The sequence below is a fragment of the Microbacterium sp. W4I20 genome, from assembly GCF_030816505.1.
In the GTDB taxonomy this organism is placed as follows: Bacteria; Actinomycetota; Actinomycetes; order Actinomycetales; family Microbacteriaceae; genus Microbacterium.
The window spans coordinates 2654886-2765791 of the sequence record NZ_JAUSYB010000001.1; the positions used below are offsets into that span (position 1 = coordinate 2654886).

General features: G+C 68.3%; 112 protein-coding genes and 2 pseudogenes (1 of these 114 only partly in view). 69 read left to right on the forward strand and 45 right to left on the reverse strand.

Annotated elements, in window-relative coordinates:
* On the forward strand, positions 1–33 hold the end of the coding sequence (rplI, locus tag QFZ21_RS12945) for a 50S ribosomal protein L9 (protein ID WP_307378438.1). 420 nt of this gene lie to the left of the window's left edge; 33 of the gene's 453 nt are visible here — the last part of the coding sequence; its start codon lies beyond the left edge, outside the window; its stop codon occupies positions 31–33.
* A 368-nt stretch (positions 34–401) separates the two neighbouring features.
* On the opposite strand, the gene QFZ21_RS12950 is transcribed toward rplI, so the two are convergent.
* Positions 402–2132 (reverse strand): hypothetical protein, encoded by a 1731-nt coding sequence (locus QFZ21_RS12950; protein WP_307378439.1) that lies wholly within the window; start codon positions 2130–2132, stop codon positions 402–404.
* A 111-nt stretch (positions 2133–2243) separates the two neighbouring features.
* Positions 2244–3263 carry a hypothetical protein gene (locus QFZ21_RS12955; RefSeq protein ID WP_307378442.1) on the reverse strand — a complete coding sequence of 340 codons (1020 nt, stop codon included), beginning with the start codon at positions 3261–3263 and terminating at the stop codon, positions 2244–2246.
* Between the two features lie 521 nt (positions 3264–3784).
* Here QFZ21_RS12955 and dnaB point away from each other — a divergent pair.
* The 7 genes and pseudogenes from dnaB (at position 3785) to QFZ21_RS12990 (ending at position 11237) form a co-directional block, all read left to right on the forward strand.
* Positions 3785–5158 carry a replicative DNA helicase gene (gene dnaB, locus QFZ21_RS12960; protein ID WP_373426045.1) on the forward strand — a complete coding sequence of 458 codons (1374 nt, stop codon included), beginning with the start codon at positions 3785–3787 and terminating at the stop codon, positions 5156–5158.
* A gap of 147 nt (positions 5159–5305) precedes the next feature.
* Entirely contained in the window at positions 5306–6040 is a 735-nt protein-coding gene (locus QFZ21_RS12965) for an ABC transporter ATP-binding protein (RefSeq protein ID WP_307378445.1), read from the forward strand.
* On the forward strand, positions 6037–7404 hold the full coding sequence (locus QFZ21_RS12970) for an FtsX-like permease family protein (RefSeq protein WP_307378447.1): 1368 nt from the start codon (positions 6037–6039) through the stop codon (positions 7402–7404). Before QFZ21_RS12965 ends, QFZ21_RS12970 begins: the two co-directional genes overlap by 4 nt.
* Positions 7405–7502: 98 nt before the next feature.
* Positions 7503–8406: pseudogene (locus tag QFZ21_RS12975) on the forward strand (ABC transporter ATP-binding protein).
* Between the two features lie 30 nt (positions 8407–8436).
* Entirely contained in the window at positions 8437–9264 is an 828-nt protein-coding gene (locus tag QFZ21_RS12980) for an ABC transporter permease (protein WP_307378449.1), read from the forward strand.
* 63 nt (positions 9265–9327) lie between these two features.
* Positions 9328–10548 carry a sensor histidine kinase gene (locus tag QFZ21_RS12985; RefSeq protein WP_307378451.1) on the forward strand — a complete coding sequence of 407 codons (1221 nt, stop codon included), beginning with the start codon at positions 9328–9330 and terminating at the stop codon, positions 10546–10548.
* Complete coding sequence (locus tag QFZ21_RS12990; RefSeq protein ID WP_307378453.1) at positions 10545–11237, forward strand: response regulator transcription factor; 693 nt, start codon at positions 10545–10547, stop codon at positions 11235–11237. Before QFZ21_RS12985 ends, QFZ21_RS12990 begins: the two co-directional genes overlap by 4 nt.
* A gap of 65 nt (positions 11238–11302) precedes the next feature.
* Here the strand turns inward: QFZ21_RS12990 and QFZ21_RS12995 are convergent, their stop codons facing one another.
* The 12 genes from QFZ21_RS12995 to QFZ21_RS13050 all read right to left on the reverse strand — a co-directional run bounded on the left by QFZ21_RS12995 (position 11303) and on the right by QFZ21_RS13050 (position 28997).
* Positions 11303–14137 carry an FAD-binding and (Fe-S)-binding domain-containing protein gene (locus QFZ21_RS12995; protein WP_307378455.1) on the reverse strand — a complete coding sequence of 945 codons (2835 nt, stop codon included), beginning with the start codon at positions 14135–14137 and terminating at the stop codon, positions 11303–11305.
* A gap of 22 nt (positions 14138–14159) precedes the next feature.
* Positions 14160–15023 (reverse strand): DUF4432 family protein, encoded by an 864-nt coding sequence (locus QFZ21_RS13000; RefSeq protein WP_307378458.1) that lies wholly within the window; start codon positions 15021–15023, stop codon positions 14160–14162.
* 68 nt (positions 15024–15091) lie between these two features.
* Positions 15092–16633, reverse strand: coding sequence for a beta-N-acetylhexosaminidase (locus QFZ21_RS13005; protein WP_307378461.1), 1542 nt, complete (start codon positions 16631–16633; stop codon positions 15092–15094).
* Positions 16630–17403 carry a creatininase family protein gene (locus tag QFZ21_RS13010; protein WP_307378464.1) on the reverse strand — a complete coding sequence of 258 codons (774 nt, stop codon included), beginning with the start codon at positions 17401–17403 and terminating at the stop codon, positions 16630–16632. Before QFZ21_RS13010 ends, QFZ21_RS13005 begins: the two co-directional genes overlap by 4 nt.
* Positions 17400–19385 (reverse strand): hypothetical protein, encoded by a 1986-nt coding sequence (locus QFZ21_RS13015; RefSeq protein ID WP_307378466.1) that lies wholly within the window; start codon positions 19383–19385, stop codon positions 17400–17402. Before QFZ21_RS13015 ends, QFZ21_RS13010 begins: the two co-directional genes overlap by 4 nt.
* A 6-nt stretch (positions 19386–19391) precedes the next feature.
* A complete protein-coding gene (locus QFZ21_RS13020; RefSeq protein WP_307378467.1) occupies positions 19392–20306 on the reverse strand; it encodes a carbohydrate ABC transporter permease in 915 nt (304 codons plus the stop codon).
* A complete protein-coding gene (locus QFZ21_RS13025) occupies positions 20303–21295 on the reverse strand; it encodes a carbohydrate ABC transporter permease (RefSeq protein ID WP_307378471.1) in 993 nt (330 codons plus the stop codon). Before QFZ21_RS13025 ends, QFZ21_RS13020 begins: the two co-directional genes overlap by 4 nt.
* Entirely contained in the window at positions 21292–22566 is a 1275-nt protein-coding gene (locus tag QFZ21_RS13030) for a sugar ABC transporter substrate-binding protein (RefSeq protein WP_307378473.1), read from the reverse strand. Before QFZ21_RS13030 ends, QFZ21_RS13025 begins: the two co-directional genes overlap by 4 nt.
* A gap of 182 nt (positions 22567–22748) precedes the next feature.
* A complete protein-coding gene (locus QFZ21_RS13035) occupies positions 22749–23486 on the reverse strand; it encodes an NAD(P)-dependent oxidoreductase (protein ID WP_307378474.1) in 738 nt (245 codons plus the stop codon).
* Positions 23487–23556: 70 nt separating this feature from the next.
* Positions 23557–24816, reverse strand: a complete 1260-nt coding sequence (locus tag QFZ21_RS13040; protein ID WP_307378475.1) for a mandelate racemase/muconate lactonizing enzyme family protein — start codon at positions 24814–24816, stop codon at positions 23557–23559.
* A gap of 32 nt (positions 24817–24848) precedes the next feature.
* Positions 24849–27893: a FlgD immunoglobulin-like domain containing protein gene (locus tag QFZ21_RS13045; protein ID WP_307378477.1), complete on the reverse strand. Its 3045-nt coding sequence runs from the start codon at positions 27891–27893 to the stop codon at positions 24849–24851.
* 78 nt (positions 27894–27971) lie between these two features.
* Positions 27972–28997, reverse strand: coding sequence for a zinc-binding dehydrogenase (locus QFZ21_RS13050; RefSeq protein WP_307378479.1), 1026 nt, complete (start codon positions 28995–28997; stop codon positions 27972–27974).
* Positions 28998–29215: 218 nt separating this feature from the next.
* On the opposite strand from QFZ21_RS13050, the gene QFZ21_RS13055 reads away from it, so the two are divergent.
* The 3 genes from QFZ21_RS13055 to QFZ21_RS13065 are packed head-to-tail and all read left to right on the forward strand — an operon-like array spanning position 29216 to position 31949.
* Entirely contained in the window at positions 29216–30370 is a 1155-nt protein-coding gene (locus QFZ21_RS13055) for an amidohydrolase/deacetylase family metallohydrolase (RefSeq protein ID WP_307378481.1), read from the forward strand.
* Positions 30367–31581, forward strand: a complete 1215-nt coding sequence (locus tag QFZ21_RS13060; RefSeq protein WP_307378483.1) for an aminotransferase class V-fold PLP-dependent enzyme — start codon at positions 30367–30369, stop codon at positions 31579–31581. The genes QFZ21_RS13055 and QFZ21_RS13060 overlap by 4 nt, the downstream gene beginning before the upstream one ends.
* Complete coding sequence (locus QFZ21_RS13065) at positions 31578–31949, forward strand: RidA family protein (protein WP_307378485.1); 372 nt, start codon at positions 31578–31580, stop codon at positions 31947–31949. Before QFZ21_RS13060 ends, QFZ21_RS13065 begins: the two co-directional genes overlap by 4 nt.
* 168 nt (positions 31950–32117) lie before the next feature.
* Here QFZ21_RS13065 and QFZ21_RS21110 read toward each other — a convergent pair.
* Both QFZ21_RS21110 and QFZ21_RS13070 read right to left on the reverse strand, forming a co-directional pair.
* Positions 32118–32975 (reverse strand): annotated as a pseudogene (locus QFZ21_RS21110) (IclR family transcriptional regulator); the annotation flags it as partial.
* Positions 32888–33679 carry a hypothetical protein gene (locus QFZ21_RS13070; RefSeq protein WP_307378487.1) on the reverse strand — a complete coding sequence of 264 codons (792 nt, stop codon included), beginning with the start codon at positions 33677–33679 and terminating at the stop codon, positions 32888–32890. The pseudogene QFZ21_RS21110 and the gene QFZ21_RS13070, both read right to left, overlap by 88 nt.
* 121 nt (positions 33680–33800) lie before the next feature.
* On the opposite strand from QFZ21_RS13070, the gene QFZ21_RS13075 reads away from it, so the two are divergent.
* The 6 genes from QFZ21_RS13075 (at position 33801) to QFZ21_RS13100 (ending at position 38529) form a co-directional block, all read left to right on the forward strand.
* On the forward strand, positions 33801–34127 hold the full coding sequence (locus QFZ21_RS13075) for a Sec-independent protein translocase TatB (RefSeq protein ID WP_307378489.1): 327 nt from the start codon (positions 33801–33803) through the stop codon (positions 34125–34127).
* 3 nt (positions 34128–34130) lie between these two features.
* Positions 34131–34391, forward strand: a complete 261-nt coding sequence (tatA, locus tag QFZ21_RS13080) for a Sec-independent protein translocase subunit TatA (RefSeq protein WP_307378492.1) — start codon at positions 34131–34133, stop codon at positions 34389–34391.
* Between the two features lie 51 nt (positions 34392–34442).
* Complete coding sequence (tatC, locus tag QFZ21_RS13085; protein ID WP_307378494.1) at positions 34443–35210, forward strand: twin-arginine translocase subunit TatC; 768 nt, start codon at positions 34443–34445, stop codon at positions 35208–35210.
* A complete protein-coding gene (locus tag QFZ21_RS13090; RefSeq protein WP_307378495.1) occupies positions 35207–36406 on the forward strand; it encodes a GDSL-type esterase/lipase family protein in 1200 nt (399 codons plus the stop codon). The genes tatC and QFZ21_RS13090 overlap by 4 nt, the downstream gene beginning before the upstream one ends.
* A 94-nt stretch (positions 36407–36500) precedes the next feature.
* Positions 36501–37559, forward strand: a complete 1059-nt coding sequence (locus QFZ21_RS13095; RefSeq protein WP_307378497.1) for a Gfo/Idh/MocA family protein — start codon at positions 36501–36503, stop codon at positions 37557–37559.
* Positions 37560–37614: 55 nt separating this feature from the next.
* Entirely contained in the window at positions 37615–38529 is a 915-nt protein-coding gene (locus QFZ21_RS13100) for a phosphotriesterase (RefSeq protein WP_307378499.1), read from the forward strand.
* A gap of 27 nt (positions 38530–38556) precedes the next feature.
* On the opposite strand, the gene QFZ21_RS13105 is transcribed toward QFZ21_RS13100, so the two are convergent.
* Positions 38557–40122 (reverse strand): hypothetical protein, encoded by a 1566-nt coding sequence (locus QFZ21_RS13105; protein ID WP_307378501.1) that lies wholly within the window; start codon positions 40120–40122, stop codon positions 38557–38559.
* 254 nt (positions 40123–40376) lie between these two features.
* On the opposite strand from QFZ21_RS13105, the gene QFZ21_RS13110 reads away from it, so the two are divergent.
* From QFZ21_RS13110 to QFZ21_RS13125, 4 genes are all read left to right on the forward strand, one after another.
* Complete coding sequence (locus QFZ21_RS13110; RefSeq protein WP_307378503.1) at positions 40377–41636, forward strand: mandelate racemase/muconate lactonizing enzyme family protein; 1260 nt, start codon at positions 40377–40379, stop codon at positions 41634–41636.
* Complete coding sequence (locus tag QFZ21_RS13115; RefSeq protein ID WP_373426021.1) at positions 41633–43351, forward strand: IlvD/Edd family dehydratase; 1719 nt, start codon at positions 41633–41635, stop codon at positions 43349–43351. Before QFZ21_RS13110 ends, QFZ21_RS13115 begins: the two co-directional genes overlap by 4 nt.
* 123 nt (positions 43352–43474) lie before the next feature.
* A complete protein-coding gene (locus QFZ21_RS13120) occupies positions 43475–44335 on the forward strand; it encodes a fumarylacetoacetate hydrolase family protein (RefSeq protein WP_307378507.1) in 861 nt (286 codons plus the stop codon).
* Positions 44336–44379: 44 nt separating this feature from the next.
* Positions 44380–45348, forward strand: a complete 969-nt coding sequence (locus QFZ21_RS13125) for a zinc-binding dehydrogenase (RefSeq protein WP_307378510.1) — start codon at positions 44380–44382, stop codon at positions 45346–45348.
* Positions 45349–45576: 228 nt separating this feature from the next.
* On the opposite strand, the gene QFZ21_RS13130 is transcribed toward QFZ21_RS13125, so the two are convergent.
* From QFZ21_RS13130 to QFZ21_RS13140, 3 genes are read right to left on the reverse strand one after another with little or no spacing between them, the layout of a single operon-like run.
* Entirely contained in the window at positions 45577–45807 is a 231-nt protein-coding gene (locus QFZ21_RS13130; protein ID WP_307378513.1) for a hexameric tyrosine-coordinated heme protein, read from the reverse strand.
* Between the two features lie 38 nt (positions 45808–45845).
* Positions 45846–46400 carry a TlpA family protein disulfide reductase gene (locus QFZ21_RS13135; protein ID WP_307378515.1) on the reverse strand — a complete coding sequence of 185 codons (555 nt, stop codon included), beginning with the start codon at positions 46398–46400 and terminating at the stop codon, positions 45846–45848.
* 5 nt (positions 46401–46405) lie between these two features.
* Complete coding sequence (locus tag QFZ21_RS13140) at positions 46406–46951, reverse strand: carboxymuconolactone decarboxylase family protein (RefSeq protein WP_307378518.1); 546 nt, start codon at positions 46949–46951, stop codon at positions 46406–46408.
* 121 nt (positions 46952–47072) lie between these two features.
* On the opposite strand from QFZ21_RS13140, the gene QFZ21_RS13145 reads away from it, so the two are divergent.
* The 11 genes from QFZ21_RS13145 (at position 47073) to QFZ21_RS13195 (ending at position 56390) form a co-directional block, all read left to right on the forward strand.
* Positions 47073–47969, forward strand: coding sequence for an AraC family transcriptional regulator (locus QFZ21_RS13145; protein WP_307378520.1), 897 nt, complete (start codon positions 47073–47075; stop codon positions 47967–47969).
* Positions 47970–48046: 77 nt separating this feature from the next.
* Entirely contained in the window at positions 48047–48709 is a 663-nt protein-coding gene (locus QFZ21_RS13150; RefSeq protein ID WP_307378523.1) for a GntR family transcriptional regulator, read from the forward strand.
* Between the two features lie 43 nt (positions 48710–48752).
* Positions 48753–49550: an MBL fold metallo-hydrolase gene (locus QFZ21_RS13155; RefSeq protein ID WP_307378527.1), complete on the forward strand. Its 798-nt coding sequence runs from the start codon at positions 48753–48755 to the stop codon at positions 49548–49550.
* Between the two features lie 29 nt (positions 49551–49579).
* Positions 49580–50365: an NAD(P)-dependent oxidoreductase gene (locus QFZ21_RS13160; protein WP_307378529.1), complete on the forward strand. Its 786-nt coding sequence runs from the start codon at positions 49580–49582 to the stop codon at positions 50363–50365.
* A complete protein-coding gene (locus QFZ21_RS13165; RefSeq protein WP_307378532.1) occupies positions 50362–51351 on the forward strand; it encodes a phosphoglycerate dehydrogenase in 990 nt (329 codons plus the stop codon). The genes QFZ21_RS13160 and QFZ21_RS13165 overlap by 4 nt, the downstream gene beginning before the upstream one ends.
* Positions 51348–52154 carry a hydroxypyruvate isomerase family protein gene (locus QFZ21_RS13170; protein ID WP_307378534.1) on the forward strand — a complete coding sequence of 269 codons (807 nt, stop codon included), beginning with the start codon at positions 51348–51350 and terminating at the stop codon, positions 52152–52154. Before QFZ21_RS13165 ends, QFZ21_RS13170 begins: the two co-directional genes overlap by 4 nt.
* Positions 52151–52819, forward strand: a complete 669-nt coding sequence (locus tag QFZ21_RS13175) for a hypothetical protein (protein ID WP_307378536.1) — start codon at positions 52151–52153, stop codon at positions 52817–52819. Before QFZ21_RS13170 ends, QFZ21_RS13175 begins: the two co-directional genes overlap by 4 nt.
* Positions 52816–54072 (forward strand): 3-oxo-tetronate kinase, encoded by a 1257-nt coding sequence (otnK, locus tag QFZ21_RS13180; RefSeq protein ID WP_307378538.1) that lies wholly within the window; start codon positions 52816–52818, stop codon positions 54070–54072. The genes QFZ21_RS13175 and otnK overlap by 4 nt, the downstream gene beginning before the upstream one ends.
* Complete coding sequence (locus QFZ21_RS13185) at positions 54069–54707, forward strand: class II aldolase/adducin family protein (RefSeq protein WP_307378539.1); 639 nt, start codon at positions 54069–54071, stop codon at positions 54705–54707. The genes otnK and QFZ21_RS13185 overlap by 4 nt, the downstream gene beginning before the upstream one ends.
* Complete coding sequence (locus QFZ21_RS13190) at positions 54704–55381, forward strand: substrate-binding domain-containing protein (protein ID WP_307378541.1); 678 nt, start codon at positions 54704–54706, stop codon at positions 55379–55381. The genes QFZ21_RS13185 and QFZ21_RS13190 overlap by 4 nt, the downstream gene beginning before the upstream one ends.
* A 22-nt stretch (positions 55382–55403) precedes the next feature.
* On the forward strand, positions 55404–56390 hold the full coding sequence (locus tag QFZ21_RS13195) for a nucleoside hydrolase (RefSeq protein WP_307378543.1): 987 nt from the start codon (positions 55404–55406) through the stop codon (positions 56388–56390).
* A gap of 62 nt (positions 56391–56452) precedes the next feature.
* Here QFZ21_RS13195 and QFZ21_RS13200 read toward each other — a convergent pair whose 3' ends face one another.
* Positions 56453–56869, reverse strand: coding sequence for a cytidine deaminase (locus tag QFZ21_RS13200; protein ID WP_307378546.1), 417 nt, complete (start codon positions 56867–56869; stop codon positions 56453–56455).
* A gap of 170 nt (positions 56870–57039) precedes the next feature.
* On the opposite strand from QFZ21_RS13200, the gene QFZ21_RS13205 reads away from it, so the two are divergent.
* Genes QFZ21_RS13205 through QFZ21_RS13215 form a run of 3 tightly spaced genes read left to right on the forward strand, consistent with a single transcriptional unit; the run spans position 57040 to position 59626 of the window.
* A complete protein-coding gene (locus QFZ21_RS13205) occupies positions 57040–58356 on the forward strand; it encodes an MFS transporter (RefSeq protein ID WP_307378548.1) in 1317 nt (438 codons plus the stop codon).
* A gap of 7 nt (positions 58357–58363) precedes the next feature.
* Entirely contained in the window at positions 58364–58627 is a 264-nt protein-coding gene (locus tag QFZ21_RS13210) for a hypothetical protein (RefSeq protein ID WP_307378550.1), read from the forward strand.
* A gap of 39 nt (positions 58628–58666) precedes the next feature.
* Entirely contained in the window at positions 58667–59626 is a 960-nt protein-coding gene (locus QFZ21_RS13215) for a nucleoside hydrolase (RefSeq protein ID WP_307378552.1), read from the forward strand.
* A 49-nt stretch (positions 59627–59675) separates the two neighbouring features.
* On the opposite strand, the gene QFZ21_RS13220 is transcribed toward QFZ21_RS13215, so the two are convergent.
* Both QFZ21_RS13220 and QFZ21_RS13225 read right to left on the reverse strand, forming a co-directional pair.
* On the reverse strand, positions 59676–60860 hold the full coding sequence (locus QFZ21_RS13220; protein ID WP_307378554.1) for an ice-binding family protein: 1185 nt from the start codon (positions 60858–60860) through the stop codon (positions 59676–59678).
* A gap of 159 nt (positions 60861–61019) precedes the next feature.
* Positions 61020–61832: an AraC family transcriptional regulator gene (locus tag QFZ21_RS13225; protein ID WP_307378556.1), complete on the reverse strand. Its 813-nt coding sequence runs from the start codon at positions 61830–61832 to the stop codon at positions 61020–61022.
* A gap of 49 nt (positions 61833–61881) precedes the next feature.
* On the opposite strand from QFZ21_RS13225, the gene QFZ21_RS13230 reads away from it, so the two are divergent.
* Complete coding sequence (locus QFZ21_RS13230) at positions 61882–62310, forward strand: DUF2000 domain-containing protein (RefSeq protein WP_307378559.1); 429 nt, start codon at positions 61882–61884, stop codon at positions 62308–62310.
* 38 nt (positions 62311–62348) lie between these two features.
* On the opposite strand, the gene QFZ21_RS13235 is transcribed toward QFZ21_RS13230, so the two are convergent.
* Positions 62349–62726 carry a MerR family transcriptional regulator gene (locus tag QFZ21_RS13235; RefSeq protein WP_307378562.1) on the reverse strand — a complete coding sequence of 126 codons (378 nt, stop codon included), beginning with the start codon at positions 62724–62726 and terminating at the stop codon, positions 62349–62351.
* 115 nt (positions 62727–62841) lie between these two features.
* Between QFZ21_RS13235 and QFZ21_RS13240 the strand changes: the two genes are divergently transcribed.
* Together QFZ21_RS13240 and QFZ21_RS13245 are read left to right on the forward strand one after the other, a co-directional pair.
* Positions 62842–63567, forward strand: coding sequence for an SDR family oxidoreductase (locus QFZ21_RS13240; RefSeq protein ID WP_307378564.1), 726 nt, complete (start codon positions 62842–62844; stop codon positions 63565–63567).
* Between the two features lie 60 nt (positions 63568–63627).
* Positions 63628–66018, forward strand: a complete 2391-nt coding sequence (locus QFZ21_RS13245) for a glycoside hydrolase family 65 protein (RefSeq protein ID WP_307378566.1) — start codon at positions 63628–63630, stop codon at positions 66016–66018.
* 19 nt (positions 66019–66037) lie between these two features.
* Here QFZ21_RS13245 and QFZ21_RS13250 read toward each other — a convergent pair whose 3' ends face one another.
* The 3 genes from QFZ21_RS13250 to QFZ21_RS13260 are packed head-to-tail and all read right to left on the reverse strand — an operon-like array spanning position 66038 to position 67829.
* Positions 66038–66850 (reverse strand): DUF1206 domain-containing protein, encoded by an 813-nt coding sequence (locus QFZ21_RS13250; protein WP_307378568.1) that lies wholly within the window; start codon positions 66848–66850, stop codon positions 66038–66040.
* Positions 66847–67533, reverse strand: coding sequence for a phosphatase PAP2 family protein (locus tag QFZ21_RS13255; protein WP_307378570.1), 687 nt, complete (start codon positions 67531–67533; stop codon positions 66847–66849). Before QFZ21_RS13255 ends, QFZ21_RS13250 begins: the two co-directional genes overlap by 4 nt.
* A gap of 35 nt (positions 67534–67568) precedes the next feature.
* A complete protein-coding gene (locus tag QFZ21_RS13260) occupies positions 67569–67829 on the reverse strand; it encodes a DUF6458 family protein (RefSeq protein ID WP_307378571.1) in 261 nt (86 codons plus the stop codon).
* A gap of 117 nt (positions 67830–67946) precedes the next feature.
* Between QFZ21_RS13260 and QFZ21_RS13265 the strand changes: the two genes are divergently transcribed.
* Positions 67947–68609 (forward strand): helix-turn-helix domain-containing protein, encoded by a 663-nt coding sequence (locus QFZ21_RS13265; protein ID WP_307378573.1) that lies wholly within the window; start codon positions 67947–67949, stop codon positions 68607–68609.
* A gap of 27 nt (positions 68610–68636) precedes the next feature.
* Here QFZ21_RS13265 and QFZ21_RS13270 read toward each other — a convergent pair whose 3' ends face one another.
* Positions 68637–69341 (reverse strand): spermidine synthase, encoded by a 705-nt coding sequence (locus QFZ21_RS13270; RefSeq protein ID WP_307378575.1) that lies wholly within the window; start codon positions 69339–69341, stop codon positions 68637–68639.
* 44 nt (positions 69342–69385) lie between these two features.
* A complete protein-coding gene (locus QFZ21_RS13275) occupies positions 69386–69979 on the reverse strand; it encodes a TetR/AcrR family transcriptional regulator (protein ID WP_307378577.1) in 594 nt (197 codons plus the stop codon).
* Between the two features lie 33 nt (positions 69980–70012).
* Between QFZ21_RS13275 and QFZ21_RS13280 the strand changes: the two genes are divergently transcribed.
* A complete protein-coding gene (locus tag QFZ21_RS13280; protein WP_307378580.1) occupies positions 70013–70969 on the forward strand; it encodes a DMT family transporter in 957 nt (318 codons plus the stop codon).
* 271 nt (positions 70970–71240) lie between these two features.
* A complete protein-coding gene (locus tag QFZ21_RS13285) occupies positions 71241–71720 on the forward strand; it encodes a hypothetical protein (protein ID WP_307378583.1) in 480 nt (159 codons plus the stop codon).
* Positions 71721–71729: 9 nt separating this feature from the next.
* Here QFZ21_RS13285 and QFZ21_RS13290 read toward each other — a convergent pair whose 3' ends face one another.
* On the reverse strand, positions 71730–71957 hold the full coding sequence (locus QFZ21_RS13290) for an RNA-binding S4 domain-containing protein (RefSeq protein ID WP_307378586.1): 228 nt from the start codon (positions 71955–71957) through the stop codon (positions 71730–71732).
* A 115-nt stretch (positions 71958–72072) separates the two neighbouring features.
* Here QFZ21_RS13290 and QFZ21_RS13295 point away from each other — a divergent pair, with 115 nt between their 5' ends.
* From QFZ21_RS13295 to QFZ21_RS13305, 3 genes are all read left to right on the forward strand, one after another.
* On the forward strand, positions 72073–72639 hold the full coding sequence (locus QFZ21_RS13295; protein ID WP_307378588.1) for a cupin domain-containing protein: 567 nt from the start codon (positions 72073–72075) through the stop codon (positions 72637–72639).
* 88 nt (positions 72640–72727) lie between these two features.
* Positions 72728–74095, forward strand: coding sequence for an amidohydrolase family protein (locus QFZ21_RS13300; RefSeq protein WP_307378590.1), 1368 nt, complete (start codon positions 72728–72730; stop codon positions 74093–74095).
* 63 nt (positions 74096–74158) lie between these two features.
* Positions 74159–75484 carry an MFS transporter gene (locus tag QFZ21_RS13305; protein WP_307378592.1) on the forward strand — a complete coding sequence of 442 codons (1326 nt, stop codon included), beginning with the start codon at positions 74159–74161 and terminating at the stop codon, positions 75482–75484.
* 50 nt (positions 75485–75534) lie between these two features.
* Here QFZ21_RS13305 and QFZ21_RS13310 read toward each other — a convergent pair whose 3' ends face one another.
* Complete coding sequence (locus tag QFZ21_RS13310) at positions 75535–76686, reverse strand: ROK family transcriptional regulator (protein ID WP_307378593.1); 1152 nt, start codon at positions 76684–76686, stop codon at positions 75535–75537.
* 145 nt (positions 76687–76831) lie between these two features.
* Between QFZ21_RS13310 and QFZ21_RS13315 the strand changes: the two genes are divergently transcribed.
* The 11 genes from QFZ21_RS13315 to QFZ21_RS13365 all read left to right on the forward strand — a co-directional run bounded on the left by QFZ21_RS13315 (position 76832) and on the right by QFZ21_RS13365 (position 88089).
* Positions 76832–78235, forward strand: coding sequence for an ABC transporter substrate-binding protein (locus tag QFZ21_RS13315; RefSeq protein ID WP_307378595.1), 1404 nt, complete (start codon positions 76832–76834; stop codon positions 78233–78235).
* Positions 78232–79260, forward strand: coding sequence for a carbohydrate ABC transporter permease (locus tag QFZ21_RS13320; protein WP_307378597.1), 1029 nt, complete (start codon positions 78232–78234; stop codon positions 79258–79260). Before QFZ21_RS13315 ends, QFZ21_RS13320 begins: the two co-directional genes overlap by 4 nt.
* Positions 79257–80177, forward strand: coding sequence for a carbohydrate ABC transporter permease (locus tag QFZ21_RS13325; protein WP_307378600.1), 921 nt, complete (start codon positions 79257–79259; stop codon positions 80175–80177). Before QFZ21_RS13320 ends, QFZ21_RS13325 begins: the two co-directional genes overlap by 4 nt.
* Before the next feature lie 34 nt (positions 80178–80211).
* A complete protein-coding gene (locus QFZ21_RS13330) occupies positions 80212–81270 on the forward strand; it encodes a zinc-binding alcohol dehydrogenase (protein WP_307378601.1) in 1059 nt (352 codons plus the stop codon).
* A complete protein-coding gene (locus QFZ21_RS13335) occupies positions 81267–81743 on the forward strand; it encodes a Gfo/Idh/MocA family protein (RefSeq protein WP_307378603.1) in 477 nt (158 codons plus the stop codon). The genes QFZ21_RS13330 and QFZ21_RS13335 overlap by 4 nt, the downstream gene beginning before the upstream one ends.
* A complete protein-coding gene (locus QFZ21_RS13340) occupies positions 81653–82399 on the forward strand; it encodes a Gfo/Idh/MocA family protein (RefSeq protein WP_307378604.1) in 747 nt (248 codons plus the stop codon). Before QFZ21_RS13335 ends, QFZ21_RS13340 begins: the two co-directional genes overlap by 91 nt.
* A complete protein-coding gene (locus tag QFZ21_RS13345; RefSeq protein WP_307378606.1) occupies positions 82396–83769 on the forward strand; it encodes a glycoside hydrolase family 36 protein in 1374 nt (457 codons plus the stop codon). Before QFZ21_RS13340 ends, QFZ21_RS13345 begins: the two co-directional genes overlap by 4 nt.
* Positions 83766–85469 carry a sugar phosphorylase gene (locus tag QFZ21_RS13350; RefSeq protein WP_307378611.1) on the forward strand — a complete coding sequence of 568 codons (1704 nt, stop codon included), beginning with the start codon at positions 83766–83768 and terminating at the stop codon, positions 85467–85469. Before QFZ21_RS13345 ends, QFZ21_RS13350 begins: the two co-directional genes overlap by 4 nt.
* 75 nt (positions 85470–85544) lie before the next feature.
* Complete coding sequence (locus QFZ21_RS13355) at positions 85545–86375, forward strand: MerR family transcriptional regulator (protein ID WP_307378614.1); 831 nt, start codon at positions 85545–85547, stop codon at positions 86373–86375.
* A gap of 128 nt (positions 86376–86503) precedes the next feature.
* On the forward strand, positions 86504–87331 hold the full coding sequence (locus tag QFZ21_RS13360; protein WP_307378615.1) for a CPBP family intramembrane glutamic endopeptidase: 828 nt from the start codon (positions 86504–86506) through the stop codon (positions 87329–87331).
* A complete protein-coding gene (locus QFZ21_RS13365; RefSeq protein ID WP_307378616.1) occupies positions 87328–88089 on the forward strand; it encodes a CPBP family intramembrane glutamic endopeptidase in 762 nt (253 codons plus the stop codon). The genes QFZ21_RS13360 and QFZ21_RS13365 overlap by 4 nt, the downstream gene beginning before the upstream one ends.
* Positions 88090–88485: 396 nt before the next feature.
* Here the strand turns inward: QFZ21_RS13365 and QFZ21_RS13370 are convergent, their stop codons facing one another.
* The 5 genes from QFZ21_RS13370 to QFZ21_RS13390 form a co-directional block, all read right to left on the reverse strand.
* The gene (locus QFZ21_RS13370) at positions 88486–89307 is read right to left on the reverse strand and encodes a hypothetical protein (protein WP_307378618.1); all 822 of its coding nucleotides are present in this window, start codon (positions 89305–89307) and stop codon (positions 88486–88488) included.
* Between the two features lie 153 nt (positions 89308–89460).
* The gene (locus QFZ21_RS13375; RefSeq protein ID WP_307378620.1) at positions 89461–90819 is read right to left on the reverse strand and encodes a HAMP domain-containing sensor histidine kinase; all 1359 of its coding nucleotides are present in this window, start codon (positions 90817–90819) and stop codon (positions 89461–89463) included.
* On the reverse strand, positions 90812–91489 hold the full coding sequence (locus QFZ21_RS13380) for a response regulator transcription factor (protein ID WP_307378621.1): 678 nt from the start codon (positions 91487–91489) through the stop codon (positions 90812–90814). The genes QFZ21_RS13375 and QFZ21_RS13380 overlap by 8 nt, the downstream gene beginning before the upstream one ends.
* Before the next feature lie 118 nt (positions 91490–91607).
* The gene (locus QFZ21_RS13385; protein WP_307378623.1) at positions 91608–92144 is read right to left on the reverse strand and encodes a putative immunity protein; all 537 of its coding nucleotides are present in this window, start codon (positions 92142–92144) and stop codon (positions 91608–91610) included.
* Positions 92144–92584 carry a DUF6194 family protein gene (locus QFZ21_RS13390; RefSeq protein WP_307378625.1) on the reverse strand — a complete coding sequence of 147 codons (441 nt, stop codon included), beginning with the start codon at positions 92582–92584 and terminating at the stop codon, positions 92144–92146. Before QFZ21_RS13390 ends, QFZ21_RS13385 begins: the two co-directional genes overlap by 1 nt.
* Positions 92585–92668: 84 nt before the next feature.
* Here QFZ21_RS13390 and QFZ21_RS13395 point away from each other — a divergent pair, with 84 nt between their 5' ends.
* The gene (locus tag QFZ21_RS13395; RefSeq protein WP_307378627.1) at positions 92669–93361 is read left to right on the forward strand and encodes a MerR family transcriptional regulator; all 693 of its coding nucleotides are present in this window, start codon (positions 92669–92671) and stop codon (positions 93359–93361) included.
* Positions 93362–93365: 4 nt separating this feature from the next.
* On the opposite strand, the gene QFZ21_RS13400 is transcribed toward QFZ21_RS13395, so the two are convergent.
* A complete protein-coding gene (locus tag QFZ21_RS13400; RefSeq protein WP_307378629.1) occupies positions 93366–94040 on the reverse strand; it encodes a GntR family transcriptional regulator in 675 nt (224 codons plus the stop codon).
* A gap of 95 nt (positions 94041–94135) precedes the next feature.
* On the opposite strand from QFZ21_RS13400, the gene QFZ21_RS13405 reads away from it, so the two are divergent.
* From QFZ21_RS13405 to QFZ21_RS13435, 7 genes are read left to right on the forward strand one after another with little or no spacing between them, the layout of a single operon-like run.
* Positions 94136–95203, forward strand: coding sequence for a substrate-binding domain-containing protein (locus QFZ21_RS13405; protein WP_307378632.1), 1068 nt, complete (start codon positions 94136–94138; stop codon positions 95201–95203).
* A gap of 28 nt (positions 95204–95231) precedes the next feature.
* Positions 95232–96323, forward strand: coding sequence for a mandelate racemase/muconate lactonizing enzyme family protein (locus QFZ21_RS13410; RefSeq protein WP_307378635.1), 1092 nt, complete (start codon positions 95232–95234; stop codon positions 96321–96323).
* Positions 96323–97402 (forward strand): ABC transporter permease, encoded by a 1080-nt coding sequence (locus QFZ21_RS13415; protein WP_307378638.1) that lies wholly within the window; start codon positions 96323–96325, stop codon positions 97400–97402. Before QFZ21_RS13410 ends, QFZ21_RS13415 begins: the two co-directional genes overlap by 1 nt.
* A complete protein-coding gene (locus tag QFZ21_RS13420) occupies positions 97399–98403 on the forward strand; it encodes an ABC transporter permease (RefSeq protein ID WP_307378641.1) in 1005 nt (334 codons plus the stop codon). Before QFZ21_RS13415 ends, QFZ21_RS13420 begins: the two co-directional genes overlap by 4 nt.
* Positions 98400–99920 (forward strand): sugar ABC transporter ATP-binding protein, encoded by a 1521-nt coding sequence (locus tag QFZ21_RS13425; RefSeq protein ID WP_307378643.1) that lies wholly within the window; start codon positions 98400–98402, stop codon positions 99918–99920. The genes QFZ21_RS13420 and QFZ21_RS13425 overlap by 4 nt, the downstream gene beginning before the upstream one ends.
* Complete coding sequence (locus tag QFZ21_RS13430; RefSeq protein ID WP_307378646.1) at positions 99917–100900, forward strand: aldo/keto reductase; 984 nt, start codon at positions 99917–99919, stop codon at positions 100898–100900. The genes QFZ21_RS13425 and QFZ21_RS13430 overlap by 4 nt, the downstream gene beginning before the upstream one ends.
* A gap of 14 nt (positions 100901–100914) precedes the next feature.
* Positions 100915–101235, forward strand: a complete 321-nt coding sequence (locus QFZ21_RS13435) for an L-rhamnose mutarotase (protein ID WP_307378649.1) — start codon at positions 100915–100917, stop codon at positions 101233–101235.
* Positions 101236–101246: 11 nt separating this feature from the next.
* Here the strand turns inward: QFZ21_RS13435 and QFZ21_RS13440 are convergent, their stop codons facing one another.
* Positions 101247–101687, reverse strand: coding sequence for a carboxymuconolactone decarboxylase family protein (locus tag QFZ21_RS13440; RefSeq protein ID WP_307381306.1), 441 nt, complete (start codon positions 101685–101687; stop codon positions 101247–101249).
* Between the two features lie 125 nt (positions 101688–101812).
* Here QFZ21_RS13440 and QFZ21_RS13445 point away from each other — a divergent pair, with 125 nt between their 5' ends.
* The gene (locus QFZ21_RS13445) at positions 101813–101989 is read left to right on the forward strand and encodes a hypothetical protein (protein ID WP_307378652.1); all 177 of its coding nucleotides are present in this window, start codon (positions 101813–101815) and stop codon (positions 101987–101989) included.
* A 10-nt stretch (positions 101990–101999) separates the two neighbouring features.
* Here the strand turns inward: QFZ21_RS13445 and QFZ21_RS13450 are convergent, their stop codons facing one another.
* Positions 102000–102950: an SDR family oxidoreductase gene (locus QFZ21_RS13450; RefSeq protein WP_307378655.1), complete on the reverse strand. Its 951-nt coding sequence runs from the start codon at positions 102948–102950 to the stop codon at positions 102000–102002.
* 119 nt (positions 102951–103069) lie between these two features.
* On the opposite strand from QFZ21_RS13450, the gene QFZ21_RS13455 reads away from it, so the two are divergent.
* Complete coding sequence (locus QFZ21_RS13455; RefSeq protein ID WP_307378657.1) at positions 103070–103912, forward strand: helix-turn-helix transcriptional regulator; 843 nt, start codon at positions 103070–103072, stop codon at positions 103910–103912.
* Between the two features lie 12 nt (positions 103913–103924).
* Here the strand turns inward: QFZ21_RS13455 and QFZ21_RS13460 are convergent, their stop codons facing one another.
* The 3 genes from QFZ21_RS13460 to QFZ21_RS13470 all read right to left on the reverse strand — a co-directional run bounded on the left by QFZ21_RS13460 (position 103925) and on the right by QFZ21_RS13470 (position 106759).
* The gene (locus QFZ21_RS13460; protein ID WP_307378659.1) at positions 103925–105307 is read right to left on the reverse strand and encodes an LLM class flavin-dependent oxidoreductase; all 1383 of its coding nucleotides are present in this window, start codon (positions 105305–105307) and stop codon (positions 103925–103927) included.
* A 199-nt stretch (positions 105308–105506) separates the two neighbouring features.
* Positions 105507–106208, reverse strand: coding sequence for a nicotinamide riboside transporter PnuC (gene pnuC / locus QFZ21_RS13465; protein ID WP_307378661.1), 702 nt, complete (start codon positions 106206–106208; stop codon positions 105507–105509).
* 5 nt (positions 106209–106213) lie between these two features.
* Positions 106214–106759: a GNAT family N-acetyltransferase gene (locus tag QFZ21_RS13470; protein WP_307378664.1), complete on the reverse strand. Its 546-nt coding sequence runs from the start codon at positions 106757–106759 to the stop codon at positions 106214–106216.
* 221 nt (positions 106760–106980) lie between these two features.
* Between QFZ21_RS13470 and QFZ21_RS13475 the strand changes: the two genes are divergently transcribed.
* Positions 106981–107187, forward strand: coding sequence for an antitoxin MazE-like protein (locus QFZ21_RS13475; protein ID WP_307378667.1), 207 nt, complete (start codon positions 106981–106983; stop codon positions 107185–107187).
* On the forward strand, positions 107184–107510 hold the full coding sequence (locus QFZ21_RS13480; protein WP_307378669.1) for a type II toxin-antitoxin system PemK/MazF family toxin: 327 nt from the start codon (positions 107184–107186) through the stop codon (positions 107508–107510). Before QFZ21_RS13475 ends, QFZ21_RS13480 begins: the two co-directional genes overlap by 4 nt.
* 6 nt (positions 107511–107516) lie before the next feature.
* Here QFZ21_RS13480 and QFZ21_RS13485 read toward each other — a convergent pair whose 3' ends face one another.
* From QFZ21_RS13485 to QFZ21_RS13495, 3 genes are read right to left on the reverse strand one after another with little or no spacing between them, the layout of a single operon-like run.
* On the reverse strand, positions 107517–108596 hold the full coding sequence (locus QFZ21_RS13485) for a hypothetical protein (protein WP_307378672.1): 1080 nt from the start codon (positions 108594–108596) through the stop codon (positions 107517–107519).
* Complete coding sequence (locus QFZ21_RS13490) at positions 108584–108715, reverse strand: hypothetical protein (protein WP_307378674.1); 132 nt, start codon at positions 108713–108715, stop codon at positions 108584–108586. Before QFZ21_RS13490 ends, QFZ21_RS13485 begins: the two co-directional genes overlap by 13 nt.
* A 20-nt stretch (positions 108716–108735) precedes the next feature.
* Positions 108736–109653 carry a DUF808 domain-containing protein gene (locus QFZ21_RS13495; protein ID WP_307378677.1) on the reverse strand — a complete coding sequence of 306 codons (918 nt, stop codon included), beginning with the start codon at positions 109651–109653 and terminating at the stop codon, positions 108736–108738.
* A 149-nt stretch (positions 109654–109802) separates the two neighbouring features.
* On the opposite strand from QFZ21_RS13495, the gene msrB reads away from it, so the two are divergent.
* Both msrB and msrA read left to right on the forward strand, forming a co-directional pair.
* Entirely contained in the window at positions 109803–110291 is a 489-nt protein-coding gene (msrB, locus tag QFZ21_RS13500) for a peptide-methionine (R)-S-oxide reductase MsrB (RefSeq protein ID WP_307378680.1), read from the forward strand.
* Positions 110288–110830 (forward strand): peptide-methionine (S)-S-oxide reductase MsrA, encoded by a 543-nt coding sequence (msrA, locus tag QFZ21_RS13505; protein ID WP_307378683.1) that lies wholly within the window; start codon positions 110288–110290, stop codon positions 110828–110830. Before msrB ends, msrA begins: the two co-directional genes overlap by 4 nt.
* Positions 110831–110906 lie beyond the last annotated feature (76 nt).

A 110906-nucleotide genomic window follows, 5' to 3' on the forward strand; every position in this document is an offset into this window, starting at 1 on the left:
GTCATCACGCTGCAGGTCGTCGCGGCCAAGTAGTTCGGTAGCACGAACGCCCCCTGTCCTTCGGGACAGGGGGCGTTCTGCGTGTCCGCCGCCGGCACGTTTTTCGGGCCCTTCCATCTCTTGCGGCCGGTTCCGCGCGGATTCTCCGCAGAACGTGGGATCGGCCGAAAAACCTGGGCAGGCAGGAAGGGCGGATGCCGGTCACGCCCCGGCTGCCCGCGCGAAACACTCGGACAGCTGGCGGCAGGAGGGCAGGACGGATGCCCCGTGGGCGCGAGCCCACGGGGCACCCCCTTGCGTCCGTACGCGCACGACCGGATCGAGATCCGTCCGTGCGCGACGCGGACGCACCGGCGGTGCGGGTCTCCTCCCCGAGGACGGCCGCACCGCCGGCGTCTGCGCTACGCCATCGAGTGACGACGGCGGAGCAGCCCCGCGCCTCCGAGGAGGAGCAGGAGGGCCAGCCCGACCAGGCCGATGACCGAGGTGCCACCGGTCATCGCGAGACCGTCTGCAGCGTCGGCCGCAGCGGCCCCGGATGCCGGCTCAGCACCGGTACCGGTTCCCGGGTCCGTTCCCGGGTCAGTCCCGGGGTCGGTGCCAGGGTCTGTTCCCGGGTCGGTACCCGGGTCCGTGCCGGGGTCGGTTCCCGGGTCGGTGCCGGGGTCGGTTCCCGGGTCGGTGCCAGGGCCCGTACCCGGGTTGGTGACCGTGCTCTCGCCGACCACCGCGATGGCGTTGCCGCCGATGGTGATCGGGAGGTTCACCGGAAGCGCGATCTGGCTGCCGCCGAGGATCGAGTCCAGGCCGGAGGTGTCGATCCCGCCGATGCCCGGAAGCATCGGGGCCGGGGCCGCACCTGCTCCGCCGCCGGTCACCGCGCTGGTGCCGAGGACCGAGACGGCGTTGCCGAGGACGGATACCGGTGCGGTGACGGGCGCGAGCACCTGGGTGCCGCCGGCGAGCGAGTCATCCCCGCCCGTCGTCACGTCGCCGCCGGTGCCCGCTGCCGGGGCCGCACCTGCTCCGCCGCCGGTCACCGCGCTGGTGCCGAGGACCGAGATGGCGTTGCCGAGGACCGCCACGGGGGCGGTGACCGGAGCGACGACCTGCGTGCCGCCGGCGATGCCGTCGGTGCCGGACGTGCCGGCATCCGACGGTGTGCCCGTGGAGCCGCCGGATGCGGGAGCTCCCGGTGCGCCGGTGACCGAGCCGGTGCCGAGCACGGAGATCGCGTTGCCGACCGCCGAGATCGGTGCGGTGACGGGTGCCACGACCTGCGTGCCGCCGAGGATCGAATCGTCTCCCGACGTCGTCCCCTCCGTCGCGGGCGCCGATCCCGTCGCCGCTGCGCCGGCCGTCGAGCCGGTGGCCGAACTGGTGCCGAGCACCGAGATGGCGTTGCCGCCGACGGTGATCGGCGCGGTGACCGGTGCGACGACCTGGGTGCCGCTGCCCACGGCATCCGTCCCGTCGGTCTCCGCCGCGACCGGCGAGGTGGTCGCGGGCGCCGGTGCTGCGGCTCCCTGCCCTGCCACGCCGCTGGTGCCGATCACCGAGACGGCGTTGCCCGACACGGTGATCGGAGCGTCGACCCGCAGCAGCGCCTGCGTGCCCGAGAGCACGCCGTCGATGCCGCTGGTCGTCACGGACGGCACTCCAGCCGCGGGAGCCGGGGCCTGGGGAGCCCCGCTCTGGGAACCCGCGGCCGGAGTGCTGGTCGAGGAGGTGCCGAGCACGCTCACGGAGTTGTTCGTGACCGTCACCGGCACTGTCACCGTGACCACGGCTTGGCTGCCGGATGCCGCGCCGGACTCACCGCTCGTGTCAGCGACGGGAGCCGCGGGGGTAGCGGGGGCTACCGGCGCCGCGGGGGCAGCGGGCGGGGGTGGCGGCGGTGTCGGTGCCGGCGGCGTAGCGGCGGCAGGTGCCGTCGCGGCGGAGGTGCCGAGCAGGGAGATCGCGTTGTTCACGACCGTGATCGGCGCGGTGATCGGTGCCACCGCCTGCGTGCCGGAGAGCAGACCGTCGTCTCCGGATGTCTCGGCGGCGTTCGCGGCCGTCGCGCCGAACAGGGTGATCCCGCCGGCGATGAGCGTGCCCCAGAGGGCCCGCTTGAGGGAAGTACGCATGATGTTTCTCCTGACTGGAGCTGGGGATATCTGGATGGGTTGCGTGCGATGTGGAGTGCGCGCGCAGCACAGCATCTGCCGTCCACTGGGGAAGGACGGCGCGACAGCCAGTCAGTCAGGAGAGACGTCGGTGTCGGCGACCGGCGACGTCGGCAAGGCGTCGTCGGATGCACCGGAGACCCGCTCCCAGGCACGGAGCGGGGGCGCGCCGACGTCGCTGATGCGAGCGAGGGCGCTGGAGGATGCTCCGCCGGAACCGGCGGAGGAAGACGGGGAGACCGGAGATCCGGGCGGTGATCCCGAGGGCACGTCAGAAGGTGCTCCCGGAACCCCGAACCCGTCGGCGGAGTCCGTGGATGATGCAGTGGGGGCTGCGGGCTGGACGCCGGCGAGCTCGGGGGTGAAACCGTGGACGGAGAGGCCCGCGGACAGGCTCGCGACGAGGACCTGCGTGGCCGGGCCGCCGCTCGAGATACCGGGACCACCGGGGCCGTCCGTACCGTCGGGGCCGTCGATGTCGCCGGGATCCGTCGGATCGATGACCTCGAGGACGGGGGGAACCGTCTCCTCGACGACTCCGCCGATCACACCGGCCGTGTCGTCGACGACTCCGATGACTCCGTCGATCAGGTCGACGGCGCCGAGATCGTTCACGAGCTCGCCGACGACAGGAAGGCCGCCGACGGCATCCACGATGGGGTCGGTGATCTGCGCGACGGGAGAATCCGAGAGTACGTCGGTCACGGGTGTGGCGACCTTCGCCGCGGTGTCGGTGACCGCCTTGACGACGGGCTTGACCACGGGTGCGACGACCGGGCCTGCGACCGGAGCCTTCGCGACGGTCTGGGTCACGGTGTTGACGACCGCGGGTGCCACCTGCTGCACGGGAGCGACGACGGTCTTCACGACCGGAGCCACCACCTGGGTCACGACGGGGGTGACGGGTGCGGTGGCCGCGGAGACCGTCTCCTTCACGATGGAGGTGATGCCGTCGAGCGGGCCGTCCGACTGTTCGTCGGCGTGGGCCGTGCCGCCGCCGGCGAAGAGCGTGAGGGTCGCCCAGATGAGCGCGCCGAGGCCACCCCAGATGACGACGGCGGGAACGCCGCGTCGGGTGGCCCGAGCGTCCACGTCAACCTCCCCCTCTGAAGGCAACGCATCACCGACGCGAAAGTGCGTCGATGCGCTGACGATACTCCCGGCGGAGGCTCTTGTCCAGAGCCATTCCGCTCAGTTCTGGAGCGTCGGATCACGAAGACGCGCCCGGCGAAAACCCGGCTTGACTTTCAACAAGTTCTACACATGTCGTCACAGGACGGGGCAACCTTCAATCACGCATTGAGGTCGATTCTCATCCACAGGCTGGGGAATCGGAAAACCCCTGTTCACAGCGATTAAGAAAACCGACATGCGATGCAGTCCACCGGGTTATCCACACCCGTTCTTCACAGACACTCCGGCTTTGTCCGCACGCTCTCCACAGAGTTATCCACAGGCCGTGTTGCACCCGATTCAGACCGCTCGTACCGTGGTCGAGCGACCGAATGTCGGGGGCTCCTGGTTCGCTGTGTGCACGCGGCCGGAACGGCCGGAAGGCCGCGGCACCGCCCCATGAGGGCACATTCGTGAAACGTCGCATCGAAGGGAACCGCGTGTCGATCGCCGACATCTCAGAGGAGCGCATGGGCGCGAAGCGCGCGCCCGAACGCGTGCCCCCGCACGACCTCCTCGCCGAGCAGAGCGCGCTGGGTGGCATGCTGCTGTCGAAGGATGCTGTCGCCGATGTGATCGAGACGCTCAAGGGCGCCGATTTCTACATCCCGAAGCACGAGCTCATCTTCGAGGCGATCCTCTCGCTGTACTCGCACGGTGAGCCGACCGACGTCGTCGCCGTCACCGACGAGCTCATCAAGACGGGCGAGCTCGGCAAGGCCGGCGGCGCCGACTACCTGCACACGCTCACCTCGATCGTGCCGACCGCGGCCAACGCCGGCTACTACGCGGGCATCGTCGCAGAGCGCGCGATCCTTCGCCGCCTGGTCGACGCCGGCACGCGCATCGTGCAGCTCGGCTACGCCGGCGAGGGCGACGCGACCGACATCGTCAACAACGCTCAGGCGGAGATCTACTCGGTCACCGGCACCGAGACGGCCGAAGACTACGTGCCGCTGACCACGGCGGTCGATGCGGCCATCGAGGAGATCGAGGCGGCGAACGGCCGCGACGGCTCGATGACCGGCATCCCCACCGGGTTCAAGGAACTCGACGAGCTCACCAACGGACTCCACGGCGGTCAGATGATCGTCGTCGCCGCACGACCCGCCATGGGTAAGTCGACCCTCGCGCTCGACTTCGCGCGCGCCGCATCCATCGGCCACAACTTCCCCTCGATCTTCTTCTCGCTCGAGATGGGCAAGAGCGAGATCGCGATGCGTCTGCTCAGCGCCGAGGGCGGCATCCCGCTGCAGAACATGCGCAAGGGAACGCTCGACCCGCGCGACTGGACCACCGTCGCCGCGACCCGCGGTCGCATCAACGACGCCCCCCTCTACATCGACGACAGCCCCAACATGACGCTCGTCGAGATCCGAGCCAAATGTCGTCGACTCAAGCAGCGCGAGGGCCTGCGCATGGTCATCATCGACTACCTGCAGCTGATGACGTCGGGCAAGCGCGTCGAGTCGCGTCAGCAGGAAGTCTCGGAGTTCTCGCGAAGCCTCAAGCTCATCGCCAAGGAGCTTCAGGTCCCGGTCATCGCGCTGTCGCAGCTGAATCGTGGTCCCGAGCAGCGCCAGGACAAGAAGCCCGCCATCAGCGACCTCCGCGAGTCGGGCTCGATCGAGCAGGATGCCGACATGGTCATCCTGCTGCACCGCGAGTCGGTGTATGACAAAGACGTGCGTCCGGGCGAGGCCGACCTGATCGTCGCCAAGCACCGTAACGGTCCGACGGCGACGATCACCGTCGCGTTCCAGGGCCACTACTCGCGGTTCATGGACATGGCCCCGGGCGGCGACTTCAACTGAGTGCAGGGTCCACAGCGGGATGGCATCCCCGGGCGAGCTGGCAGCTGCTCGGCACCCAGCCACCCGGTGAATCGCCGACAGCAGCGCTGTGGACGATCAACCCCTGGTTGGCATCGTCGCCACCCGTCGCGTCAATAGCGTCGAACCATGAGCTGCGACACGCTTTCGTCGACCGCACCAGACGGGCCCGACCAGAAGGAACCCCGACTGTGCGCCCGAGGTGTTCGTGTCCGCTACGGCGGGACGGTGGCCTTGGAGGGCGTCGATCTGATCGTCCGCGACGGCGAATCGGTGGCGATCATGGGGCCGTCGGGATCGGGCAAGAGCACCCTTCTCCACTCCATGGCGGGAATCATCAGCCCCGACGAGGGAACGGTGACACTGCGCACACGCGAGGGTGTCAGAGAGCTCGGCGGGTTGTCGGACGCAGCGCGGTCGGCAGTGCGCCTCCGGGAATACGGCTTCGTCTTCCAGCAGGGCATGCTCATCCCCGAGCTCACCGCGGCGGAGAACGTCGCAATGCCTCTGCTCTTGGCGGGCGGGCGGAAGAGCGTAGCGATAGCGCGCGCAGACCTGCTCCTGAGGGAACTGGGTCTGGCGGGTCTCGAGGGCCGCAGGATCGGACAGCTCTCGGGCGGTCAGGCGCAGCGCGTGGCAATCGCGCGCGCCCGTGCCACGGACGCTCACGTCGTCTTCGCCGACGAGCCGACCGGCGCGCTGGACTCCAGGACGGCATCGGAAGTACTCGACGTGCTGCTCGCGGGGACCACCGCGCAGGGGCGGGCGCTGGTCATGGTGACGCACGATGAGGACGTGGCGAGCCGGTGCTCTCGGGTCGTGCGTCTGAAGGACGGTCGCATCGTCGATAGCCCTACGCGATGAGCACGCGAGCCCCGGCGCACAGCCGAATGCCGGCGCTGTGGACGCTGGTGAGACCGACTCGGAGCGATCTCTCGAGCACCGCATTGCCGATCATCGCGTTCGCTGTGATCTCCACCGTCGCGCTGGGCGCCGTCGCGCTCGCCCGAGCGTACTGGAACGCTCCGGACCCCGAGGGCTTCGGGCAGTACCGGATCCTGGCGGCGGGGATGCTGGCGGTGCTGGTGGTGCCCGTCGGAACCCTCGGCGGCGCCGCGGCTCGTCTCTCCGCGCGTCGTCGCGAGGACCGCCTCGCGACACTGCGGCTGATGGGTGCCTCCTCTTCCTGGGTACGGAGAGTCGCGCTCATCGAAGCCGGACTCATCGCGGCCGGGGGTGCACTCGTCGGGCTGCTGCTCTCGATGCCGCTCACGCCCCTCCTCTCGCTCGTCGAGGTTGCGGGCACTCCGCTGGGCTCGGAGGGCGCACGGCTGCCGACGCCGCTGGCGGCGGCGCTCCTCCTCGGCGTCGTGGTGGTTGCGGTGGTGAGCGCTGGCGCGAGTCTGAGACTCGTCCTGATCTCACCGCTCGGTGTTCGTATGCGCCAGAACGCGCCGCGGATGCACTGGCTGCGCGTCGTCATCGCAGTGCTCGTGGTGGGCGGTGCGGTGATCGTGTTGCAGCTGACGTCGGTGAGCTGGGGAGCAGTGGGTATCACGGCGGCACTGGTCGTGGTGCTCGTCGCGGTGATGGCCGTGCTGAACCTTCTCGGACCCTATGTCGCGAGTCGTCTGGCCCGGCGCAGGCTGATGCGATCAGGGGATGCCGCGACGTTGATCGCCATGCGCGGGGCGCTCGAGTCGCCGCAGGCGGCCTGGCGCCTGGTGTCCGGGGTGGCCTTGGCGAGTTTCGTCGCTGTACCCGCCGGCTCCTTGCTCGGCTTCCTCGACACCGTGCAGCGACTCTCGGACGCGGTCTCGCCCCGACAGACCCTCTTCTTCGGTGACATCCGGCTTGTCGTCGTTGCGGCTGTCGCGGTCTCCTATCTGCTGGTCGCCTGCTCGGTGGGCGTCACCCAGGCTGCGGCGGTGCTGGAACGGCGAGCCCTGTACGTGAGTCTCGACCGGCTGGGCATGCCGTTCTCGGTGATGACCCGCTCGCGGCGGCTGTCCGTGAGCACCCCACTGCTCGTGGCCGCGGTGGTGCCGACCCTCATCGCCGCCCTGCTCGTGATCCCTGTCGTGGGGATCTCGGTCGTCACCGCTCCTCTCTTCATCGTCACGGTGGCCGGCTGCATCGCCGCCGGCGTCGTGCTCGTCCAGCTCGGCGTCGTCGCGACCACACCCGTGCTGCGGCGCGTGCTGTCGCAGCCGGATCGCGGACTGTGACCGGCAGCAGTTCAACCCCTGGTTGGCATCCGTCCTCCTCCCCACGTCCGTAGCGTGCGAGAGCACGAGGTAACCGCTATGAGAAGGAGCAGGACGCCATGACGATCGAAGTCGAGGCTCTGACCAAGACCTATGGGGACAAGCATGCGGTGCGGGATGTGAGCTTCACGGTCCAGCCGGGCAAGGTCACGGGATTCCTGGGGCCGAACGGAGGCGGGCAAATCCACGACGATGCGCTCGATCGTCGGGCTCGACCGCCCCACCTCCGGCCGCGCGCTCATCGACGGCTCTGAATACCGAGCGTTCGCGGCGCCGCTGCGCGAGGTGGGTGCTCTGCTCGACGCGAAGGCGGCGCACAAGTCCCGCACGGCGATGAACTACCTCGCCTCGATCGCGGCGACGCACCGGATACCGCGAACACGCGTCGAGGAGGTTCTCGATGCGACGGGCCTCAGCGCGGTCGCCCGGAAGAAGGTCGGCGGGTTCTCCCTCGGGATGGGTCAGCGCCTGGGCATCGCCGCCGCGCTGCTGGGCGACCCGGGCACGCTCATCCTCGACGAGCCGGTCAACGGCCTGGACCCCGAGGGCGTGACCTGGGTCCGCGAGCTGCTGGCCCGGCTGGCGGCCGAGGGCAGGACGGTGTTCCTCTCCTCGCACCTGCTGAGCGAGCTCGCGCTCATCGCAGACCACGTGATCATCATCGGCCGCGGCGAGATCATCGCGGACTCGCCCATCAGATCGCTCACCGAGCAGGGGAACACCCGTGTGCGGGTGCGCACGACGGATGCGCCTGCCCTCACTCGCCGGATTGCGGCCTCGGGAGTGAGTATCGCCTCGAGCGAGCAGGGCCTGTTGGAGGTGGAAGGACTCACCGCCGAGCACATCGCCCGCACCGCTCACGAGGCCGGAGTGCTTCTCACTGAGCTGACGCCTCTGCGCCAGACCCTCGAAGAGGCCTACACCCAGCTCACGCGCGACTCCGTCGAGTACGCCTCGGCCTGATCGCGCTTCTCTCCCGAAAGGACCATCCACATGAGCACCAGCACCGGTTCCGGCACCGCCCCGGGGACCATCGTGCGCCGCTTCGCCGTGCACGATGTCGGGCTCGGCGGCGCGATCGTGGCCGAATGGATCAAATTCCGCGGGCTCGCATCGAACCACGCCCTCGCGGGATTCACTCTCTTTCTCTTGCTCGCCAACGGGGTCGCCATGCCCTGGGCTTACGTCTTCCGCGACCGCAGCTCACCGCGGGCGGACTACGATGCGTACCCCGAGATGATCGTCGATAAGACCGGGTACGTCGGGATCATCCTCGCGGTGCTCGCGGTGCTGATGGTCACGAACGAGTACCGCTCCGGGCAGATCAGCACGACGCTGCTCTCGGTTCCCCGCCGCACCTCGGTACTGGTCGCGAAGGCCGCGATCATCGCGGGGATCGCCTTCGTCATCGGCATCGCCAGCTCGGCTATCGGGTTCGCCGTCGCGCCGACGATCCTCGCCGGCGGCGGGTACGGCTACATCCTGGAAACACCCGTCCTGCTCCGGCTGGTCGTCGGCGCCGGGCTGTATCTCGCCGCCATCAGCGTCATCGGCGTCGCACTCGGCGCCATCATCCGCAACGTCGTCGCCGCGGTGCTCGCGACGATCGTGTTCCTGCTCATCGTGCCCGTGATCCCGGAGATGTTCTCGGAGTACGGCACCGAGATCACCCGCTTCTTCCCGATCCAGGCCGGCTCCCTGCTGCTGGCGCCCGCCGGCACCGACCCGATGGGCCCGTGGGTCGGCTATGCCGTTCTGCTGATCTGGACGCTGGCGCTGTTCGTCGTCGCAGTGATCACGCTCAAGCGCCGCGACGCCTGAACCGGGTCCCGAGCGGGCGCGAGGGAGAATGAAGACACAGCTCGGGATGGAGGCCGTGAGGGTATGAGTGCTGCTGCAGCCCATCCGGTAGTGGATGCCGCGGAGGTCGACCGTGTCCTCGGCACACGGCTGCTGCGCTGGCTCGACGCTCATCAGCGTGCGGTCGACGCCCTCGTCGCCGCGATGTGCCTCGTCGTTCAGACGCTCGTTCTCGTGCTGCCGCGGGCGCAACCGCTCTGGCCGGGGCTGTTCCTCGTGCTCTTCTCGGTCGTACCACTGCTGTGGCGGCGTCGGTATCCGCGGGCGATCCTCGTCGCACTGGCGCTGACCAGCACGGCGGGCATGCTCCTGCCCACCCCGGTCGCACTGCTGGCGCTGCCCGCCGCCGTGGCGCTCTACACGGTGGCTTCCCTGCTGCCCATCGGGACCGCACTGCTGGGCTACGCGGTCCTCGTGGGTCTGCCGGCTCTGGGGACTCTTCTCCTCCTGCTGACGACGGGATCGGCCCATGCGCCGGCGCTGCTGGACCCCCTGGCACTTGTCGCCCTCGCTGCCGGGATCGCCGTCCGCGGTGCGGCGCAGCGCCGAGAGGCCCTCACTCAACTGGTGAATCAACGGCTCGCCACGGCGCGGGTCGTCGAGCGGCAGCGGATCGCCGCGGAGATGCACGACATCATCGCCCACTCGTTGTCGACGATGATCTCCCTCGCGGACGGGGCGTCGAGCGGCTGGCGAGAGCATCCCGAGCGGTCGGCCCTGGCGCTCGACAAGCTGGGTGACGTCGGGCGCAGCGCGCTGAGCGACATGAACCGAATCCTGCGGGTGCTCCGACAGGGAGACGCGGTGCTGGACCAGAGTCTGCATCGTTCCGGACACAACGTGCCCGACGTGGAGGAGATCGTCGAGGTCTTCCGCGGCACCGGTATGCCCGTCCGGCTCATTCGCTCCGGCGGCGCGATACCCGGAGATGATCCCGCGCTCTCGACGACGGTGTACAGGATCGTCCAGGAGTCTCTCACCAACGTGCTCCGCTATGCCGTGGAAGCCACACGGGTGGAGGTCGGCATCGACGTCGCCGGCGGCGCCGTCGCGGTGCAGGTCACCGACGACGGCCGCATCGACGTCCACCGCAGCCGACCCCCGAGCCAGGGGAGCGGGCAGGGGCTGCTCGGGATCGCCGAACGTGCCGCCACGTACGGCGGCACGATTGCAGCGGGTCCACGCCAGGGCGGGGGCTGGTCGACGAGGGCGACTCTGCTCATCGGCGACGGAGCACGGACATGACGGCAACCAGCCTCGCGACGATCAGAGTGCTCGTGGTGGACGACCAGGAACTCGTTCGCATGGGCAGCGCGCTGACCCTGGACTCCGCGGCCGACATCGAGGTCGTCGGCGAGGCAGCCACGGGAGAGGAGGCGATCCGACGCACGCGGGACCTCAAACCCGACGTCGTTCTGATGGACGTGCGGATGCCCGGCATGGGCGGCATCGAGGCGACCAGGATCATCACCACCGTGCACCCGACCACCCGCGTACTCGTGCTGACCACTTTCGACATCGACGAGTACGCGTTCGGTGGGCTCGATGCCGGCGCGAGCGCGTTCCTGCTCAAGAGCACTCCACCAGAGCGGTTGCAGGAGGCGGTCCGAACCATCCATGCCGGCGAGGCGGTCGTCGAACCGAGGATCACGAGGCAGCTCATCGAGCACTACGCCTCCCGCGGCCAGCTGCAGGGGAGCGGGGGAGCAGGTGAGCGAGCCGACCCGCTGGCCCCTCTCAGCCCGCGCGAGCGAGACGTCTTCGGCTGCATCGTCGCCGGGCTGTCGAACAGTGAGATCGGTGAGACCCTCCACCTTTCGCCGGCGACCGTCAAGACGCACGTCAACCGCATCTTCGCCAAGCTGCACCTGCGCGACAGGGTGCATGCGGTGATCCTGGGACACGAACTTCGGGGTCGGCGGCAAGAGGGGTGACAAAAGAAGACGCACGAGTCGGGTCTGCACCCGCGGAACGCGCGTCCTCGCCGCGACTGCTCAGCTCAGGGCCGGGTGAGCTCTTCGAGCACCTCGATGATGTGGCGGTAGGGGCGACCGGTCGCGCGTGTCATCCCGATCTCGCAGGTGCGGTTGGCGGAGACGAAGGCGTCGAATCCGCCCCGTGCGGTGTCTGCCGCGGTGATCGCGGCTGATTCCTGTGCGGTCGCGCTGGCGGTGAGTTCGGGGTGCAGCATGCCGCGGTCTCCGGCGAACGCGCAGCATCCCCACTCTTCGGGGATGAAGACCTCGTCGGCGACCGCGCTGGCGATGAGGGTCAGCGCGGCCGTCGCCCCCAGTGCTGTCGTGGAACAGGTGGGGTGGACGGCGATCGTGCCGATCTTCGTGGTGACGGTGAGTCTGGGCAGGACCTCGCGGGCGACGAAGGTGGTCGCGTCCTCGATGCGCAGCGCGCGGTAGACGGGGTGCTGCGCGACGGCTTGGGCGAGCATGACGTCCAGCCCTTCGGTGCAGGATGCCGCGTCGCACACGACGGGCAGCTCGCCCTCTCGGCTGGCCTCCCAGAGGGAGGCGAGGACGCGGTCTGACATCCGGCGGTAGCCGTCGAGGTGACCCTTCGATTTCCAGGGTGTGCCGCAGCAGAGGCCGCCGTTCTCCTCGGGGATCGCCATGGCGATGCCGGCGCGGTCGAGCAGTCGGTGCAGTGCGTCTCGCGAGCCGTGGCCCTCGCCTTCGGCGCCGAACATGGTGCCGATGCACGCGCCGAAGAAGACCACTTGAGCGTCGGCCGGAGCATCAGGGCGTGGCGGCTTCGACCCGCCGCGGGGGAGTCCACCGTCGTAGAGCGGAACGGTGTCCGCGCCGAGCATGGCACGGCCGAGTTTCGTCACGCCGCGAACCAGGGGAGCGGGGAGGGCTTCCGCGACGGTGAGTGCGACGCCGCCTGCCCGTGTGACCGTTGCCCAGTGTTGCGCGGCCGTGTCCCAGACGGCGCCTTCGATGCTGCCGGCTTGCTCCGCGCGAAGGCGGCGCACGAGGTCGCCGGTGTTGATGTCGACTGGGCAGGCGACACCGCACATGCCGTCGACCGCGCAGGTCTGCACGCCGTCGTAGTCGTAGTCGGCGCGCAGGTCCTCGAGGAGGGCGGTGTCGCCCTGCTCTTCGGCCCAGGCCATGTCGCGACGGATGACGATGCGCTGGCGTGGGGTCAGTGTGATGCTCTTGCTCGGACAGGTGGGTTCGCAGTATCCGCACTCCACGCAGCGATCGACCTCGCTCTCGACCGTCGGCACGCGCTTGAGGTTCTGCAGATACGAGTCGGGGTCGTCGGAGAGCACGACGCCGGGGTTGAGGATGAGATCCGGATCGAGCAGCCGCTTGATCTCCCACATCATGTCGGTCAGCTCGTCGCCGTACTGTCGCCGGACGAACGGCGCCATGATGCGGCCCGTGCCGTGCTCGGCTTTGAGGGACCCCTGCTGCGACAGCACCAGCGTGACGAGGTCATCGGTGAAGCGGCGGTAGCGGGTGACGCTCTCGGGGTCGTCGAAGCGCTCATTGAGGAGGAAGTGGACGTTGCCGTCCTTCGCGTGTCCGAAGATCACCGACCCCTCGTACCCGTGCTCTGCGAAGAGTTCGATGAGCCGTTCGCAGGTGGCGAGCAGACGCGGCACGGGGACCACGATGTCCTCCAGCAGCGCAGTGGTGCCTGACGGGCGCGCACCGGCGACCGCCGTGTAGAGGCCCTTCCTGACATGCCACAGGGCGGCGCGCTCGGCGGTATCCGTCGTCAGCCGCGGCGAGATGGCGAGCGGTAGGGATTCGAAATGAGCCTGTGCCGTGGCACTCGCTGCGACGAGCGCGTCAGTGGCGGAGGCGTGTACCTCCACGAGCAGCGCGGCATGCCCCCGCACATCGATCTCTGCAATCGCGTCTGGAACATCGCTGAGACTCTGTGCGACTCGGAGGGATGCCGCGTCCATCAGTTCGATGGTGGCGAGACCGAGGTCGGTGAGAGAGGGGAGCGCCGTCATCGCGTCCGGCAGCGTCTCGAAGACGAGGAGACCGGTCGCGATCGCGGGGCGGATCTCGATGGTGCGGAACCGTGCTTCCGCGACGAAGGCGAGCGTGCCTTCCGATCCGATGATGAGGTGTTCGAGGATGCGCACGGGGTCGTCGAAGTCGAGGAGCGCGTTGAGTCCGTATCCCATCGTGTTCTTCATGGAGAACTGTTGACGGAGGAACGCGACGTGCGCGGGCGATTCGAGCACCCGAGCGCGCAGTGCGAGCAATCCGTCGGCGATCTCAGGTTCTGCGGTGCGCAGCAGGGCGTCGGCGTCGGGGAGCCCGGTGTCGAGGATCGTGCCGCTGGGCAGGACGATCCGCATCGATTCGATCGTCTTATACGAGTTCTCGACGATCCCGCACGCCATGCCGCTGGAGTTGTTGGCCACGACACCCCCGATCGTGCACGCGATCTCGCTGGCAGGGTCGGGGCCGAGCTTGCGTCGATAGCGTGCCAGGCGGGTGTTGACCTGGCGCACGGTGGCGCCCGGACCGACCCGGACCGCTGCCCCGTCGTCCTCGACGAGGATGTCGCGGAAATGACTGCGGGTGTCGACCAGGATGTCCCCGCTCACGCCCTGCCCGGACAGGCTCGTGCCGCCCGAGCGGAACGTCAGAGTGCGGCCGGCCGCGCGCACAGCCGCGAAGACCCGGGACACGCCTTCCGCATCCGTGGGGGACAGGACCGCGTCGGGGATGAGCAGATAATGCGAGGCGTCGTGCGCGCGACCGAAGCGGTCGATCGACCGGGCGTGCACCTGTGTGGACTCCCCGATCAGAGCGGGATCCAACGGTTCAGCGAGCGTGGTCGACACGATGCCCCTTCGCTTGGTCTGTTCACGCAACGTGCAGGCGGATCTCTATCCAGCCGGACACGGATTCACCTGCGGCGAGCGATGGGGAACGCCCCGCTGCGACTGCGTCAGAGAGGATCGGGACTTCGCACGACTGCGGTTCGATGGCGCACGCGACGACCCCGCCTTCTCGGCTCTCTCTCAGTGCCCAGAACCAGAGATACGGCCAGGCCGCGCCGTCCCACAGCACTTCCGCGCGGATGCCGAGGGCCGAATTGGCGATGGCGTATCGGTGCTCCTGCAGTGCATCGCTGAACAGCATCGCGTGCAGAGGGTGGTCGGGGAATCGGCGCAGATCGATGAGGTCGCCGGAGGGCGAGGGGAAGCTGTGGAGTTCGCCCGATCCTGCTGCGCTTCGCTTGCCGGAGCCCGTCTCGAGCTCGATGCTGCCGTGCAGCGCCCCCATCGGCAGGTCGACCACTGAGCCGGCCAGGAAGGTCTCGCCGAAGGTGACGTGCTGGCCCCACAGATACGGCAGACGCCTCGCAGAGCTGTTCGTGACCGTCTCCTCGACGCGGATCACCGGCGCCGCAGCGGAAAGAGTGATCGTCTTGACGAGCGTGAACGGCAGATCCGAGCTGGCAGCGCTCAGCGCGATGACGATGTCGCCACCTGCAGCCGGGACGACATCGCCGGTCCATCGTGCATGCTGCACATCGCCATGGGCCGTGATCGGGTTTCCTCCGAACTCACACGCGAGGCCTGCGTTCGGGAACAGTTCATACCAGCCGCCGACGGTGTACTCGCGTGGACCGGCGGGGTCGGTGTAGAGGAGGTCGACCCCTGAACGGCGATCGATCAGTTCGTACAGGTGTGCACCGTGATCAACGTCGATTGCGACGGTCATCCATTCATTCGAGAGCCGGAGACAGCGGTCGCCATCGACGAACTCGTCGACGACGGACGTTCGTGAGCTCATCCCGCGCGACCGTCGTCCAGCGGACGGAACGACACCCCGAGCTGCGACAGACGTTCGAGATGTGCCGGCAGCGTGTCGGCGATGAATTGACCGTTGTCCGGTGTCCCCCAGACGACATCGGCGAAGACGCACGCCCGCGGAAACGCCATGTACTCGACCTGACCGGGAGTGGTGAGATACTCGCTCCACAACTGGAACTGAGACCCCAGGATGTGGGCGCGCTGCTCCTCGCTGAGCCCCGCAGGAACAGGGTGATAGGCGCGAATGGCAGCGAGATCGAGCAGCGGTCCGTGCGCGAGCGGCTCGATCTCGGCCGGTCCCTGGTAGTAGTCGAAGTAGGTGGACTCCTGCGGAGCCATCACCACATCATGTCCGAGTCGCGAGGCGAGAATGCCTCCCTCTTCGCCCCGCCACGACATCACGGCGGCACCCGGCGGCAGCCCGCCCTCGAGGATCTCATCCCAACCGATGACGCGCCGTCCGCGCGAGTGCACGAATGCGGTGATCTGGCCGAGGAACCAGCTCTGCAGCTCGTCCTCGTCCCCCAACTCCTCCTCTCGAATACGTCTCTGTGCCTCGGGGCTCGCCTGCCACTCTTCCTTCGGGCATTCGTCCGCCCCGAGATGGACGAACTCGAAGGGGAAGATGTCGAACACGAACTCGAGCACGTCGCGACAGAACCCCAGGGTCTCATCTGAGACGGAGAACACGTGCGGGGATACCCCCCAGCCCCGTGCCACTCGCACGGGAGTGCCGTTGCCGAGCCACGGGTAGGCGGCGATCGCGGCCTGCGCGTGACCCGGCATCTCGATCTCAGGCAGGATCTCGATCCCGAGCCGAGCAGCGTGCGATACGAACCCTTCGAGGTCTGCGCGAGTGTAGAAGCCTCCATGAGGGATGCCGTCGTGTGGCGGATCATCCGACCACGGGTCTACGTGGCGGCCGCGCACGGTGCCCTCCCGCCAGGCGCCGACCTCGGTCAGCCGGGGGTAGCCGGGTATCTCGATTCGCCACCCCTGATCCTCGGTGAGGTGAAGGTGGAGTCGGTTGAACTTGTGCAGCGCGATGAGATCGATGAAACGGTGGACGAAAGCGGGCGGCATGAAGTGGCGGCCGGTGTCGAGGTGCGCGCCACGCCACCCCAGCGACGGCTGGTCTTCGATGTGGACGTTCGGGACAGCCCACGTGATTCCGGCTTGCAGCGTCGGGGCGTAGACCTCTGCGGGCAACAGTTGTCGAATCGTCTGCACCGCATGCAGAGCACCCAGTCTGCCGGAAGCGCGCACCAGTATGCGCTGAGTCTCGACGACGACGACATATTCCTCAACGCCAAGCGTGCGATCGACCGAGAAGCGGATGCTGCCGCTGTCGTCGACGTCGAGCGACAACCCTGTCGCTGGGCGAAGGAGCTCGCCCAGGAGTCGTGCCGCATCCTCGATCTCGGCGTCGGCGCTGATCGTGGTCGAGGGGGAGAGGACGAAGGGGGCGCCGCCGAGTTCGAGGCATGCGGAAGGACGGGGCACGAGTCTGACGCTCACGAGAGCTTCTCCCCGGTCGATCCCTGGGAGATGAAGTGCGTCGTGAAGGCAACGGCGCGCTCGACGAACGCCTCGACGAGCGGGGTGCCGACCTCCTCGGACGCTCGACGAGGATCGCCGAGCGTGCCGTTGGCAGACCACGCGGAGAACGGCTGCGGCACGTCGAACCGACCCGTCGGCGGATCGGTGAACCCGTCGAGCGGTGCGATCTCGGCGGGGCCCTGCAACGCATCCGGGCGGACGAGAGCCGGGTCGCAAACCATTGCGAGGGAGGTCTCGATCTCGCAGGCGTGATGGTAACGATGCCCCGGTTCGAAGTACGCCGAAGTCAGATCGCCGATCACCTGACCCCACATCAGGTGCGCAACCGAGCAGCCGAGGTCGCGCCCGATCTCACGGGCCGCGAGTCTGGTCGCGTCGGTGTTGCCCCCGTGTCCGTTGACCACGACCACGCGGGTGATGCCGTTCGCCAGGAGCGACTCGCACACATCGCGGAGGAAGGCGAGCAGAGTCGCCGGACGCAATGTCAGGGTGCCGGCGAAGCCGAGATGATGCTCCGAGAGCCCGTATGCCATCGGCGGGCAGAGGATCGATCGCTCGCCCAGCGCGTGATCGATCCGCCGGGCGAGTTCGGTCGCGATGGCGATGTCGGTGCGCAGTTCGAGATGCGGACCGTGCTGTTCTGTCGCCCCGATGGGGACGATGGCCACGGCGGCACGTGCGAGCGCTCTCGCCGCCTCTACCGTGGTGAGGGTCGACAGTTCGGTCACGTGATGTCCTCCAGCTGCAGGCGGATGGCGACGACGCCCTTCGGGGGGACGCGCGCCGTGAGAGTGCGTCCGGTGAACCGAACGGGAAAAGCCAGATCCCCGCTCAGTGACCGGGCGCTGACGATCGGGCGCTCGGCGGTGAACTGCGCATCGCGGAACCGATACTCGGTGTTGTGCAGGATGACCTCTGCGCTCGTCGCCGAGTCCACAGCGACCACGATCTGGATGGCCGTGCTCGCGCCGGGGTTGCCGAGCGGACCACCGTCGCCTATACCGGGACGCAGAGCACGCGCCGCCTCGGCGACGAGCGCCGGCGGCGGCAGCTGCATCGGCAGCTCGATCAACCAGGTCTCGATCACTTCGTCATACGTGCTCGCGGGACGGAAGTCACGCTGGGTGACAGTGCTTTCGACGGGTGCCGCCGTCCGATCCGACTGAATGCTGAGTCGCCACGAGCCGGAGAACTCCGGCCCGCCGTCGACCGGTCCGAGAGCGACGACCTGGTCATGAGCGGCACGGATCTCGTCGAGCAGGGCATCGGGATACAGATCGGGCCTCAGCACGAGCACCGGCCCGGTGACGGACGCGTGCTGCTCTGCTGAGGCGATCGTGCCGACGATGGCTCCCGCGCGGAGCAGGCTGCTGAGCAGAGTATGCGTGTGCGCGACGCGGTCCTCGATGAACCGATCCACCTCGGTATCGAGAGTGCGGGGGGAGTAGAGCAGGGTGAATCCGCCGGCACCGTCGCGAGGCGCCGTATCACAGGTGCTGCGCAACCTGTCCAGATCCGCCCAGACGTCAGCCGCGATCCCGTCGGCGAGACAGTAGAGGCTGGCGTCGAGGCACGCGGTGCTCTCGCGCTCGCCGGGGTCCCATGCGCGCAAACTCGTCAGCAGCCGCTGGTCGCGCTCGAGCATCGCCGGTGCCGTGTGCACCACGTCCCATTGCTCGTAGGTGTCGTGCACGGAGACGAGACCGGCAAGAGGCATGTGCGGGAGGTGTGCGCGGATCAGGAGGACTGCCGCCATCTGGCCGTGGATCGGAGGGTGGGTGGGGGCCTCGAGCAGCTCCACGCCTGCTGCGACGGTCTCGAGGACGAAGCCGTCGACTCCCGCGGCGGCGAGCGTGCGGTAGTCGATGCCGAAGCGGTACAGAGCCTCGAACGGGTCGCGCATCCACGCATTGTTGAGTATGACGATGGCGCCTATGGCGTGCAGGCTCTCGCTGACCGTCGACCAGAACGCCTCCCACCTCAGGGCGAGGAAGGCGATCCACTCGCGGCGGGCTGACGCCCAGATCCAGGCGGCGCGCTCGGTGGTGAAGCCCGCGGGAACCGGAGTGCTGCGGTGCTCCTCGAACTGTTCGATCATGTCGTCGGAGAAGTCGGCCGCCCAGAGCGGCAGGCGAGGGCTGGACAGTCCGTCGGCGCCGTGCAGCCCGTCGAATCCGTAGTAGACGAACACCGCGGTGAGGCCCGAGGTCAGCGTGTCGACGTAGGGGGTGCCGTCTGCCAGGCGACCGAGGGGGTTGATCAGACCGGGCCGCTTCGCGCCCATCCGGTCGGTCACCGTGAGCTCAGGGTGATCGAGATTCCACGAGCCCTGCTGCGTGCGTCCGTCGAGCTCGAACTGGTACAGGTCGAAGATCGCGAAGAACACGGCGACACCGGCGCCCTGCAGCGCGCGGACGAGGCCGCGCAGCTGCGACCTCGTCCAGTCCTGCCGTGGTCCCCGCACCGCGACCGGCCTGGCAGCGTACGAGGTGCACTCGGTCGGGATCAGCCCGTCGTCGTCATCGCGATGCGCATGGACGAACTCGGCGCTGAAAAGGAGCAGGGAGAGTCGCTCGGGGCGCTCACCCATGTCGCCGAGTACGGCCTCGGCACCAAAGTCGGGGAGTGTGTTGTCAAATCCGATGAGTTCGATCCAGACGTGCTTCGCGGGGGAAGCGGTGGGACCGTGTTCGAGGGTGGAGGACGGCATCGGTGACTATCCCTTCACACCGGTGACGACGACGCCCTGGATGAACCACTTCTGCGCGACGGCGAACAAGGCGATGCAGGGCAACATCGAGAAAAGTGTCGCAGCCATCATGAGAGGGAAGTTCTGACTCTGCGCGCCGACGAAATTGCTGATGCCGAGGGAGAGCGGGAACTTGTCCTGCGATTGCAGGAAGATGAGCGGACCGAGGTAGTCGTTCCAGTACTGCAGGAACGCGAAGAGTCCGACGATCATGAGGGCCGGTTTCGACAGCGGAAGGATGATGGTGAGGAAGATGCGGATCGATCCCGCGCCGTCGATACGCGCGGCCTCATCGAGCTCGAGCGGGATGTTCAGGAAGAACTGGCGCAGCAAGAAGGTGTTGAACGGCGCGGCGAAGAATGCCGGCACAAGAATCGGCAGATAGGTGTCGATCCAGCCGATGTTGCTGAAGATGATGTACGACGGGACCACGGTCACCCAGATCGGCACCATCATCGTGCTCAGCATGAGGAAGAACAGCGGCTCGCGGAAGCGGAAGCGGAAGCGCGCGAATCCATATGCGGCGCAGGCGCTGCTGATCACGCTGCCGGCGACGCCGACAACCGTCAGCACGATCGTGTTCCAGGTGTAGGTCAGGAAGGGTGCTTCGGTGAAGATATCCGCGAAGTTGGCCCAATCGATCGGATTCGGGAGCCACTTGATCGGGTAGTCGTAGACCTGGTCGGGCGTCTTCAGGCTGGTGCTCAGCATCCAGAAGAACGGCACCATGTACATCACGCAGCCGACCGCGAGCACGGCGTAGGTGATGACCATGATCATGCGACGTCGACTCGTGCGGCTCATGGGCGCGGCGTGCTGCTTGCGGCGCGGTTCCTCGGCGAGCGGCACGGGCGAGGAACGCGGCTTCTCGGTGATGGTCATCGGTTCTTTCCTCGGTCGGCGGCGTAGAAGACCCAGCGGCTGGAGGTGCCGTAGAAGATCGCCGTGATGATCAGGATGATGGCGAAGAGCACCATCGACAGCGCGCAGGCGTAGCCGAGACGCAGGTCCTTGAACGCCGTGTCGTAGATGTACAGCGAGAAGAAGTAGGAGCCGTAGTCCGGTCCGCCCTTCGTCATTACGAACGCCTGGGTGAAGATCTGGAAGGTGCCGATCAGTCCGAGGATGAGCTGCAGCAGGATCACCGGCGACATCATCGGCAACGTGACCGCGCGGAAGGTGCGCCACCAGCCGGCTCCGTCGAGACCGGCGGCCTCGTAGAGCTCCGTGGGAATGCCCTGCAGCCCTCCGAGGTAGATGATGATCGACGAGCCCACGGCCCACAATTGCATGATGACGATCGCCGGGATGACCCAGGTCTGGCTCGTGAGCCAGGGGATCCCCGGGATCCCGACGAGATTCAGGACGCCGTTGATGACGCCGAAATCACGATGGAAGACGAAGCCCCAGAGCACCGTGACCGCGACGCCGGAGAGCACGGACGGTAAATAGTAAATCGTGCGGAAGACGCCCATGCCGACGAACTTCTGGTTCATCAGCATGGCGATCCCGAGGCCGAGGATCAGACTGAGCGGCAGGTACAGCGCCACGAAGATGAACGTGACCTTGAGGGACTGCCAGAACAGCGGATCGTCGGTGAAGATCTTGGTGTAGTTGTCGAAGCCGATCCAGACCGGGGCACCTCCTCCTGACCAGTCGGTGAACGACAGGTAGATCGCGACGCCGATCGGGATCGCCGAGAAGAGCAGGAAGCCGATCAGCCACGGCTGGATCCAGAGGAACCCGGCCCGCGCCTCGCGGCGCGCATGGGGGCTGGTCTTCCGCACGCCGGACGGACGGCGCGCCTGTGCCGCCGCAGTCGGCTGCGGAGGGAGTCCCGCGGTCGAGACCTGCGGCGGCACAGCGGTCACCGGTTGGTCTCTTCCTGGATCGCGGTGAGCGTCTCGCGGGGGTCTCCGCCGTTCATCAGCGAGGCCACGCGGTTGCCGTAGGCGATCTCGTACTTCGCCCAGAGCGGCGGGTAGCTGATCGCCGCGGCATCCTGGCCGATGGCGGGGAAGAGGAGATCACGCGCAGGGTCCGTGGTGCGGGCGGTGACCAGTGCGCTCTGCAGGTACGGGATGGTGGACTGCACCGGCTCGGAGCCGAGGTAGTCGAGGAACTTCCACGCGGCGTCGACGTTCTTCGCGTCGCGGCTCAGGCCCCAGCCGCCACCTGCGGTCGCGATCTCGCGCTTGCCGGTGGATCCCTTGGGCAGAGCGACGATCTCCCACTCGAACTTGTCGGCGATCGCCTCCTTGGCGCCTGCGGCGTACCAGGAGCCGTTCATGAACATGGCGACCAGGCCGCCGGCGAACGGATCGACACCCGTAGGCAGACCCTCGGAGCTCGGCACGGCGCCGGCCTTGATCGCCGCGTTGATCTGCTCGAAGGTTGCGATGTTCGCGTCGTTGTCGACGATGGCCCTGCTGCCGTCCTCGGAGAACACCTCGCCGCCGTTCGCCTTCATGACGCCGCGCATTCCCCAGGAGCTGCCGTTGACGAAGCCGCCCCAGCGGGTCTGCTTCCCGCCTTCCTTGAGCGTGAACGCCTCGGAGATCTCGTAGAAGTCGTCCCACGTCCAGTCGCCGTTCGGCACCGGGATGCCGAGCTCGTCGAACATCGTCTTGTTGACGTAGATGCCGTACCCCGACATGTCCTCCGGGAGTGCGACGAGCTTGCCGCCGGCCGAGAACTGGGCCTCGACGGCCGGGTAGAAGTCGGCGCGGTTGACGGAGTTCTTCGTGTCCTTGATGAAGCCGTCCAGCGGCTGCAGCCATCCGGCCTCGGCGTGCGCGGCGAGCTCGAGAGTGCGGACGTAGTAGATGTCCGGCAGCGTCTTCGCGAGCGCCTGCGTCTTCACCTTGGTGTTGTACTGCTCGCCGTCGGCGATGTTCAGCAGGTTGACCGTGGTCGACGAGTTCTTGCCCTGGTAGGCGGCGATGACGTCGCGGAGCTGCTTCTCCCAATCGGCGGAATCGTTTGCGAGAAGCGAGACGGTGCCTCCGCCTCCGCCGCCTCCCGCGCCTCCGCCGCCGGGGGAGCAGGCCGAGAGGGCGAGCATCGCCGCTGCGGCCGCGGTTCCGCTCAGGAACGTGCGACGTGTCGCCTGGTGGGTGAAAAGTCCTGTGGTGTTCGCCATGGCGGCTCTCCTCGATATGGCCAGTGCTGTGGTGGCTGGCTGTCGCGGGATGCGACGGCCAGGTGACGCGTGGTGCGATCGGCGATGACGACGGGTGGTGATCATCGGCAGCGATGATTAGTTCACGTATTAGAACTTCAGGTCAGCTATTTGGACGATCGTATCGACGCCATGGTTCGGTGTCAATCTTCGGACGCGGAGGAAGCAGCAGCATCGCGGGGGCGCCGTGACTGGGGCTGCCACCCGAGAAGACGCTCGGCCCGCGACCAGTCGAGGTGTCGGCGTTGGTGGTCGCCTGTGATGGCCATCGCCGTGCACCCGGGCTCGTCGCGAAGCACCGCGGCTCCGAACGCCGCGGCGGTGTCCGACGCGGAGGTCATCACGATGGCGTGCTTGTCATCCGAGCTCGCCAGCCAGACGTCGTCGGCCATCGGCAGCACGAGGCGGAGGATCGTGATGTGCAGGCCATGTTCGGTCGCGGCCGCTCGGGCCACATCCTCACCCAGCCGTTTCGACAGCCCGTAGGCATCGACGGCATCCGGTGTCGAATCATCCGTCGACGACAGGAACGCATCGAACACCGACAGGGAACCCGCGATCACGACCCGACGTACGTCGGCGCGCGCAGCGGCTTGGAGGGCGTTGTACAGCCCTGTGACGTTCACGTCGAACTGGCTGCGTGCCCACGCCGGGCTGCCCCACCCCTCCTTGGTGCCCATGGCCATGTAGACGATCGCGTCCATGCCTTCCGCGGCGCGCGTGAGCGCGTCCTGGTCGAGCACATCGACCTCGATGGTGGTGGCCCAACCCAGCCGTAGATCCGGCATGCGGTCGGCGACCTTCACGAGGTGACTCTCGGCGAGCGTGGGGCCGATCAGGCGCCCGAGGTGCCCGCCACCGCCGATTATCAACAGTTTCATGTGGTTTCCCATCCTTGCCGAGCGTGGCCGTGTGGCCCGCATCCGATGAGCCGACCCGCGGCTCCGTCTCTCAGATCCATAGGGGATGCCGTGATGCTCGGTGATGGAGGCCATCGAATTCGGCACTGCCGTCGTCGAGGCGGATCCTGAGGGCGGCCCCTGGCGCCTGCACGGGCATCGTGGCGTTCATGGTGGAGTCGCGCCAGAGCTGGTCCGTATCGACGTACTGCCGCTCCCTCCCGTCGCCGAGCGCGAAGGTGAGCAGCCGGCGGACGGGCGCGGGTCGGGAACCCCGGGGGACTCTGCGCCGTTCGAGCAGCTCGTCGTCGACCGTGATGCCGAGGCCGGGTCCGGCCGGCACGGTGACATGGCCGCCGCGGATCTGCAGAGGGTCGGTGAGCAGGTCATCGCGATAGATGTTCATGGCCGTGATCGCGGGCAGCCGTGCCGACTCCGCGACCGAGCCCACATGGGCGACCCACGCCGTCGTGATCGCGGTACCGCACATCTGCAGGAAGACGTCCTTGTGGAACGCAGCGGCCGTGTCGGACTGCGCGAACGCCGCGGCGGGGTCCTGCCCGTTGACGACGAACCCGTCCAGGGTGTCCTGAGCGAGCCAGGTCGGGGCCAGGCCGACGTCGTAGTGCTCGACGAGAGGCGTCGAGATCGCGGCCCGAATGCGCGCCTGCCCCGCCGTGTCGGTGCGGTCGAGGGGACTCTCGAACAGGCCGATCTTCTCCTCGCGTTGAAGCTCCTGCAGAACAGGGAGCGCCTGTGCCGCGGACACCAGCATCGAATTCCAGTCGATGTCGATGCGGTACTCATCTGGTGTGGCAGCGGAGATCGCGGCAACCTGCTCGCGGATGTCGAACCACGGGCGTCCCTTGACCTTGTGCGACAGGTAACCGGCAGCGACCGCGGCGGCGGCCTGCTCTGCCAGCACTTCCGGTGGCATCTTGGTGTTCCACCAGGAGATCGGGCATCGATCGCGAACCACCGGCCGCCCGAAGAGCTCGTTCACGGGGACTCCGAGCGCCTTGCCGAGCGTGTCGAACAGCGCCATCCGCAGGGGCGTTCCGATTCCGGGCGTGTGCAGCACCTCGAGCGGCGTACGTCCGATCGCGAAGGCGGCGAACTCCTCGCTCACCGGCTCGCCGGTGTAGTAAATGAGCGTCTCGCCGTAACCGGTGATCTCCGGATCATCCGTGCGTACCCTCACGACCTCGAGGTACTCCCACTCGTGGTTGTGCAGCTGGGTCCACGGCGCGATGGATGCGATGAAGGGGAGCCGGATGGGGATGGTCTCGACGTCGACGATGCGGGGCTGCATGCGCACTCCTCTCTGTGAAATGGGCGGGTCTGCTAAGGAGTCGGCGTCTTCACGAACGTGAACCTGTCGACGTGGATGGTCGCGTAGTCGGCCGCGTTCCCCGTAGATGCGACGTAGACATACTCATCGGCTGTCGGCGAGGGGGTGAAGGTGCCCACCTTCACGGTGCGCCACAGCTGGTTCTCCAGTGCGGATCCGGTCACCGATACAGGGCTCGTCACGGCGGCTCCGGCCGTTCCGTCGTAGATGCCCAGGGTGAGCGCGGGCGAGGACGGGCGGAAGATCGTCGGATAGTCGTTCGCGTCGTACGTGATGTCGTGGGCAAAGCGCACCTTCACGTCTGCGTAGACGTCGTAGGAGACCCCGGGCTCCAGATCCTGCGCATCCCAGTTCCACCGCACGTTGCGGGCGGTGCCTCCCGTGGCGACGGGCTCGAGGGCGGTCGATCCGTCGCCGGCGCTCGTGTCTGCCGCCTCGGCGGTGGCGGTGCCGGTCACGGTGAAGTCCGCATCCTCGCCGACGAGATCCGGCGCGGAGGTCGAGAGCTTCACGATGCGTCCTTCTCCCGGAGCGAAGGGGAGGTCGGCGATCACCAGTTGCGAACCGCTGCGCACGGCGGTCACCGCGGTCCCGCTCGCCGCATCGGACACGGAGCTGATCGGCGCGCCGACGGCGTCGGCATCGATCGTGATGGTCACGTCGGCCGCATCCTCGACGTCGTGGTTCACGACGACGAGATAGAGATCGCCGGTCTCATGGTCCACATGTGTGGTGACATCCGCCGAGGCATAGGCGCCGTCACCGCCTCCGCCTCCGGATGCGGTCGCGATATTGGCCACGCGGGTCATGCTCTGGATGACGGGCCGCAGTGCGGAGAGCTCCGCGAACATCTGCTCGATGATGTCGTACCGGGCGGTGTGGGTGCCGTCGGGGTCGATCATGCCGTTCCACGCGTTCGTGGCCTGATACATGAAGTAGTGGAATCCCTTTGCCCCGTGGCCGACCGCCTCATAGGTCATCGATCGGATCTCGGCGTCGCTCGGGTCGCGGTACCACCCCGGCTGTTCGAAGGCCTGCAGGATCGTCCAGAAGGGGGCAGAGCTGGAGATGTCCTTCTTGGTCTGGAGGTGGAGGAAGTCGAGCAGCACCTCGTAGTCGATGCCCGGGTATCCGAGATCCGTGTAGTCGCCGGCGGGCTTGCCCCACAGGGCCCCGTACGGGTCGGAGGTCATCGCCTGCAGCCCGAGCTCGGAGAAGTACTTGTCGGCGCTGTGCGCGCCGCTGAGATCGACCATGACGGCGTGATCGGGGTCGGCGGTCTCCACGAGCTTCTTCAACTTGCCGATGGTCTCCCGCAGCTTGTCATTCGCGTGAGGAGGTTCGTCGTACAACAGGTAGCCGCCGAACGCGCTCTTCGGCTTCAGCTGGTCGACGATCGCCTGCACACGAGCCTGCATCGCGAACTCGTCGCTGTTCACCGGGTCGCTGTAGATGACGTCCCACCAGCGCGGGTTGACCACGACGGTGAGCCCGTGTTCGGCGGCTTGATCCAGGATCGCCGAGGTGACAGCCGGCCGCGTGACGTCGAAGTTGCTGATGATGACGTCGTTCGCTCCGGAAGCGGCGATGTCCGCGAAGGTCGTGTCAGTGTAGGCCGTGGCATCCGTGACGTTCTTCGGGATGATCGCACCCTCGTACCAGACGCCGAGCGGGAACTCCTCCTCGGGGTGCAGGTCGGGAGCGGTGGCCAGCGTCACACCCTGAACGGAGCGGATGCTCACGTCGCGCGTCGTCGAGCCGTAGCTCACTCGCGCGGTGTATGTGCCGGCTGCGACCGGCGCGCCCGCACCGTCGTCGCCGTCCCAGTAGGCGGAGCCGGTTTCCGTCACCGCGGCGTCGGCGAGGAGCGTGCGCACCACGTTGTTCGACCCGTCCAGGATGCGCACGGTGATGGCCTGGGTGCCGGGCACGGAGAACGAGATGGTCGTCCCGTCGTTGATGCCCGCGGAGCTGCCGGCGCTGATCTGATACGGATAGGCGCTCACCTGTTGCGGTATTGCGTCGGATGTCGCGGCTCGACTGAGCGTGACCTGATCCACCAGGACCGCGGAGTACTCGGCGGCGTTGTCGACCTTCGCGAAGAACACGCGGTTGACGTGCGTGGGGTCGAGCTCCACGGAGGAGGGCAGCGCGACCGTCCAGACGAAGTTGTACTTGGCGTTCTCATCGTCGCGCGGGCTCTCGAACGTGTGCGGAGGGATGAGGTGCACCCCGGCGGTCGCGTCGTAGACACCCATCGTGAACATCTCGCCCGATGAGCCCAGGTAGTCGGTGCGCTCCATCCGGATGGCGGCGGTCACGGTGTACGCAGTGTCGGCATCGATCGCGTCGCCATCGACATCCGCCTGCACGTCCCACGACGGTGTGGAGCCGTTCTCGAGGCGGGCGACGCTGCCATCGGCCGCCGTCGGCTCGTGCTGTCGCTGCACCCCGTTATAGAGGACGAAGTCGTCATCTTCGATGACATGCGGCTTGTACGGGGTGAAGCTGAGGCTGTCCACGGACACCGTGGAGATCTGGGAGGCGTTGTCACCGCTCGCCACGTAGAAGGAGATGGTGTTGGCGGAGGCGGTCGGTACGTAGATCCCGATGCTGTACTCCGCCCAGGTGTCGTCGGCGGTGCTCGCGGCGGAGATCGTGCGGTTCGGCAGCAGATGCTGCCCTGCTGTCCCGTCGTAGGCGCCTACGCTGAACGCGTCACCGGAGGGGGAGGCGACCGCGTGCTCCACCTTGACCCGGAACGACACCTCATACGGTTGATCCGTGACGAGTGCGCTGAAGTCCGCCCGATGGTACTGGATGTTCCAGCCGAGCCCGGTGTTCGCGACGCGGGCTACCGAATCATCGGATGCCGTCGTGTCGGTGACGCGTGCCGCGCCGCCATGGAGCGTGAAGGCGTCGTCTTGCACATCCGCGCTCTCTGCATTCGCTGCCCCAGGGACGATGGTGGTCGGGGCGCTCAGGATGCCGAGGACGATGCCCGTGACGGCGACGATCGCAAACCAGGAGTGCTTCATTCGTTGTTCTCCAGACGGACGAGGGTCGGATGACGGATGCCTTGCGAAGAGCGTCAGGGCGGGGGATTTTCTCTCGGGTCAGCTCCCGAGGCGGACCAGAATCTTGGAGGCCTTGCTGGTGCCATCCGCGAGATCCGCGAAGGCGCGGGGCGCATCGGCGAGGAGGACGGAGTCGTCGATCAGTGGTTCGAGGTCGGCCGCGTGGGCTGCTACCCACTCCGCGGTGCTCCGGAACTGCGCGGCGGTGTAGCAGAAGCTCCCGATCACCGTGCGCTCCTCGGTGCTCACCCGGTAGGCGTCGAGATCGAGCTGGGGGGAGCCCATGCCGAGCAGGACGATCCTCGCTCCCTCCGCCGACACCTGGAGTGCCTGAGCGAGCGTCGAGCTCAGTGCGACGGCATCGATCACGACGTCGGGTCGGCGTCCCAGCTCTGCATCGACGGCCGAGGCGAGGTCGACGTCCGCGGGATTCAGCACCGGGAAGCCGAGCTGTGTGACCAAGGTGGCACGTGCCGCGGAGATCTCGGACACGACCACTCGAGCGCCCAGGCGGCGAGCTGCGAGAGCGGCGGCCTGCCCGATGGGGCCCCCGCCGATCACGAGGACGGCGCTCGCAGGTCCGACGCCGCCTCGGGTGGCCGCGCGGAAGCCGACCGCGAGCGGCTCGACGAGCGCCCCGAGGTCGGCGGGCATGTCCGGGGGAAGGACCACGACGTTGCGCGCGGGGACGGCGATCTGCTCGGCGAAAGCAGCGATGATCAGCGGATCCACGCCGATCACACGACGTCGGGGGCAGAGCTGCTCTCCCGGGTCGAGGCAGACGGCGCATTCGCCGCAGCTGAGGACGGGGTCGATTGTGACGAGATCGCCGAGGGCTAGGTGCTCGTCGGCGTCGGCGCCGAGTGCGGCGATGCGGCCGACCGTCTCGTGACCCATGATCTGTCCCGGCATGCGCCGGCCGTTCTCGCCCGTGTAGCCGTGCAGGTCGGAACCGCAGATGCCGGTCGCGATGACCTCGACCAGAACCTCGCCGGGGCCGGCGACCGGATCGGGACGGTTCTCGACCGTCAGTCGATTCGGGCCGTGGTACACCAGAGCTTTCACCAGCACTTCTTCTTTCATGTATGTGAACAGCAAGACAGCTTTATGAACTGCCCGAAGCCTAGCGGCCCGGCCGGTGAAAATGCACGCGTCGCGACGAGATTCCGACCGAATTGGTTCACATAGTCGAATTACGTTTCATGTAGACGAAGTTCTGCTAGCGTTTCCTCAACTTCGTCGACCGAGACGGATGCCCATCGCCCCCGTCTCTCTGGAGCCACATGCCCACGAACGCCGCGCCGATCCTCATCGAGAACGGCCGCGTCCATCACGCGGATCGCGGCTGGCGAGATCACGGCAGTGTGTGCATCGCCGACGGTCTCATCGTCGAGTCACAGGCGGATGCCGACGTCGTCGCGATCGACGCCTCAGGTCTCCTCGTGGTTCCCGGCCTCGTCGACCTGCACACGCACATCTTCCGCGGGCAGGACGCCGGGGTCGAGCCCGATGCGCTCGGCGCCCGCACGGGTGTGACGACCATGGTCGACGCCGGCAGCGCGGGGGCGCACCTCTTCGGTGCATTCGAGGCCTCCACCATCGTGCCGGCGGCGACGCGGATCGTCGCGTTCCTGAACATCGCCAGCATCGGCATCACCAGCTTCAAACTTCACGGGGAGCTGCAGACGCTCGACTACTGCGACACCGCGGCGGCGATCGCCGCGGTGGAGCGGCACCGTGAGCACCTCGTCGGGATCAAGGTCCGCGCGTCGGCCGATGTCGGGGCCGACAATGCGGTCGAGGCGCTGCGGCGTGCCAGAGACGTGGCGGACGCGACCTCCCTGCCCTTGATGGTGCACCTCGGACCGGCGCCGGCGACGGTCGACCAGATCCTCGACCGTCTCGCGCCCGGTGACATCCTCACCCACTGCTTCACCGGCTTCTCGGGCAATCAGGTGGCGGACTCCACTCCGCGCTCGTCCGTTCGCCGGGCCTATGAACGCGGCGTCATCTTCGATGTGGGACACGGAGGCAGCGGCTTCGACGCCACCGTCGCCCGCACCATGATCGACGCGGGACTCCCTCCCCACGTGATCAGCTCCGACGTGCACCGCTACTCGATCGACAGCATCCCCGGACTGCCCGCCGCGATGTCGAAAATGCTCGCACTCGGAATGCCATTGGAGTCTGTGATCACCGCAGCGACGAGTGCGCCGGCTGCGGTCGTCGGGCTGCGGGAAGAAGGAATAGGTTCGCTCGCGCCGGGATCCGTGGCTGACGTCGCGGCGTTCCGGCTGGACGACGGCGACGTCGAGTTCTCCGATGGCCACGGCCACACCTTCAGCGGGACGCAGCAGCTCGTTCCGGCACTCACCATCCGTCACGGCAGCGTGGTGTTCCCGACCGATGCCGTTCGGGCTATGACAGGAGAATCATGAGCATCTACGACGATCTCGGAGTCACACAGGTCATCAACGGCGTCGGTCCAGCGACGCGCCTGGGCGGGTTGCCGGTGTCGGAGCCGGTGTGGGCGTCTATGCGGGAGGCGATGAGCGTGACCGTGCGCATCAGCGCTCTGCAGGCGGCAGCAGGACGAAGGCTGTCCTCGTTGCTCGGCGTGCCCGCCTGCTATGTCACCTCGGGTGCCGCGGCGGCGCTCACGCTCGGAACGGCCGTCGCCCTCACCGGCACCGACAGCGAGAAAGTCGACGCACTCCCGAACACCACAGGAATGCCGAACCGCGTCATCATCCAGCGGGCACAGCGCGATCCCTATGACCATGCGGTCACGGCGACCGGCGCTGAACTGGTCGAGATCGGCTATCCGCACACCACGCACACCAGCGAACTGGAGCGCGCGATCGATGAGCGCACCGCCGCCGTGCTGGTGCGGCCCGGTGCGCCGGGCAACATCCTCACCCTGCGCACGATCTCCGAGATCGCCCACGAGCGCGGAATTCCGGTGATCGTCGACGGCGCTCTGCGGGTGCCGCCCATCGAGCGCCTGCAGCAGCTCTTCGCCGATGGCGCCGACCTCGTGGCCGTCAGCGGCGGCAAGAAATTCCGGGCTCCGCAGGCCACCGGCATCCTCTGCGGCCGCCCCGAGCTGATCGCCGCTGTCGCGCTCCATCATCAGGACATGGATGAGCGGGAGCAGACCTGGATGAGCGGAGAGCACGCTGACTCGCCGGAACCCTGGGCGCGGTCGGCGCCGCCGCGACATGGGATCGGACGTTCGATGAAGGTCGGTCGTGAGCAGATCGCCGGCCTCGTCACCGCCGTCGACCGCTACGTCAACGCCCCGGGGGAGGACGACCGTGACGGACTCGCCGAACTCGACATCCTGGAGGAGCGGCTCCGCGAACACTCGTCGACCACGGTGACACGCGGATTCGAGGAGTCACTCGACGTGCCCGTTCTGCACCTCGACCTGAGCGCGACGGGCGTCGAGAGCGACATCGTGATCCGAGCGCTGGCCACCGGAGATCCGGCGATCGCCGTCGGGGAGGACCATGCCTGGCGCGAGGTGCTCACGGTGAATCCGCTCGCGCTGCTCCCCGGCGACGGAGCGCGGTTCGCGGAGGCCTTCACGCGGACTCTCGACCGGCTCATCGCCGAACGTGGAGCGACGGTCGGGGCCTCGTCGTGACGCGCATCGCCGGATCCTCCGCCGCAGTCCCGCCGCCGGCCGGGCCCTACTCGCAGAGTGCGCGCATCGGCCCGTTCGTCGCGAGCTCTGGCCAAGCCGGGTTCCTGCCGGACGGCTCGCTGCCCGATGACGTCGCCGAGCAGACACGACTCGCCCTCGCGCACGTGCGCGACGCCCTCCAGGCGTCCGGGGCCGGCTTCGAGCAGGTGCTGCACATGCGCATCTACTTGACCGATCCGTCGCAGTTCGCGACGATGAACGAGGTCTACACGGAGTTCCTCGGCGCTCCGTATCCGGCGAGGACGACGGTGTACGTGACTCTGCCCGAGGGCATGTACGTCGAGATCGACGCCCTCGCCGTCGTGTGACCTGCAGGCGTCGTGGATAACTGCGATGGACCGCGTCAGAGCGAGCGGGTCATGCCGGCCGCCGCAGAGCGCAGGGTGAGCAGCACCTCGTCGCGCAAGGCGGCGACGTCGGCGACCCGCGCCGACGGGATCGAGCAGCTGATGGCCGCCACTACGCCGCCGCTCGGTGTTGAACACCGGAACGGCGATGCAGTAGAGCCCTTCGGTGTACTCGCCGGTGTCCTCGGAGTACCCGCGCTCGCGCGCAGCCTGCAGCACTTGCAGGAGTTCAGGGAGTGAACTGATTGTCTGGTCCGTGTACTTCCGCATCCGTACCCCGGTGAACCGACGGATGACTTCCTCTTCCGGCAGGGCGGACAGCAGCACCTTGCCGAGACCGGTCGTGTAGGCCGGCAGTCGCTTCCCGACCTCGGAGAAGAGGCGAAGTGGCTGATCCGAATCCTCTTTTGCGATGTAGACGTTCTCGATCCCGTCGAGGACCGCCATCTGGATCGTCTCGTTGAGCTGATCCCGTGCTTCCCGGAGGAAGACCTTGCCCGCTGCGGCGAGATGATCGGGGAGTACGAAGCCCCGGCCGACCTGCCACGCTCGTACGCCGATTCGATAAACCTTGTCGTCGGGGTCCAGGTCGAGATACCCGCGGTTCGTCATGACTTGGAGGAGGCCGTGGAGGCTGCTCTTCGGCAGGCTGAGAGCCTCGCGGATCGCGCCGAAGCTCTGACCGTCCTCGTGCTGCGACAGCAGGTCCAACAGATCCATCACGCGCTCAGCGGACTTGATCGAGCTGCCGGACGGGACTGCGGGCGTCCGGGTGCTGCTCGACGGAGGACGAACTTCCTTCGTGCTGACGTCGGTGTTCGGCACGGGGTCTCCTTCAGTGCGGGATTGCGCCGAGGCGCCGGGTCGATGGTGGGTGGGTTGACCGGTCGCGGATGAGGTCACGGCGAGCCCCCTGAGAGCTTGTGGAGTACATTCTGCATGGTTCCGCTCAGGCCCGCCTCGTGGATCGGGATCACGAGCTCGCATTCGGCGAGATAGCGCTCGATGACCCGGCGACACGTGGCGACATCCTCGGCGATGCCGATCGGGCGACGCTGATCCAGGTTCTCCTGGGTGAACGCCGTCTCGAGGATGCCGACCGATCCGATCTCGGTCTGCACGATGACGCCCGCGGACCCGGGGTGGTGTCCCCCGGTGGCTTCGAAGACGACGCCGGGCACCACCTCCGCGCGCTCGTCGACCAGGTGCAGGCGTCCGTCGATACCGAATGTGCGCAGTGCCGCCCACGCGTCCGCAGTGAAGTAGAACTCAGGCGCGGGGTGACCTGGTGCGCCGTCGAGGAACTCGAGCACGCCGGCGCGGGCGACGTACACGTGTGCGCGGGGGAGCAGGTCCGGACTCAGGCCGCCGGTCGAATACGTGACGGCCTGGGTGACGAGAGCGAAGTCGACCTGCTCCGGGGTGATGCCGAATGCGGCGTAAGCATCGGCCAATGTGCGCGGTTCCTGGAAGATCGCGTCCTCGTGCACGCCCTGGTTCGCGCGATCGAGTGCTCCCCGATCTGCAGGGTCGAGAGGGAGGCCGGTGTCGATGATGCCGATGTGCTCGGCGGAGCGCAGGAGCCACACCGAGAACTCGAGGGGGACGAGGGTCGTGTCGTTCTCTCCGAAGAGAACCTCCCAGCGCGGCGCGGGAAGGGTTCCGACGCGAAAGGACCGGATGTCGAACATGGGCCTCCGAAGATGCTGAGTAATCGGTGCGCCCAAGTCTGGTGCGAACATCGATCACATATCTGAACCAACTCTACATCATTTCCTCGCAATTGGGTCGATCGTCCACTAGTGTGAACTCATGTTCGGACTGACGATCGACAAGATCACCCTGATCGCAGTCCTTGCCGCGTTCCTGATCGGCCCCGAACGTCTCCCCGCGGCGGCCGCAGGTCTCGCGCGCATGGTCAGAGGGCTGAAGGAGATGGCGGGCGGCGCGCGAGACCGTCTCCGCGATCAGGTCGGGCCGGAGTTTGACGATGTCGACTGGAAGAAGCTTGATCCCCGGCAGTACGACCCGCGGCGCATCATCCAGGACGCGCTTCTCGACGATTCGCCTCGCCCGACGAACCCCGCAGCGTCGACCACGACCGCTGTTCCTGCACAACTCATAGATCCGGAGTCATAGACCATGTTCGGAAACGCCCTCTCTGGTTGGCACCTGCTCATCCTCCTCGCCGTCGTGCTGTTGCTCTTCGGTGCGGCGAAGCTCCCTCGTCTCGCTCAGAGCGTCGGTCAGTCGATGCGCGTGTTCAAGAGCGAAGTGAAGACGATGAAGGAAGAGAACGAGGTGTCGGCTTCCCCGCTCGATGACGCGCCCGTCGTCCCGGCCGCGTCAGTGGTGGCGCCACCTCTGCGCGCCGAACCGCCGCGGCAGAACCTCGACGCCTGAACCGGTCTGACGATGCGCGGTGTGCGGCGGGCTCAGTCCCGCGAAAGGCGCATGTCGATCGGCGGGCATCTGGTCGAACTGCGCAGGCGGCTCTTCATCTCGGCCATCGCCGTGCTCATCGGAGTGGTCGTCGGGTTCTTCCTGTCGGAGTTCCTCATCATCGTGATGAGCGCGCCCGTGCGCGCCATCGAGGAAGGGCAAGGGCGCGCGTTCCTCAACTTCGCGAATGTGACGAGCGCCTTCGACCTGCGGATGAAGATCGCCCTGACCGTGGGGATCGTCGTCGCGAGTCCGGTCTGGCTCTATCAGATCTGGGCCTATCTCGTGCCCGCGCTCACGCGCAAGGAGGTCGGCGTCGCCGCCGGCTTCGTCAGTGCGGCCCTCCCGCTCTTCCTCCTCGGCTGCTTCGCCGGGTGGTATGTGCTGCCGCACATCGTCGTGCTCATGCTCGGGTTCACCCCCGAGGCGGCGGGCAACTTCCTCGACGCGGCGACCTACTACGACTTCGTGCTGAAGCTCACGATCGCCGTGGGAGTCGCCTTCGTGCTTCCGGTGTTCCTCGTGCTGCTGAACGCCGTCGGCGTGCTCGCGGCGTCCAGCATCATCCGAGGCTGGCGCTGGGCGATCCTCGTGATCGTGATCTTCACGGCGTTCGCGACGCCAGCCGCCGACGTCGTGTCGATGGTCGTGCTGGCCGTGCCGATGATCGCGCTGTACTTCGCGGCGTACGGAGTGGCGTACCTGCACGATCGGCGGGCCGCGAAGCGCCGAGCGCGCGAAGCGGGGGTCCTGCTCGCCTCGGAAGGACTGCCCGGATGACGACCGTTCGGATCGAGGGTGCGGCCCTCGAGAGGTTTCTCGTCGGAATGGTCGACGTGGAGCGCGCCGAGGGGGCGATCACTCCGCTCCGCCTCCCGCGTCTGGCGCACGCGCAGTTCCCGAATGTGTCGCTCGCCCGCATGGTGCGCTGCCCCGTGGGGGTTCGCCTGCGAGTATCGACGGCTGCCTCACGTATCAGGGTGGATGCTCGCATCGCGCACTACGTGTCGGAAACAGAAGCGGATGTGGAGGCCGTGGCCCGACGGACGTCGCCGTGGCTGGCGACGACCGGCTCCGGCCCTGCACGCAGGGTCGTCGCGAGGGGGGATATCGCGCAGGTCGACCTGTGGACGGAAACGGACGACGGCACGCTCTCGCTGGTGCGTGGCGCGCAACAGGCCGTAGATCTCGTGCTCGACGACGAGTCCCCGAGCGGCGGCCGGGTGGTGGAGATCTGGCTGCCGCACAATGCGCAGGTGGAGCTGCGGGCGATCGAGGCCGACGCGCCTCTGCTTCCTGCGCCGGCGCCCAGCGCACCCCGCTGGATCCACTACGGCAGTTCGATCAGCCAGTGCAACGAGGCCGTGGATCCGCTGAGCGGGTGGCCGGCGCTCGCCGCGCACGCACTCGGGGTCGATCTGCACTCCTTCTCCTTCGCGGGCAACGCGATGCTCGATCCATTCGTCGCGCGGGCGATCTCCGATGCAGCTGCTGACGTGATCACGCTGAAGGTGGGGATCAACATCGTCAATGCGTCGGCGCTGACGGCCCGCACGCTCGGACCTGCGTTGCACGGCTTCCTCGACCTCATCCGACAGGGCCATCCCGACACTCCGATCGTCGTGATCAGCGCGATCATCTGTCCGATGCACGAACACACTCCGGGTCCGACGGTCTGGTCGCCGGAGGGGATCTTGACGGGCACGGTCAGCGTGCCCCCGCGGGAGGACGAGCTCACGCTCGAAGAGACCCGGCGCATCATCGGCGATGTGGTCCGTGCGCGGGCAGTCGTCGACGCGGAACTGCACCTGATTGACGGGAGGGAGTTGTTCGGGGTCGAAGATGCGACGCACCTGTACGACGGGCTCCATCCGGATCAGGGCGGGTTCGACATCATGGCTCGGCGATTCGTGGAGGCGATCGGCGCTCATCCCGCCCTGGTCCGGGCCTTCGCTCCCCGCCCGCAGGTTGCTTGACGAAGCGAGGAAAAGACGCCAAGATTCATACTTGAACCTTGGCTCACATACTTGAACTTGTGGTCCCCTATCTTCGGAGGTCAAGTTGTCGCGGATGCGAGTCGGAGTCATCGGCGCGGGCTCCTGGTCCACGGCTGTGCACCTGCCCGCGCTCGCCGCCATCGATGATGTCGAGATCGTCATCGTCTCGAGCAGGGAGCGGGACACGGCGGAGCGCATCGGCTCGCTCTTCTCCGTCGCACAGACCACCACGGACTGGCACGACGTGACGGATGCCGGCCTCGACGCCATCGTGGTGAGCAGCCCGCCGGACGCGCACGAGGAGCAGGTCGTCGCGGCGCTCCGATCGGGGGCGCACACGCTCTGCGAGAAGCCGATGGCGCTCACCAGCGCCGGCGCTCAGGCGATGCTGGAGGCATCCGTCGCGGCGGAGCGCGGGCTTCTCGTCGGATTCGGATGGCCGTTCTCGGCGCTGTTCGCACGGGCCAAGCAGGCGCTCGACGCGGATCGGATCGGATCGATCGAGCACGTCGAGGTGCGACTGCACGCGAACCTGCGCGAACTGCTCACCGGCACCGCCGAGCTGGACTGGCAGAGGGGTGGCGTCCGCAGCGAGCAGTCGACATACCGAGACCCTGCCGTCTCCGGAGGAGGGGCGCTCACCACGACTCTCAGCCATGGCCTCGGCATGCTCAGCTGGTTGACGGGGCAGTCGCTCGATCGCGTGTTCGCGACGGCGGGCCGGAACGCGGGCCCGCTCGATCTGCATCTCGCGGTCGCCGGCGAGCTCGCAGACGGCGCCGGCGTCGCGATCTCGTGCGCGAGCACGAGCGCACGGTCCCCGGGCGTCGGGTGGCAGCTCGCGCTCGTCGGCTCCGCCGGAGAACTGCTTCTCGACTTCGCCGAGCGAACCCTCCGTATCGACGGAGCGCGCGCCGAGGTCATCCGGCTGTCGGCGGAAGAGGCCGCCAACCGCCCGGAGTCCCCGACCGCGGCTCTCGTCGAGGTAGCCAGAGGTGGAGAGGTGCCCGCGGGAGCGAGCAGTCGCCTCGGGGCGCTGGTCGTCGCGACGACGGAAGCGATCGCGGAGAGCATGCGTACGCGTGTTCCCGTTGTCGTCGACCGTCACGGTCTTCCGGCCTCCGGCTGGTGAACGACACGATCCTCTCGGGGTCGAGACAGAAAGGCATCCGATGACTTCAGGAACAGTGACATCCGTCACAGGACCGCTCGCCCCGGAGGCGCTCGGCATCACGCACAGCCACGAGCACATCCTGTGGGATTACTTCGATCTGATCAACAGCTACGACGTCATCTTCGACGACGAGAACGTCGCCGCTCAGGAGCTGCGGTGGTTCAAGGAAGCGGGCGGCGGCACCCTTGTCGATTGCACCACGACGGGCATCACCCCGCGCCCGGATGCCCTGCGTCGCGTCTCGGAGGCGACCGATGTCAACATCGTCCTGGGCTGCGGGTGGTACCGCGAACGGGTCTGGGGGCCCGAGGTCGGAGCGAAGACCTCGACGCAGCTCGCCGACGTGCTCGTGCGGCACCTGACGACCGGTTTCGACGGCACGGATATCGTGGCGGGATTCATCGGTGAGATCGGTACCGAGCGCGGCGTCATCTCACCCGCGGAGGAGCGCGTGTTCCGTGCCGCAGCGCTCGCGAGCCTCGCGACCGGATGTGCGATCATCACCCACACGACGCATTTCGGGGAACTCGCGCTGGAGCAGATCGACCTGCTCGAAGAGGTCGGCGTCGCGCCGGACCGCATCGTCATCAGTCACCTCGGTGATCGCGAGGACACGGACCACCTGCTCCGGATCGCCGATCGGGGCGTCTACCTGAGCATCGACAACGTCGGATACGAGAACGACGGCTACCCGAATGACAGCGTGCGTCTGCGCAGCATCGATGCCCTCATCGCGAACGGGCATGCGGACCGGATCGTGCTCGGCACCGACATCGCGCAACGATCAGCGCTGCGATCGTACGGAGGGCGAGGCTACGACTGGCTCATCCGCGACTTCGTCCCGAAGATGCTTTCCGCCGGTATCAGCCAGGAGCATGTTCTCGGGGCCACGATGCACAACATCGCCCGGGTTCTGACGCGGCGGTGACGACGTGGCGCATCACCGCCGCGCCGGTCAGCTCGCGACGACCGTCAGCAGGTTCGACGTGACGTGCGTCGTATCCGCGAGAAAGGCACAACGGGCGACGAACGTGTGCGCACCCTTGCTCAGCGTGATCGCGGCGCGGTGCGGTGCGTACAGGGAGGTCTCGATCTCCCTGCCGTTGTCGTAGAAGACGTAGGAGTGCACGTCCGCCGGGGCGGCGAGGGATGCGTTCAGGATCACGACGTCTCCTTCGGCCTTAATCGCTCCGTGCGCCGGGCCGGTGAGAGACAGGACGGCGCTGGAGACGGCGACCGGCTTGACGGCGAGGTCGAGAAAGCCCGTGTAGCGGCACAGATCGAAGCCGAGACGGTTCCCGGCGTTGAACTTCGCCTTGGCATTCACCAGGCCGTCGTATGCACCGGCAAACGGCGCCGTCGGATTCCACCAGGTCATCTCCTCGCTGTAGATCCAGGTGTACCGATCGCTCTTCAGCATCGAGTGGTAGACGTTGTGCTCATACCACTTCTGCACATCCGTCGCTGTGAGTGACGAGTAGTACGCGTACTTCGATGCGATCCCGGCTCGCGCATGGCCGAGCGTGTTGTCGACGTAGACCGTCGAGCCCATCTCGATGCGGCCGTACGCCTCGTGCTCGGTCGCGGGGAGCAGGTACCAGGCGCCCTCCTGGTACTGCCGGCTCCGCAAGAACTGCGTCGTTTCGTCGTGGTAGTAGTCATCCTCACTGCCGTCGACGATGGTGACGGTCTCGGCCATGGTCGAGAGCATGCCGCCGACGAACGCGGGGAAGGTCGCGTAGGGGGAGTCGTACTCGTGGCCTTCGTAGTTCTCGGATTGGTATCGCAGCATGACCCCCAGGAAGTAGAAGAGCACGATCACGTCGGGCTTCGCGGTCTGCAGCGCGGTCATGAACTGGGCACCGCGGTGACGCACCTGCGCGCACACCTGGGCATAGGTCTTTCCGGGGAACTGCGCGGACGAGTAGATCCAGGTGTCGGCGCCGTAGTCCTCTGGGTCCAGGGCGATACCCTTCGCGCCGGAAGCGGAGAGAGCCTGTCCGAGAAGGGCGATCTTGGCCGCGGAATTGTTCCAGATCGCATCGTCGAACCAGTCAATGCCGCCGGCCGCTTGTGCGTACGCGTACGCGTAGATGAAGTTGTCGGTGAACGATCCCCATTCGATCGCCTCGAGGACATCGAGCTTCATGTCGGCGAGGGTGAGTACCTGCTGCGGGCCGAAGACATCGAAGGCCTGTACGTACTTGGTACCCGGGTTCTCCATGAGATTGAAGATCACACCGTCGAACTGCGTGAGCTGCATAGCGGCGATGTTGTCACGGACGAACACTGCCCCTGGCATGTCCCAGCCAGCTTCGATGAGCTTGCGTGCGCCGGAGTTACGAGGTGCGCGGCGCACGAAGCTCGCTCCGCCCGCGGATGGCCGTTGCGCGACGTCGCGCACGACCGATGGCTGAGGTGTCGTGCTTGCGGCCGCCGAGAGGGAACCCAAGCCTGCAGCGGCCGTGGCCAGCGTGATGCCACCGGCGCCGAGGAAGGCGCGTCGTCCTATTCCGGTCATGTTGACTCCAATCAAATTGGCTATTGAGTTCAGGGAGCTGAACTCAGTTTCTGTTTGTGCTGTGGCTTAGCGTGACCGCGTGGGGGCGAGAAGTCAAGAACCTGCGATTCGCCGGGGCAGATTGACGAGCACCCCCGAGGCTGCCATGATTAGCGATCATAGAGAGGAACTGACGTTCATATATGAGTACTTTTGGCCGGGATCGTCCAGCGCTGCCGCATGCCCGGCGACCGAATAACGCCCCGCGCATCACCGTGGTCGAGCGATTCCGAGTACGTGTCCCGTTCGACGGCGCGGTCGCCCGGTGGAACAGCATCAACAACTCCCAGTGGGAGCTTCTCGAGATCGTGCGGGTGCGCACAGAAGACCCGGCGATCGTCGGTTACGGTGAGGCGCTCTCCATCTACGCCGAGTTCTGCACCACGCCGTCGGCGATGGAGGCTGTCACTGGACGGCTTCCGATCGAGCACGCGGCTGACGACCGTCTCGGGCTCAGTCTGCAGATGGCGCTCTACGACGCGGCGGCGCAGTCGATCGGCGTTCCCGTGCACCGCCTGTTCGGCCGTCCGCAGGTCCGGGACCGCACCCCTCTCGCCTGGTGGAATACGAAGATGCCTGCCGAGCTGCTCGGCGAGGAAGCGGCTCGCTCCGTGGAGGCGGGCTACCTCGCGCAGAAGATCAAGGCGCGACCCTGGTTCGATGTGCGCGAGCAGCTCGCCGCCATCGACCGCTCCACTCCGCCCGAGTATCGCGTGGACATCGACTGGAACTCGATGCTCCTCGATGCAGCGCACGCGCTGCCCGTTCTCATGGAGATCGCGGAGATGCCGAAGATCGGCCTGTTCGAGAGTCCGGTCCGACGCTCAGATGCGGCGGGGCATCGTCGCATTCACGACGCCGTTCCGGTTCTGCTCGCCGAACACTTCGACCCCGCTCTCTTCCCCGTGTGGACTCGTGACGATTCCATCGATGCCTACGTGATCAGCCCTCCCGGGGTGACGAGCATGTTGAACCGCGCCGCCGCCGCCGATCTGCTTCATAAAGACGTTTTTCTGCAGGTCTGCGGGACGGGGATCACGACGGCGTTCACCGCCGCACTCAATGCGGTACTGCCCGCCGCCCGCCTTCCCGCGGTGACCGTCATGAACACCTACGCGGACGACCTGATCGTGTCGCCGCTGCGCATCGAAGGCGGGCACGTCGAGGTTCCGACTCGCCCCGGACTCGGGGTGACCGTGGACGAAGATGCGCTCGAGCGATACCGGGTCGATGACGAGCTCGTGGTCCCTGTCCCGCGCCGGCTGCTGACGGTCCACTATGGCGACGGGCGCAGCAGGAGCTTCGTGAATGCCGAGCAGCTGTGGGACGACTTCACGGAGTTGACGACGATGCCTGTTCAGCCACCGCACGCGACGCTCACCGTCATCGATGACGACGGCAGCGCGGGCTTCGCTTCGTTGCACGAACGTGCCCGTCGACACCCGCACTGGTCGGACCTGGGTCGCCACGAATGATGACTGAGTACAGAAGCTCCGAATGGTACGGAGGAGAAGACCGAAACGCCTACATTCATCGGGCGTGGATGCGACGGGGTGTACCGGCGAGCGCCTTCGAGGGACGCCCGCAGATCGCGATCGCCAACACGGCATCCGACCTCACCCCGTGCAACTCGCATCTGACTGAGATCGCGCAGTCGGTGAAGAATGGCATCTACGAAGCGGGCGGAATTCCGTTGGAGCTGCCCGTCGTGTCGCTCGGTGAGACGCAGGTGCGACCCACCGCCATGCTGTGGCGCAACATGGCGGCGATGGCGACCGAGGAGATGCTGCGCGCGAACCCGATCGACGGCACCGTGCTTCTCGGCGGCTGCGACAAGACGATTCCCTCGCTCCTGATGGCCGCAGCATCCGTCGATCTGCCGGCCGTCGTCGTTCCCGGGGGCCCGATGTTGACGGGCCACTTCCGAAACGAGGCCCTGGGCTGCGGGACGGATGTCTGGCGGCTGAGCGAGGAGGTCCGTGCCGGGACTCTGTCGGAGGTAGCCTTCCTCAGGTCCGAGTCTTCGATGATCCGCTCCAAGGGTCATTGCAACACCATGGGCACGGCATCGACGATGGCCCTGGTAGCGGAAGCTCTCGGCGTCGTCATCCCCGGAGTCGCGGGAACGCCGGCGCCGGATGCCCGCCTCTTGGAGGCCGCCCATGAGAGCGGTCGCCTCGCCGTGCAACTGGTGACGGAGGACCGGCGCCCCTCGACCTTCCTGACGAGAGGCAGCTTCCACAATGCGATCGTCGCTCTCGCTGCGATCGGCGGCTCCACAAACGCGGTCGTGCATCTGCTTGCCGTAGCCGGCCGGCTCGGCATCGACCTCGAGGTCGACGACTTCGATCGAATCGGCGCAGAGGTGCCTCTCCTGGTGAACCTCCAGCCGGCGGGGAAGTATCTGATGGACGACCTCTACCGCGCCGGCGGATTCCTCGCCGTGATGAAGGAGGTGAGGGACCTCCTTGACCCCGACGCCCTGACGATCACCGGGCGCCCGTTCGTGGATTACCTCGACGATGCTCACGTGTGGGACCCCCAGGTCATCGCGCCCCGCTCGGAGCCCCTCATCGCCGCCGCGGGTATCAGCGTTCTCCGAGGCTCACTCGCTCCCGGCGGCGCCATCATCAAGCCGGCGGCGGCATCTCCGCACCTTCTCAAGCATCGAGGTCGTGCGGTGGTGTTCGACAGCATCGAAGACTTTCATGCGCGCATCGACGACCCGGCTCTGGACATTGACGAAGGCAGCGTCATGGTGCTGCGTGGCTGCGGACCGCGGGGCTATCCCGGCATGCCCGAAGTATCGAACCTGCCGTTGCCGAAGAAGCTCCTCGAGCGCGGAGTCCGAGACATCGTCCGCATCTGCGACGGACGGATGTCCGGCACCGCCTACGGCACTGTCATCCTGCACGTCACGCCCGAAGCCGCTGCAGGTGGGCCCCTCTCACTCGTGCAGAGCGGAGACTGGATCAGCCTCGACGTGCGCAATCGTCGACTCGACCTCGAGGTCTCTGCAGAAGAACTCGCGGGGCGTCGCCCCAACGAGAGCACGGTCAACGGGTACGCCAATCCGCGTCGCGGGTGGGAGCGGCTGTATATCGACCATGTACTTCAGGCGGATCAAGGCGCTGACCTGGATTTCCTCGTCGGCCGATCTGGGGCGGCGGTGTCACGTGAATCTCATTGAACCGTCTGCTTCTCGCTCGACCCGCTCGGGTTCCCGGACGACGGCTCCCTGTCGTCTCACCGCTCAAGGCAGAGCTTCGTCTCGGCGAAGCGGCCGTCGAACATCTCTCTCGGAAGGAAAAGAATGAAGATCATGCGAATCGGTCCCGCGGGGGCGGAGCGGCCTGCCGCGTTGGTGCGCGACGATCAGTACGTAGACCTGTCGGATGTCGTCGAGGACTTCGACGAGACGTTTTTCGGCTCGGGTGGACTCGATCGGATCGAGGCGATCGTTGCCGATCGAGCGGCTGCCGGGCAGGCCCTCTCCCTGGAAGGTAAGCGCATCGGCTCGCCGATCGCGCGACCGCATCAGATCATCTGCGTCGGGCTGAATTACGCGGACCACGCGGCGGAGTCCGGTCTGCCTGTGCCGGACGAGCCGATTCTCTTCACGAAATCACCGAACACCCTGGTGGGACCGTATGACGACGTGCGGATTCCTCGGGGGTCGACCAAGCCCGACTGGGAGGTCGAACTCGGCATAGTGATAGGAAAGCGCACCAGCTACCTCGAATCGGTCGACGACGCGAGGAAACACATCGCCGGGTGGGTGCTCGTCAACGATGTCAGCGAACGCGCTTTCCAGATGGAGCGCGGTGGGCAATGGCTCAAGGGGAAGTCGGCGGAGACGTTCAACCCGGCGGGGCCGTGGCTGGTGACGGACGACGAGATCGACGACGTGCGCGATCTCGGGATGTGGCTGGATGTCAACGGGGTGCGCCGGCAGACCGGGTCGACGTCGACGATGATCTTCGACCCCTATTTCCTTGTCCACTACATCAGTCAGTTCATGATCCTGGAGCCGGGTGATCTGATCAACACCGGTACGCCGCCGGGCGTGGGACTCGGATTCACCCCACCGATCTGGCTCCAGCCCGGGGACGAGGTCACTCTCGGCATCGATGGGCTCGGGACGCAGAGGCAGACGGTGGTGGCACCCCGGTGAAGGCGCTCGTGATCTCAGGCCCTCACGCGGCGAGAGTGGAGGACGTGGAACCCCCCGTGCCCGTCTCGGGCGAGGTCCTCGTGGACGTGCGACGCGCAGGAATCTGCGGCACCGACTTCGAGCTGTTCACGGGAGAGATGCCGTATCTGCATGACGGGAACGCCGCGTACCCGCTCCGCATCGGGCACGAGTGGATGGGCACCGTCTCAGCCGTGGCAGACGGTGCCGACCAACCTTGGATCGGTAGACGTGTGACCGGCGACACCATGATCGGCTGTGGGAACTGCGAACGGTGCCGCCACGGGTTCCATCACGTGTGCGCGTTTCGCGTCGAGCTGGGCGTCAGGGGCGGCAGACCCGGCGCGCTCGCCGAGCAGGTCGCGGTTCCGGTCTCGTCGCTGCACGCACTGCCGGACGCCGTCGACGACGCTGCGGGGGCCTTGGTGGAGCCCGGGGGCAACGCATGGCGATCGGTCGACGCCGCGCAGCTGCGGAGAGGGGAGCGCTTACTCATCCTCGGGCCTGGAACTATCGGGCTTCTCTGCGCCATGTTCGCTCGGGCAGCAGGTGTGGAAGTCCATCTCCTGGGCCGCCCCGGCATGTCGCTAGATTTCGCGCGATCGCTCGGATGGGACGGCGTCTGGACCGCTGACGATCTTCCCGACGTACCATGGCACGCGGTCATCGACGCGTCGAACGCTCCCGAGCTCCCGGCGAGAGCGCACGAGCTCGTCGAGCCGGGGCGGCACGTGGTCCATGTCGGTCTCGCGGGGAGCCCGAGTTTCGTCGACTCGCGAACGATCGCGCTCAAAGACGTCACCGCTGTCGGCATCCTCGGTGCGTCAGCAGGGCTCGACTCGACGATCGCTGCCTTCGCAGACGGATCCGTGGACCCACGGCCACTCGTATCCACGACGACCTCTCTCGAAGGGCTACCCGAGGTGCTCGCCGGCACCCACCCGAAGGACCGCGGCCCGGGTCCGAAGATCCAGGTCGACGTCGCCGCACGATGAGATCTCGGATGCGAGTCGTCGGCTGAGACGCTGACCCGTCCCTTCGGGCCAGTCGCCCCCATGAGCCGCGAAGGCGGGAGGTCAGAGACAAACCCATGGCTGAGTGGTCTCTGGCTTTCCGCCTTCGCACCCTGGATTCCGTCCTCGCTCGCGGACTTCCGATCGAGACGCGGCCGAACCCGGAGCGTAGGGGAACGAACTATCTCGCCATCTCGGCGCCCTGACCCGTCACCCCCGCCAGTACCCGTTAGCAGCCGAGACCGTCTGGAAGTTCGTCGCGACGACCTGCGAGATGGCGATGAGTGCGCTGAAGTCTTCGGCATAGTCGGCGCGCACCCGCTCGCGCACCTCCGCGGAGGGCTGCGTGAGTTTCACCGCGGTACGGGAGAGCTTGACGGCGAGGGCGTACCCCTGTTCGGGCGTCTGGGTGAGCAGGGACGGGAGCCAGGAATCGGTCATGGTCGTGCCTTTCGTTGGGTGTGGCGGATGCTGAGGGATCAGGCGCAGTTCCCGTCGACGTCGCAGAACGCGACGTCGGACGGAGTGACTTGACCGGGGGAGTGACCCGGCTCGGCGGGCGACTCCGTGAGCAGCCGACCGAGGTAGGTCCCGAGGGCGAGTTCGTCCACGGCACCGAAGGCGACATCGCGGAGGCGCCCCTCGCGATCGACGATCAGCATCGACGGCGTACCGCGCAGTCCGTATCGCTGCATGGTCGCGGGGAGCGCCTGCCCAGGGATCGGGCGGTCGATCGCAACGGGAAAGTCGATCCGGTACTCGGACAGGAAGACCTCGAGCGCGTCCCGTCCCATCACTGCGTGATGCTCGAAGACGGTGTGCAGCCCGAGGACCACGACCTCGTCGCGGGAGAACGTGCGGTGGATGCGCTGCGCGAGCGGCAGTCCGTGGCTGATGCATCCCGGGCAGAGCATCTGGAACGCCTCGATCACGACGACGCGACCGCGGAGGGACTCGATCGAGATCGGCGGGCTGTTCAGCCACGACGAGACGTCGAGGCTGAACAGCCCGGTGGAGAGGGCCGAATCGGGCATGGCTGTCAGCTGGCGCGACGGAGCGGGACGTTGGGGAAGTCGATCGGGACGTCGAGGGCGATGTTCACGTAGTTCGTGAACAGGTTGAGCGCGACCTGCCCGATGGTCTCGACGATCTGCTCGTCGTTCCACCCCTGCTCGCGCACGGCCTGCACGTCGGCCGCGGAGAGCTGACCGCGGTCGTTGACGAGCTTGAGCGCGAAGTCCAGCAGGGCCGCCGTCTTCGGGTCGTCGGACTGTCCGTCCTGCGCCGCGGCGAGAGTGTCACGGGAGAGGCCGGCCTTCTTGCCCAGGGCGGTGTGGGCGGCGAGGCAGTACTCGCAGGAGTTGCGGTTCGCGACCGCCACGGCGATCTGCTCGCCGAGTGCCGCACCGAGGGTGCCGCCGCCGAAGGCGCCGAAGGAGCCCCACATGCTCGCGAGAGCGGCGGGCGAGTTCGCCACGGCCTTGAACATGGCGGGCACGGTGCCGAACGCGGACGTGATCTGGTCGAGGTGCTCCTTGACCGATCCGGTGGCGGTCTCGCGGTCGATGAGGGGGACGTTGGGCATGTGATGCTCCTTGATGGAAGTGAGGCCCTGGTTCGGGCTTGAACTCAGTCTTCCGCGATGGGCAGGACTCTGCGTATCATCTCGTCTTGACTTCGTGACGATTCGTCCACAAACTGAGGTCATGACCCCCGTCGACCGGCTCACTCCTCTGCTGCAGCGATTCCGGGTGCGCACGCAGCTCTTCCATGCCGGTCCGCTCTGCGGCGTGACCGCCTTCCCTGCCGAGCCGGGCCGCGGTTTCCTGCACGTGCTGCGCCGTGGCGAGATGGAGCTGATGGTCACCGATGAGCGGGGCGCCACGGAACGAGTGCAGATCACGCGCCCGAGCCTGCTGTTCTTCCCGCGGCCGAGCGATCACTCGTTCCTCAACGCGCCGACCGAGGAGTCCGACTTCACCTGCGCGACCCTCGACTTCGACGGCGGCGCCACGCATCCGCTCGTGCAGGCCCTGCCGTCGGTCATCATCCTTCCGCTCGACGAGGTGGCCACTCTCACCCCCGCGCTCGATCTGCTCTTCTCCGAGGTCGACAACGTGCGCTGCGGGCGTCCGATCCTCGCCGACCGGCTGTTCGAGGTCGTCCTCATCCAGCTGCTGCGATGGATGCTCGACAACCCGTCGCACCTCGCCCTGAAACAGAGCCTGCTGTCGGGTCTCGCCGACGAGCGTCTCTCTCCGGCGCTCGTCGCCGTGCACGAGGCACCGGGCGAGTCCTGGACGCTGCAGACCATGGCCCGTCAGGCCAACATGTCGCGCAGTGCGTTCGCCTCGCGATTCAAGGACGTCGTCGGCCAGACGCCGGTGGACTACCTGACCGAATGGCGGCTGACCATCGCGCAGGAGAACCTCCGCGCCGGGACGTCGGTGAGCACGGTCGCCGCGGAGCTCGGCTACGCGAGTGCCTCGGCGTTCTCGCGGGCCTTCGCACAGCGGATCGGGCGCTCGCCGCGCGCCTGGCTCGTCGGCGCGCGAGCCGACCGGGTCGGTGCCGACATCGGAGCCGCGAGCGGTCGCGAATAGACTGACGGCCGCGAGTCCGTACGGGCGCCGAGGAAGGCGACCGATAGTCTCGACAGACGGACTGTGAGGGAGATGACGTGGCCGGTCGATCGACGAAGCAGCCCATCGCCGACCGAATGTACGATGTGCTGCTGCATCAGTTCATGTCGGGGGAGCGGGCAGCCGGACAGAGCCTGAACATCGGAGCCCTGTCGCGCGAGCTCGATGTCAGCCAGACCCCTCTGCGTGAGGCGCTCGCCCGTCTGGAGCACACCGGACTGGTGCAGCGCGAGGCGCTGCGCGGCTACCGCGTGGCCCCGGTGATGACGCGCACCGAGGTGGAGCAGCTGGGTGAGGCCAGGGTGCTGTTGGAGCCACGGCTCGCCTACGAGGCCGCGCAGCGCGCGACGCCCGAATTCCTGGCGGGGCTGCGTGAGGCGGTCGAGGACTTCTATCGGTCGGCCGAGGTCGCCGACACGGAGACCGAGGGCTTCGACCTCTACTGGCGGAGCGACGCGCGATTCCACATGATGATCGCCGCGCAGTCCGGCAACGCCTTTCTGGAGCTCTCCTACGCCGCGCTCGGCGGGCAGATCCAACGGTTCCGTCTGTTTTCCAAGGTCGGACGCACGGGTGCCGTGAGCGCAGCTCCGGAGCACGACGAGGTCTACGCGGCGATCTCGGCCGGCGATGCCGACAAGGCGGCCGAGGCCATGCGTCGCCACATCATCGGCGCGACCGAGAGGCTTCTCGAAGGCTGATCCGCCCGGTCGGGCCGGGTTTTTTTGCGCTATACTATTTTTTATGCGAGCGCAGAACAGCGAGGTCACGCCGACGACGGGGACCGGGACGACGAGATCGACCGGCTACGTCGCGCGTCCGCTGATCGAGGGATTCCCCGGAAAGTCGACCTCTCACGGCGCCTTCGGCTGGAGCAGCCTCTGGCTCCTCGACGACGGCATCCGCCGAGTGCTCATCGACGCCGGGCAGCCCGCCTACATCCCGCTCATCCATGCCGGACTCGAGCGCTACGGGCTGACGACGGATGACGTGACCGACGTGCTGCTGACCCACATGCACTGGGATCACGTCTCCAACTTCCCGATGTTCGCCAACGCGACCACCTGGGTCAGCGAGCGGGAACTGCGCTGGGCGGCGGATCAGCCGGCGGGAACGCCCTTCATCCCCGACCTGCACGTGCAGGAGCTGCTTCGTCGCACCCACGGTGTCGAGCGGATGTCCGGGGGACAGGAAGTGCTTCCCGGCATCCATGTCATCGACAGTCCCGGCCACACGCCGCATCACCTGGCCTTCCATCTCGAACGCGCCGACGAGCAGCGGGTCTTCGCGGGCGACGCGGTGAAGAACGTCTACGAACTGGGCTCGGGCCGGGTCGACTCGACCCTCGATGCCGAAGCCAGCGCCGCCACCATCGTCGCCCTGCGCTCGCTGCTGACCGACACCGGCGCCACTCTCGTGCCGGGGCACGACGTGGCGCTGCGCTGGGAGAACGGCGAGGCGCGACGCCAGCATCCGCAGCGTGCGGCGATCGGCTACTTCGCAGATGCGGCACACGGCGAAGAGGACCGCAGCATCGGCTGAGCGCCGACGATGCAGGAGGGAAAACGACGATGACGACAGTTCTGTACACCGGGGGGACCGGACGCATGGGCCGGGTGATCCGCGAGGGTCTCGCCGCTCGCTACGACCGCGTCGTGCTGTTCGCGCGCTCCGCCTCGGATGAGAAGCTCTTCCCCGGTGAGCAGATCGTCGTGGGTGATCTGGCCGATCTCGACGAGCTCGTCGCGGCTGCCGAGGGCGTCGACGTCATCGTGCACCTCGGCGGGATCGCCGACGAGTCGTCGTTCGACGAGATCCGCCGCGTCAACATCGACGGCACGTACAACGTCTACGAAGCGGCGAGACGGGCCGGCGTGCGCCGCGTCGTCTACGCCAGCTCGAACCACGTCGTCGGGTTCCACCCGGCGAGCGAGATCCTCGACGAGAGTGCGCTGCTCCGCCCTGACACCTATTACGGCGTCTCGAAGGCGTTCGGCGAAGCGCTCGCCAGCCTGTACCACGACAAGTGGGGTATCGAGTCGGTGCTCGTACGCATCGGCACCTTCCGACCGGAGCCCGAAGACATCCGCCAGCTCGCCCTCTGGCTGAGCTGGCGCGACGGAGTCGAACTGTTCCGCTGCGCGATCGAGAGCGCCCCCGTGGGCTGCCAGGTCGTCTACGGATGCTCGGCCAACACCGGCCGCTGGTGGAACGGCGACGCCGGCTGGGCCGCCATCGGCTACGCACCACTCGACGACGCGGCGGACCACGCCGACGGCGTCGATCTCGCAGCCCCCGCACCCACCCTGCACGGCGGCGCATTCGCCGCCCCCGACTACGAAGGAGGGATCTGGTGAACTCGACCGACTCCCACGATGTGCTGATCACCACCGCGTTCCTCGAACCCGGCGACGAAGTCGATCGGATGCTGCGCTCCGCAGGCCTCACGACGCATCACGAACCCGAGCTGGCCCAGCTGTCCCCGGTGGACCGCGCATGGACCCTGTCCGGAGTGCGGGCGATCATCGCCGGGACCCGACCGCTCGGCGAGGACGAACTCGCGCTGGCGCCAGACCTGCAGATCATCGTGCGGACCGGTGTCGGCTACGACAGCGTCGACGTGACGGCCGCCACCGCGCGGCGGGTGCCCGTGTGCATCACCCCCGGCGCCAACCGCCAGGCCGTCGCAGAGCACGTCTTCGCCCTCGCACTGGCCTGTGCTCGGCGGATCCCCGAGAACGTGAGCAACCTGGCCGCGGGGAAGTGGCAGCAGCTGACCGGGCGAGAGCTTCAGGGGTCGACCCTCGGCATCCTCGGGCTCGGCTCGATCGGCAAGGCGGTCGCGACGATCGCCGCCGGCTTCGGCATGGACATCGTCGCGTACGACCCCTACTTCGATGAGGCGTTCGCCGCCGCCCACGGCATCCGTCGTCTCGAACTCGACGAGCTGCTGCGCGAGGCGGACTTCGTGACCCTGCATCTCTTCCTCGACGAATCGACGCGGAACCTCCTCGACGCCTCTCGTCTGTCCCTGATGAAGGATGACGCGGTGCTCATCAACACCGCGCGCGGCGGCATCGTTGACGAGGATGAGCTGGTCGATGCCGTGCGGAACGGCCGGATCGGCGGCGCCGCCCTCGACGTCTTCGCCGACGAGCCGCTGAGCCCGTCCAGCCCGCTCCTGCACACTCCCGGCATCCTCGCGACCACGCATGTCGCCGGTGCCACCCGCGAGGCGCGCGGCGAGTCGGGCCGTATGGCGGCGCGCAACGTGATCGCCGCCCTCGGCGGTGCGTCGCCCGAGTTCGTGGTGAATCCCCAGTACAACGCGGTGCCCGCATGATCGTCGAGTCGTCTTCGGGCGTGGTGCGCCTCGCCGCGAACCTGAAGTGGATGTTCACCGAGGTGCCGTTCGTCGAGCGGTTCGCCGCCGCGGCCGAGGCGGGGTTCACCGCGGTGGAGTTCGCCTCCCCGTACGAGCTGGCGCCCGCCGAGGTGCGTCGCCTGCTGGACGATGCCGGGCTGGCGCAGATCCTCATCAACACGCCCGCCGGGCCGGCCGGTTCTCCGACCGCCTCCGGTGCCGCCTACGTACCCGGCGCGCGGCAGGAGTTCCGCGACGGCGTGCTGCGTGCGCTGGAGTACGCCGGCGCCCTGGATGCCCGCGTCGTCCATGTCATGGCGGGCATCAGGCCTGCGGAGGTCGACGCCGACCTCGCCTTCGCGACCTACGTGTCGAACATCTCCTGGGCGGCCGAGCAGGCGCGGGGCACGGGAGTCCGCCTCGCACTGGAGGCGATCAACAAGCGCGATCAACCCGGGTACGGGCTGGCCTCGATGGAGACGGCCGCGGCCGTGGCGCAGGCCGTCGATCCGGAGGTCGTCGGCGTGCTGTTCGACGTGTACCACGCGCAGGTCGACCGCGGGAACGTGATCGAGCGCTTCGAACGGCTGCATCCTCTGATCGCGCACGTCCAGATCGCCGACAACCCCGGGCGCGGTGAGCCGGGCACGGGCGAGATCGCCTACGAGCGCGTGCTCGCCCGGATCGCGCGGAGCGGCTATGCCGGCTGGATCGGCTGCGAGTACGCCCCCGTCGCAGGTACCCGCGACGGCCTGTCCTGGCTCGAGAGGATCATCCGATGACCGACCCCAGAATCGCGCTCATCAGCGCCACGCCGCTCGCCATCGCGCCGGCTGCCGCCGCGATCACCGATGCCCTTCCGGGCGCGACCGTGTGGAACCTGCTCGACGATCGACTGCTCGCCGACGCCCGCGCCGAGGGCGAGATCACCGCATCGCTCGCCGCCCGCATGGACGGCCTCATCGAGCTCGCTCTCGCGGGCGGCGCCGATGGGGTGCTGCTCACCTGTTCCCAGTTCGGCGACAGGGCCGACCGCCGCGATCGTGGGGCCGATGGCGCCGCCGTGCTCTCGGCTGACGGCCCCCTGTTCGCCGAGGCCGTCGCTGCCGCGCCCGCCCGTGTGCTCCTCGCCGCCTCTCTCGAGTCGGCGGCGGATGACAGTGGGACGCGTCTGACTAGTGCCTTCACCGACGCAGGATCGTCTGCCCGCGTGCACGCCGTCGTGGTTCCGGAGGCGGCCGTGCCGCTACCGGCGTCGGCCCTCGTCGACGTGCTCGCGACGGCGATCTCCGGTGTCGAGGAGCCGTACGACGTGGTCGTCCTCGCCCAGTATTCGCTCGCGGAAGCGGCGGCGCCCCTTGCCGAGCGCTTCGGCGTGACGGTCCTGGATGGGCCGTCCGCCGCGGCGCGCCGACTGACCGCCGCGCTCGCGGAGGGCCGCCGATGATCGGCGTCATCGCCGACGACGTCACCGGCGCGACCGACGTGGCCGCCGCCCTGCGGCGCGCCGGCCTGCGCACGCTCCTCGTACTGGGCACCGACACCGCCGAAGCCTCGGTCGCCGGGCCGTCGATCGCCGAATCCGCGGCCGCCGCGGACGGCATCGTCATCGGGCTGAAGACGCGGTCCCTGCCCGCAGACGAGGCGGTCGCGCAGAGCCTCGCCGCGCTCGCCGCACTGCGGGCGCAGGGCGCCGATCGCATCTACGTCAAGTACTGCTCGACCTTCGACTCCACCGCCGACGGCAACATCGGCCCGATCACCGAAGCGGTCGCCGACGCCCTCGGCGCCGACCTGGTCGTGACGACTCCCGCGGCGCCGCTGCACGGCCGCACCGTCTACCGCGGTCACCTGTTCGTCGGCGACGTGCTGCTCGCCGAGACCCACATGCGCGATCACCCCGTGACGCCGATGCGCGATTCGTCGGTTCCGCGGCTGCTCACCGCCCAGTCGGCACGGCCGGTCGGGATGCTGCCGCTCGACGTCGTGCAACGAGGCGCCGACGCCGTCCGTGAGGCGATGGACGGGGCCCGCGCCGCCGGCATCCTGCAGCTCATCGCCGACGCCGTCACAGATGCCGATCTCGACGTGATCGCGGATGCCGTCGAGGCCGAGCCGCTGGTCGCCGGATCTGCCGGGCTGGTCGGAGCGCTCGCACTGCGCGAGACGGTGGCCGGCGAACCGGCACCCGCACCGCCCCTCGGCCGCACCGCGATCATCGCGGGCAGCTGTTCGCGACGCACCCTCGAGCAGATCGACAGCTTCCAGGCCGCAGGACTCCCCGCGTATCGCGTGGCCGCCGAGCCCGACGACTCCGCCGAGGATCTTGCCGCCCGCGCCCTGGAGTGGTGGGACCGACAGCCCTCCGACGCGTCGGCTCTCCTCTACTCGTCCAGCCCGGCCTCGGAGCGTCGCGACGACGTGCCCGGTGCCGGTGAGCTGTACGAGCGCACCGCCGGTCTGGTGGCGGCGGCGCTCGCCGACCGCGGCGTGACGCGCATGCTCATCGCCGGCGGAGAGACCTCGGGCGAGGTCATCCGCTCGCTCGGCACGACCGCCGCCGTCGTGGGCGAGGAGGTCGCGCCAGGCGCCCCCTGGATCCATGACGAGAAGCGCGGCGTGCACCTCGTGCTCAAGTCGGGGAACTTCGGCGACGAGGACCTGTTCGTCGACGTCGCCCGCCAGGGGAGCTCATCGTGAGCACGGAAGCCCGCCGCGCGATCGAACGCGTCGCGCACTCGATCCACGCCCGTGGCCTCACCCACGGACGCACCGGCAATCTCGCGGTGCGTGACGGCGAACGTGTGGTCGTCACCCCGACCGGGGTCAGCCTCGCCGACGTCGTCGCCGACGAGTTGTCGGTCGTCGCCCTCGACGGCACGCACGTCGAAGGGCCGCCGCCGACGAAGGAGGCGTTCCTGCACGTCGCGATGCTGCGGGTGCGCCCCCAGGCCAACGCGATCGTGCACACCCACTCGGTCCATTCGGCTGCGGTGTCGTGCCTCGCCGACGTCGATGCCGACGATCCGATCCCGCCGCTCACCGCCTACTACGGCATGCGGATCGGGACGCTGCGGATGCTTCCCTACTTCGCCCCGGGTGACCCGGCCGCGACGGGCGCCGTCGAGAAGGCAGCGCGCACGACGCACGCTCTGCTGCTGCGCAATCACGGCCCGGTCGTCGCCGGTGTCGATCTCGACGCTGCGCTGGATGCCGTCGAAGAGCTCGAGCACACCGCGCAGCTCTTCCTCCTCACCCGCGGGCTGCCCACGGCTCCGCTCACCCCGGCGCAGCTGAGCGCGCTCGCTGCTCCCTCCGGAAGGACTCACCCGTGATCAACCTCTACAGCGGTCTCGTCGTCAAACAGCCCCTCGTGGAACAGGTCATCCCCGCCTTCGAGCGCGAGACGGGCGCCCGCATCGAGGCGACGTTCGAGCCGACGACGGTGCTGCTCGACCGCATCGCCGCGGGTGAGCGCCCGGATCTGGTGCTGGGAGTCTCGTCGGCGGTGACGGATCTCGCGGCCCAGGGCGTGCTGAATGCGTCGCAGGTCGCCGAGATCGCGGTCTCGGCCGTGGGATTCGCTCGGCTCGCCGATTCGCCCGCACCTTCCGACACTTCGACGGATGCATTCCTCGACTACCTGCTCGCGGCCCGAGCCGTCGCATACACGCTCAGCGGTGCGAGCGGCCTGCACTTCATGAAGGTCCTCCGCGAGCGTGGACTCCTCGAGCGCATCGACGAGAGAGCCGTCCGCTTCGAGAGCGGCCTGACCGTCGACGCGGTGCTCGACGGTCGCGCCGACGTCGCCATCCAGCAGGTCAGCGAGCTGCGGTCGGTCTCCGGCGCGCAGATCGTCGAGCCGATACCGCACGAGCTGCAGTCCTACGGCCGGTTCGCGATCGGCGCCCGTCCGGGAGCCGGAGACGATGCGGCGCGGTTCGTCACCCTCCTGACCGAGACCTTGGCGCAGGACGCGTTCGCCGCGTTCGGGCTGTCCCGTCCCTGACCCCCGTACGAGGAGAACACCCATGAGAAAAGTCGTGGTCGACACCGACACCGGTGTGGACGATGCGTTGGCCCTGATGCTGCTGGCCGCCGATCCCGAGGTCGAGATCGTGGCTGTGATCAGCGTCTTCGGCAACACCACCGGAGAGCGTGCCGCCGACAACGCCCGCTATGTGCTCGAGACGTGCGGTCGCCCGGATGTCCCGGTCTACCGCGGTGCGGATGCTCCTCTGATCCAGGAGCTGCGGATGAATCCCGGGATCCACGGCGAGGACGGCTTCGGCAACACGGGTCTGCGCCCGGCCAGCCCGGTGGCGTCCGAGCCCCGAGGGGTGCCCGTGCTGCTCGACCTGCTGGATCAGCACGAGGGCGAGCTCGACTACCTCGCACTCGGTCCGCAGACGAACATCGCGATGGCGCTCGAGGCGGAGCCCCGCCTGCTCGAACGGCTGCGGTCGACGACGATCGTCGGCACGCTCGGTCCGGCGCTGTATCACGACACCGCGCCGTGGGAGGATCGCCGGTTCCGCGTCTCGCGCGACCCCAACGTGTCCTTCGACATCGACGCCGCGCGCATGGTCGCCCAGCACGCGGGCGACGTCACCTGGTGCGGGCCGTATGTCACGCGCCAGGCCCTCGTCCCCGAGGACTTCTTCCTGGACATCGCGTCGACGACCGGTTTCGCACCGGCGCAGCTGATCACCGAGATCAGTCGGGATTACGCCGGCTTCTATTCGCGCTCCTACCCGCAGCCGGAAGGCCGTCGCGTCATGGGCATCAATGACAGCATGGCGGTCGCGAGCCTGCTGCATCCCGAGCTGGTGACCGGCGCGGTCATGCGCCCGCTGGAGACCTTCCTCGATCCGCAGACCGGTGACCGCTACCTGGCGGGGGTGCACCCGGTGAAGAACGAGACGCGGCCCGTGCACCGCGTCGTGTTCGACATGGACTTCGACGGCGTGCTCGAGCGCATCGGCGAGGTGCTGCGGCGCCCGCTCCCGTGGCACTGACCCACTGAGACAGTCGTTCGCGCGGCGGCGCTCGCACCTTCGAGCGCCGCCGCACGGGCGACTCAGTCGTAGGTGCGGGCGCGCACCCACGGCATCGGCAGCAGATCGCCCGCGTCGACCGAGACGACGCGGCCACCGCCTTCATCGGCCAGGGTGCGGATGCCGGGGGCGATCGCCGGAACGAGCTCGCGGCACACGCCGCACGGGTTCACGACGACGGCGGTCCCGTCGGCGCGGAGGCCGACCGAGACCATCGTCTCGATGACCTCCTCGCCCGCGATCCGCGCGTTGGCGAGGGCCGAGCTCTCGGCGCAGACGTTCACCCGGGAGGAGCGCAGGCTGAGGCCCAGATAGACCTCGCCCGATGCGCCACGGGCGGCAGCGGCGACGCGGTGCAGCTCCGAATCGTGCGCACGCAGGAGGAGTTCGGACGCGGCATCGATGAGCCGCGCGTCGCTGTCGCTCGGGAGAGATTTCATGGACTTCTCTTTCCTTCGTCGAGGAGAATATTGCTATAGTATAGTCAGAATCGGATCTGCTTCCCGTGATGCGAGCGCCCTGCTGAACGACAGGACTCGGCCCATGACCAGGAGTTATCCGCACGCAAAGGTCGATCGCCTCCACCCAGGAGGCAGAGCAAGGGAGCTCCATGAGCACTGAAGAGATGGTGGCCGCCACACCGCCGCAGTTGACGAGCAAGGCCAGCAGAACAGAGCGTCGGAACCTCCGGGCGCTGAGCTGGGGACACGCACTCGAATGGTACGACTGGGCGATCTTCGGACTCCTTTCGGTCTACCTCGGCGCCGCGTTCTTCCCCTCGGACAGCACGCTCGCCTCGACCCTGAACGCGCTAGCCGTGTTCGCCGTCGGATTCGTCGCACGTCCGCTCGGCGGGGTCATCTTCGGCTTCATCGCCGATCGCTTCGGGCGAAGGAAGATCATGATCGGCGCGGTCGGTGCCGTCGCGCTGGGCAGCTTCATCATCGGAGTGCTGCCCGACTTCCAGACCATCGGACTGGCCGCCCCGATCATCGTCGTCCTCGCGCGGCTCCTGCAGGGGCTCTCCGCCGGCGTCGAGGCACCTCTCGGAACGGCGTACGCCCTCGAACTGGTGCCCAACCGTCCCGGCTACGTCGCCGGCTTCTTCGCCTTCTTCAACAATCTGGGCAACCTGCTGGCTCCGCTGTCGATCTTCTTCATCAGCCTCCTCCTCGGGCCGGACGCCCTGGCCGCCTTCGGCTGGCGCATCCCGTTCCTCATCGGCGGGGTGTTCGGTCTGCTCGTGCTGTGGCTGCGTCGCACCCTGCCCGAGACGCTCGACACCGCGGCGATCCGCACCGTCGGCGCCATTCCCACCAAGGACAACTCGGTCTGGCGCGATGTGCGCAAGTACTGGTTGAGCGTGCTCGCCGCCGTGTTCATCGTCGGCGCGATCCAGGCCTACAACTACACCTGGATCGCCGGGCTCCCCAACCTCGCGAACGGCACCTTCGGCGAGGACCCCACCGCGGTGTTCGCCATCACGACGGGGATGGGCATCTTCCTGACGCTCGGAGCCCTCGTGCTGAGCCGCATCCTCGACCGGTTCCCGATGTCGCGCTGGTTCGTCGTCGCCCGGCTGCTGGCCATCCCGACCATCTTCCTCGCGCTCCTCTACGCGCAGCCCGGCATCGGCACGCTCGCCGGAGTGATGTTCGGCGGCGCCATCGTGCTGCTGCTCAACATGACGATCTTCGTCGTCGTGGCCAACTCGCTCCTGCCGCAGCACATTCGTGGAACAGCTCTCGGGCTCGGATACGGCCTCGGCGTCGCCCTGTTCGGCGGCACGGCCTCGTACCTGCTGCTCTGGCTGCAGAGCCAGGGGATGCTGTGGATGTTCCCGATCTACATCGCCACCCTGTGCGCGATCAGCGTGGTGCTGTACATCCTCGCGAAGCGGCGCAACGGCCTCTTCGTCGGAAAGTGACGTCCTGATGGATGCGTGGCGTGAGATCGTCGGCTGGGCAGGCAGTGCCCTCTTGATCGTGTCGATCCTCCAGCCGACGATCTCACGCCTGCGCTGGCTCAACCTCGGGGCATCCTTGCTGCTCATGGGGTACAACCTGCTGCTCGGCAGTGCGCCCATGGTGGCGCTCAACATCACCCTGATCCTGATCAACTGCTGGTACCTGTTCGTTCACATCCGGCGGGGACGCACGAAGACCGCTCCCACCCTCGAACCCCGTGAAGCGTCCTAGCGGCGTGTACGCCGCCAGGACACGAAAGAAAGCATGGCCATGGAACGACTGATCATCGACACCGACCCGGGAATCGACGACGCCGGAGCACTCTTCTGGGCGCTCTCGACCGATGCCTTCCAGATCGAGGCGCTGACCACGGTCTTCGGAAACGTGCGGGTCGAGACCGCCACGGCGAACGCGCGCAAGATCGCGGCGCTCGCCGGCCGCCCCGACCTCCCCATCTGGCAGGGCGCGAGTCGCCCGCTGGTCGGCGAGCCGCACTACGCCGAGCACATCCACCGCCCTGGGGGACTCGGCTACTGGGAGTACGCCGATCCGGACCCTCAGGCCGACGTTCCGTCCGACGCCGTGCTGCGGATGATCGACACCGTCATGGCTTCGCCCGGCGAGGTGACCATCATGGCTCTCGCGCCGATGACGAACGTCGCCCTGGCGATCAAGCTCGAGCCGGCGTTCGCCCGCTCGGTGCGCCGCATCATCTATATGGGCGGGGCGGCTCTCACGTGGGGCAACGTCACGCCCGTCGCGAGCGCGAACATCTACAACGATCCCGAGGCTGCGGAGATCGTGATCAAGTCCGGCGCGCCGCTCACCCAGGTCGGCCTGGACGTCTCGCGGAGCTTCGCCCTCAGCCCGGATCACCTCGCCACGCTCTGGGAGTCGCAGTCGCCGATGGGGCGAGCACTCTGCGAGATGATCGGCTACCCCGATCGTCAGGACGACCGCGACGAGATGCCGGAGTGGAAGACCGAGGGCATGCACCTCAACGACGTGCCGTGCGTCGCCTACGCCCTGAACCCCGAGTGGTTCACGGTGCGCCGACTGCACGTCGACGTGGAGCTGCACGGCGAGCACACCCGCGGTCAGACGGTCGTGCAGATGATCGACCGCTGGAAGGGCGAGCCGAACATCGACGTGCTCTTCGACATCGACGGGCAGGCGGTCGCCGACGCTCTGACGGCATCGGTGAGCGCCTTCGGGGTGGCTCCGGGGTAGCGGAACCACCTGGCGGATGCTGGCGCGACGCGCTCGCGTCGATGTCGGCTCAGCCGCCGAGGGCGGAAGAGGGTCGGCGGCGGAGCAAGGTGATCGCGAGGACTCCGCTCACGATGAGGGTGGCTGCCGCGGCGAGCGAGGCGACGTTGATCTCGATCCCGCTCTCCGCGAGGTCGCCGCTTCCACCGGTTCCTCCCGGTGTGACGCCGGGGCTCCCGGGGCCCCCGCCGCCGGGGGGTGTCACGGGAGTGTCGGCGATGGTGATCACGTAGTCCACATCAGCGTCCGGAGAGGTTCCGTTTCCCGCGCGCACGGTGATCGGGTAGGTCCCCGGCGTCGTCGGGCGGCCGGAGATGGTCCCGGTCACCGAGTCGATCGTGAGTCCGGGAGGAAGCGCTCCGCCGACGATCGTGTACTCCGGCTCCGGCGCGCCTCCGGCTGTGATCGTGTGTTCGTAGTCGATGTCGACCTGCCCTGCGGGAGGCGTGGGGGAGGTGATCGTCGGGCTCGTGCGGACCGTGCCGGGGGCCGTCGTGCAGCCCGTCGGTGCACTGAGCGTGTTGGTGTCGAGGGTGACCGCGCCCGTGCGGGCGAGAAGACGACCGGTGATCGTGGCTGCGGTCTCTGCGGTGACGGAGATGTCTGCCATCACCGTCCCGATGAACTGGGCTCCGGTCCGCAGGATCGCTGAGCTGCCGACCTGCCAGAAGACGTTGCAGGCGCTCGCGCCCCCGCTCATCGTGATGATCGCGCCCGATCCGATCGTCAGGGTCGACGCTGCCTGGAAGATCCAGACCGAGTTCGCTGTGCCGGCGAGGGTGAGCGCGCCGGTCACCGAGAGCGTGCCACCGGAATAGACACCCGGAGTCAGGGACGCGCCGGTCAGGTCCCCGAGGCCTGATGCGACGGGGGTCAGGCCCGCGGCGACGTTGTAGGCCGTGGTGAGATCCGCCCTCGCCTGCGCGGCCACCGCGTCGGTCGCATGCACCGTCCCGTTGACGACTGCCGGCGGGATGCCGGTGATCGACGTCCCGGGGCTGAGGCCGACATCACCGTTGATCAAGGAAGGACCGGTGTTGGTGACCGTCGACGCGGCCAGTACCGAGAACGGTGCGGCGGTGCCGAGGTTGATGGGACCGTCGATCGTCGTCGCCGCCATCGCGGGGGGAGCTACGGCCAGAGCTAGCGCTCCGGCGACGACGATCGTTGAGAGCACTGCACGAACTCGGCGCATGACGAGCCTTCCATTCAGGAGGGGCGTCGTCATCAACTGCGTCAACGCGTCAGCGCCTAATCGCAGGTCTAGCACCGATATATCGGTTCAGGGGGTTCGGCGAAGAACTGACAGTCCAATCGTCACCTGACGGTTCCGGCCGAATCGCGGCCGGTCGCATCAGCGCGACGCGGCCCGCACCCGACCCGCGAACCGCGCAGGAGTCGTGCCGAGGGTGCGGCGGAACGTGCGGGTGAGGTGCGATTGGTCGACGAAGCCGGTGCGGGCGGCCACCTCCGCGGGGGAGACCCCGGCGAGCAGGAGGCGACGGGCCGCGTCGACACGGCGGCCGATCACGTACCGGTGGGGCGGGATGCCGTAAGCCTTGGTGAACGCGCGGATCAGGTGCTCCGGTGTGGCACCGAGGGTGCGGCCGGCATCCTGGAGCGTCGGCAGAGACAGCAGCCGCGCGTCGAGCAGTTCTCTGAGCCGCGCGGCGAGCGGGGCGTTCACGATCGGACGCGGTCGTGCTCCGAGGTCGGCGAGGACTCGGGCCTTGATGGTGGCCAGCAGCGACTCGGCCGCGAACTCACCGCCTCGGGCGACGACGGCATCGTGGAATCGTGCCACGAGCTGCCCGACGACCGGGTCGGGTACCACGGGTCGGTCGACGATGGATCCCACCCCCGTCTCGTCGATCCAGTCCGCCGCGAGATAGACCACTCGTTTCGTGAACGAGTGTCCTGCTCGGGCAGTGTGTCCGTCATGGGCGATATCGGGAGGCAGCACCGAGACGCTCGCGGCGAGCGCCTGGCGTGATCTCCCGCCGAGGCGATAGTCGACGGCGCCGCGATCGATGAGCAGCAGAGTCCACTCGCGGTGCACGTGCAGGGGGTAGGCATGGGCCGAGAGCTCGGCATGCAGGACCTCGCGGACACCGGGCACATCGGATCGCCACCCCTGGAGCCGGTCGGGCGCGGGAACGGTCTCCATGTCAGAAACGTACAAGACAGCGGCCGTCGCCCGCCGACAGACTGGCGCGATGACTGAATCGACGACTCCGTTCCGCTTCGACACCCGCGCCGTCGTGATCGTCCGCGATGACCTGGAGACCTGGCAGAAGCTGAATGTCACGGCCTTCCTGAGCACCGGGATCGCCGCCGACGCGAGCCTGCTCGGCGAGGTCTATCGCGACGCCGACGATACCGAGTACACGCCCATGTTGAGGGAGCCGATCATCGTCCGCGTCGCGCGGGCCGCCGAGCTGACAGCGATCCGCACTGCGGCGGTGAATCGCGGCCTGCGAACCGCGATCTACACCGCGGAGCTCTTCGCCACCACGCACGACGAGGCCAACCGGGCAGCGGTCGCGTCCGTCCCCGGTGACGCGCTGGACCTGGTCGGGCTCGCCGTGCACGGTGCGAAGAACGTCGTCGACCGGATCACGAAGCGCGCCGTCCTGCACCCGTGATCCGCCCGCCACCCTCGCGTCGACGGAGCCGTGCGGTCTCACGCGGGGTGGCGAAGGGCGGGGCAGTGTTCCGGCGTCGGGTGGTGCGCGATGTCGATGATGCGGTCCAGGGCATCGCGCGCGGCGACGAGACCGTCGATGGCTCCGCTGATGCGATCTCGTTCGGCGGCCAGCAGGGCGAAGGCTTCGGGGGAGCCGTGCCCGGTGTCGACGCACGGCAGGAGCTGCGTGATCGTGCGGCTCGGCACTCCGGCGGTGAAGAACTGCTGAACGAGCTGGACGCGTTCCACGGCCGTTGCGGGGTAGTCTCGCTGGCCGCTGGGCGTGCGCTCTGAGGTGAGGAGCCCCTGTTCCTCGTAGTAGCGAAGTGCTCTCGTGCTCACTCCGGCCTGGCGTGCGACCTCGCCGATCCGCATTCGTTGTCTCTCTTTCACCAGGTGACTTGACCTTGACGTCAACGTCAAGTCTTAGCGTAGTGGAGTCGGCCCGCTCGGGCCGCAGAATGCGCAATCCCCACGAACTAAGGAACTCATGAACGTCACTGACCAGATCGCCCTCGTGACCGGAGCGAACCGAGGCATCGGCCGCCAGTTCGTGCTCGAGCTGCTCGAGCGCGGCGCCGAGACCGTCTACGCGACAGCCCGCCGTCCCGAGACGCTCGATTTCGACGACCGGCGCGTGGTGCCGTTGAGGCTCGATCTGCTCGACCACGACTCGGTCGTCACCGCAGCCGGCGTAGCTCGGGATGTGACTCTCATCGTGAACAACGCCGGGATATCCACGGGCGCCGGCCTGGTGACCGGCGACCTGGGAGAGTTGCGCCGAGAGATGGACACCCACTTCTGGGGAACCCTCGACGTGATCCGCGAGTTCGCCCCCGTGCTCTCCGCCAACGGGGGCGGCGCGGTCGTCAACGTGCTCTCGGCGCTGTCGTGGTTCGCGTCTCCGGGAGCCGGAGGATACGCCGCAGCGAAGGCTGCTGCATGGAACATGACGAATGGCGTTCGCCTGGAGCTCGCCGGCCAGGGAACCCTCGTGCAGGGCGTGCTCCTCGGAGCCGCTGACACAGATCTGATGGCCGACTACGACGGGCACAAGATCGATCCTCGCGACGTGGCCCGCCGGTCACTCGACGGTCTGGCGTCCGGCTCGATCGAGGTGATCGTCGACGAGTGGACCGCGATGGTGAAGGCATCGCTCGCGGACGACCCCGCCGTGTTCTACGCCAAGATGACAGAGCTGCTCGGCGCTTCCTGAGAAGGCGGTGACGAGAACTCGTGTCAAGGGGTTCGAGACGGATGCCGATCGAACAGCAGGATGGGTGAGCGACGAGAGGAGCTCACGATGTTCGAGGTGGCACCGTGGGGCATCGCCCTCGACGGCGTGAAGGAGTCGCATCTCGCGCACGAGGAGTCGGTCTTCGGGTTGTCGAACGGGCACGTCGGCTGGCGAGCCAACCTCGACGAGGGCGATCCGCGCGGGGTGGCCGGGAGCTATCTGAACGGCGTGTTCGAGGAGCATCCGATGCCGTACGCCGAAGACGGCTATGGGTATCCGGACTGCGGACAGACCGTCATCAACGTGCAGAACGGGCAGATCATCCGCCTCACCGTCGACGACGAGCCGTTCGACGTAACCCGCGGCGAGCTCGTCCGGCACCGGCGCAGCCTCGACTTCCAGGACGGAACCCTGCATCGCGACGTCGAATGGATCTCGCCGACCGACCGCCGCGTGCGCATCGAATCGACCCGCATCGTCTCGTTCACGCACCGGTCGGTCGCGGCTGTCCGGTACCGGGTGCAGGCGGTCGATCAGGAGGTCGCGATCAGCATCCAGTCGGAGGTGCTGCCCAACGAGCCCCTTCCGATCACGCACGCCGATCCGCGCGTGCAGGAGCTGCTCACGAAGCCGCTGGTCGGCGTCGACTCGAACGTGATCGACACGGCCGCGACGCTCGTCCACCGCACGCGGAAGAGCGGACTCACGATCGCGGTGAGCAGCGACCACGTCGTCACCGCATCCGGAGCCACCGCCCCGACCGTGACCACCGAAGCCACCCACGAGCTCACCCGGACCACCGTGCGCGTCGTGCTCGCACCGGGGGAGCACGTCGAGGTGGTCAAGTTCGTCGGGCACGAGTGGTCCGCCACCGCGTCGGCCGCCACGCTGCGCGACCGGGCGGAGGTCGCCGCCGCGGATGCGAAGCGCGCGGGGTGGGACCGGCTCGTCGCCGAGCAGCGAGCACGCCTCGACGACTACTGGGCCTGCGCCGACGTGGAGGTCGACGGCGAGCCGCGGCTGCAGCAGGCGGTCCGGTACGCGCTGTTCCAGGTGTTCCAGGCATCCGTCCGCGCCGAGCTGCGCTCCGTCCCCGGCAAGGGGCTGACCGGCTCAGGCTATGAGGGGCACACCTTCTGGGACTTCGAGGCGTACGTGCTGCCCGTGCTCACGTCGACCGCCCCGCATGCGGCGGAGCAGGCGCTGCGCTGGCGGCACTCCACCCTCGATCACGCCCGGGAGCGCGCGGAGCACCTGCACCTCCGCGGCGCCGCATTCCCCTGGCGCACGATCGACGGCAGGGAGAGCTCCGGCTACTGGCCGGCCGGCACCGCCGCGTTCCATGTCAACGCCGACATCGCCGGCGCGGTGCTCCACTACGTCCGCGCCACCGGCGACCACGCGTTCGAGCGCGAGGTCGGCGTCGAGCTGCTCGTCGAGACCGCCCGGCTGTGGCTGTCTCTCGGCCGCTGGGATTGCGCCGGCGGCTTCCACATCGATGGGGTCACGGGGCCGGACGAGTACTCTGCGATCGCTGACGACAACATCTACACGAACCTCATGGCCCGGCAGAATCTGCGAGGGGCGGCGGATGCTGCGCGTCGTCATCCCGAGATCGCCGATGCGCTCGGCGCCGACGATGCCGAGCGTGAGAGCTGGCTGCAGGCGGCGGAGGCGATGACCGTCCTCTTCGACGAGGACCGCGGGGTGCATCCGCAGTCCGCCCGGTTCACGGACCAGCAGCGCTGGGCCTTCGCGAGCACGAGCCCGGACCAGTATCCGCTGCACTCTCACTTCCCCTACTTCGACCTGTACCGCAAGCAGGTGGTGAAACAGGCCGACCTGGTGCTCGCGCTGTTCTTCGCACACGAGGCGTTCACGGCCGAGCAGAAGGCGAGGGATTTCGCGTACTACGAGGAGGTCACCGTGCGCGACTCCTCGCTCTCCGCCGCGGCCCAGGCGGTGATCGCCGCCGAGGTCGGGCAGCTCGAACTCGCGTACGACTACCTCGGCGAGGCCGCCACGCTCGATCTCGACGACCTCCAGGGAGACACCGACGAGGGTCTGCACATCGCGGCGCTCGCCGGAGTGTGGACGGCCATCACCGCCGGGTTCGGGGGCATGCGCGACTCCGACGAGGGTTTGCGGTTCTCCCCGCGTCTGCCCGAGCGCCTGGGCCGGCTGTGCTTCGGGGTGCGCATCCACGGCCAGACCCTCCGGGTGGAGATCACGCCGTCGAAAGCGACCTACTCACTGAAGAGCGGATCGCCGCTGACCATCGGGCACTTCGCAGACGAGGTCGAACTCCGTGCCGGCGAGCCGGTCACTCGGGAGATCCCGGATCTGGCGGAGGCCGGTCCCCGGCCCGAGCAGCCGAAGGGCCGAGCACCGCGGGATGCCGCGGTGGCGTTCGCACGCTCCCGACGATGAGCCTCGTCCGGGCCTCGGCTCACATCCGCGCGTAGCGCGCGCGGGCGAAGCAGAACAGGCCGTAGAGCGCGAGACCGGCCCCGACGACCCAGAGGATGACGGCACCGAACGGGAGTCCGGCCAGTGCCCGCAGCGCAGCATCCAGTCCACCGGCGGTCTCGGGGTCGTGGGTGAGGGCGGCGACGACGAACAGGATCCCGGCGACCGCCACGGCGATCCCCTTCGCGATGTAACCCGCGACGCCGAACGCGATGATGCCCTTGCGTGCCGTCCCGGACGGAAGATCGAGGTGCTTCGTGAAGGCCTGGGTGACGCCGCGCACGATGAAGGCGACGCCGACGGCACCGACGATCAGGCCGACCAGCACCAGCAGAGCGACTCCCGCGGGTGCGGCGAGAAGTCGGGCGCTGAACGACTGCGAGGACTCCGAGGACTGCGACTGGCCGCCGAGCGCGTAGACCAGGGCGGTGGCCGCGATCGCGATGTAAGCGCCGGCCGTACCGAGGAACTTGATCCGGTGGCCCCACTTCTTCTTCGAGTCGGGATCGCGTTCGACCACGGCCTCGGCGATCTGCCACACCGCCAGGGCCAGCAGGCCGAGCACGATGACCCAGAGCAGAACGACTCCCGCCGGTGACTTCTGGATCTGCTCCAGGGCGCCACCCTGGTCGGCGTTCTCGCCGCCTCCGCCGGTCGCGATCGAGATGGCGATCGCCCCGATCAGGATGTGCAGGATGCCGAGGACCGCGTACCCGACGCGGGCGAGACCGCGGAAGGCCTTCGAGTCCTGCGCAGCCCGGGCGGTGGATGCTGCGGAGTTGCTGGAGTTCATGAGTTCGAGACGCCTTCTGTGAATGGTTCGGGGAGGGAGGAATCGGCGGCTCGGATCGCCCGGCGGTCGCGGGCTGCTTCGACGGCGATCCAGACGAGCGCGGCGACGGCGATGCCCTCGAGCATGCCCGCCACCACATCGCTGAGCCAATGCGCGTGGAGGTAGGTCCGGCTCCACATCATGATGAGCACCCAGGCGGCGCCGAGGAGCCACACGTACCAGCGGCGGAGCACGAGGCCGAGGATGACCACCATCGTCGTTGCGACGGCGGTGTGACCGGACGGGAACGATGTCGCGACACTCTCCGCGAGCGAATCCGCGGGGCGGGTGCGGCCGATCACCGCGGCCATCGTCGCACCGATCGCGACGACCACGACCAGGGCGATCGCCAGCGTCGCAGCATCCCACCGCCTCCGGCGCCAGACGAACAGGAGGATGACCAGCGCCCCGACCACGATCATGCCGATCGTGCCGCCGACGACGGCGGGCACCCATGCCACAACGACCCCGACGTCGGTGAGCGCGGCGAGCATCAGATCGTGCCACCAGATGTCGAGCGCGAGCGGCTCATGGCCGCCGAGCGCGACCACGGCGCGGAGCACGACGAACGCCACGCCCGCCGAGACTCCGACGACCGCGGCCGTCGCGCGAGTGCGCGGGGTCGAGACCTCGTCGTGGTTCACGGAAGCCTCACACGCGCCACCCGCTCCCTGCCCGTTCAGGCGATGGGATCGTTGTTACGGATGCTTCTCCGCGTGACCTGCTCGCCGGAGGCGGGGTCGACTGAAGTCCGTGCGACGGTCTCCGTCCGCCGGCTCCGCATGACGAGGACGAGGCTGATGAGGAACACCACGACCCCGGCGCCCATCAGGATGTAGCCGATCAGGTCGAGATCGACGATGCCGCCCGTGTCGACGTTGACGGCGAAGACGAGGATCGCTCCGATGACGAAGATGGCGATGCCGGTTCCGATACCCATGACTTCCCTGCCTTTCCGGGGCCGCACACGCGACCCGCAGCCCCCACGATAAGGTCAATGTCGATTGAGTCAACCCTCATGGACATACCCTCGCCGCGCGTGGTATGGATGAAGGTGATGACTGATCTGGAACGCCGCGCCGGCATCTTCGCCGCTCTCGCCGACCAGACGCGCCTGCGCATCGTCGATCTGCTGACGCTCGGCGATCTCTCATCGTCGGAGATCGGAGAGCAGCTCGCTCTGCGATCAAACTTGATCGCGCACCACCTCGGGGTGCTCGAGTCGGCTCACATCATCGCGCGGACCAGGTCGGAGTTCGATCGGCGCCGCAGCTACATCGGACTCCGGCCCGAGGTCTTCGACACACTCGCTCCGGCCAGCGTGTCACCACCCGATCGGGTGCTCTTCGTCTGCACCGCGAATTCCGCACGGTCGCAGATGGCAGAGGTGCTCTGGCGGAACAGCAGCGCGATCCCCGCGGCGTCGGCGGGGACGGCTCCGGCTGTCACGGTCAACCCGCAGGCGGTGCAGTCGGCCGCACGACACGGCCTCACCATCGACGTGGATCGTCATCCCCGCCATATCGATGACGTGCGCGCAGACGGAGACCTCATCATCACAGTCTGCGATGACGCGCACGAGCGACTGCTGAAGCGCGATGACCTGCACTGGTCGATCCGCGATCCGGCCAGGGTCGGAACGCCCGCCGCCTTCGACTCGGCGTGGGAGACGCTGGGCCGTCGCATCCGCGCTTTCTCTTCGCGCCTCGCCGTGGCGTGACGATCTGTCGTCACGGACGTGCGTGACTCAGCGTCGGATGCCGACGTAGACGGTGTTCGACGAGACCCCGCCGGTGAGGCGGTTGTCGAAGTCGACGACGTGTGCACGGCAGTCGTCGAAGACGGCGCCGAGGGTCGTCATGAACTCGTCGTCGGGCGGATCGTCCGACCAGAGCGCGAAGACGCCGCGGTCGGCGAGGTGCCGCGCGAGCGCGGTGAGACCCGCCTCGGTGTAGAGGTCGGCGTGGGAGGGGTCGAGGGTGTGGCGCGGCGAATGGTCGACGTCGAGCAGGATCGCGTCGTACCGCCGGGCGGTGTCGCCGGGTGCGGTGCGCACGACGGCGAAGAAGTCGTCGTGGGTGAGGGTGGTGCGCGCATCGCGGACGAGTGCGGGGGAGACCGGGAGGAGCTCCCGCTCGTGCCAGCCGATCACCGCGGGAAGTGCGTCGATCACCTCGAGCCTCTCGACGCGGGGGTCTGCGAGCGCGGTGACCGCCGTATATCCGAGCCCGAGCCCTCCGACGAGCACGCTCAGCCGGTCGCCGGTGGCCGCGGCGAGCCCCAGGGTGGCGAGCTCTTCCTCGGCGACCGTGAAGAGGCTCGACATCAGGTACTCGTCGCCGAGCTTCACCTCGTAGATCATCTCGCCCGTGGCAGGGTCGGCCCGGCGCCGGAGCATGAGCTCGCCCATCCGGGTCTCCTGCCAGTCGAGCTCTTCGAACCGTGCGATCATTCCGGTGCCTCTCGTCGACAGGCGTCCCACCCTACGCGCCCGCGCTACTGCTCCTGGTCGAGCAGCGCCTTCGCGACCCGTCGTGCCGAGGCGAACGGAGCCGCGAACGTCTCCATGCCCACGCTCACGATGGCGCCCTCATAGAGCAGCATCATCGCCTCCGCGGTCGTGCGCGGATCCTTCAGGCCGGCCTCGGCGCAGAGCTCCGCGAAGAGATCGAGCAGCCACACCTTCTGGCGCGACACCTCGGGGAACACCGGGTGTCCGTCGTGCCCGTCGCCGATCTCGGCGCGGGCGTTGATCGCGCTGCAGCCCTTGGGGCTGTTGTCGTCGGACCAGGATGCTGCGGCGTCGAAGACCGTGAGGATCCGCTCGATACCGGGCGTGGGAGTGCGGTCGAGCTCCTCGGCGAGGTGCCGGCGCCAGCGGGCATCGCGGTGCTGGAGGTACGCGACGACCAACGTCTCCTTGGAGCCGAACCGGTCGTAGAGCGTCTTCTTCGTGACGCCGGCCGCCTCGGCGATCGTGTCGACGCCCACGGCGTGGATGCCTCGCTCGTAGAACAACCGGGATGCCGCATCGAGGACGCGAGTGGCGCCGGGAGTCAGCGGAGCGAGTTCGGGGAGCGGGCCGGGCATGACCCGAGTATACCAACCTGTATAGTCGAGGGCATGAGTAAACAGATCGGTATACTTTCTGGACTCCTCACCGTGCTGGCCGCCGCCGCGTTCGTGGTGACGTGGAGTTCGGGATTCCTCATCGCCGCGATCGGCACCGTGGAGGCGCCACCGCTCACGATGCTCGTCTGGCGGTTCGTTCCCCTCGCCGCCGTGCCGCTGATCATCCTCTTCGCGACAGGCGCCGCTCGGACCGTCGCCCCCGCCGCTCTGCGTCGACAGGCCCTCATCGGACTCTTCTCGCAGTTCGGCTACTGCGCGGCGGTCTACGCCGCGATCGCCGCAGGCATCGCGACGGGCACGGTCGCGCTGATCGACGCCGTGCAGCCGCTCGTGGTCGCCGTGCTCGTCGGGCCGCTGCTCGGTCTGCGGGTGCGCGGCGCGCAGTGGGCGGGTCTCGTCGTGGGCGCCGTCGGCGTGCTGCTCGTCGTGCGGTCGCAGTTCGGGCAGTCCGATGCGCACCCGCTCGTGTACCTGCTCCTCGCCGCCGGGATGGGCAGCCTCATCGTCGGGACCTTCCTCCAGCGTCGCACGAACGTGCAGACCGGGGTGCTGTCGACCCTGACGATCCACGTCACCGTCTCGGCGGTCGCGCTCCTGGTGCTCGCCGCGGTGACCGGCACCCTCGTCCCTCCGGCATCCGTGACCTTCTGGATCACCGCCGCGCTCGCCGCCGTGTTCCCGACCTTGGCCGCCTACGGCCTCTACTGGTGGCTGCTGCGCCGCATCGGGATCACGGCGCTCAACGCGCTCCTCTTCCTCATCGCCCCTTTCACGGCGGTCGCCGGAGCCGTGATCCTCGGGGAGACCCTCACCGTCCTGACGCTGATCGGGTTCCTGCTCTGCGGGCTCGGGGTGGCGGCCGTGCTCGTGGTGGAGGCGCGGGCGGCCCGCGGCATCCGTCTTCACACAACGACCCCGGAGCGCGTGAACACCCCTTCGGTACGGTGAGTACGTGTCTGGGGACACGATCTGGGGCCGTTTACGGCGATGGCGATGCGAGCGTCTTGTGTCTGGGGACTGGGGAGTTCACTGACGATCGCATCGACCATGCCGCCCTGCGGCTGTCGGGACGGGCGGGCCGTTAACGGCCCGCCGCTCGACCGTGAAAGCGGCCTCACTAGCGTTGACCAGGTGTCTCGGATGAGAGACGCCCGGCGCCCGTCGTGAAACCCGCCATCCGACGCATCGCGCGGCCCGACGCCGAAGGAAGAACGCCCCCGTGCGTGAAGCAGCCCCGCACATCCTCGCGCTGACGGCGTCGATCCTGGCCGCCAGCGCTCTGACCGGATGTGCCGGGGGCGTCGCGGATGTGGCCTCCGAGACGGCACCCCTGCCGTCTCCCTTCTCGAGCGCGGCACCCGGCGTCGATCGGACCGACGTGCTCCTGGACACCGCCGAGCCCACCTCCGGTTCCGCCGACAGCGCGTACGATCCCGCGGACCGGGACGACGTGACCATCACGGAGTGCGCGAGGAACAGCGCCGGGTGGGCCGTGCGGGGCATCGCGGTCAACGACGGCGATGTCGCGAAGACCTACGACATCACCGCGTTCTTCCTCTCGGACGAAGCGACCTTCCTGCACACGGCCAGCACCGAGGTGCAGGTCGCGCCGGGCCGGACGGAACCGTGGTGGATCGAGGGGGACTTCGTCGCACCGGAGGCCACGCTGTGCGTGCTCACCGGTGTCGATGCGCGGTGAGTCGACCCGTCAGGGGCGGACGCGCACCGTGCGGCCCTCGAACCTCACCAGGTCGCCGTCGTGCAGCTGCCGGCCGCGCCGCCGGTCGATCTCGTCATTGACCGTGACGTAGCCATCGATGATGACCTCCTTGGCGTCGCCGCCGGAGTCGAGGAGGCCGGAGAACTTCAGGAACTGCCCGAGGCGGATCATCTCGCCGCCGATGGACACGTCGTCGATCGGATCCTTGCTGGTCATCCCTGAATGCTATCCGTCGAGGGCTCTGTCTCCTCGTCAGGAATCCCTTGACATGGGCTTCACTAAACAATAATGTTCAGTGCAGATAACGAAGCATGTTCAGTGAGGAACGCAGATGGATGACGATCGCAAGGCCCTGGGAGCAAGGATACGAGCTGTGCGCCGAAACCACCGGATCAGCATCCGGGGACTGGCGGAGACCGCCGACCTCAGCCCCGCGTCGATCAGTCAGATCGAGAACGGCAAAGCCAACGCGAGCTTCGACGCCCTGCGCCGGATCGCCTCTGCGCTGGGCCTGACATTCGCCGAGCTGTTCGACGCAGCCCAGCCCGCCACGGGGAGGGTGCTTCGGCGCGCCGAGAGGCCGCTGCTGCCGACAGAGGAAGGTGTTCGAAGCTACGGCATCACGAGGCCGCCGGTCGGCGAGGTCGATGTCGCCGTGTCCGAGTACCAGCCCGGGGCCTTCAGCGGCGGTCACGACTACACCCACGGGAACTCGCGCGAGGTGGTGATCATCCTTCGCGGTCGCTTCTCGTTCGAACTCGACGGCGAGGAGTTCCTCATGGAGCCGGGTGACAGTCTCGACTTCCGCACGAACGTCTCGCACATGATCACGAATGTCGGAGAGGAAGTGGGGGAGGCGCTCTGGGTCGTCAGCCCCCCGTCGACACCGCGTCAGTGAGCGGTCCGCCGCGACGCCGAATCCGGGCAGAACGCCCGGTCTGATCGATCACCAGCGGGCTCGGATCCGCTGAGAACAGGAATCACCGATGAGTACGTCAGTCATGCCCTTTTCCGCCCTCGCGCACGGACTCGAGATCACCGGCGTCGTCCCGGCGATCGACCACCACTCTCATGCCGCCTATGTGCGACCGGGGGAGAGGCTCGAGACCTTCGACGCGCTCGAGACGGAGGTCGTCGCCGGCTATGTCGAGTCGCGGATACCGGCGGATGCGTACCAGCAGTTCGTGCGATCGACGCGTGCCGGCGACCGCGAGTCCGCAGCGCGGGTGGCGACGCAGCACGGCATTCCCGAACTGCGCGAGGCCGCTCGCGACCTCTACCGGACGACGGCTTTCGCCCGTGCTCTGAGCCTGGGAACAGACGTCCTCTACGGCGCGAAACCTCGCGAGCAGCAGATCGAGACCGCCCGCGTTCGGCTCGACGACTACCGCGGCCTTTACGACGAAGCGCTCGCGGTGTCATCGACGCGAATGGTGCTGACCGATGTTCCCGAACTCGATCCCCGCGCCTGGCCCGCGGACCGATACCGCCAGATCGCGCGGATCGACCCCTATCTCTACCCGTTCGGTCACGACCCCTACGTCGGACGCGGATTCGATGCGCAGCGGTTCGCCGCCATCCTCTCGGAGAAGCTCGTGGTCGAGCTGGGCCAGGACGGGCGCGACGCGCCGCACGACACTTTGGACGACTACCGGGAGTTCGTCGTCCGGTCTCTTCGCCGACGCGTGGCCGATGGCGTCGTGGGCTTCAAGATCGTCTCTGCCTACCTTCGCACGCTGAACTTCGCCGCCGTCGATGTCGCCGACGCGCGCGCCGCCTATGATGCGCTGCGCTCTGCACCGGCCGATTCCGCTCATCCGATCGCTCGGAAGGAACTCAGCGACTATCTGGTGGGAGTGATCGCGCATCTCGCCGTCACTCTCGATCTTCCGGTGCAGATCCACTCCGGCATCGGGCACAGCGAACCCGGCCTGCGCATCGCCAACGCGAACCCGCTTCTGCTCGAGGAGTTCTTGAACACCCCCTCTCTCAACCGCCTTCGTGTGGTGCTCATCCACGGCGGCTATCCCTACGCATCACAACTCGGCGCGCTCGCGCACTCGCTGGGGAACGTCTACCTCGACTACTCCTGGATGCCGTATCTGCACTCCCACCTCACCGTGCGAGTGCTCCAGGAGTGGCTGGAGTTCCTCCCCGCCCACAAGGTCGCCTACGGCACGGACACCGCTCACCCCGAGATCCATGTGGGAGCGACGCTCCTGGCGCGGGAGGCACTGGAGGTCGTGCTCCAGCAGGGGCTCGCGGCGCGCATCTGGTCCGCCGCGCAGGCGTCGATGCTCGCCGAACGCGTCCTGGGCGGCAACGTCGCCGAGCTCTACGGAATCGCCCGCTGACTCCATCCGCCTCACCCTCACCCATCCGATCACCGTTCACACTGCGTCAAAGGAGACCCGAACATGAGCACCACCGGAACACCGCCCTCAGAAGCAGACACCGCACCGCCCACCGGATCACGGCCCAAGGTCACCGCCGTGACGGCGGCGCTGCTGGGCAATGTCATGGAGTACTTCGATTTCGTCGCGTACGGCCTCGTCGCGGTCGTCATCGGATCGCTGTTCTTCCCCAATGAGACCCCGGCGCTGTCGCTTCTCGCCTCGCTGGCGACGTTCGGGGTCGCCTTCCTCTTCCGTCCTATCGGAGCGGCCTTCTTCGGATCGCTGGGTGACCGTCGCGGACGCCGGATAGCCCTCTCGCTGAGCATCCTCGTGATGGGCATCTCGACTGCGATGATCGGTCTCCTGCCCACGTACGCGACGGTCGGCATCCTCGCGCCGATCCTGCTCGTGCTCGCCCGCTGCATCCAGGGCTTCTCCGTCGGCGGCGAGTTCGCCGGTGCCGCCACCTTCATCGTCGAGAACGCCCCCGCCAAGAGACGTGGCTTCTGGTCGAGTTGGCTCTCGATGTCGTCATCCGTGGGCACGATCCTCGCGAGCCTCGTCGTGCTGACCCTGCGCTCCACATTGCCCGCCGAGCAGTTCGAGGCATGGGGATGGCGAGTGCCGTTCCTGATGGCGCTTCCTCTGGCGCTCATCGGTCTCTACCTGCGGCGCCGCACCGAGGAGACCGCGGCTTTCAAGGAGCTCGTCAGGGCCGAGAAGGTCGCGAAGTCGCCGATCCGCACGCTGTTCCGCGAGAATCCGCGCGCGATCATCCTCGCGATCGCTCTCGCCTCGATGACCGGCATCACGTTCTACTACTTCAACACCTACTTCATCAACTATCTGGTGGCGACAGTCGAGCTGGATGCCACGCAGGCGACATTCATCGCCCTCTCCGCACAGCTCGTCTATGCGCCGATGTGCCTCGTGGTCGGACTGTTCAGCGACCGGTTCGGCCGACGGTGGATCATCCTGGGTGCGGTCATCGGCCTGGCGGTTCTCGCGGTGCCGATCTTCCTCCTGCTGAGTTCGCACAACCTGCTTCTCGCATTCTTCGGGCTGGCGATCTTCGCCGTACTCGCGGCGAGCCTCAGCGTGTCGGTGACGGTCACCCAGACCGAGCTCTTCCCCGCGGAGATCCGGATGACCGGGGTGGCGTTGGGCAACAACCTGGGCACCGCGCTCGTCGGCGGCACCAGCCCGTTCGTGGCGGCGGCACTCGTCACCGCGACCGGCACGGCCATCGCGCCGAGCTTCTACCTGATCGCCGTGTCCGCGGTCATGTTCGTGGTGATCGTCATCATGCTGCCGGAGACTCTGCGGCGGTCTACCACCGCACGGTAGGGCGCACGAAGCGGATGCCCGGTCGATTCCGAGGCATCCGCTTCGTCGCGTCAGGACCTGCTGAGGCTCGCGTTCACCGCCGCAGCCGAGTACTCCCGCTCGACCACCATCGCGGCGAGGCCGACGACGGTCGCCTTCTCGCCCAGCGTCGACTGGCTGATGCTCAGGTGGCGGGTGGCCCGGGGGAGTGAACGCGGATACAGGGTCTCGCGCACTCCGGCGAGCAGCGGCGGTGAGGCCAGCATGCCGCCGAGCACGACCTCGGACGGGTTGAGCAGCGAGACCACCGTGGCCACGACCTCGCCGATCATGCGACCGGCCTCCTGCGTGAGGTTCGCGGCATCCGGGTCGCCCTCGGCGAGGTAGGCGCCGACATCGGATGCCGATGCGGCGGGCTTGCCGAGTTCCGTCAGGGCCCGTGCGACGGCACGACCGGATGCTGCGGCGGCGAGGCATCCGCGCGCTCCGCACTGGCAGAGCAGGTCGCCGTGACCCGCGATCTTGATGTGGCCGATGTCGCCGGCGCCTCCGTCGGCGCCGCGGTAGACGCGTCCGCCGAGCACGATCCCGGTGCCGATGCCGGACGACACCTTGAGGAAGCAGAGCGAGCGGGAGCCCGGATGCGCGGCGCGCTGCTCGCCGAGGGCGGCGGCATCCGCGTCGTTGGAGACGAGCACCCGCACCCCGAGCGCGCTGTTCAGGTGGTCGGGGATCGGGTAGGCGTCCCACCCCGGCATGATCGGCGGCTGGCTCGGTCGGTCGGTGTCCGGGTCGACCGGGCCGGGGATGCTGAGCGCGATCGCGGCGACGTTCTCGCGGGCGATGCCGGCGCTGTCGAGCAGCCGTGCCGCGTGCTCGGCGATCGCGTTGAGCGTGGCATCCGGTCCGTCGGCGACGGCGACGTCGACGCGGTCCTCGGCGACCACGCGCCCGGCGAGATCGGTGAGGGCGACCGTGGTGTGCGTGGTGTCGACGCTCGCGGCGATCACGTGCGCGTGGGCCGTGTTGAACTCCAGGCGGCGTGACGGCCGGCCGGCGGCCACGCGCTCCGTGCCGGATTCGATGATGAGCCCGGCCTCGAGCAGGGCGTCGATGCGGGTGGCGACGGTCATCCGCGAGAGTCCGGTGACCTCGAGCACGTCGCCGCGCGTGAGGGCACGACGATCGCGGATCAGTTCGAGCACATCGCCGGGGCCGGACATCTCCACCTCCATCGGGGTCGGTCTCAGCATAATGCTTGACAGCTAGGCGAGTTATGCATAGCTTTTAGTCTTAATGAGGTCGAGCTCTCGACCGACCCCCCAAATCCCGAAGACCTGAACGACCTCGAGCGCAAGGAGGCGCATAGTGAAGACCCGTGCGAAAGCAGCAGCGGCAGCGTTGGCCATGGTGGGCGCCACGGCGCTCGTCCTCACCGGATGCACGAGCTCCGGAGACGACGGGGGCGGTGACGGCGGCGGCGAAGGCATCACCTTCTGGCTGCAGGAGGATCTGCCCGATCGCGTCGCCGCGACCCAGGAGATCGTCGACGCGTTCACCGAGGAGACCGGGATCGACGTCGAGCTGGTCTCGGTCGCCGAGGACCAGTTCGCCCAGCTCCTCACCTCCTCGGCGGCGGCGGGCGATCTGCCCGACGTGATCGGCGGCATCTCGCTCCCGCAGGTGCGGAGCCTCTCAGCCAACGAATTCGTCGACACGGATGCCGTGGCCGCGACGATCGACGCCCTCGATCCCTCGACGTTCTCGGAGAACGCCCTCACGCTGACCTCCGACGGCGACACCGCGCTCGCCGTGCCGAGCGAGTCGTGGACGCAGATGCTCTTCTACCGCACCGACCTCTTCGAGGCCGCCGGTCTCGACGCCCCCGACTCCTACGAGTCCATTCTCGAAGCCGCAAAGGAACTCGACTCGGACGACGTCGCCGGATTCGTCGGCGCCACTGCTCCGGGCGACGCGTTCACCGAGCAGACGTTCGAGCAGATCGCCCTCGGCAACGGCTGCGAGCTCGTGAACAAGGACGGCGATGTGGAGCTCGACTCCGACGCCTGCGTCAGCGCGTTCGAGTTCTACGGCGACCTGACCGAGAACTACTCGGTGCCGGGTGCGCAGGACGTCGACACCACCCGCGCGACCTACTTCGCCGGCGGCGCGGCCATGTTCATCTGGTCGAGCTTCGTGCTCGACGAGATGGCCGGGCTCCGTGAGGACGCCAAGCCCTCCTGCCCCGAGTGCGTCGCCGACCCCGCGTTCCTGGCGCAGAACACCGGCGTCGTGACCTCGATCGCCGGCCCCGACGGCGATGCTCCGGCACAGTTCGGCGAGATCACCTCCTGGACGATCACCGAGGGCTCGAACGCCGAGTCCGCCCAGTCGTTCATCGAGTACATGATGAGCGACGGCTACGAGCCGTGGATCGCGATCGCCCCCGAGGGCAAGGTGCCGGTGCGCACCGGCACCGCCGAGGAGCCGACGAAGTTCTCCGACCTGTGGGCGACCCTCCCGGCCGGCGTCGACACCAAGGCGCCGCTGTCGGACTTCTACACCCCCGAGGTGCTCGACGCCGTGGCATCCGGTCCGGAGGACCTCGCCCGCTGGGGCATCACGCAGGGGCAGGGCAGCCTGCTCGGTGCACTCCAGGGCGAGCTCCCCGTCTCCACCGCGGTCAGCGACGTCGCCCAGGGCGGCGACCCGGCGGATGCTGCAGCCACGGCCGCCGAGGCGGTGCGCTCGATCGGCGAGTCACTCAAGTGACCACCCTCGAGAACGGATCCGGGACCGGGGCGGCGAGCCCCGGTCCCGGCACCACCCCGCCGAAGGCGTCGCGCCCCGCTAAGCCGCGGCGGCGCTCGCGGCACAACCGCGAGGAGAACCGCGCGGGTCTGTTCCTCATCTCGCCGACGTTCATCATCATCCTCGTTGCGGTGGTGCTGCCGATCATCTGGGCGATCTCGCTCGCGTTCCAGGATGTGCGGCTGATCAACATCCGCGGCACCGGCATCATCGGCGAGTACACGCTCGACAACTTCGTCGACGTGCTGACCTCGCCCGGCTTCTTCAGCGCGCTGTGGACCACGATCGTCTACTCGGTCTGCGGCACCGCGCTCGCGATCGGCGTCGGCCTGATCGCTGCGCTCGCGCTCCGCAAGCCGTTCCGCGGCCGCGGGCTCGTCCGCGCCTCTCTCCTCCTGCCGTACGTCGCCCCGGTCGTGGCCGCCACCTTCGTGTGGTCGACCATGCTCAACCCGCAGTTCGGCATCGTCAACTGGTTCGGCCAGAACGTGCTCGGCTGGGAGGACCCGGTCGCGTTCCTCTCCGACCGCGCCCTGCCGGTGAACATCTTCGGGTGGGAGGTGGACCTGCCGATCGCCCTGATCACCGTCATCCTGTTCGAGGGGTGGCGATCGTTCCCCTTCGCCTTCCTGTTCCTCACCGCCCGCCTCGAGGCCGTGCCCGGCGTGCTCGACGAGGCCGCCCGTGTCGACGGCGCGACCCCGACCCAGCGGTTCCGGCACATCCTGCTGCCGCAGCTGCTCCCGACCATCGCCGTGCTGTGCGTGCTGCGCTTCATCTGGACGTTCAACAACTTCGACGACATCTACCTGCTCACGGGCGGCGGCGCCGGCACCGAGGTCGTCTCGGTCCGCGTGTTCGATCTGCTCACGGCGCGCGGCGACATCGGCGCCGCGGCGGCCCAGGCCCTCGTGCTCGCCGCGATCCTCGCCGTGCTCGTCGGCATCTACCTGAAGTTCTTCGGCAAGCAGGAGGAGCAGGCATGAGCGCGCAGACCACGACCGTGCGGTCGACGACCCGTGCGCCGCGGCGCGGAATGACGCGCGACAGCTTCGAGAACGGCCTGTTCCGCATTCTCCGGCCCATCGTGATCGTGCTGCTGCTGCTCGTCGCCGTCGTGCCGTTCTACTACATGGTCCTGCTGAGCTTCCGCTCGCTCGACTCGCTCGTGCAGAACCCCGGCGCGCTCTGGATCACGATCCAGGAGCTGGATTTCTCGACGTACCTGAAGGTGCTCGCCCCGGTGGATGCCGGCGGCCAGGGCTTCATCGTCTTCATGCGCAACTCGCTGCTCGTCGCGCTCGCGACGGTCGTGTTGACGCTGGCGGTGTCGATCCCGGGCTCCTATGCCGTCAGCCGCCTGGCGTTCTTCGGTCGTCGTCAGGTCTCGGCGCTCTTCCTCGCGGTGTACTTCTTCCCGGCGATCCTGCTGGCCGTGCCGCTCTTCGTGTTCTTCACGCAGATCGGGCTCCGCGGCTCGCTCGTCGGCCTGCTCCTGGTCTACGTCTCCCAGGTGGCCGCGGTGTCGATCTACACGCTCCGCAACTACTTCGCGACGATCCCGGTGTCGCTGGAGGAGGCGGCGGCGCTCGACGGCGCCAGCCGGTTCCAGATCATGCGCAAGGTCAGCATCCCGCTCGCGATGCCGGCGATCGTGTCGAACGGCCTGTTCATCTTCATGATCGCGTGGAACGAGTTCCTGTTCGCGCTGCTGTTCCTCATCGAGAAGCGGGACTCGTGGACGGTGTCGCTCGGGCTCTCGCAGCTCTCCGGCAGCATCGAGGTGCCGACGACCGTGCTCATGGCCGGCTCCGTCATCCTGACCCTGCCCATCATCCTGCTCTTCTTCGCATCGGAGCGGCTCCTCGTCGGGGGCCTCACCGCCGGTGCCGAGAAGGGCTGACCCCCCACCGACCCCGAAAGGAAGGCACACGCTCGTGCCCCACGTCGTGCAGTTCTCCGCCGTCCGCGAGGTGGAGCTCGTCGAGATCGAGGCGCAGCCTCTGACACCCGGCAGCGTCCGCATCTCCACCTGGTACTCCGGCATCTCCGCCGGCACCGAGTTGACCGCCTTCCGCGGCACCAACCCGTACCTGACCTCGACGTGGGATGCCGAGCGGCGGCTGTTCGTGCCGGGGGAGCCGAGCTTCGGCTACCCGGTCAGCGGCTGGGGCTACTCCGAGGTCGGCCAGGTCACGGAGGTCGCCGATGACGTGACCGATGTGCAGGTCGGCGATGTCGTGCACGGCATCTGGGGTCACCGCAGCGATGCCGTCGTGTCGGCGGCCGCAGTCGCGGGACGTATCGTTCCGGACGGCGTCGATCCCGTGCTCGGCACCTTCGCCCGCGTCGGCGCCATCGCGCTGAACGGGGTGCTCGCGGCCGATGTGCGCCTCGGCGAGCAGGTCGCGGTCTTCGGGCAGGGCGTGATCGGCCTGCTGGCCACGCGCCTCGCGACGCTGTCGGGCGGCCGGGTGCTCGCGGTCGACACCCTCGCGACGCGGCTCGCGATGGCGACGGCCTTCGGCGCGGTCCACGCGGTGGATGCTCTGCGCCCGGGGGGCGCGGGAGAGATGATCCGCGAGCTCACCGGCGGCGGGGCCGACAGCGCGATCGAGCTGTCGGGCACCGACCGGGCGCTGCACGAAGCCATCCGTTGCGTCGTGACCGAAGGGCTCGTCGCGGCATCCGGCTTCTATCAGGGCGGAGCATCGAACCTGCGTCTCGGCGAGGAATTCCACCACAACCGCGTGCGGATCGTCGCCAGCCAGATCTCGGGCGTGCCCGTCTCGCTCGGCGGCCGCTGGAACCAGGCCCGCCTGGTGCGCACCGTGATGGGTCTCATCTTCGCGGGGGAGGTGGATGCCGGAGCACTGGTGTCTGACATCGTGTCCGCGACCGACGTGGCCGGAGTCTTCGAGCGGCTGGACGCCGGTGACCCCGAGATCCTGCAGGCCGTGCTGCGCTTCGACGCGGCGCCGGAGCGGGTGCAGTGAACTCGGTGATTCCGGACGGGGACGTCCCCGCCTATCGGCCGACCTTCCCGGAGCATCGTCTCGGTGTCGGGATCGTCGGAGCGGGCGCCATCGCGCGCTCGGCGCACCTGCCCGCCTACCGGGAATGGGACGTGCCGGTCGTCGCCGTCACATCACGCACGGTTGCGGATGCGCAGGCGCTCGCCGCGGACTTCGGCATCGCGACCGTGCACGAGTCCCTTGAGTCCCTGCTCGCCGACCCGCGCGTCGAGGTGGTCGACCTGGCCACCGGGCCCGCCGGTCGTGTCGAACTGATCGCCGCCGCGGTCGCCGCGGGCAAGCACGTGCTCGCGCAGAAGCCGCTGGTCAGCGCGATGCGGCCGAGCTGCCGCGGCTGGCCGAGGTGCTCGAGGAGGCTCGCGCGAAGGGGCTCCGCGTCGCGGTCAACCAGAACGCGCGGTGGGCTCCGGCCTGGCGGCTCGCGACCCTGCTGATCCGCGAGGGGCGCATCGGCGACGTCGTCGGCGTCACACACCTGCATGACAAGCCGCTGCCTCCGCTGGTCGGCACTCCGTTCGACGACGTGCCGCACATGCTGCTGAACGACTACCTCGTGCACTGGATCGACATCACCCGGTGCTGGCTCGAGGGCTCGACGGTCGTGGCCGTCGCGGCATCCGATCATCGGGTTCCCGGCCAGTCCGACGAGGCCCGCAATCCCTGGGGCGCCGACCTGCGCATCGACGTGTCGACCGGCGCGAGCGCGTCGATCCGCATCGTCGGCAGCGCGGTGGCGTCAGCGGGCGGCTGCCCGTTCTGGATCCACGGAACGGAGGGCACGCTGCGCGGCAGCGTACTGCTCGGATCCGACCGCCTCACGCTCGATCGCGACGGCGAGACCACTGACTTCGCGCTGGAGGGCCAGTGGTTCACCGACGGCTTCGCCGGCACGATGGGCGAGCTGCAATCGGCGATCAGCGAGCAGCGCGAGCCGGAGAACGCGGCCGCGCACGTCTTCGCGACCGTGCGGACGACCATGGCCGCCGTCGAATCGGCGGAGCGCGGCGGGATGCCGGTGCACCCGGTCGACCTCGCACTGACGACAGCCAAGGAAACCCTGTCATCGCATCAGCAGAGTGGAGCAGCGTGACCGTCCTCGATGAGATCCCCGTCGGGCCGGACGCCCGGGTGTACGCCGAGGGGTGGCAGAGCTGGAGCCCGACGACCTGGTCGGCGCGGGGCGACGCCATCCACCGGCCAACCGAGCCGTGGCAGCACGCGATGCGCTTCCGGCCGGGCACGCCCGTCGCGGAGGACGCACTGCAGGGCGAGGGGCTGCTGGTCGTCGACCCCGGTGACGGCGGCGACGCCCGGGTGTTCGGCACGCTCGACGCGAGCCACGAGGTGCCCACGATCCGTGCGACCTGGCGCGGCGATACGGTGGTGGTGGAGACGGATGCCGACCCCCGGTCCCTGAGCCTTTCGAAGGGCCACGAGAACCCTGGGTCCCTGAGCCTGTCGAAGGGCCACGCCGATCCCCGGTCCCTGAGCTTGACGAAGGGTCGCTCCGCTCGCTCAGCGACCGGAACTGCCGCACTGGAATCGTTCGGAGCCCGCTTCGGCGCAGCATCCGGTGCCCGTCTCGGATGGGCCAGGCCGCGCGTGTGGTGCACGTGGTATCAGTACTTCGAAGAGGTGCACGCGTCCGATGTCATCGAGAACGTGCGAGCGATCGACCAATCGGGGCTCGAGGTCGACGTCGTCCAGATCGACGACGGCTGGAGCCTCGGCACCGGCGAGTGGACCGCGCCGAACCCGCGCTTCGGTTCGCTGCCCGACGCGGTGAGCGCGATCCTCGACAGCGGTCGCCGCGCGGGAATCTGGGCGGCGCCCTTCTCGGTCGGCGCGAATTCCACGGTGGCCCGCGAGCATCCGGACTGGGTGCTCGGCGACGCCGGACGCAACTGGGGCGACGACCTGCGCGGGCTCGACCTCACCCACCCCGGTGTGCGCGACTATCTCACCCGCGTGTTCAGCGACATCCGCGACCTGGGTATCGACTACGTCAAGCTCGACTTCCTCTACTCCGGCGCACTGCCGGGCCCCCGCCACGACGCGGATGCCACCCCGATCTCGGCCTACCGCTCGGGCCTCGAACTCATCCGCGAGGTGCTCGGCGACGACGCGTTCCTGCTCGGCTGTGGCGCCCCGATCCTGCCCAGCGTCGGACTCGTCGACGCGATGCGCGTCGCCGGCGACACGTTCCACGAGGGCGGGGAGGACGGATCGCAGGGCCTGCGTGGACAGATGTCGGTCGAGGCGCGCGAGTGGCAGCACGGCCGCCTCTGGACCAACGACCCCGACTGCCTGGTCGCCCGCCCCGAGTTCGCGCTGCGGGAGGAGTGGGCCGACGTCGTGATCGCCGCCCCCGGCATCCGCGGTTTCTCGGATCGCATCGGCGGACTCGACGCCCGAGGGATGGACCTCGTCCGCGCACTTCTGAAGGAGACACCCGCATGACCCCGCCGACCGGTCTGCAGGACCGCCTCGCCCCCCTCGTCGAGACGCTCTATCCGGATGCCGCGGCCGAGGTGCTCGCCGCGCTCCTCGACCTCGCCGAGACGTGGCGACCGCGGCTGACCGCCGTGCACCACGGGTCGGGCGCGACCGGGCCGGACGAGAGCACCGCGTACCTCATCACCTACGGCGACTCGTTCCGCCGCCCGGGCGAGACCCCGCTGCACACGCTGGCCGGGGTGCTGCGCGACCACATCGGCGACGTGATCAGCGACGTGCATCTGCTGCCCATCTATCCGTGGACCTCGGATGACGGCTTCGGCGTCGTCGACCACCGCCAGGTGAACCCGGCGCTCGGCACCTGGGACGACATCACCGACCTCCGCGACGAGTACGCCCTCGCGCTCGACTTCGTCGCCAACCACATCTCGAGCTCGTCCCCGTGGTTCCAGGCCTGGCTCGCGCGCGACGAGCGCTACGCCGGGTACTTCCTCGACCCCGCTCCCGACTTCGACGTCTCGCACGTGGTGCGTCCGCGAGTGACACCGCTGGTGCACGAGTACACGCGGCCCGATGGCACCACCGCGCGCGCCTGGACGACCTTCGGACCCGACCAGATCGACGTCGACCCGAGCACCCCGGCCGTACTCCTCGACCTCACCGACATCCTGCTCGGCTACCTCGCGCACGGCGCCACGACCGTGCGTCTCGACGCGATCGGCTACCTGTGGAAGCAGTCGGGCACCACCTGCATCCATCTACCGCAGACGCACGACATCATCCGCATCTGGCGGATCCTGGTCGACGACCTGGCCCCCGGCACCCTGCTGCTCACCGAGACGAATGTGCCGCACGCCGACAACATCACGTACTTCGGCGACGGCAGCGACGAAGCGCACATGGTCTACCAGTTCGCGCTGCCGCCGCTCGTGCTGCATGCGTTCGTGACGGGTCGCGCGAGTGCTCTCGCCGAATGGGCGAGCCAGGTCGGGCCGGTCAGCGACACCGCCACCTGGTTCAACTTCCTCGCGAGTCACGACGGCATCGGCCTGCGTCCGACCGAGGGGCTGCTGACGGATGCCGATCGCGCGCTGCTCGTCGAACGGACGCTCGCCCGCGGCGGACGCGTGTCGATGGCCAGGCGGCCCGACGGCAGCGAGGGCGTCTACGAGCTCAACACCAACTTCCTCGAGGCGCTCGTCGATCCCGCCGACCCGGACCCGGATGCGTCGGCCGTGCAGCGCGGCCTCGCGGCCCACGCCATCCTGCTGTCACTCGTCGGCGTGCCCGCGATCTATCACCACTCGCTGCTCGGGTCGCAGCAGGATCATCAGGGCGTGCAGGACAGCGACATCGCCCGGCGCATCAACCGCGAGGTGCTCGACGCCGACCGGCTGCACGAAGAATTGCAGCAGCCGGGCCGTCGATCCGGGATGCTCGAGGGCGTGCGCGCGATGCTCGCCGTGCGCCGTGGTGTCGCCGCATTCTCGCCGTTCGCCACGCAGGAGGTCGAGTTCCTCGACGAGCGCGTGCTCGTGGTCCGGCGAGCGGCCGGATCGGCCCACGAGGTCGTCGCGGCCGTGAACGTCAGCGACGAGGCGGTCGAGCTGGCATCGCTCAGCGGCACCGACCTGCTGACGGGTGCGCGCCACGACGGTCTCGTGCTCGCACCGTTCGGGTACGTCTGGCTCGCGGCGAACTGACGGACGGGCGTGCCCCGAAAGAGAACAGCCGCCGAGGCTTGACCTTGACACAGTGTCACACGGCACAGTGGTGACATGTACAGCATCGGAGAGTTCGCCGCGTTCGGCCGGGTCAGCCCGCGCATGCTCCGCCACTACGACGCCATCGATCTGCTGAAGCCCGCGCAGATAGACGACGGATCCGGCTATCGGAGCTACGGGGTGTGGCAACTCCCCGACCTCTATCTGATCGCCGAACTCCGGGAACTCGGCGTCGGGCTCCCTGAGATCGATCGTGTGCTCGCCGCACCCGACCGAGACGTCGTGCTCCGCGCCGTGCTCGCCGCACGGCAGGCGGAGCTGGCCGAGACGGTCCGCGGCGACAGGGCGAGGCTGGAACGCATCGGCATACGACTGACCCGAGGAGGAGAGCACCCCATGAGTCATTTCATCGACTACACCGCCCTCGAGGAGCTCGCGGTCTACGCGACCCGCGGACTCGCGGAAGGCGGCGGTCCGGAGGCCATCGGCGCGACGATCTCCGAACTCATCCCTCTCCTCGACGATGCACTGGGAGGGGCTGGTCGTCCCCTGATCGAGCCGGGCATCTTCTGGTACGTCCCGGTCGAGGGCGCCGATGATGTGGAGGTCCACATCTCCTACACGGCCGAATCGGATCCCGTCCCGGGTCGCGGGTACGAGGTCGTCCGTCTTCCCGCGGTGGAGACGATGGCCCGACTTCGGCACCACGGTGACATGTCGGGGATCGGCGAGTCCTGGGCAGGACTGATGACCGGTGTCGTTGCCGACGGTTACGAGCTGACCGGTCCCTCTCGCGAGGTCTACGTGCACGCTCCCGGTCACGAGCCGGGAGACGACTGGATCACCGAGCTGCAGGTTCCCGTGCGGCTCGTCGAGGAATCCTGACGCCCGCGCGCTTCCACACATCTGCCCTACTGTGTTGGCCGTTGTTCTGCCATCATCGTCTCGAGTACGCCGGGGGGCACTCCTGAAGGGGGAGTGATCGACGACCGGTGACGTTCTGAGGGGGCATCATGGTCGAGCAGTCGTCTGCGTGGAAGCGTTTCTGGGAGCGGGGAGGCCTCTGGCGGGCGTTGCTGCTCGCCGCCCTCTACCTCGGCGTCTACGAGCTGATCGGCTTCCTGCTCGGCCAGGTCATCCCCGAGGGGAGTGCGCTGCGCGGCGCGAAGGGCAGCGCGGGAGATGTCTTCTTCGCCACCGGACTGCCGATCATCATCACCAGCGTGCTGCTGCTCGCGTTCGCGGCATCCGTCGGCTGGCTGAACGAGCTGTTCTCGCGGCAGAAGCTCGGCGGGCACCGGTGGATGTGGATCGCCCTCATCGTCGTGCTGCTCATCAACGTCGCGGCCCTGCTGTCGATCGACTACGGCAAGGCGGGGATGCCGCTGGTCGGCACCTGGCTGCTCACCGGTCTGTTCATCGGTCTGGTCGAGGAGCTGGTCACTCGCGGTTTCGTGGTGAACCTGATGCGCAAGGGCGGACACGGCGAGATCGCCGTGGCCCTCGCATCCGCCGGTGTCTTCGCCGCCCTCCACCTGGCCAACCTCTTCACCTCCGACCAGGGGCTCGTCGTCACCCTTGAACAGGTCGTCTACACGTTCGCCTTCGGCATCTGCATGTACCTGATCCTGCGCGCGACCCGCACGATCATCGCGCCGATGCTCGTGCACGCGAGCACCGATCCGTCGATCTTCCTCTACAGTTCGCACCCCGCAAGCGGCAACCCGCTCGGCCTTCTCGCGTCGCTGAGCACCTACCTCGTGATCATCACCGGGTTCATCCTGCTGATCGTTTTCATCGTCAGCGAGCGTCGCAACCGGCACACCGAGGCCCTGCGATGACGGGCCCCGCCGCCGCGGCATCCGTCCGGGTCGCGCCGAGGGTCTGGCGCGGAGTCCTCGCGCTCCTGCTGTACCTGGCGGTCTTCTACGGCGTCTGGATCTTCAACGGCATCGACTACCCGCGCATCGGCGACAGTGCCGACACCCTGTGGAAGTGGTACGTCGCCCCGCTGGCTGCGGGCACCGTGGTGCTGGTGATCGTCGTCTCGATCTACGGATGGTGGCGACCCGCGCTGTTCGAGAAGCGCCGACGCGTCCCCCCGTGGGTGTGGATCCTCCCCGGCGCGCTCGCGGTGATCGCGATCCTCAACCTGATCATCGGCGACTCCAGCCGCGTCACCCCCACGATGTGGATGCTGCTCGTGACCGGCAGCCTGCTCGTCGGATTCAACGAGGAGATGGCGACCCGCGGGCAGCTGATCGTGGCGTTGCGCAGTCGCTTCGGCGAACTGGGCGTCTGGTTCTTCAGCTGCCTCCTGTTCGGCCTGCTGCACCTGCCCAACACGCTGTTCGGCACCGGGCTGCTGGGCCTGTTCCAGGTGGTGCTCACCTTCTGCGCGGGGAGCGTCTTCTATCTGCTGCGTCGCGTGAGCGGAACCCTGATCGCCGCGATGCTCCTGCACGCGCTCTGGGACTTCTCCACTTTCGCCGCGAACTCCGGACTGCCGGGCGCCTGGGACCTCCCCATCGGGCTGGCCGGAGTGATCGTCGCGATCCTCATCGTGCGCAGGGAGGGGCGGGTCGACCGCGCGGCCTAGGTCTGGCTTCGCTTCGGCGGACCCGTGCGTGCACGATCTGCGGACCTGTGCGTGCACGATCTGCGGACCCGTTCACGATCAGCGGATGCTTTCAGCGAAAGCATCCGCTCATCGTGAAGAGGTCCGCGAATCGTTCCCTGCCGGCAGCGACCTGCGGGTGCGCGTCAGGGTCGGCCGTGCTCCGCTCGGCGCAAGGTATGCCCGGCATGTGCGGATGGAGGGGAATGGTGGGTGAGGTGAGGGGACCCCACCCACCGGCCGCCCGATGAAGGAGAGGCGGCTGAGGAGCTGCCACCCCGGGACCCCTCCCGAAGCAGCAGCTCCTCCAGTTGAACAGACCGGCCTTCACGCAGATACGGCCCGGTTGTGAAAGGCCTGTGGTGAGAGGGCAGCGACTCAGTCGTCGGTGTCGGTGCCGACGACGGCGAAGTCCGCCGTGAAGTCGATGTCGATCGAACGGTTATCGGAGGTCAGCACCGACGCGTCGAACGGGCTCACGTCGTCGCTGTCGACGTCGAGGTCGGTGATCATGCCGTCGGCCTCGGCGAGTGCCGCGGAGACGAGCGAGCGGATCGTGTCGTCGTCGAGCGTGAGCGCGGGTGCTGTGTCATCGGCCTCGGCGGGTTCGGTCGAGATGACGGTGGCCGAGAGCTTGTCGTCGACCCGCACCTCGGACTCCTCGCCCGCTGCGGTCGTGAGCTGCACCTCCCACGCGCCGTCGCGCTTGGCGTCGATCGAGGTGACCTCGCCGTCGGCGGCAGCGCGTGCGGCCTCGGCGATCTCGATGAGCTCGTCGGCCGAGTCCGTGCCGATTCCGGTCGCAGGGCCCTGGCCGGCCGGGGGAGCGCCCGCGTCGTCATCGCGCTGGTCGTCGCGGTTGTCGTCCTTGTCGTGGCGGTCGTCGGCGTCGTGCCGCGGGCCGTCCGAGACGGAGGGGCGGTCGTCGTCATCGCCGAGGTCGTCCGCGATCGCGGCGCCGACCGCCACTCCGCCACCCACGAGCACCACCGCGGCGGCGATGCCGCCACCGATCAGGAGGGCGCGCTTGCGACGGGGCTTCGCCTCGGTCGTCGCAGGTGCGGGCGCGGGGGCGGCGGCTGTGGGCTGTTCCGCGGCCGGAGCCTGCGCTGCGGCATCCGTCGTCGGGGTGACGGGGACCGTCGGCTGGTTCGCGTCGTGGTCGGGGGTCTGGTCGGGGGTGAGGTTCTTGTCGTCCATATGACGATGCTCTCGCGCAGGCACTGAAGCCTTCCTGAAGCGACCTGAAGGGTTCTTCAGGAACGGGTCAGGGGGCGAGCGCTGGGTCACTGAGCCGTCGAAGTGCCCGGTCGACAGCCCTTCGACAAGCTCAGGGGCCCAGATCCGACCGAGTCAGGGGGCGAGAGGCAGGGTGACGACGAACCGGGCGCCGCCCCAGCGCGACTCGTCGACGACGATCGTGCCGCCCTCTGCCGCCGTGATACCCTGGGCGATCGCGAGGCCGAGGCCGCTGCCGCCGGCGTCGCGGCTGCGCGCCTCATCGAGGCGCACGAACCGCTCGAAGATGCGCTCGCGCTCGTCCACCGGAACGCCGCCGCCGTCGTCTTCGATCGTCACGAAGACGTGCCGATCGGCGGGTGTCACGCCGATCGCGATGCGTCCTCGGGCGTGGCGCGCGGCGTTGTCGGCGAGGTTGCGCAGCAGCTGGCCGAGCAGGCGCGGATCCCCCTCGACGCGCGCGGCGCGGATGCCGGACCCGTCGACCTCGATGCCCGCGGCCCGGAGCCTGCGCACCTCGCCCAGTGCGAGGTCGTCGAGGTCCACCGGTTCGGCGTGCCGACCGGCGCCCTCATCGAGCCGGGCGAGCAGCAGCAGCGACTCCACGATGCCCTGCAACCGCAGGCCCTCATCCGACACGATCTCGGCCAGTTCGCCGATGCTCGTCACACCCGGATGCGCCTGCGCCAGCTCGGCGTGCTGACGGATCGTGGCGAGCGGGGAGCGCAGCTCGTGCGAGGCGTCGGACACGAAGCGGCGCTGCGCCGTGGCGGCGGCATCCAGTCGGTCGAGCATTCCGTTCATGGTCGTCGCGAGCGCGGCGATCTCATCGGCGGATGCCGGCACGGCGAGGCGCTGGTGGAGTCGCTCGGCGGTGATGCCGTCGACCTCCGCGCGGATGCGGGTGACGGGGCGGAGTGCGCGACCGGTGACGAGCCAGGTCGTCGCGGTGACGAGGAGCAGCAGCAGCGGGACTGCGACGGCGAGCAGCGTCGCGACCGTCGACAGCGTCTCGGCGTCGTCCTCCATCGACACGGCGAGCACGAGCGTCTGGTCGCCGTCGATGTCATCCGAGACGACGAGCATCGGCTCGCGGTCGATCGTCGTCGTCCGTGGTTCGTCGGCGATCGGGAGCGGCGTCGCTCCAAGCGCCTCCCGTGCGTCTTCGCTCGCCGCGCGCACCGCCCCGTCCGGGCCGATGAGCTGCACGAACTCGTCTTCGAGGTCGTCGATGCCGCGGTCGCCGGAGCCGGGGCCGGGTCCGTTCGCGCGATCGCCGAGTTCGTCGATGCGCTGCTCGGCGGCGCGCTGCGTGCTGCCGTGCACGGTGCTGCTGAGCACCGCGTAGAACGAGAGCGCGCCGACGGCGAGGGCCACCGCGACGACGAGCGTGGCTCCGAGCGTGGTCCGCCCGCGCACGGATCGCCACCAGCGACCGGCGCGCCGGCCGCTAGCCACCTGCGCCTCAGCCACCGTCGGCCGCCAATCGGTAGCCCGCGCCGCGGATCGTCTCGATCGCGTCGCGCCCGAACGGCTTGTCGAGCTTGCGGCGCAGGTGTCCGACGTAGACCTCGACGATGTTCGGGTCGCCGTCGAAGTCGTCGTCCCAGACGCCCTCGATCAGCGCGCGCTTCGTGACCACCTGTCCGCGGTGCCGCATCAGGTACTCGAGCACCGAGAACTCGCGGGCGGTGAGCGTCACCGGCGTCTCGCCGCGCCAGACGCGGTGGGCGGCCGGGTCGAGCCGCAGGTCGCCGGCCTCGAGGATCGCCGGTCGCGCGACGGCGCCCCGACGGACGAGCGCGCGGATCCGGGCCACCAGGATCGCGAACGAGAACGGCTTCGTGACGTAGTCGTCGGCGCCGGTCTCGAGCGCCTCGACCTGGTCCCACTCGCCGTCCTTCGCGGTCAGCATGAGCACGGGCGTCCAGTTCTCCTCGGCGCGCAGCGCCTCGCACACCTTCCATCCGCTCATCCCGGGCATCATCAGGTCGAGCACGATCGCGTCGTACCGCGTCTCGCGTGCCCGCCAGAGCCCGTCGACGCCGTTGTGCGCGACGTCGACGGCGAACCCTTCGGCCTCGAGTCCGCGGCGCACACCGTCGGCCAGGCGCACCTCGTCGTCGACTACCAGGATCCGCATTCCTCCAGTGTGGCCGCTCGACGCTGAAGCCGGGCTGAAGCGGGGCCCTCCTGTTTTCGAATCGCGCAACGGGGGGCTTCTCGCCGCGATCTGCAACCATTCGCGCGATTCGAAACAGTCAGAGCCCGGCCTGGATCCGGCGGATGGCGTCGCCGAGCGTGCCGGTAGCGAGGAGCCCGGGCCCGAGCGGCCCCGCGGTGTCCTCGCCCAGCAGCGGCAGGCCGCGAAGCGCCTCGGCTGCAGCCGGTGTGAGGCGAGCGAGTTGCCAGCGGATCTCCTCGATACCGGCATCCGAATCATCCGGCCGAGCCAGCCCGACAGCCTTCACGGAGTATGCGGCCGCACCGAGCGCGTGCGCCCCCATGTGCGCGACGCCCGCTGCCTGCGCGGCCGCCCGCGCCGCGGCCGCACCGGCGGGGGATCGAGCAGCGGATGCCGCCCTCCCGGCCACGAAGCGCCGGCGGATCTCCCCGGCGGTCGTGAGCTCGCCGCGCGCGAATGACCGCGTCCGCGCGATGGCGTCGCGTGCACGGTCGTCGTCCGGGGCCTCCGCCTCGAACAGCGGCAGCACGCGCTCGGCGCAGTCGGCCGCCCACGCGGCGACGATCTGCCGGTCGATCTCGCTGAGCGCCTGGGGTGAGAGCGGCTGAGCCATCAGCCGAGCCTCCTCGCGGTCCGTGCGCGTGCAGCCTCGTGCGCCTCTCGGAGCAGCGCGAGCACGGTATCCGCCGTCGCCCCGGCCGGGTCGATCACGCAGACCCAGCCGGCTTCCCCGTAGAGCGGATGCCGGAGGAAGACGTCGGGCGCCCCGGCATCCGCATTCGCCAGGGCGAGTTCGTCTGCGCGCACCCGCCCCACGTGGATGTTGACCCGGAACCGTCCTGGCGCATCGAGGCCGGACGTCGAGTCCTCGGGGTAGTTCTTCGTGATGATCGTGCCGTACGGCTGAGTGCGCTCCGGCATCCGCCCGTCGGGGGCATGGTAGAAGTACGCGTCTCCCCACGACAACTCCGGGAAGTCGCTTCCCTTCTGCGGTGCGACGACGAGTGCGCCGTCGAACGTGTGGACCTCATCGATGATCTGCTGCATCTCCATCATTCAATGATGAGCTTCATGTGCTTATGTGGACTTGTCCGCCACAGGGAGGGAAGAGCAGCTGTGAACCCTCAAGTACGCTCCTTGAGCACGGCGGGGATCGGCCGCCTGGTCGGCTACTCGACGCAGCAGGTGCGTGATCTCGAGCGGCTGCGCGTCATCCCTCCGGCCGAGCGGGCGCCGAACGGCTATCGGCAGTACCGGGCGCGACACCTGACCGCATTGCGTGCATATCGCGCGCTGGCGGAGGCGATCGGGCCCGTCCAGGCGCGTCAGCTGATGCCGGAACTGCTCAACGGCGACCTCGTCGCCGCCGCCGAGCGCGTCGATGAACTCCACGTGGCGATCGCCGACGAGCGGATCAGGGTCGTCGAAGCACTCCGAGCGCTCGAGGTGGCCGTCGACGACGCCACCGCCGTGTTCGCCTCCGAGGATGCGATGGCGATCGGCGAACTCGCTCAGGCGCTCGGCGTGCGCACATCTGCGCTGCGCCACTGGGAGGGCGAGGGTCTCGTGCATCCGTTCCGCGACGCAGCATCCGCCGCTCGCTCGTACGGCGCGACTGCCATCACCGAGGCGCGGATCGTGGCTGCCCTGCGAGCCGGTGGCTACGGCATCCCTGCCGTCGCGCGGGTCCTCGATCAACTGCGCGATGACACCATGACCGCCGACGCCCAGCAGATCCTAACGCGACGCCGCGCCGATCTGACGCGACGGAGCGTGGCGCTGCTGGCGGCCGCCGGGGCACTGCACGATCTGCTCGGCGACCTCGGCTGAGCCATCAGCCGAGGTGGCTCATCAGGCGATCGCGCGAGTTCTCGATGTGCGTGCGCATCGCGGCCGCCGAGCGCTCGGCATCCCCCGCGATGATCGCCTCGGCGATGTCCGCATGCTCGGCCACGGTCGCATCGACGTAGGACCCGGTGTACGCCAGCCGGAACGTGTGCAGGTGGCAGTGCGTGCGGGCGTATGCCTGTCGAACCGTCTCGTTCTGTGCGGCGCGGAAGACGAGATCGTGCAGCCGCACGTCGTGACGCGACAGCAGCCGGTAGGCGTCGTCGTCCGACATCGCGGCGCGACCCTCCTCCACCTCCTGGGCGAGCGAGTCGGCCTCTTCCTCCGTGCGCCGTTCGGCAGCTCGCGCCGCGCTGCCCGGCTCGAGGAGGAGGCGCAGCTCGAACAGCTCGCCCAACTGGCTCTTGTCGAGCAGATCGGTGGTGCGGTAGCCGCGCAGCGGCAGCTTCTCGACCAGTCCGTCGGACTCCAGCCGTGCCAGGGCCTCCCTGACCGGCGTCGGCGAGACATCGAACCGGCGAGCGAGCTCTCCGCCGTTGATCCGCGCATCCGGGGGAACGGTGCCTTCGAGGATCGCCTGCTGCAGGGCGAGGTACACCTCGTCGGCCAGCATCCGGCGCGATCCGACGTCGAAGGACGGTAACTGATCCAGAGCCGACATGTGAACCTCCGGTTGACAGGCTGAGTGTCTCCGATCAGTATAGCTATCAAAGATCCAATACGATCTTCGATACTCGATCACAACGGAGCTCAACGATGCGCATCACACAGCACGCCAGGCTCGGCGCCGTCATCGCCGCCGCAGCCTCGCTCACCCTCGCTCTCGGCGCCTGTACCCCGCAGGCCGCGACCCCCTCGTCGGGAGGCGACGGCGGAGGTGCCGGCGACCTGTCCGACGTGCGCGTCGCCCTGGTCCCCGGCGGAGCCCACCCGTACTTCCAGCCGTGGATCGCCGCGGGAGAGAAGGCGGCGAAGGACTTCGGGCTCGGCGAGGTCACGTTCAACGAGACCGCCGAGTGGGACCAGACCAAGCAGAACGACGTGATCAACTCCCTCGTCGCCAACGGCTACACGGCATTCGGCGTCTTCGGCGTCTCGCCGACCGACATCAACGCGACCTTCAAGAAGCTGTCGGATGCCGGCATCGCCGTCGGCTCGATCGCGTCCTGCCCCGCCGGCGACGAGAACCTCGCCGCGTTCTGCCTCTCCACCGACACCGAAGAGGCGGCCTACCAGGCCGCCGTCGCCGCGATCGAGTCCATCGGCGGCAAGGGCAACCTCGTGCACATGACGGGCAACAACGTCGACTCGAACACGCAGCGCCGCATCGCGGGCGTCGAGCGTGCCGTCGAGGAGACCGACGGAGCGGTGACTCTGCTGCAGAGCATCACCGACGTCGACACCGACCTCGCCACCGCGCAGAAGGCCGTCTCCGACCTCCTCGCCGCGAGCGGGAGCGAGGTGAACGCGATCGTCACGACCGCCTACAACCCGGCCGTCGCCACCGCCGAGGCCATCGCCGAATCCGGACTCGACATCCAGCTGGTCGCCATCGACGACGACGCCACCATCCTCGACGGCATCGCCGACGGCTCGATCTACGGCACGGTCGCGCAGAACCCGGTCGGGCAGGCCTACGTCGGCAGCTGGGTGCTCGCGCAGCTCGCCAGCGGCGCGTGCGAGATGGCGGATCCCGGTGTGATCGTCGACTCCGGCTCGTTCGTGGTCACGAAGGACAACGTCGAGACCTACGGCGACGAGCAGATGGCCTTCGCGGAGAAGGTCAAGAGCCAGTTCGAAGACGACCTGCTCACCTGCAAGTAGACCGACGAGATCCACAGGAGACTCCCCGATGTCCAGCATCATCATCGACGCTCGCGCGTTCCTCGTCGACGTCGCCGTCGAGACGGAACGGACGGATGCCGTGCAGAGCTTCGTCTCCCAGGAGACGGTGTTCGTCGAAGTCCGCACCGACGACGGCCTGCAGGGCCTCGGGTACTCCTACACGATCGGGACGGGAGGTCGCGCGGTGCTCTCGATGCTGCGCGACCACCTGCTCCCGATCCTGATCGGCCAGGAGGCCGACCGCATCGAAGCCGTCTGGCACCGCCTCTTCTCCTCGACCAGGGCGACGACCACGGGCGCGATCACCTCACTCGCGCTCGCCGCGGTCGACACCGCGCTCTGGGACATCGCGTCCCGCCGCGCGGGCCTGCCGCTCTGGCGCCTGGCCGGAGGGTTCCGCCGCGACATCCCGCTCTACGACACGGAGGGCGGTTGGCTCCACCTCTCCAGCGAAGACCTGGTGGCAGGCGCCCTCGCCTCGAAGCAGAGCGGGCTCAACGGCGTCAAGGTCAAGATCGGCAAGCCGTCCGGTCAGGAGGATCGCGAGCGCCTTCAGGCCGTGCGCGACGCCGTCGGTCCGCGCTTCGACATCATGGTCGACGCGAACCAGTCGATGACCAGCGCCGAGGCGATCCGTCGGGCCCGGCTGTTCGACGGCCTCGACCTCGGCTGGATCGAGGAGCCGCTGCCGGCCGACGACATCGAGGGGCACGTGCGCCTCGCGGCATCCACCTCCACTCCGATCGCCGTGGGCGAGTCGATGTACTCGATCGCCCAGTTCCGCGAGTACCTCGACCGGGGAGCTGCGGGCATCGTGCAGGTCGACGTCGCCCGCATCGGCGGCATCACGCCCTGGCTCAAGGTGGCGCATCTCGCCGAGTCGTTCAACGTGCACGTGTGCCCGCACTTCCTGATGGAGCTGCACGTGAGCCTCGTCGCCGCGGTCCCGAACGGACGCTACGTCGAGCACATCCCGCAGCTGCGGGCCATCACGCATACCGGCATGACGATCGAGAACGGTCGCGCCCTCGCCCCTGAGACCCTGGGCCTCGGGATCGACTGGAACCGCGACGCCATGGACGACAGGCTCGTCCTCTGATGTCCCGCTTCGCGAGCACCGTGCGGGCGGAGGTCCGGTCGCCCCGCGCCCTGCTCCTCGTGTTGATCGTCGCCCTCGTGGTGACGCTCGCCGTGCTCAAGCCGGCCTTCCTCAACGGCCCGTTCGTGATCGCTCCGCTGCTGACGTCGATCGCGATCTTCACGGTGGTCGGTCTGTCGCAGATGGTCGTGCTCTCGGTCGGCCACATGAATCTGGCGGTCGGGCAGCTGGCCGGCGTCGGCGCGCTCGTCATGGGAGCGAGCTTCGAGAACCTCGGGCTGCCGCTGGTCGCCGGGCTCGCTCTCGGCCTGCTGGTGAGCACGGGCCTCGGCGCCCTCGCCGGCTGGATCATCGCCAAGACCGGCGTCAACTCCTTCATCGTGACGCTCGCCATGAGTTTCGCGCTGCTCGGGCTGATCCCGACGCTGTACAAGGCGTGGAGCAGCGGCCAGGCCTTCACGGTGCTGCCCGACGGCTTCGAGACGGTGGGCCGGTCGACCTTCGCCGACGTCTGCCTCCTCGGCTACTGCGGCACGAACGCGATCCCGCTGATGATCCTGCCGGCGCTCGCATGCATGGCGGCCGTCTGGTACTTCTACACCTGCACCCGCCACGGGCGCGAGGTGCTCGTGACCGGCAGCAACGTGCGTACGGCCGAGCTCTCGGGTGTTCCCACCGCGCGCCGCATCATCCTCGCCCACGCGCTCTCCGGCCTCCTCGCCGCCGGTGCGGGGTTCCTGCTCGCCGCGAGCACCGGCTCGTTCACCCCGGCGATCGGCAGCGAGTTCATGCTGTCGTCGTTCCTCGGGCCGATCCTCGGCGGCACGCTGCTCGCCGGCGGCGTCGTCTCGATCGTCGGCACGGCCCTCGGCATCACCCTGACCTCGGTGATCCGCAAGGGTCTCGAGCTGTTCGGCGTCGGCCTCGAGGCGCTCAACGTGCTGCTGGGCTGCATCCTGCTGGCGGCCCTCGCCACCGACCGCCTGCGACTCGTGTTCGCACGCAGGCGTCCGCGACCGCGCGAGGAGTCCGCAGCGACCCTCGCCGCCGAACTCGAAGATGCGGAGGCGGTCCGATGAGACGCGTCATCAGTGCGAACAACCTGCTCCTCCTCGGGATCGTCGTCGTCGGGGCCGCGATCCTCGGCTTCGCCACCTCCGGCCAGTTCTTCGGTCCGGTCTCGCTGACGAGCTTCTTCCGTTTCGTGAGCGTGCCGATCCTGATCGGACTGGCGCAGATGATCACGCTCTGCGTCGGTCAGCTCAACCTCGCCGTCGGCGCGATCGGCGGCGTCGCCGCGTGCTTCACGGGCGTGATCATCACTTCCTGGGGCGTGCCGCCCTGGATCGGCGCTCTTGTCGCGGTGCTGACCGGCGCGGCCCTCGGCCTCGCGAACGGCCTCCTCGTCGTCGGAACCCGCATCAACGGGTTCATCGTGACGCTCGCGATGTCGCAGATCCTGATCGGCGCGCAGTACGCACTCGTCGGCACGCGCACGATCGGCCGCGCCGGCTGGCCGGAACTCGCCGCGTTCGGACGCTCCGAGATCCTCGGCATCCCGTCGATCTTCCTGATGACGCTCCTCGTCGCCGCGATCGTGGCACTGTACTTCGCGCAGAGCGTCTCCGGGCGCAAGCTCCTCGCGAGCGGCGGCAACGCTTCGGCGGCCCAGCTCGCCGGGATCTCGCCGGACCGCTCCATCGTGGTCGCGCACACGCTCTCCGGCCTGCTGTGCGGCATCGCGGCCCTGGTCAGCATCTCGTTCCTGCCCGGGGTGAACACCACCGTCGGCGGTGACTGGCTGCTGCCGAGCTTCGCGGCGCCGATCATCGGCGGGGTGGCGCTCGCCGGCGGAACGGTTGCCGTGCTCGGCACGGTGCTGGCCGCCATGGTCGTTCGTCTCGTGGATGCCGCGAGCCCGATCTTCCGGTTCGATGCACAGGTGGTCAACTTCGTCGTCGGCGCGGTCGTCCTCGGCACGGTGGCGCTCGGAAAGTTCCGAGAGGTGCAGGCGCAGCGACATGCGCGGGCGCTCAGATCCCTGCGCGCCGAGGCCGCACTCGCGGAGGTGAAGCGATGACCGTCGCACTCGAAGTCACTGGGCTCCGCAAGACGTTCCCTGGAGTGGTCGCGCTCGCGAGCGCCGACCTCGTGGTGGAGGCGGGCTCGATCCACGCGCTGATGGGCGAGAACGGCGCCGGGAAGTCCACGCTCATCAAGATCGTCACCGGCGTGCAGGGAGCCGATTCGGGGCGGATGCTGCTCGCCGGCGAAGAGGTCGCCTTCGGCAACCCGCAGGAGGCGATGGCGGCCGGCGTCGGCGTGGTGCACCAGGAGCGCAACGTCGTGCGGGAGTTCACGGTCGGCGAGAACATCGTGCTCTCCGCGCTGCCGCGCAAGGGCGGACGGGTGGACTGGCGCCGAGTGTGGGTGGAGGCGAAGCGCTGCCTCGACATGCTCGACCTGAACATCGACCCGCGCACTCCGATGAGCGAGCTGTCTGCCGCGCAGATGCAGCTCGTCGAGATCGCCCGCGGCCTGTATCGCAGTGCGCAGGTGCTGCTGCTCGACGAGCCGACAGCCTCGCTCAGCAAGGACGAGGCCGAGCGGCTCTACACGGTCGTGCATCAGCTCGCTGCCGAGGGGACGGCCATCGTTCTGGTCAGCCACAAGCTCGACGAGGTGTTCGCGCACTGCGACGCGATCACGGTGCTCCGCGACGGCAGCACGGTCATGCCGTCGCAGCCGATCGCCGACACCACCCGCGACGAGGTCATCGCGCGGATGGTCGGTCGGACGCTCGCAGACCTCGAGGTGGGCGAGCGGGCCGTGGAGCGCACCGGCACCCCGGCCCTCGAGCTGACCGATGTGAGCACGGCCGCCGGTCACCGCGACATCAGCCTCGCCGTGCACCCGGGCGAGGTGGTCGGACTCTACGGACTGGTCGGCGCCGGTCGTACCGAGCTCGCCCGATCGATCCTCGGCCTCGACCGCATCACCGCCGGGCAGCTCCGCGTCGATGGCCGGCCGGTGCGGATCCGTTCGGTGCGCGATGCGCTCCGCCGTTTCCGCATCGGATACGTCACCGAGAACCGCAAGGAGGAGGGCGTCTTCCTCCTGCAGTCGATCACACGCAACGTCGCGGTGACGATCTGGTCGGAGCTGTCGAGGTTCGGCGGCTTCGTCTCCGGGCGCCGCGAGCGCGAGGCCGTCGACCGCTACATCGAGATGCTCGACATCAAGGTGTCGTCACAGGATCAGCTCGCCGGTCAGCTCTCCGGAGGCAATCAGCAGAAGGTCTCGCTGGCGAAGTGGCTCGCCGCCCGTACCCGGGTGCTCATCATCGATGAGCCGACGGTGGGGATCGACGTGCGCACCAAGCAGGCGTTCTACGAGCTGATCTGGAAGCTCGCCGACGACGGCATGGCGATCCTCCTCATCTCCAGCGACCTCGCCGAGATGGTCACGCTGGCCGACCGCATCGTCGCGATGGACCGGTTCGTCGTGCGCGGCACCATCGAGAACACGCACCAGTACGAGGCGATGAGCACCGAGGTGATGGGCCACATCCACAGCCCGGCGGTGGAAACGGCATGATCGCCGCGCGCACGCACCGCGGTCTCGCGTTCACCACGCTCGGGATCGGCTGCGCGCAGCTCGGGAACCTCCACCGGGCGATGTCCGACGAGCAGGCGGAGGAGACGGTCCACGCCGCGTGGGCTGCCGGGGTGCGGTACTTCGACACGGCGCCGCACTATGGCCTCGGACTCTCGGAGCGCCGGCTCGGGCGTGCTCTCTCCACATACCCGCGCGATGAGTACGTGCTCTCCACCAAGGTCGGGCGGCTTCTCGTGCCGACGCCTGAGACCGCGCACCAGAGTGACATCGCGAACCTGTTCGACGTGCCGGCGGATGCGCGGCGGGTCTGGGATTTCAGCCGCGACGGCATCCGCCGATCACTCGATGCGAGCCTGGAACGCCTCGGCCTCGACCGCGTCGACGTCGTCTACCTGCACGACCCGGACGAGCACTGGGAGGCGGCGTCCACGATCGGCGTCGACACCCTCGTCGACCTGCGGGAGCAGGGCGTCATCGGTGCCTGCGGAGCGGGGATGAACCGGGCCGACATGCTCGCCGACTTCATCGCGCACACCGACATCGACATCGTCATGTGCGCCGGTCGCCTGACGCTGCTCGAGCAGGAGAGTGCGGTGCGGATGCTGCGCCTCGCACGCGAGCGCCATGTCGCGGTCGTCGCCGCCGGGGTCTACAACTCCGGCATCCTCAGCCGGGAGACGGTACCCGACCGGATCACCTACGACTACGCCGCGGCATCCGACGACATACTGCGACGCGCACGCGACATCGAGCGCATCTGCCGCGACCACGGGGTCGCGCTGCCGGCCGTCGCTCTGCAGTTCCCGCTGCGCTCGCCGCAGGTGGTCTCGGCCGTCGTCGGCGTCGAGAACCGCGAGCAGGCGGAGGCGGCCGCTGCGAGGATGGCGGCATCCGTCCCCGACGAGCTGTGGAGCGCGCTCGCCACTGCCGGGCACATCGTCACCCACGAGCTGGTCTGACCCGAAGGAGAATCATGCGCGTCGCCCTGCATTCCACGATCGTCGAGGGATCGATCGACGAGTATCGCGTCCAGCACGCCACGATCCCGGCCGACCTCCGCGCACTGTTTGGCGAGGCCGGCATCCGGGACTGGACGATCTGGCGCTCCGGGCGCCACCTGTTCCACCTGGTGGAGTGCGAGGACTTCGGCCAGGCCATGAGCGTGGTGGAGCCGCATCCCGCGAACATCGCGTGGCAGCAGGACATCGGCCGCTTCGTGGAGGCTTTCCACGGCCCGGACGGCGAAGAAGGATTCGCCCCGATCGAGGAGGTGTGGTCGCTCGAGAACGAATGACCCCGGCCAGCTCAGGGAGCCACGGGGTAGTGGCTCGTGATCGCGATGCGGTTCCAGCTGTTGATCACGACGGCGAGCCAGGTCACGGCCGCGATCTGCTTCTCGTTCAGGATGCCGTCGACATCGATCCCGCGGTCGTGCAGCCGACCGTGGTCGCCGATCATCGTCACGCGCTCGGCGATCTGCAGAGCCGCCTGCTCTTCGGGTGTGAAGTACTGGGACTCCCACCACCCCGCCAGCACCGCGAGCCGGTCGGCGGTCTCGCCGTGCTTCACGGCGTCGGCTGCGTGCATCCTCAGGCAGAAGGCGCAGCCGTTGAGCTGCGAGGCCCGCACCTTCACCAGCTCGACGAGCAGCGGCGACAGCCCGGCATCCGCTCCTGCTTCTGCGGCCTTTCCGGCGAACTCCAGCATCGCCTGGTACGGAGCTGCGTAGATCTTGCCGATGTTCACGTGCGACAAGTCGTCTCTCCTTTTCCCGGGGCGCGTCTGCGCCTCCATGAGTACCGACGACGCAGCCGTCTGATCTGTGACGACCGACGGGCGATTCACACCGACGAAGTCCGTAGGCTGGAGCCATGACCAAGAACATCTGGACCATCCTCGGCGTGATCCTGGCCATCGTGATCGCGTGGTGGATCGTCAGCGCCGTGTTCTCGGTGCTGTGGTTCATCGCCAAGCTCGCGATCGTGCTGGTCGTCGCCGTGGGAGTCTTCTTCGTGCTGCGGAGCGTCTTCAGCCGCGCCGACGACTGAGTCCGGCTCCCTACGCCCCCGTCGTCGGGAAGTCCACGCCGGTCAGCTGTTCCGACGACCGCCAGATCCGCTCGGCATCCGCGTTGCTGCGCAGCCGCGAATACAGCGGCTGCTCGGCGGGGGCGCCGCCGAGGTGCCCGGGGCCGCGAGGTCCGTACAGATGTCCGGTCACGGCATCCGGTGACGAGGCCGCGTACAGCGCAGGAAGCGCCGCCGTCTCGGGGGTGCCGACCAGCAGCCCACGCGCCGACAGCCAGCGGATCACGCGCACGCCGACCGTGTCCTCGGCGCGGCCGATCTCGGGTCGCGCCGCGAGCAGGCTGGTCGGAGCGATGCCCGGATGCGACAGGTTGCTCGTGATCCCCCACCCGAGAGCCTCGCTGCGCCGGGCGAGCTCCAGACCGAACATCCCGAACGCGATCTTGGACTGGCTGTAGGCGCGCCCGCCGTCATAGGACCGCTCCCAGTTCAGGTCGTCCCAGTTGATGGCGCCGTGATTCGCCGAGATGCTCAGCTGCGAGGTCACCCGCGCCCGTCCGGCCCGCAGCAGGGGCAGCAGCCCGGCGACGAGGGCGAAGTGCCCGAGGTGGTTGGTGCCGAACTGCACCTCGAAGCCGTCTCGGGTGGTCTGCCGCTCGGGTGGTGTCATCACACCGGCGTTGTTGATCAGGAGGTGCACGGGTCGCCCGTCCGCGCGCATCGCCTCGCCGAAGGCCGCGACGGACTCGAGCGAGGAGAGGTCGAGCAGCACCGTCTCGAGGTGGGTCCCGGGTGCGATCGCTCGGATGGCGGATGCTGCCGCCTCGCCCTTCTGCGGGTTGCGCACCGGGAGTACGAGCTCGGCGCCGGCGCGGGCGAGCCGGGTCGCGATGCGCAGACCGATCCCGTCGCTGCCGCCCGTGACGACAGCACGAGTGCCGGAGAGTGGGCGGATGTCGATGTCGACGATTGTGCGGGACATGGTGCTCCTTCTGGTCACCACCAGCCTGCGGGGAGCCGCGCTGCGCATCCAGGACTTCGCGTGCAGTGGATACGACGCCCGGGGGAGTGCGAGTATCGGATCGGCAGGAGAGGAACGGCATGTCGATCGATCGAGAAGCGCTCGCGGGGTTCCTGCGTCTGCGTCGTGACACGCTGCAGCCGGAGGATGTCGGGCTGCAGCGCGGACGGCGACGGCGCACCGAGGGGCTGCGGCGCGAGGAGGTGGCGGCGCTCAGTCACATGTCGGCCGACTACTACGCGCGCCTCGAGCGCGGAGACGGTCCGCTGCCGTCTGAGCAGATGCTCGCCGCGATCGCCCAGGGCCTCCACCTGACGATCGACGAGCGCGATCATGTGTTCCGACTGGCCGGCCATCAGCCGCCGCCGCGCGGCGGAACGAGTGACCACATCAGTCCGGGGATGCTGCGGATCCTCGACCGGCTCGAAGACACCCCGGCCGAGATCGTGACGGAACTCGGCGAGACGCTGCGCCAGACCGCGCTGGGCGTGGCCCTCACCGGAGACACGGCGTCGATCCAGGGGCCGGAGCGCAGCCTCGGATACCGCTGGTTCAGCGACCCGCAGACGCGACGGCTCTACGCACCCGAAGAGCACGACTTCCTCTCGCGCCTCTGGACATCGGGGCTCCGTGAGGTGATCGGTCGGCGCGGGCCGGCGTCACGCGCGGCGCGAATGGCGGCAGCGCTGCTCGAGCAGAGCGCGGAGTTCCGGCAGCTCTGGGAGACGCACGAGGTGGGGCTCCGCCCGCGGGAGACGAAGCGCTTCGTGCACCCCGAGCTCGGCCCGCTCGAACTCACCTGCCAGAGTCTGCTCGACCCCGAGCACTCGCACGCGCTGCTGGTCTACACGGCGATCCCGGGCTCGGAGAGCCACGAGAAGCTGCGGCTGCTCTCCGCACTCGCCCCGCGCGTCGCCGTCTGACCTCGCGCGGCACTACACGCGGGCCGGCGACCCGATCCGGTACTTCGCGGCGCGGTGCGTGTCCTGCACCCGGTCGCCCTTGCCCTGCAGCTTGTGGCGCAGGGTGCCCGGCGTGTACTCCTCGGGGTAGGCGCCGCGGGCGCGGAGCACCGGGATGACGTGGTCGATCACGTCCTGCCAGGTGCCCGGCGTGACCGCGTAGGCGAGGTTGAACCCGTCGATGTCGGTCTCGTCGACCCAGGACTGCAACTCGTCAGCGATCTCCTCGCCGGAGCCGACGATCGTGGGTCCGAGGCCGCCGATGGCGTTGTGCCGACCGAAGTCGCCGACGGTCCATTCACGCCCGAGGTCCGCTTCCTCCTTGAGGTGCTGCAGCACGGACTGGATCGCGTTGGACTCGACGTTGCCGACCGGCTCGTCCTCGGCGTACTGCGAGAGGTCGACGCCCATCCAGCCCGACATGAAGGTCAGCGCGCCCTCCGGGCTCGCGTACGAGAGGTACTCGGCATGCTTCGCCGTGGCCTCTTCGCTGGTCGCCGCCGTGATGACGGTGAGCAGCGTGTAGATCCGCGCGTCGTACCGCCCGCGGCCGGCCGCCTCGAGGCCGTCGCGGATGCGCTTCACGGTCCCGGCGAGCACCTCCTTCGAGGGGGCTGCGACGAAGATCGCCTCGGCGTTCTCCGACGCGAAGCGCACGCCGCGGGGGCTCGCACCGGCCTGATAGATCACCGGGGTGCGTTGCGGGGACGGCTCGGAGATGTGGATGCCGGGAACGCTGAAGTGCTTGCCCTCATGCCCGATCGGATGCACCTTGGTGTGGTCCGTGAAGATGCCGCTCTCGCGGTCCTCGATGACGGCATCGTCTTCCCACGACCCCTCCCACAGCTTGTAGAGCACCTCGACGTACTCGTCGGCGTGGTCGTAGCGGTCGTCGTGTGCGAGCTGATCCTCCTGGCCCATGTTGCGCGCGGCGCTGGGCAGGTAGCCGGTCACGACGTTCCAGCCGATGCGACCCTGCGTGAGGTGGTCGAGTGTGCTCAGACGCCGGGCGAACGGGTACGGGTGCTCGAACGCGGTGCCCGCGGTGATGCCGAACCCGAGGTGCTCGGTGACCGCGGCCATCGCGCTGACCAGCAGGATCGGGTCGTTCACCGGCACCTGGGCACCGTTGCGGATCGCGGCCTCGTTCGTGCCGCCGTAGACGTCGTAGGTGCCGAGCACGTCGGCGATGAAGATGCCGTCGAACGTCGCACTCTCGAGCAGCTTCGCGAGATCCGTCCAGTAGGAGATCGTGTTGTACTGGCGCGAGCGGTCATCCGGATGCCGCCACAGGCCGGACGACTGGTGGGCGACGCAGTTCATGTCGAAGGCGTTGAAGCGGATCTGTCGGGTCATGAAACCCATGAAACGGGACGGGTCGCGCTCCGACAAGGAAGGCGACACGGGCGGACACATTCGCGCAGCATCCGATCGGGGACAGATGTCGGCCGACACGCCAGATGTCGGACCGATAGGCCGAATGTGTCCTACATCTGGCGTGTCGGCCGTGTGGTGGTGTGGTGATGTACCGGCGAGCACCGGGGGATGCCGGGGGTCAATCGTCGTCCATGTGCGGACTCGGATCCGGCGGGATGATCACGACCGCCCGCGCGGCCGTGACCTGCGCACGCCACCACACCACGAACCCGACGGCCGTGAAGGCCCCGTAGAAGACGTACATCAGCCCGGTCGCGTAGTAGCCCGAGCCGAAGAGCAGCGGCACCCCGACCACGTCGACCGCGATCCACACGAGCCAGAACTCAGTCCAGCCCTTCGCCATTCCGTACGTCGCGACGAGGGATCCGACGAAGGTCCAGGCATCCGCCCATACCGGCTCCCAGGAGCCGAGCGCGCGGAACAGCGGAGTCAGCGCCACCGCTCCGACGATCATCACGAGCACCATCCCGACGCGCGCACCGGTCGGCGCCCATCGCGGGGTCACGCGTCCGCCTTCGGCGTTCCGCCAGCGCACCCAGCCGTAGATCGCGACCGCGATGAACATCACCTGACGTCCGGCCTGCCCGAGCAGGTGGGGCAGCTGGTGGTCGGGGCTGAGGATCGAGCCGAGGAAGACGGTGAGCAGCAGGATGTTCCCCACGATGCCGACCGGCCACGCCCAGATCTTGCGCCGCATGCCGCCGAGGGCGCTCGCGAGTCCGAAGGCGTTGCCCACGACCTCGCGGATGAGCAGCGTCTGCCCGCCGGGCAGCATCCACTGCGAGTTGAAGGCTTCGGCCAGCCAGCGCAGAACGTCCATCGGGATCAGGATGCCGCGTCGGTCGTGAGGGGTTCGTCAGGGGTCGCCCGCTCATCGAGCGTGAGCTGCAGCATGCTGAGGTCGAGCCAGCGTCCGAACTTGGCGCCGACCTGCGGCATCCGTCCCACCTCGGCGAAGCCGAGCCGCTGGTGCAGCACGATCGACGCGACATTGCCGCTCTCGATCCCGCCGATCATGACGTGGATGCCGGCGGCACGCGCCCGCACGACGAGTTCGGCCATGAGGGTCTTGCCGATGCCGCGTCCGCGCTGGGCGCCCCGCACGTAGACCGAGTGCTCGACGGTGCGGCGGTATCCGCTGTGCGGACGCCACTGCGCGTAGGACGCGTAACCGACGACACCCGTGTCGTCGACCGCCACGATGACCGGGTATCCCTTGGCCGTGCGGTCGGCGAGCCAGGCGGCCCGGTCGTCGACGTCGACCGCATCCTCGTTCCAGATCGCGGTGGTGTGCACCACGGCGTGGTTGTGGATCTCGGTGATCGTCTCGAGATCGGCCGTCACGGCGTCTCTGATCTGCACGGTGCTCATCGGCGGGGTCTCTCTTCTGCGGCGCTTCGGGGCGCAAGCCGACGCTAGCAGGATGCCGCGGTGCGGGCAGAGTGCACGACCTCACTGTCTTGCCGGTTCTGCACATCTTCCGGCTCCCTGAGCGGGAGGCGCAGGGGGAGAGGGAAGGTCGGCGCGATGCTGGCCTCATGAGTCGGGTGAGAATCTTGCCTCCCAGGCCGTTACATGTAACACTCAGGGGCATGACCGTGAAGTCGAGGGTGGCCGAGTATCGGCGCCGGATGCGAGAACGAGGACTGCGACCGATACAGGTCTGGGTTCCCGATGTCCGGACCCCGTCGTTCGCCGTGGAGGCCGCCCGGCAGAGTGCACTCGTCGCGCACGGCCGGCATGCCCACGAAGAGCAGCAGTACGTCGAGTCGATCTCGGCTCCGTGGGACGACGAGTGAACCGTGGCGAGCTGTGGACCGTGGCGGGCGGCGTGTATGCGACGAAACCCCGGCCGGCGCTGATCTTCCAGGACGACGTCTTCGCCGCGACGGACTCGGTGACGGTGCTTCCCTGCACGTCGAACCTCGTCGATGCTCCCCTGCTGCGGATACGCATCTCCGCCGGAGAGCTGAACGGTCTCGAGCGGGACAGCGACGTGATGGTCGACAAGATCACCACGGTGCGTCGTCAGAACGTGATGGATCGTGTCGGCCGAGTGACGGCATCGCAGCTCGCCGAAATCGAGCGGTCGGTGCTCGTTTTCCTGGGGCTGGCGCGCTGAGGCGGGTCAGCGCGGCGCCGGCTGGCTCAGTGCATCCCGCACGAGCATGGCGCGGCGCATGTCAGCCATGATCGGGTCGAAGAAGCGTTCGCGGTAGCGGGCCTCGCTCACGGCGGAGAACACGAACGGCAGCGTCGCGATCATCGCGAGGAGGGTGGCGGCCTTCAGGAGGTTGACCGTGACCGGCAGCGTCGCCTCCCCGATCATCAGGTGCTCGACGGCCAGCGGCTGGTCCTCGCTGCCGGGGCCGAGCCAGAGACCGACGACCCCCTCGGGGATCGCGATGCCGCCGATGACGATCAAGAGGGCGGCGAGCAGCAGCGCGAAGAAGAGCGCCTGGACGAGCTGCGCGATCGTCATCGCGAGCAGGATGTTCCAGCGCTGCGGTCTGCCCAGCGGACGGTGCTCCGCCGCGACCGCGGATCGATGCTCGGCGGGAGTGTCGACGAGCAGAGCGCGTCGCTGCACCTCGGTGGGTGCCTGGGCGTCGTCGTCGATCTCGGACGCGCTCACGCGGAGCACGACGATGCCCGCCAGCACCGCGACCACCAGTCCGACGAGGGCGATCGAACCCCAGGACGAAGCGGATGCCATCTGCCACACCTCTGCGGAGAAGAAGGCGAAGACGACCAGCATCAGGATCACGGGAAGCGCGATCGACGCCATGTGCCCGATGGCGGAGGCGTTGCGCACCGCGAGGCGCGACGCCCACGAGATCAGTGCGCCGCCTCCCATGCCCGTCACGAGAATGCAGAGCACGAGGATCAACAGGGCCGAGAACACGGGCGACACCGTCGCCTGGGCGTTGTTGTTGTAGCCGTCGACGACGAGCCCGGCGAGGCAGGCGACGATGAGCGCGAGAGACAGCATGGTTCCGATGCCGACCGTCAGACGGCGCAGGATCGCCCGCATCACGCGATAGATGCCCCAGGTCGCGACGACCGCGAAGACGAGGACCACCACGACGGCGCCGGCCAGCAGCACCGCCAGGCCGCCGGTCGAATCGTCGGCGAAATCCACGGTCACCTCGACGGCGCCCGTCAGCGGGTAGACCACGATCGTCACCCAGAGGATCAGCGGCGCCACCCGGCGTGGCAGGTCGGTGAACCAGCGCGGCGCAGCGGCACGAAGGTCGGGAGGCCCTGCTCGCGGAACCAGCGATCGGCGTCGCGCTTCGCGCTGCGGCTCTTCTTGGTGGCGGACATGGGCTGAGGATTCCCGCGCGTCAGACGTGCACGTCGGCGGGGGATTCCTCGCCCTCGTGGAAGCTGGGCTTCTTGCCCAGCATCCGACCGATCCCGAGCACGATGCCGACGATCACCAGACCGATCGCGAGGCCGGCGATGGCCGAGATGATCGTGTCGACGATCCAGACGATGACGGCGCCAGCGGGCTCGAGCGCGTGCTCCACCGCGTGCAGGATGTCGACCGGGAAGTGCCAGCCCACCTCGCCGAGATTCACGAGCACGAGGTGGCCGCCGACCCAGAGCATGGCGACGGTGCCGAGGATGCTGATGAAGCGGAACACCGCGGGCATCGAGCGCACGATCCGGGTGCCGGTGTGCCGCACGCGCTGCACCGGGTTCTTCGCCATCTTGAGCCCGATGTCGTCGATCTTGACCAGCAGCGCGACCGCTCCGTAGACCGCGACCGTCATGAGCAGCGCGATCACGGCGAGGATCGCCAAGGTCGTCCAGATGTCGAGCCCCTTCTCGAGGCTCGCGAGCGAGATGAGCATGATCTCGGTGGAGAGGATGAGGTCGGTGCGCACGGCGCCGAGCACGAGCTTCTTCTCGTCGCGTGCGCCCTCGTCGGCATGCCCGTGCTGCACGCCGAACCACTCCAGCACCTTCTCGGCGCCTTCGAAGCAGAGGTACGTTCCGCCGAGGATCAGGAGATACGGGAGCACCCACGGAGCGAACGCCGTGAGGAGCAGGGCCGCGGGGATGATGATGAGGAACTTGTTCGCGAGCGAGCCGAGCGCGATCTTTCCGACGACCGGCAGCTCGCGAGCGGGGGTGATGCCCTGCACGTACTGCGGGGTGACCGCGGCATCGTCGATGACGACACCGGCAGCCTTCGCCGATGCTTTCATCGCGGCGCTCAGGATGTCGTCGACGACGGCGAGCAGTCCAACGGACATGTGTTCCCCCAGGTGTGTGGTTCCGGGGGCAACTCTATCGAGTCGCGAAACTCACAGCCCGCTCACAGTCCTGCGGGACCAAAACGGGGCCGGCATCCGTTCTCCTCTAATGACGGCGCAGCCAGCGACGTCGGACAAGGAGTCAGATCATGTCGAACGACTACACCAGGACCCCCGAGGCGATCAGTGCCCTCACCCACCTCCAGTACGAGGTCACGCAGCAGGATGCGACGGAGCCGCCGTTCCGCAACGCCTACTGGAACACCCACGACGACGGCATCTACGTCGACGTCGTCTCGGGCGAGCCGCTGTTCTCGTCGACCGACAAGTTCGACAGCGGAACGGGCTGGCCGAGCTTCACCAAGCCGATCGATGCGGATGCCGTGACCACGCGCACCGATCGCAAGCTGTTCATGAAGCGCACCGAGGCGCGCTCGGCCGCAGCCGACAGCCATCTGGGCCACGTCTTCGACGACGGGCCGCGCGACGCGGGAGGATTGCGGTACTGCATGAACTCCGCCGCCTTGCGGTTCATCCCCGCTGACAGGCTCGAGGAAGAGGGATACGGTCGCTACAGCCGTCTCTTCTCCACCGACACCCCCACCACCGGCACTGAAATCTCTGAGGAGCAGTCATGACCGACACCGGAACCATCACCCGCACCCCCGGCACCGAGACGGCCGTCCTGGCCGGCGGTTGTTTCTGGGGCATGGAAGACCTGATCCGCCGCCAGCCCGGCGTGCTCTCGACGCGCGTCGGCTACACGGGCGGGTCGAACGACCACGCCACGTACCGCAACCACCCCGGCCACGCCGAGGCCGTCGAGATCGTCTTCGACCCGACGAAGACGACGTACCGCGACATCCTGGCGTTCTTCTTCCAGATCCACGACCCGTCGACCAAGGACCGCCAGGGCAACGACCGCGGGTCGAGCTACCGCTCCACGATCTTCCCACTCAGCCCCGAGCAGGAGACCGTCGCGCGCGACACGATCGCCGACGTCGACGCCTCCGGCCTCTGGCCCGGCAAGGCCGTCACCACGATCGAGCCCGAGGGCCCGTTCTGGGAGGCCGAGGAGGAACACCAGGACTACCTCATCAAGTACCCGAACGGCTACACCTGCCACTTCCCGCGCGCGGGATGGGTGCTGCCGAAGCGGGAGACCGCGACCGTCTGACGCGTCGCTGGGTCCCTGAGCTTGTCGAAGGGCCCTCCGTCTCCTCGAGGCGGAGGGCCTTCGTCGTGCCCGGGGT

What these genes read in the sequence shown, in the direction of transcription:
- QFZ21_RS12950 (WP_307378439.1), bottom strand. Translation starts at nt 2,132, where the DNA reads ATGCGTACTTCCCTCAAGCGGGCCCTCTGGGGCACGCTCATCGCCGGC.
- QFZ21_RS12965 (WP_307378445.1), top strand. Translation starts at nt 5,306, where the DNA reads ATGAGCTGCGACACGCTTTCGTCGACCGCACCAGACGGGCCCGACCAG.
- QFZ21_RS12970 (WP_307378447.1), top strand. Translation starts at nt 6,037, where the DNA reads ATGAGCACGCGAGCCCCGGCGCACAGCCGAATGCCGGCGCTGTGGACG.
- QFZ21_RS12980 (WP_307378449.1), top strand. Translation starts at nt 8,437, where the DNA reads ATGAGCACCAGCACCGGTTCCGGCACCGCCCCGGGGACCATCGTGCGC.
- QFZ21_RS12985 (WP_307378451.1), top strand. Translation starts at nt 9,328, where the DNA reads ATGAGTGCTGCTGCAGCCCATCCGGTAGTGGATGCCGCGGAGGTCGAC.
- QFZ21_RS12990 (WP_307378453.1), top strand. Translation starts at nt 10,545, where the DNA reads ATGACGGCAACCAGCCTCGCGACGATCAGAGTGCTCGTGGTGGACGAC.
- QFZ21_RS13000 (WP_307378458.1), bottom strand. Translation starts at nt 15,023, where the DNA reads ATGACCGTCGCAATCGACGTTGATCACGGTGCACACCTGTACGAACTG.
- QFZ21_RS13015 (WP_307378466.1), bottom strand. Translation starts at nt 19,385, where the DNA reads ATGCCGTCCTCCACCCTCGAACACGGTCCCACCGCTTCCCCCGCGAAG.
- QFZ21_RS13020 (WP_307378467.1), bottom strand. Translation starts at nt 20,306, where the DNA reads ATGACCATCACCGAGAAGCCGCGTTCCTCGCCCGTGCCGCTCGCCGAG.
- QFZ21_RS13030 (WP_307378473.1), bottom strand. Translation starts at nt 22,566, where the DNA reads ATGGCGAACACCACAGGACTTTTCACCCACCAGGCGACACGTCGCACG.
- QFZ21_RS13035 (WP_307378474.1), bottom strand. Translation starts at nt 23,486, where the DNA reads ATGAAACTGTTGATAATCGGCGGTGGCGGGCACCTCGGGCGCCTGATC.
- QFZ21_RS13040 (WP_307378475.1), bottom strand. Translation starts at nt 24,816, where the DNA reads ATGCAGCCCCGCATCGTCGACGTCGAGACCATCCCCATCCGGCTCCCC.
- QFZ21_RS13045 (WP_307378477.1), bottom strand. Translation starts at nt 27,893, where the DNA reads ATGAAGCACTCCTGGTTTGCGATCGTCGCCGTCACGGGCATCGTCCTC.
- QFZ21_RS13055 (WP_307378481.1), top strand. Translation starts at nt 29,216, where the DNA reads ATGCCCACGAACGCCGCGCCGATCCTCATCGAGAACGGCCGCGTCCAT.
- QFZ21_RS13060 (WP_307378483.1), top strand. Translation starts at nt 30,367, where the DNA reads ATGAGCATCTACGACGATCTCGGAGTCACACAGGTCATCAACGGCGTC.
- QFZ21_RS13070 (WP_307378487.1), bottom strand. Translation starts at nt 33,679, where the DNA reads ATGTTCGACATCCGGTCCTTTCGCGTCGGAACCCTTCCCGCGCCGCGC.
- QFZ21_RS13075 (WP_307378489.1), top strand. Translation starts at nt 33,801, where the DNA reads ATGTTCGGACTGACGATCGACAAGATCACCCTGATCGCAGTCCTTGCC.
- tatA (WP_307378492.1), top strand. Translation starts at nt 34,131, where the DNA reads ATGTTCGGAAACGCCCTCTCTGGTTGGCACCTGCTCATCCTCCTCGCC.
- tatC (WP_307378494.1), top strand. Translation starts at nt 34,443, where the DNA reads ATGTCGATCGGCGGGCATCTGGTCGAACTGCGCAGGCGGCTCTTCATC.
- QFZ21_RS13090 (WP_307378495.1), top strand. Translation starts at nt 35,207, where the DNA reads ATGACGACCGTTCGGATCGAGGGTGCGGCCCTCGAGAGGTTTCTCGTC.
- QFZ21_RS13095 (WP_307378497.1), top strand. Translation starts at nt 36,501, where the DNA reads ATGCGAGTCGGAGTCATCGGCGCGGGCTCCTGGTCCACGGCTGTGCAC.
- QFZ21_RS13105 (WP_307378501.1), bottom strand. Translation starts at nt 40,122, where the DNA reads ATGACCGGAATAGGACGACGCGCCTTCCTCGGCGCCGGTGGCATCACG.
- QFZ21_RS13115 (WP_373426021.1), top strand. Translation starts at nt 41,633, where the DNA reads ATGATGACTGAGTACAGAAGCTCCGAATGGTACGGAGGAGAAGACCGA.
- QFZ21_RS13120 (WP_307378507.1), top strand. Translation starts at nt 43,475, where the DNA reads ATGAAGATCATGCGAATCGGTCCCGCGGGGGCGGAGCGGCCTGCCGCG.
- QFZ21_RS13130 (WP_307378513.1), bottom strand. Translation starts at nt 45,807, where the DNA reads ATGACCGATTCCTGGCTCCCGTCCCTGCTCACCCAGACGCCCGAACAG.
- QFZ21_RS13135 (WP_307378515.1), bottom strand. Translation starts at nt 46,400, where the DNA reads ATGCCCGATTCGGCCCTCTCCACCGGGCTGTTCAGCCTCGACGTCTCG.
- QFZ21_RS13140 (WP_307378518.1), bottom strand. Translation starts at nt 46,951, where the DNA reads ATGCCCAACGTCCCCCTCATCGACCGCGAGACCGCCACCGGATCGGTC.
- QFZ21_RS13145 (WP_307378520.1), top strand. Translation starts at nt 47,073, where the DNA reads ATGACCCCCGTCGACCGGCTCACTCCTCTGCTGCAGCGATTCCGGGTG.
- QFZ21_RS13155 (WP_307378527.1), top strand. Translation starts at nt 48,753, where the DNA reads ATGCGAGCGCAGAACAGCGAGGTCACGCCGACGACGGGGACCGGGACG.
- QFZ21_RS13160 (WP_307378529.1), top strand. Translation starts at nt 49,580, where the DNA reads ATGACGACAGTTCTGTACACCGGGGGGACCGGACGCATGGGCCGGGTG.
- QFZ21_RS13170 (WP_307378534.1), top strand. Translation starts at nt 51,348, where the DNA reads ATGATCGTCGAGTCGTCTTCGGGCGTGGTGCGCCTCGCCGCGAACCTG.
- QFZ21_RS13175 (WP_307378536.1), top strand. Translation starts at nt 52,151, where the DNA reads ATGACCGACCCCAGAATCGCGCTCATCAGCGCCACGCCGCTCGCCATC.
- otnK (WP_307378538.1), top strand. Translation starts at nt 52,816, where the DNA reads ATGATCGGCGTCATCGCCGACGACGTCACCGGCGCGACCGACGTGGCC.
- QFZ21_RS13195 (WP_307378543.1), top strand. Translation starts at nt 55,404, where the DNA reads ATGAGAAAAGTCGTGGTCGACACCGACACCGGTGTGGACGATGCGTTG.
- QFZ21_RS13200 (WP_307378546.1), bottom strand. Translation starts at nt 56,869, where the DNA reads ATGAAATCTCTCCCGAGCGACAGCGACGCGCGGCTCATCGATGCCGCG.
- QFZ21_RS13205 (WP_307378548.1), top strand. Translation starts at nt 57,040, where the DNA reads ATGAGCACTGAAGAGATGGTGGCCGCCACACCGCCGCAGTTGACGAGC.
- QFZ21_RS13210 (WP_307378550.1), top strand. Translation starts at nt 58,364, where the DNA reads ATGGATGCGTGGCGTGAGATCGTCGGCTGGGCAGGCAGTGCCCTCTTG.
- QFZ21_RS13215 (WP_307378552.1), top strand. Translation starts at nt 58,667, where the DNA reads ATGGAACGACTGATCATCGACACCGACCCGGGAATCGACGACGCCGGA.
- QFZ21_RS13220 (WP_307378554.1), bottom strand. Translation starts at nt 60,860, where the DNA reads ATGCGCCGAGTTCGTGCAGTGCTCTCAACGATCGTCGTCGCCGGAGCG.
- QFZ21_RS13225 (WP_307378556.1), bottom strand. Translation starts at nt 61,832, where the DNA reads ATGGAGACCGTTCCCGCGCCCGACCGGCTCCAGGGGTGGCGATCCGAT.
- QFZ21_RS13230 (WP_307378559.1), top strand. Translation starts at nt 61,882, where the DNA reads ATGACTGAATCGACGACTCCGTTCCGCTTCGACACCCGCGCCGTCGTG.
- QFZ21_RS13235 (WP_307378562.1), bottom strand. Translation starts at nt 62,726, where the DNA reads ATGCGGATCGGCGAGGTCGCACGCCAGGCCGGAGTGAGCACGAGAGCA.
- QFZ21_RS13240 (WP_307378564.1), top strand. Translation starts at nt 62,842, where the DNA reads ATGAACGTCACTGACCAGATCGCCCTCGTGACCGGAGCGAACCGAGGC.
- QFZ21_RS13245 (WP_307378566.1), top strand. Translation starts at nt 63,628, where the DNA reads ATGGGTGAGCGACGAGAGGAGCTCACGATGTTCGAGGTGGCACCGTGG.
- QFZ21_RS13250 (WP_307378568.1), bottom strand. Translation starts at nt 66,850, where the DNA reads ATGAACTCCAGCAACTCCGCAGCATCCACCGCCCGGGCTGCGCAGGAC.
- QFZ21_RS13260 (WP_307378571.1), bottom strand. Translation starts at nt 67,829, where the DNA reads ATGGGTATCGGAACCGGCATCGCCATCTTCGTCATCGGAGCGATCCTC.
- QFZ21_RS13265 (WP_307378573.1), top strand. Translation starts at nt 67,947, where the DNA reads ATGACTGATCTGGAACGCCGCGCCGGCATCTTCGCCGCTCTCGCCGAC.
- QFZ21_RS13270 (WP_307378575.1), bottom strand. Translation starts at nt 69,341, where the DNA reads ATGATCGCACGGTTCGAAGAGCTCGACTGGCAGGAGACCCGGATGGGC.
- QFZ21_RS13275 (WP_307378577.1), bottom strand. Translation starts at nt 69,979, where the DNA reads ATGCCCGGCCCGCTCCCCGAACTCGCTCCGCTGACTCCCGGCGCCACT.
- QFZ21_RS13280 (WP_307378580.1), top strand. Translation starts at nt 70,013, where the DNA reads ATGAGTAAACAGATCGGTATACTTTCTGGACTCCTCACCGTGCTGGCC.
- QFZ21_RS13290 (WP_307378586.1), bottom strand. Translation starts at nt 71,957, where the DNA reads ATGACCAGCAAGGATCCGATCGACGACGTGTCCATCGGCGGCGAGATG.
- QFZ21_RS13295 (WP_307378588.1), top strand. Translation starts at nt 72,073, where the DNA reads ATGGATGACGATCGCAAGGCCCTGGGAGCAAGGATACGAGCTGTGCGC.
- QFZ21_RS13300 (WP_307378590.1), top strand. Translation starts at nt 72,728, where the DNA reads ATGAGTACGTCAGTCATGCCCTTTTCCGCCCTCGCGCACGGACTCGAG.
- QFZ21_RS13305 (WP_307378592.1), top strand. Translation starts at nt 74,159, where the DNA reads ATGAGCACCACCGGAACACCGCCCTCAGAAGCAGACACCGCACCGCCC.
- QFZ21_RS13310 (WP_307378593.1), bottom strand. Translation starts at nt 76,686, where the DNA reads ATGTCCGGCCCCGGCGATGTGCTCGAACTGATCCGCGATCGTCGTGCC.
- QFZ21_RS13325 (WP_307378600.1), top strand. Translation starts at nt 79,257, where the DNA reads ATGAGCGCGCAGACCACGACCGTGCGGTCGACGACCCGTGCGCCGCGG.
- QFZ21_RS13350 (WP_307378611.1), top strand. Translation starts at nt 83,766, where the DNA reads ATGACCCCGCCGACCGGTCTGCAGGACCGCCTCGCCCCCCTCGTCGAG.
- QFZ21_RS13355 (WP_307378614.1), top strand. Translation starts at nt 85,545, where the DNA reads ATGTACAGCATCGGAGAGTTCGCCGCGTTCGGCCGGGTCAGCCCGCGC.
- QFZ21_RS13360 (WP_307378615.1), top strand. Translation starts at nt 86,504, where the DNA reads ATGGTCGAGCAGTCGTCTGCGTGGAAGCGTTTCTGGGAGCGGGGAGGC.
- QFZ21_RS13365 (WP_307378616.1), top strand. Translation starts at nt 87,328, where the DNA reads ATGACGGGCCCCGCCGCCGCGGCATCCGTCCGGGTCGCGCCGAGGGTC.
- QFZ21_RS13370 (WP_307378618.1), bottom strand. Translation starts at nt 89,307, where the DNA reads ATGGACGACAAGAACCTCACCCCCGACCAGACCCCCGACCACGACGCG.
- QFZ21_RS13380 (WP_307378621.1), bottom strand. Translation starts at nt 91,489, where the DNA reads ATGCGGATCCTGGTAGTCGACGACGAGGTGCGCCTGGCCGACGGTGTG.
- QFZ21_RS13385 (WP_307378623.1), bottom strand. Translation starts at nt 92,144, where the DNA reads ATGGCTCAGCCGCTCTCACCCCAGGCGCTCAGCGAGATCGACCGGCAG.
- QFZ21_RS13390 (WP_307378625.1), bottom strand. Translation starts at nt 92,584, where the DNA reads ATGGAGATGCAGCAGATCATCGATGAGGTCCACACGTTCGACGGCGCA.
- QFZ21_RS13400 (WP_307378629.1), bottom strand. Translation starts at nt 94,040, where the DNA reads ATGTCGGCTCTGGATCAGTTACCGTCCTTCGACGTCGGATCGCGCCGG.
- QFZ21_RS13405 (WP_307378632.1), top strand. Translation starts at nt 94,136, where the DNA reads ATGCGCATCACACAGCACGCCAGGCTCGGCGCCGTCATCGCCGCCGCA.
- QFZ21_RS13410 (WP_307378635.1), top strand. Translation starts at nt 95,232, where the DNA reads ATGTCCAGCATCATCATCGACGCTCGCGCGTTCCTCGTCGACGTCGCC.
- QFZ21_RS13415 (WP_307378638.1), top strand. Translation starts at nt 96,323, where the DNA reads ATGTCCCGCTTCGCGAGCACCGTGCGGGCGGAGGTCCGGTCGCCCCGC.
- QFZ21_RS13420 (WP_307378641.1), top strand. Translation starts at nt 97,399, where the DNA reads ATGAGACGCGTCATCAGTGCGAACAACCTGCTCCTCCTCGGGATCGTC.
- QFZ21_RS13425 (WP_307378643.1), top strand. Translation starts at nt 98,400, where the DNA reads ATGACCGTCGCACTCGAAGTCACTGGGCTCCGCAAGACGTTCCCTGGA.
- QFZ21_RS13430 (WP_307378646.1), top strand. Translation starts at nt 99,917, where the DNA reads ATGATCGCCGCGCGCACGCACCGCGGTCTCGCGTTCACCACGCTCGGG.
- QFZ21_RS13435 (WP_307378649.1), top strand. Translation starts at nt 100,915, where the DNA reads ATGCGCGTCGCCCTGCATTCCACGATCGTCGAGGGATCGATCGACGAG.
- QFZ21_RS13445 (WP_307378652.1), top strand. Translation starts at nt 101,813, where the DNA reads ATGACCAAGAACATCTGGACCATCCTCGGCGTGATCCTGGCCATCGTG.
- QFZ21_RS13450 (WP_307378655.1), bottom strand. Translation starts at nt 102,950, where the DNA reads ATGTCCCGCACAATCGTCGACATCGACATCCGCCCACTCTCCGGCACT.
- QFZ21_RS13455 (WP_307378657.1), top strand. Translation starts at nt 103,070, where the DNA reads ATGTCGATCGATCGAGAAGCGCTCGCGGGGTTCCTGCGTCTGCGTCGT.
- QFZ21_RS13460 (WP_307378659.1), bottom strand. Translation starts at nt 105,307, where the DNA reads ATGACCCGACAGATCCGCTTCAACGCCTTCGACATGAACTGCGTCGCC.
- pnuC (WP_307378661.1), bottom strand. Translation starts at nt 106,208, where the DNA reads ATGGACGTTCTGCGCTGGCTGGCCGAAGCCTTCAACTCGCAGTGGATG.
- QFZ21_RS13470 (WP_307378664.1), bottom strand. Translation starts at nt 106,759, where the DNA reads ATGAGCACCGTGCAGATCAGAGACGCCGTGACGGCCGATCTCGAGACG.
- QFZ21_RS13475 (WP_307378667.1), top strand. Translation starts at nt 106,981, where the DNA reads ATGACCGTGAAGTCGAGGGTGGCCGAGTATCGGCGCCGGATGCGAGAA.
- QFZ21_RS13490 (WP_307378674.1), bottom strand. Translation starts at nt 108,715, where the DNA reads ATGTCCGCCACCAAGAAGAGCCGCAGCGCGAAGCGCGACGCCGATCGC.
- QFZ21_RS13495 (WP_307378677.1), bottom strand. Translation starts at nt 109,653, where the DNA reads ATGTCCGTTGGACTGCTCGCCGTCGTCGACGACATCCTGAGCGCCGCG.
- msrB (WP_307378680.1), top strand. Translation starts at nt 109,803, where the DNA reads ATGTCGAACGACTACACCAGGACCCCCGAGGCGATCAGTGCCCTCACC.
- msrA (WP_307378683.1), top strand. Translation starts at nt 110,288, where the DNA reads ATGACCGACACCGGAACCATCACCCGCACCCCCGGCACCGAGACGGCC.